Here is a 110,089-nt window from a genome sequence, read left to right as displayed (position 1 = left end):
TTCCACAAGGACGAACTGGTCGCCCGCATCCATGCCATCGTGCGGCGTTCCAAGGGCCATGCCCAGTCGGTCATCACCACCGGCGACCTGGTGGTCAATCTCGATGCCAAGACCGTTGAAGTCGGTGGCCAGCGCGTGCATCTGACCGGCAAGGAATATCAGATGCTGGAGCTGCTCTCGCTGCGCAAGGGTACCACGCTGACCAAGGAAATGTTCCTCAATCATCTCTATGGCGGCATGGACGAACCGGAGCTGAAGATCATCGACGTCTTCATCTGCAAGCTGCGCAAGAAGCTCGACGCCGCATCGGGCGGGCAGAATTACATCGAGACCGTCTGGGGCCGCGGCTATGTGCTGCGTGAGCCGGAAGATATCCGCGTCAGCGCCTGATCCCGAAAAGTGGATGCCGGTTTTCGGAAAAGAACACAGTAAAACAATAAGATAGAGCCTCATCCCGATTTCATCGGAATGGAACGACCCCTGGTCAGGCGGCAATCTTCAAGGCGCGGAAGCACTCGAGCAATTGCGGCCGGTTGAACGGCTTCAGCAGGTAACCCTGGGCGCCGGCGCGTTTTGCCCGCATGATCGCCCCGACGTCGACCTCGACCAGCGAAATCAGAACTTGCGGCAATACCGGGCTTTCCATGGAGCGCACGCGGCGGATGAGGTCCTGCGCCTGCATGTCCGGCAAGGCGCCGTCGACGACGATGATGTCCGGCATGTCGGCACTGCACATCTCGATCGCCTCATGGCCGCTGGCGGCTTCGATCACCATCATGCCGGAGCCGCCCAGGATACGCTTTGCAACCTTCCTGATGACGCTCGAATTGTCGACGAACATGCAGCGTTTCATTCCCGGACCCTCTTTGCCATGCGGCGAACCGGCAGCGTCGTGGCATCTGCCGGGGAACATAGGCCGATCTGGTAAAGAAGCCGAAAAGCCGTTAGGTAAAATTTTCCTGAAGGTGTTGTAAGCGAAATCTTCTTTCGCAATGCTTCATCCAATCAATCCGCAAGTCCGTCTCGCAGATGTTAAGACAGTGCCGCAAATATGACCTGGAGAAATACTTCGCGCTCTTTTGGAGAACTTCAGCCTACGGAAAGGACGATCTCGTCGGCGGTCGCATGGATCGATATCGTCATGTTGGCTTCGCGGGCCAAAAGCAGCGTGTAATAGGGTTGCACCGAATGCGCGTCGATCGGCTCTTCCGGTCTGTGGCCGGAATGCAATTCCAGGAATTTGGGCGGCACGCGCAGCATCGGGCCGCTCGCCGCGAGCGCAAAGCGCGGCTCGGTCTCGAGGTTCTCCAGCGTGACCACCAGCCTGCCGCCGCGCGGAATGGCGGCGTTGGCGACGAGGATGAGGTTGAGCAGCAGCTTGACCTTGTTCTTGGGCAATAGGGCGCGGGTTCCGTTCCAGACCAGTTCCGGCTTCTCGTTCTTCAGGAAGGCGATGGCCACGGCCTCGGCGTCCCCGGTGTCGATCAGCATGCCGGCCGAACCGGCGGCGCCGAAGGCGATGCGGGCGAATTGCAGGCGGGCGGAGGCGTTTTTGGCGCTTTGGCGGATCAGCTTCATGGCGTCTTCGTCGGCGCCGCCTTCGTCGAGCAGCTCAAGCCCGTTGTTTATGGCGCCGACCGGCGAAATGATGTCGTGGCAGACCCGGCTGCACAGCAGCGCTGCCAGGTCGGGTGCGGAAAGGGTGAAAAGCTCGGCCATCGGCAAAAATCCCTGCAAATTTCACAACAAAATGACCGGGCGATCATGATCACGCCTGTCCACACGAATCACCCTCTCTCCCAAGCATTGTGAATACACAGCGCTTGTGCGTGCAGCAACAAATCCAAAATTATCATTGTCGAAAATGGTGTGTTCACGCAGCCTGGGTGCTGCGCGGGCCTGCGAAAACAGCCTTCGAACCGCCATGTTCATGTGAGAGTTTAATGGTTGAAAAAGGATTACGGCATAGTTTGCCCCTAACAGTCATCCTTAACGGCCGCCAAAGAGCCGTACGGGTGCGAGGCGTCGGCGAAAGTGCTCCCTGACGGAGATTGGAAGCATGGTTTCCCGATTCTACGACCGGACTTTTTTCCGTGTCATCTCAATGACGATCGCGCTCATCGGCCTTGTCGCCTTTTCGACATCGGCCGCGCGGGCGCAAGAGTACACCGCCCAGGAGATCGTTGATTCCGGTCATAAATTCTTCGGCGCGACATCGGGTGGGCTGGCCACGGTCGTCGAGAAGATTTTCGCCACCTATGGCCTGCCGAACGGCTATCTGCTCGGCGAAGAGGGGTCCGGGGCGCTGATCGGTGGCCTGACCTATGGCGAAGGCACGCTCTACACCAAGAATGCCGGCGATCACAAAGTGTTCTGGCAAGGCCCGTCGCTCGGCTGGGATTTCGGCGGCGAGGGCTCGCGCGTGATGATGCTGGTCTACAATCTCGACGATGTGAGCAGCCTCTATAACCGCTTTGGCGGCGTCGCCGGCTCTGCCTATGTCATCGCCGGCGTCGGTTTCAACGTGCTGAAGAACAACAATGTGCTGCTCGTGCCGATCCGTACCGGCGTCGGCGCCCGTCTTGGCGTCAATCTCGGCTACCTCAAGCTCACCCAACGCGCGACCTGGAATCCGTTCTGACCTGCACGATGGCGCCACTGCGGTTGGCCCTGTGATCCCACGGTCTGAGCTTTGCCGCGGCAGACCCTTGCCGCGGCGCCGGATTTCCGTCATGCGAAGATGGCAAAGTCGAACTTTGACCATTGCCTGCCGCCCATAACGGCCGGCCATGCATAACGGATAGTCATCTTGGTCCAGTCGATCCTGTTCTTTGTCCTCGGCTTTCTCTGCGCGGGCTTTCTGGCGCTGATGATTGCCCCGGCCGTCTGGCGGCGGGCGGTGGCGCTGACGCGCAGGCGCGTCGAGGGTTCGATGCCGCTGACGCTGGCCGAGATCCAGGCGGACAAGGATCGCGTCCGCGCCGAGTTCGCCGTTTCGGCGCGCCGGCTCGAAATGACCATCAAGTCATTGCGCGAGAAAGCCGCCGAACAGCTGGTCGAGATCGGCCGCGACCGCGAAGCCCTGAAGGAATTGGCGGCCGAGCGGCAGGACAAGAACCGGGTCGTCGCCGACCTCACAACCAGGAGCGAGGAGCTTCGCAAGCGCGATGAGCAGCTGCAGCAGCTGTCGGAGAGGCTTGCGGAGACCGAGCGCGCACTCGAAAAGCGCGGGCTCGAACTGCGAAAACTGGAGCACATGTATGACGACGCCAGTTTTTCGTCCAGCAGCCGGCAGATCGAGCTGGTGGCGCGCGAATCCGAGCTGCAGAAGCTGGCAAGCGACATTTCGCTGCTGCGCGGCCAGCGCAAGGAGGCGGACAGGCGCAGCCAGGAATTGACAGCCGAAAGCAAGGTTTTGCGGGACGCGCTGAAGGCCGAGAAGAAAAGAACCGGCGACTTGGAAAAGAAGGTCGAACGCCTGCTCGCCACGCTGGCCGATCGCGAGGACAGGCTGGAGCGCCGCGAAAAGGAACTGGTGCGCCTTCGCGAAAGGGCGAAAGGCGCTGAAAGCCCGCCTGCGGCGGCCCTTGCCGGCATGCCAGGAAGCCAGGTCAATGCGACCGCCAACGGCGACATCGAAAAGGCAAGCGCCAAGCTCGATGCCGACCGCGAGCGGCTGGAGGCCAGGCTGACATCGCTGGCACGCGAGAACAGGAGGCTGAAGACAGATCTTGCTGCCGTCGAAACATCGAAATCACACGCCGGAGACGATACCGGCAGCGCCAGCGCGGCATTGCGCGAAGAGATGAACGATCTGGCAGCGCAAGTCGTCGCCTTGACGGCCAAGCTCGACGGCCCGGATTCGCCGATCGCCCAGACGCTTGCAGCGCCTGAGGATGCGCGGCCGGAGAGCGGCGGACGCAGCCTTGCCGATCGCGTGCGGGCGCTGCAGAAGGCCGCATCGACCAACTGAGACGCCGCAAGCGCAAGAGCGAGACGCCCGGCTCTAAAGCGCGTCGTGTTCGACCGGCCTCATGCGACGCGCTTTATGTTCTTGTTTTGATGCATGTCGTTACCGCAAAACCGCTGCACACTTTTGCGCGACATGCATCAGGCCCCGGAAAAATGATGAAGTGCGATGGCTGACGCCGCTGCGACATTCAGGCTGTCGAAATCCTGCGCCATACCGATCCGCAGCGTCTGCAGGCGAGCAAGCAGGCTTTCCGGCAGGCCTTCGCCCTCGGTGCCGAGATAGAGAGCCAGCCGCTCGTTTCTCTTGGCATCGCGAATGTCGATTTGCCCGCGCGGCGACAACGCGAATTGGCTGAAGCCTTGCTGGTCGAGTATGGCGATGCAGCCGGCGGCGTCGGCAAAGGAGGCGAAGGGGACTTTCAAGGCGGCGCCCACCGAGACGCGGATTGCCTTGCGGTACAGCGGATCGCAGCAGGTCGGATCGAGAAGCACGGCATCCGCGCCAAAGGCGGCGGCATTGCGGAAGATCGAGCCCATATTGTCATGATTGGCGATGCCGACCAGCACAACGATCAGCGCGCGGGCGGGCAGCGCGCCGAGCAAGGCCTCAGCGGAGATGGCCGCACCTTTGCGGCCGATCGCCAATATGCCGCGATGCATGTGGAATCCGGCGATCCTGTCCATGATTTCGCTGGATGCGACATAGATCGGGAGCCCGGCAGGCGCCTTGCGCAGGACGTCATCGAGGCCGGCCAGCCGGTTTTCGAGTACCAGCACCGATTCTGCCTCGAAGCGCCGGGCGGCGAGCAGCGTGTCGAGCACCACCTTGCCTTCGGCGACGAAACGGCCTTGCCGGCCGGCAAGATCTCGCTCCCGGATGTCGAGATAGGCGGCGACGCGGGGATCCTGCGGGTCGTCTATGCGGATCGGATTCATGGCTTCCTCGGCCGACCATGGCATCGGCCGCGAATCGGGATTCGGTTTCGGAAGGCATGATGCCGGATCCGAAGCTCGGACCGTATCTCAGCGTCCAAATGGATGCACGCCGTTCGAACGGTCAAGCCCAATCACTGGACGCCGGGCCGAGGCCCCCTGGCGACGAGAAATACTTGATTCCCGCGGCACGGCCCTTCGGCCAAGCCGCTTCAATTCAGAATTTCGATCGGGCGAAGGAACCACACAGGGCCATGCCGCGTCATAGAAGCGGGCTCCTGCTGCAGTCCTGGGAGGACATCGATGATCAGGCTCCTCCTCGTCTTCGCCGCCACGCTTGCCCTCGCATGCGGCGTGGCTCGCGCAGCCAAGCTCGATCCAGCCACCGTCAATCAGGCCCAATTCACTATCGGCGAACCGAAGGGTGTCGATCCGATGCTGCTGAAGGCGCAGATCCTTCTGGATCGCGCCCGCTTCTCGCCGGGCCTGATCGACGGTCGTCTTTCCCAGAACTTCGCCAAGGCCGTCGCCGCGTTTCAGGCGGCAAACGGACTTCCGCCCGACGGCAAGCTCGATCCACAGACCTGGAGCAAACTCATCGCAACCTCCGCCAGGCCGGTGCTGGTGACCTATGAGGTGATGCGCAAGGACGTGCGCGGACCTTTCACCAAGCGTATTCCGGCCCGCTTGGAGAGGATGGCCCGCTTGCGGCGGCTCGGTTACCGCAATGCGGTGGAGAAGTTGGCCGAGCGCTTCCATATCAGCGAACAATTGTTGAGAATGCTTAATCCTGGCACCAGTCTCAGGAAACCAGGCAGGACGTTGGTGGTGCCTGATGTCGGCAGGGGCGACCCTGCCGCCGGGGTTGCCGCCGTCGAGATCGACAAGGGCGCTCGCCTGGTGCGTGTTCTCGACCGTGCCGGCAAATGGCTGGCGGTCTACCCCGCCTCGATTGGGAGCGACGAGAAACCGGCGCCAAGCGGCACGGCAGAGGTCAAGCGCGTGGTGCACAACCCTACCTATCACTATGATCCGGACTTCGCTTTCAAGGGGGTCAAGACCAAGCGGCCCTTCACTATCGCTGCCGGGCCGAATAATCCGGTGGGATCGGTCTGGATCGATCTTTCCATCGAAAGCTACGGCATCCACGGCACGCCGGAACCGGGCAAGATCGGCACGACCTTTTCCCATGGCTGCATCCGGTTGACCAATTGGGATGCCGAAGACCTCGCCTCCATGGTGCAGCCTGGCACGAAGGTCGAGTTCAAGGACGAGATTGCGCAGGCCGCCGAAGAGCGCGCTGAGTAGCAGGCGGACTTGGCAGCAAAGCGGACTTGCCGGCCAAACGGACTTGCCGGCCAAACGGACTTGCCGGCCAAACGGACTTGGCGACCAAACGGACTTGGCGGGGCGTTCTCCGCCCCGGCCAATCAGGTCCCGGCGCGACGCAGCCGGTGAGCCATCTGCGACAGTTCACCTTCGCCGAAAATGCCGTCCAGCATGTGCAGCAGTTCGCGTACCGCGCCGGATTTGCAGGAATAATAGATCATTTGCCGGTCGCGACGGGTCTCGACAAGGTCGGAAGCCCTGAGCTTGGCCAGATGCTGCGACAAAGCGGATTGGCTGAGCGACACTTTCTCGGCTATGGCGCCGACCGACATTTCGCCCTCGGCCAGATAGCTCATGATCAACAAACGTTTTTCGTTGCCCATCAGCGTCAGAAACGCGGCCGCAGCTCCGGCGTTGGCGACTAGCTTGTTCGAGACCATAGATCCCCCATGCCTTCCTGCTCATCCGCCGCTATGGGGGCAATAGCGTCGGATTCCATAGACTTTCCCTATAGATGCACGCCAGCGATTCAGCGTCACTCGCAAAGGTAGAACATTTCGCTCAAATCTCAAGGCTTGCTTTCCATGCAAGCCGATTAACTGTGCGGCTGTGATCAATTTGCCGATCGGGCAGCCTTTGCCATGTCGACCAGGACAGGCCTGAGGTCGCGTGCCGCCTGCAGCGGATTGGGAAAAAAGACCCGGCAGACATTGTCGCCGGATACGAGATCCATCCCGTCGGCGTCGAAGCCGGTGACGATCCAGCCGTCGCGCTCGGCCCCGCCGAAATGACTTGCGTAGAGGGCAATCGCATCGAGATGGTCGGCGTTCATGTGGTCGAGTGCCGATTGCTCGCCGGCGGCAAGCTCTTCAACGATTGCTCCCGTCGCGACCAGATCGGCGCGTTCGAGCAGATAGGCCTTGCCGAAGCCGCCGTTCAGGCTGGCGCGCTCCGGTTCGAGCCGGAAGATCGAGAAGTCGCCGAGCCCGGCATAGAGCTTCGCCTTGGGATTGCGGTTGAGGTAGCGCCGCTCGGCGCGGGCGTGTTCGTTCGATCCGCGTTCGAGCCGTACGGCGCGGCAGACGAGCGTCAATCGCGGATGCGCCAGCGGATCGCCCTTGCCGGGTTCGCCGACGAGCAGCGAGCAGCGCGGGTCGGCAAGGATAGCGCCGGTATGGGCGGACAGCATCGACACCAGGATCAATGGCGTGCCGTCGATGTCGGTGGCGACACCGACCCTGCTGGCCAGCGGCGAACCGGTTCCTGGCTCGAGCACTGCCAGCGCGCCGAAACGGGCGCTGCGGATCAGCGTCTTTGCCAGCCTGATCGCCTCGGCGTCGGTCGCGCGGATCACGTCTTTCCTGGGTTCGTCCAAAGCACCACCGTCGCGTTTACTTCGGCGCCATGCGGATGGCGCCATCGAGGCGAATGGTCTCGCCGTTGAGCATCTGGTTCTCGATGATGTGCAAGGCAAGTGCGGCATATTCCGAAGGCTCGCCCAAACGGGAAGGGAAGGGCACTGCCGCACCGAGCGAATCCTGCACCTCCTGCGGCATGCCGGCCATCATCGGCGTCCTGAAGATGCCGGGCGCGATGGTGCAGACGCGAATGCCGGAGCGGGCGAGATCGCGCGCCACCGGCAGCGTCATGCCGACGACGCCGCTTTTGGATGCCGAATAGGCCGCCTGGCCGATCTGGCCGTCATAGGCCGCGACCGATGCGGTGTTGACGATGACGCCGCGCTCGCCGCCCTGCAGCGGCTCGAGCTTCGCGGTCCGGTCGGCAACCAGGCGGATCATGTTGAAGGTGCCGATCAGATTGACCTCGATCACCTTGCGGTATTGGTCGAGCGGATGTGGTCCGTCCTTGCCGATCGTCTTCATGCCGATAACGATGCCGGCGCAATTGACCAGGATGCGCGGCTCGCCGAGCGTCTCAGCCACTTCCGCGACAGCAGCGGCACCGCTTTCCGCGTCGCTCACATCGCATCGGACGGCAATGCCGCCGATGTCGGCCGCCACCTTGGCCGCCCGCTCGATGCCGAGATCGAGGACGGCAACCCTGGCGCCGCCGGCGGCAAGAGCGCGCGCCGTCGCCTCGCCAAGGCCGGAGCCGCCACCGGTGACGATCGCAATCTGGCCGTTCGGGTTCATCTCGACGTCCTCCTCCGAGCCCAGACTATTCTGCCAAGCCACCGTGCGACAGCACCGGCATGGTCACGCCATCGCCGCGATGTGCTCGCCAATCCTCGCCTGGTCGGCGTGGCAAACCTCGCCCACCAGCCTTGCCACTGCGCCCGGCACGATCTCGTGCGCCAAAAGCCGGTCGAGGTCGACCGGACGCGGCATCGAGATCTGCCCACGCGGCAGCCTCTTGAAACCGAGCGGACCGTAATAGGGTTCGTCGCCGACCAGCATCACGGCCGGCGCGCCGGCTTTGGCAGCGGCTTCGAGCGCGATTGCCACCAGCCGGCGGCCGATGCCGAGGTTCTTGAAGGCCGGCTGCACGGCGAGCGGCCCTAGCATCAGCGCGCGGCCGGCGCCCGCGGCGATGCGTGTCATCCGTACCGAGGCGACGACGGTTGCGCCGTCGACGGCCACGAAGGACAAAGCCCGTTCATGCGGGCCACCTTGGCGGATCCTGTAGGCAGCAAGCACGAAACGGCCCGGCCCGAAGGCTTCGTCATTGATGGCTTCGATTTCAGGATCATGCGCCGGAGTTTCCGGCAGGTATTTCACGTCGGCAAGGCTCATGGTCTTTGCGTTCCGGTATGCGAGGAAAGGTTTGCTGCAAGCGGCAGCGTTCGCCAGTCAGCGCTTCATCAAGCGCGGGCGCTCTTTCGTCGTCGGTCGAACCGGATCAGGGCAAAGTCGAACATGCGGATTGTCCGCTAGCACCAATTTTCAGCCGCCGCAATCGGCCGGTTGCGCTCGACGACGCAGCTGTTGACGATCTGTTCAGCGCTGGCGATTTCGGCAGGTCCATTTCATGCCCTACATCAGGCAGGAACGCGAAAGGACATTTCATGGGATTGCTAGTCGAAGGCCAATGGCAGGACCGCTGGTACGATACCGGGGAGAGCGGCGGCAAATTCGTGCGGGCGCAGTCGCAGTGGCGCGACTGGGTGACCCGCCACGGCTTCCCGGCCGAAGGGCGAAAACGTGGCTTCAAGGCCGAGCCCGGCCGCTATCACCTCTATGTCTCGCTCGCCTGCCCGTGGGCGCATCGGACGCTGATCTTTCGCGTGCTCAAAAAACTCGAGGACGTGATTTCCGTCTCGGTCGTCCATCATTTCATGGGCGCCGACGGCTGGACGTTCCTGGCCGAGGACGGCGCCACCGGCGACACGCTCTACGGCCTCGATTTCCTGCACCAGATCTACACCAGGGCCGATCCCGGCTATTCGGGCCGGGTCACCGTTCCCGTGCTGTGGGACAAACGCGAGCAGACCATCGTTTCCAACGAATCCTCCGAGATTATCCGCATGCTCAATTCGGCCTTCGACGAATGGGGCGATGCCAAGCTCGATTTCTATCCGCAACCGCTGCGCGGCGAGATCGATGCGGTCAATGCGCTGGTCTATCCCGCGGTCAACAACGGCGTTTATCGTGCCGGCTTCGCCACCACGCAGCCAGCCTACGAGGAGGCGTTCGGCGAATTGTTCTCCACGCTCGACATGCTGGAGGACCGTCTGTCAAGGCAGCGCTATCTCGTCGGCGGCCGCATCACCGAGGCGGATTGGCGGCTGTTCACGACACTGGTCCGCTTCGACCCGGTCTATGTCGGCCATTTCAAGTGCAATCTGCGCCGCATCGCCGACTATCCGAACCTGTCGAATTATCTGCGCGACCTCTACCAGGTGCCGGGCGTCGCCGGCACGGTGAATTTGCACCACATCAAGTCGCACTATTACGGCAGCCACGAGACCATCAACCCGACACGCATCGTGCCGGTCGGGCCTGAGCTCGACTATGGCGCGCTGCACGACCGCAACAGGTTCAGGAAGGCGGCGTGAGACCGGCGCCCTAGCGTAAGGTTTCTGAGTCCATCTTTGCCCTTCTGACGAGATCAGCTTTCAATGTGGTATTTCCAAATCGATTGGAGTAGCCGAGCGACGTTGCCAGGAACGCCACGATGCCGCCGATCATGACGATCTGGACCGACATCTGGAGCGGGATTGCGCGAAACGATCCCGACAGCAGAAGCACGGCCATTCCCAAACCCATTTCTATCAGGCTTGAGAAGCCGACCATTTTCCAGAATTCAGTGCGAGTAAAAAGCCGAGCATGTCGCTTTATAAAAACGAAATATGTCACGAATGCCGCAAAAAGTTGTATTGCGAACTGGATGCCTCTTCCGCTTTTTTCCAACCTGAATGGATCTATCCCAAGGACCATTGTCGAAATTAAGGCTGTAAAAAGAATTGTTGTCACAGTAATTACCGTGTAAAGTGAGATATATAGTACGATTCTAAACCTGTCGTTTTGGCTATGTTTCATTTTTCTCTTATCGCCTAATATATATATTTCTCTCGGAGAACAATGGATGTTGCCGGCCTAAACCGAAGCAGCCAAAGCTGTTGGAGAGATGATCTACCAGTAAGGCGATGCCGAATTCCCCTCAAAAACTTCGGCAATCCGCCGCAGCGTCGCCGGTGTCGTGCCTTCCGGCAAGCGGTCGAGCGGAAAGAAGCCGGCTTCGGCGATCTCGCGGTCGGGCAGCTTGGGTGCTGGCTGGTCGAACTCCTCGACCAGATAAAGGCCGACATGATCGCGGCGGCTGGCGCGGCGGTTGAAATGCAGCGATTTCAGCACCGGCGGTCCGGTCAGCGCGATGTTGCCTTCCTCGAAGACTTCGCGCGTCAGCGCCTCGATCATCGTCTCGCCCAACTCGACGCCACCGCCGGGCAGGTGCCAGCCAGGGACATAGGTGTGGCGGATGAGGAAGACGGAATTGGAAGGGCGGTCGTGGATCAAGCCGCGCACGCCGAGCGTCATCGGCCGCCGCAGTACGAAGTACAGGTGAAACAGCCTTGCCCTGAAGCCCGGCCAGCCGGTCTGGCGCAGGGCTTGCTCCGGATCCGGCGTCATCGTCCGCGAAACCGTGAGTGGAAAGCCGCGCGCGCCTCGCCTATGAAGAAAAGATGTTCAGGCTCGCGCATATTTCCGATGTCCACCTGGGGCCGCTTCCCGATGTAACCTATCGCGATCTCGCCTCCAAGCGCGTGGTCGGTTACGTCAATTGGCAGCGTAACCGCCGCCGCCACATGCACGACGCCGTCATCGACACGATCGTCGCCGACATGAAGGCCAGCGGGCCGGACCATCTCGCCATCACCGGCGACCTGGTCAATCTGGCGCTCGACGGAGAGATCGAGATGGCCAAGCACTGGCTGGAGACGCTGGGCTCGCCCAATGACGTGTCGGTCGTGCCGGGAAATCATGATGCCTATGTGCCGGGCGCCTTCGACAAGACCTGCCGGTCCTGGGCAGCATGGATGACCGGCGACGGCGTCAATACGCCGGTCGACCGCAACACCTTTCCCTATCTGCGCGTGCGCGGCGATGCTGCGCTGATCGGCGTCTCCACGGCGCGCGCCACGGCTCCGTTCATGGCCAACGGCTTCTTTCTGGAAGGCCAGGCGGAAAGGCTGCGCGACATGCTCGACGCCACAGGCAAGCGCGGCCTGTTCCGGGTGATCATGATCCACCACCCGCCGGTGCGCGGCGCCGTTTCGCAGAACAAGCGGCTGTTTGGCATCTCGCGCTTCCACAAGGTTCTTCACCGGCACGGCGCCGAGCTTGTGCTGCACGGCCATTCGCATGTGCCGTCGCTCTTCTTCATCGGCGCCCGCAAGGCCAAAATCCCGGTGGTCGGGGTCGCCGCCGCCGGGCAGGCCCCCGGCAGTTCGCATGCGCCGGCGCAATACAATCTGCTCGACATCGACGGTGAAAAGGACAATTGGCGGATCAAGCTGACGCGCCGCGGCCTGACCGGGCCGGCATTGCCGCCCAGCGACCTGCAGACAATGGAGCTTGGCGTCGAGGCCGAGGCGTCGATGGCTAGAGTAATTCCAGGAAAAGTGTGAAACGGTTTTCCGTCCGGAATTGCGTCAAAACAAAGAGATAGAGCCGTTCAGCGTTTGCGTGAAACGCTGAACGGCTCTAGAAGCTGATTTTCATTGCGACGATGCGGTCCCAGAACAGCACGAGCGAAATCGCCAGGCCGACCAGGGCGCCGGCGGCGATCAGGCCCAGGCCCGAGAAGAAGGCCGACCAGCCGTTGCTGCGCGCAGGGACATGCAGCGGCGGCTCGGCCTCCGCCACCAGGGCGCGTTTCAGGCCGGCGACGGCCTGCTCGATGCCGCCTTCCATCATCCTCTGGCGTTCGACGACGCGCTCGGCGACATAGCGCGTCACCTGATCGGCAACGACCTTCATCTCGGTCGACTCGGCGAGCACGACGCGGCCGATGCGCGTGTCCTTGAGAAAGCGGTAGGTGCGGCGGTCGCGTCCCATGGCGACATGGCTGACGGCGTCGATCCACAGCCTTGGCTGCAGGCCGGACGAGACGGCGAAGTCGAAACTGTCCATGTCGGTGGGTACGTCGCCGAACACCGGCGCGAGTTCGGCGGCAAGCAGATCGAGCCGCATACGATGCGCCTCGCGCATGTCGACGACGACGTCGTCGCGGTCGGCGAAGGCGTTCTTGACGTCGCGAATGGCATCGGACAGTTTTCGCGACTGATCGATCTGGGTGATGTTCTCGCCTGCATCCTTCATCGGCGTTGCCTCGCGGGTTTGGTTAACACCGAATTAACACAGCCGCCGGCAAAATGCACTTGCGAGATCGATGGGTGGGCAAGGGTTCGCTGGAGCAGCACCAGCGCCGCCGCGGTGCCTGTGCGAAGACCGATCAGCTCGCCGCAGCGGCGAATCCCGGACGAAGCCGCCTGCCGCGGCGCCTCATATTGCGACGGACGGCCTCGACGACCAGGCCGGGCGCTTCCTCGACCAGCATGTGGCCGGCTTCCAGCACGTGGTGCAGATGAAAACGCTTCGGCAGGCCGTCCGCTTGGCTGACGGGCAGCACCGCGTCGTCCGTCCCCCAAACCACCATCACCGGCATGTTCAGCGTTTCAAGCCGCTCGCTCGGGATGACACCTTGCCGATCATCCCTGGTCATGGCGGCTGCGAGCTCGACAAATGTCCCCAACTGGCCGGGACGCTGGCGCATCTCGTTGAGGAGATCGACCCGGTGCTGCGGGGGCTGGCTTTGCGGTCCCGACATGGCGGCAAGGCAGGCGCGGATTTCGTCGGTGCCGGCAGCGGCGGCGTAGCGGCGCAGCAGCGGGCCATTGATCTCAGGACCAAGACCGCCCGGTGCCAGCAGCGTCAGCGAAGCCATTCTTTCGGGCTCGCTCAATGCCATCAGGGCGGCCACGGCGCCGCCCATCGAATGGCCGACGAGATGGGCCCGCTTTATCCCGCGTGCGGAAAGGTCCGCAAGGACGGCACTGGCTGCGATCCTGGCCGGACCGCCGCCCGGAAAATCGAACGACAAGCCATGACCCGGCAGATCATAGGCCAAGGTCCGCGCGCCCGGAGCCAGAGGCGCGACCACATCGCGCCAGTCGTCGTGGCAGCCACCGAAGCCATGCAGGAAGACAATCGTCGTCGGGCCGGTGCCCCGTTCGGCAGCGTAAAGGGATCGGGTCATGCAAACTTAATGGGTTTGTGCCGGGATCAGTCCGGATGCCGGGGGGATCAGTCTTTGTGCCGCGATTGGTCTTTATGCCGCGATGGGTTTGGGCCGGTTCAATCGTGTCTGAATTGCGCTTTGGCCGTGCGGATGGCCAGTAAAATTTTCGCGATCAGCTGACGTCGTGCACGCGCCGGAAGACGTCAGCTGGCACCGCCAAGCCCGGCGGCGCGCAGGGCCTCTACCAGCCGGTTGGTCAGATCGGCGGGATATCTTCGCTCGACGAACGTTGCACGCGGATCGGCTGCGAATTTCGGGAATTTGGTGGTCAGTTCCTGCAGCAGCCTGCTTGCCAGCTTTTCGCGGCCGGCAGCGTTGGCACCGATCAGCCGCGCCGCCAGATAATGCGATTTCATTTCCGTCGTTCGCAAGCCGTCGCTGGCAAGCGTCGCCTTGTTCATGTCGCCCATCATGAACTCTCCTGCGAACAGCCCGTAATCCCACCATGTCGGATGGGCGCTGGCGATATCCACCGCGTGAGCAAGGATCGGGGTGCCCTCGCTGTACCTGCCGGCGAAAACGAGCCCGTAGCCATAGGCGGCGGCCATTGCGAGATCGTAGGGATTGAGTTCGTAGGCCTTGCGCATCCAGCGGATCGATTCCTCGGAATTGCCGATGCGCGAGTTGAGATAACCAAGGGCGCGGTGCGCATAGGGGCTGGTGGGGCCCATCTGGATGGCGCGATGGGCAAACATCATCGCCTTTTCCATCGTCGCGTCGGCGGGGTAGGGGTAATGGTCGGTGACCGCCTCCAGATGCAAGGACGCGAGTTCCGAATAGACGAGCGACGACTTCGCCTCCCGGTTGGCAAGATCTTCGAGGCAGCGGTAGGCGGCTTCGTGCGTCTGCGCGTTCTGGTCGAGATAATATTTGCCGTTGAGCACCAGACACGCCGTCAGCCCGGTCTGGATGCCGCTCTGCTCGATGTAATTGTAGATCGTGCCCGAGGCGGGAAGAGCCGAGCTCAAAATGCCGGAGATTTGGTCCTCGATAGCGGTGTTTGCGCTGTCGCCGGCGGTCAGGTTGCGTGACAGCAGCACGCGGCCGGTCGCCACGCTCTGCAGCTCGAGCATAGTGTCGCCGCTGCGCGGCCCGGGCAGGACATCGAACACGAAGCTGGCGGCGTCGGTAAGTGGATCGGGCGGGCTGTCGGCATCACGACCGATGAAGTTGATGGTATCGAAGCCGCTAAGGCCGGCGCGCAGCGATGCGGCAACGCGGCGAGCCAGGTCGCTGTCGGCCTTGATGGCGATGTAGATTTGGGGGAGGTTTTCAACTGGAGGGGCCGCTATGCTGCCGGTCGCCACCGCGGTCTCGACCGCCGTGTCGCCGCCGGTCAGCAATACCACGCTGCCCTGGCGAAGGATCAGCACACCCAGCATGAGGATGACCAGCGCGATCGCCAGCCAGAAGAACTGCAAATGGCGCTGCAGTGACGGTGCGGCGGGGGTGAGCGCTGGAACGCTCAGCAATGCAGCCGGATGTGCCCGGTTGCGGGCATCCTCCGAGGATCCGGGCGGGGCGCTCGTCGCCGCCTCCTCTGTCGCCGGCTGCGGCTTGCTCTCTGCCTCGGCCTCCGCCGGCAAGCGAATGGCATTGAGTTCGTAGGATGGAACATAGCCGCCGCGCGGAATGGCGATGCGGACCGGTTCGGCAACGCCCTCGTTGGCGAAGTACTGCTGCAGCAGCTCGCGCAGCCTGCCGGCCTGCACCCGCACCACCGCATCGGTCGACGGATCGAAATCGCCGTCCTTGCCGAAGACGTCCATCGCTATAGAGAAGCCCTTGAGCCTATCGGCTTCGCCTGCCTGCTCGCGCTCGACCAGGTAGCGGAGCAGCTTGCGCGCGCGCTCGGATCGTCCGAACGTTTCGCTGGCCAGCAATCGCTCCAACGTTTCGCGCACTGCGGGGGCGGCAGGCGTGGTATGCTGCAAGTGTCGATCCCTTCGAATTCGGCACAGGTTGAGGTACGATCATATAGCGCTGGCGCCGCCTTACAAGCATGTGCTTATGGTGCGATAGCGTACCCACCGGATAAATATCCGGTGGGCTGATGGCGCGGGCCTGGCAGTTTCGGCTAGCCGCCCTTTCGGCCGACGATGCGGTTGGCGGCCGAAACCACGGCTTCGAGCGAGGCGGCGACGATATTGGTGTTGATGCCGGCGCCGAACAGCTTGCCGCCCGGATGTTCCATCTCGACATAGGAAATGGCCGAGGCATTCGAGCCGCGCTGCATGGAATGCTCGGAATAATCGAGCACCGACATCGGCACCCCGACATGGCGCGACAGCGCATCGACGAAGCCGTCGATCGGGCCAGTACCGGTGCCGGATATGGTCACCTCCTTGCCCCTGTCGAGGATCACCGCTTCGACCACGCGCCGGCCCTTGACCTCGGTGTCGGGGTAGGTGTGGTGGTCGAGGAACTTCAGCCGCGCGCCGGGCTGGTCGACATAGGTGTCGAGAAAACGCTCGTAGATGCGCTTGGCCGGCACCTCCTTGCCTTCGGCGTCGGTGATCGCCTGGATGGCCTGGCTGAACTCGATCTGCAGGTTGCGCGGCAGGTTGAGGCCGTAATCCGCATGCAGCACATAGGCGATACCGCCCTTGCCGGACTGCGAGTTGATGCGGATGATGGCTTCGTAGCTGCGGCCGACATCGGCCGGGTCGATCGGCAGGTAGGGCACCTCCCAGTGCGGCGTGTTGGCCTTGCGCAGCGCCTTCATGCCCTTGTTGATGGCGTCCTGGTGCGAGCCGGAAAAGGCGGTGTAGACGAGCTCGCCAACATAGGGATGGCGCTCGGGGATCTTCAGCTGGTTGGAGTATTCGTAGACGTCCTTCATGCGGTTGATATCGGAGCAGTCGAGTCCGGGATCGACGCCTTGCGTGTACATGTTGAGCGCCAGCGTGACGATGTCGACATTGCCGGTGCGCTCGCCATTGCCGAACAGCGTGCCTTCGACGCGGTCGGCGCCCGCCATCAGGCCGAGTTCGGTGGTGGCGATGCCGGTGCCGCGGTCGTTGTGCGGATGCAGCGAGATCAACAGGTTCTCGCGGTTGTCGAGATTGCGGCACATCCATTCGATGCGGTCGGCATAGATGTTAGGCGTCGACATCTCGACCGTGGAGGGCAGGTTGATGATCAGCTTGTTTTCCGCCGTCGGCTGGACGATTTCGGTGACGGCGTTGCAGATCTCCAGCGCCACTTCGAGCTCGGTGCCGGTAAAACTCTCCGGCGAATATTCAAAACGATAGCCGCCGCCGGCCTTCGCCGCCATGTCGGTGATCATCTTGGCCGCATCGGTGGCGATCCGCTTGATGCCGGCGACGTCTTTCTCGAAGACGACGCGGCGCTGCAGCTCGCTCGTCGAATTGTAGAAATGGACGATCGGGTTGGTGGCACCCTTGAGCGCCTCGAAAGTGCGGGTGATCAGTTCCGGCCGGCACTGCACCAGCACCTGCAGCGAGACGTCGGTGGGCACGTTGCCTTGTTCGATGCACCAGCGGGCGAAATCGAAGTCGGTCTGCGAGGCCGACGGGAAGCCGATCTCGATCTCCTTGAAGCCCATGTCGAGCAGCAGGGCGAACATGCGCGCCTTGCGTTCCTGGCCCATCGGATCGATCAGCGCCTGGTTGCCGTCGCGCAGGTCGACCGAGCACCAGATCGGCGCCTTGTCGATCACTCTCGAAGGCCAGGTGCGATCGGCAAGGCCGACGGTCGGATAGGGCTGGTATTTGCGGGCGGCGTCCGGCATGCCCTTTACCGCAGGCTTGCTGATTTCCTCTACATTCAGGCGGATATCTTCTCGTGCGTTCATCGTCGTTTCTCCCGGCGGCTCGCGGATCCAGCTTCAGGCGGATTGGTGGCGAGCGGCGCCTTTACCAGAATTTCGTTCGCTTGATGTGACGTGCCAATTTGTGACTGGCCAAGGAGCGTGCGCGTGAGCGGCAATTCGACCGCCGGGCGCTCCTTCAGCGAACCCGGCGATCGCCGATAAGGCCGAGAAGCAGCAGGGTGGAGGCAAGCGCGCGAACGGTCTGGCCGGCAATGCCGGTCGGGCGGGACGCAAAAGAGGTGGCGCGCGGGCTCATGGCGGATTTCATACAGGAGCGGGCAAAGCGAGGCAAGTGGGAGCCTCGCCGTCGCAGAAGCTGCCGATCTCCCCCCGCAAGGGGGAGATTGGATGTCGCCTTGGTTTTCGCCAACATTCAAAGTTGAGGGTGGGGCAACTTTGTTCTTGCTTTGTGCCGGCAGCTATGCTACTAATCTGGCTATGGTGCTGATTGGCGCCGAGGACCCGCCGTCGAGGCGGGTTTTTTATTTCCGGCACCTCCCAGGAGGAAACATGACCACACCCGATCCGATCCGCCGCTTTGTCGAAGCCACCAATGCCGGCGATAGCGAAGCCTTCCTGGACAGTTTCACGCCCGACGCCTTCCTGAGCGACTGGGGCCGGTCGTTCAAGGGCCGCGAGCAGATTGCGCGCTGGAACCAGTCGGACAATATCGGCGTGCAATCCAGGCTCCGCATCCTCGGCATCGCAGCGAAGGACGGCACCTGCCGCGTTCGCATCGCCGTCGAAGGCAACGGTTTCAACGGCGACGGCGATATGGTCTTCACGCTGGACGGCGAGCGTATATCGGGCCTGGTGATCAGCTGACGCACTGCCCGGCTGGTCTTTACTCCCGCAGGCTTCTCGCCACCAGCCGCGCCACGCTTGGGCCGACCAGAAGCACGATCAGGAAGCGTGCCGATTGCAGCGCCATGACGAAGGAGATGTCGACATGCTGCGCGGCGGCGGCGATGATGGCGACGCTGTCCATGCCGCCGGGGCTGGTCGCCAGATAGGCGGTCAGCGGATCGATGGCGAGCAGGCGGCTGATCAGGAAGGCGAGGCCGCCGCAAAAGACGATCAGGGCAATGATCGAGCCGACGATCTGCGGCAGCGCGCGGGCCGCGTGGCGCAAGATGGCCCTGGTGAAATTCAGGCCGATGCTCCAGCCGATCATCGTATAGCTCAAGGCGAGCAGCCAGGGCGGCAGCTGCATGGTCACGCCGAGCCCGAGATGGATCACGGTGCCGAAAATGAAGGTGCCGAGGAAGAACGGCGACGGCAGCCGGAAAAGCTTTCCGGCGAGGCCGCCGACCAGCGCCACGCCGAACGTCGCGGCCAAGCCTTGCGGGTCGACCGGCGGGAACCAGACGATGGCCGGCACCTCGATGCCTGAGGTGTCGACCCAAAGCTTGGCCACCAGGGCTGCCGTCATCGAGACGCAGATGACGCGCAGATAGAGCATGAAGGCGACGAGGCGCTGGTCGGCGCCGAAGGCACCGGCCATCAGCACCATGGCGGTGGCGGCGCCCGGCGACGAACCCCAGACGGCGGTGGTGCCGGGCAGGATGCGCCAGCGGCTGATCAGCCAGCCAAGCAGGCTGGATGCCGCGACCGTCGCCATCACGACGCCGAGGAATAGCGGCCATTCCTTGTAGAAGACGGGAAAGATATCGGCCGAGATGGAACTGGCGACCAGGCAGCCGACGACCGCCTGGGCTGAGCCGAACAGAACCCGCGGCACGCGCACCGTGGCGCCGTTGGTGCCGGCAGCGAGGGCCGCCAGCATCGGTCCGATCAAGAGCGCGGCGGGAAGGGCGGCGAGTTCCAGCGCGCCGGCAAACAGCACCGAGACCACCATAAGGACCGGCCACTGCCAAGCCTTGTGGATCCGCGCCAGATGCTCGATGGCCGGCGGGTTCGGGGAAGAATCCATAGATGGGCTCTTAGACCGGTCGCGGAAAAATGCGAGCCGTTTTGCGGGGGAAAAGGGCTTGGGTGGTAATGGCACCAGCCATCCGTAGCGATCCTTCGCGCCCCCCTCTGTCCTGCCGGACATCTCCCCCTCTAGTGGGGAGATTGGATGTCACGTCGGCCTTCGCCAATCTCCAAAAAGAGAGCTGTCGGCGAAGCTGCCAATCTCCCCACTTGAGGGGGAGATGGCCGGCAGGCCAGAGGGGGGCGCTGTCCCGCCGGCCTCTCCCTCTATTCCGCCTTCGCCGGCAACCCAAACCCACCAGCCGGATGCGTCTCCACCTGGAACTCGAAGCCGGCGATGATCGGCCGTGCCTTGGCGATTGCCGCCTGGACTTCGGGCAGCTGCAGCGAAGCTTTATGGCTTTCGGCGTCGGTCCACACTTCGGTCACCCAAATCGCGTCGGCGTCGACCGGGTCGGTGGCGATGATGTAGTTCAGGCAGCCGGGCATGGCGCCGGTGCTGGCGAGCAGGACCTCCATGACCGCGTCGCGCTGGCCGCGCGTCGCCCGCATCTTGCCGATCAGTCCGTACATTCGCTTTGCTCCGTTGAGATTACGCAACCAGGAGTATGCAGTTCGCCGTCTACGGCATCAACTGGCCGCCATTCACCTCGATCACCTGGCCGGTGATGTAGCCGCTCAACAGATGGGAGGAGAGGAACAGATAGGCGCCAACGCAGTCCTCGGCGGTGCCGGCGCGGCCCTGCGGGATGGTGGCGATCATGCCTTTCATCTGGTCGTCGGTCGAGTAACGCTCGTGGAAAGGTGTCGCGATCGTGCCGGGCGCCACCGCGTTGACGCGGATGTTGAAACCGATCAGCTCCTTGGCCATGCCGCGCGTGACGTTGGAGACGAAGGCCTTGGCCGAGCCGTAAAGGCCGGCGCCGCCACCGGCGCCGTTGCGCGCGGCGATCGAGGAGGTGTTGACGATGAAGCCGCCCTGCCGCTTCAGCCATGGGATCGCCTTGCGCGAAGCTGTCAGCACGGAACGCGCGTTGAGGTCCATCACCGCGTCGTAATGCGCCTCGGTCTGCTCGGCATAGGGCACGCGGCCGAGCATGCCGCCGGCATTGTTGACGAGGCCGTCGAGCCGGCCGAAATGTTGCGCACTGTCCTCGACGACGCGCTCGACATCGGCGGGGATCGAGAAATCGCCCTGGGTCAGGAACACGTCGCCGCCACCGTTGCGAATGGTCGCCGCCAGGTTTTCGGCAGCCACCCGGCTCGAATTGTAGTGCAGTGCGACGCGACATTTCTGCGCGGCGTAGGCAAGTGCAAGCGCCGCGCCGATGCCGGTCGACGCGCCGGTGACCAGCACCGCCTTTCCGGCAAGGTCGGGGATGACCAGAGAGGGGCTGACAAGGGTGGTGGTGGCTGGCACGTCTATTCCTCCGGGGGACTCGGCCTGCTCTTCGTAGGCCCTCGCAGTCCTCGCGTTCAAGTCCGTAAAAGCCTATGGCCTGAGATAGGCGTAGCCCTGGCGCTGCAATTCGGCGAGCTTGACGACACCGCCTCTGTCGGCGGCATGGAAGCCGTCGAGCAGGTCGGCCAGGCCGATATCCATGCCGTGCATGGTGTTGGCGCAAGCGTGCGGGCTGAGCCCATCCTGGACAAGGCCGGCGAAACGCCCGGAAATGGCGGCGGATATGCCCTTCGACTTGAAGGCGGCAAGTGCTGGGCCGTGCACGACAAGCGCGATGTCGACCTTGCCGTCGGTGCCTTCGAAGTGGTTCTTGATGTTGCCGAGCACGAAATTGACCTTGTCGAGATCGCTGAGGTGATAGGCGACCTTTTGCCTTTCCTCTTCGACGGCCTTGACTTCAATGGCTGCCGCCTTGGTGGGGCGCAGCCCGAAAAGCCCGGCGGCCCCGGCAAGACCGACGCGGAAAATATCGCGGCGTCGCATGGCTTCATCTCCCATTTAGCCGGCCCGCGCAAATTGCGTGGCCTCGGCCTCGATCCTAGCATAAATTGACGTCACGTCTTGTCGGGGCAATGGAGGGGTAGCATGACGTCGAGGACCATAACGGGGACCATTGTGGGCGCCGGGCTTGGGGTTGCCTTGCTTGCCGCCGTCGCCGGCGCTGCTTTCGCCGATGACACGCTCAAACTCACCGAGCTCAGCCCCGACGGCAAGGACGCCTGCTTCGGCCGCGTCTACGACGCCGCGCATCTCAAGTCGCATCCGCACCAGAAGGTGGCGCGCATCTTCTTTTACTACGGCCGCGATCCGGTCAGCCGGCCAAACGAGGAGCCAAGCACCGGCATCGATTCCTCCTACAATGGCTTCATGGCGACGACGGTACGCGGCGCCAAGGCGCCGGAATGGCTCGGCGGTTGGTGCAGCCATGAATCGGAGGACGGCAAAACCGGTCCGATCCGTTGCGGCATGGACTGCGATCGCACCATGGCTTTGCTGAAGGTCGACGACAAGGGCCGGCTGATCGTCTCGGACGTGCAGCCCGATCTCTATCTCGACGCCGGATCGGAAGACGAGCTCGGCAAGGCGGAGTACGAAAGGCAGGCGTTGGGCAAGGACGACAACGGCTTCAGGCTCGACCCGATGCCGGCCGCGACCTGCAAGGCGGAGTTCGCCCGCGTCGACCCGATCGACCCGGCCCTTGGCCCGCCATTGCGCGAGCGACTGAAGCCGGACCAGGCCTTCTGCTACGGGCGCGACTACGATGCCGCGCATCTCGGCTCGCATCCCGATCAGCTGACGCAGACGATCCGGGTTTATCGCGGACCGGTCGAGCTGGCGTCTTTCGCCGGGGCTGGCGATCCGGCCAATTGGCCAAGCGGCGCCGATATCGCCGTTTCGGTTACCACGCGGCAGAAATCGGCCAAGTTAACGCAGCTCTATAACTGCCAGGGCGAAGGCGACCAATGGCGCTGCGCGGCCAGCGCGAAGACGGGTGGTGCCTCCTGCGATATCGCGCAAAAGGAGATTTTCCTCCGCCGCGGCGCCAACGGCACGATGATGCTGGCCAACCCAAACAGCGGCCTGCCGATCATCGATCTGTGCTCGAAAGCGGCGGAAGGCGACACCAGCTCCGACGACAAGGTCTACCGGCTGGAGCCGATGCCGCAGGTCGCCTGCAGGCCTTGATCATGTGACGAGGAGGTGGATGCCATGCGCAAGACAAGGGTGTTTTGGTCCGGCCGCTCGCAGGCGGTGCGCTTGCCAAAGGAGTACCGTTTCGACACCAAAGAGGTTTTCATCAGCCGCCACGGCCAGAGCCTCATTATCGAGCCTCTTGCGCAGGATTGGGCTTGGCTGGACAGCGTGATCGGTCCGCTTGATGACGATTTCGCGGAGGCGGCTCTGGAAAGTCCGTCGGATCAGATCCTCGAATCCATGGCGCGCAGCGGCTCGGAATGAGGGCTACAGCGATCCTTCGCGCCCCCTCTGTCCTGCCGGACATCTCCCCCACTTGGGGGGAGATCGGCAGCTTCCTCGCGTCACTCACTCCTGCGACTATGGCTATTGGCAAAAGCCGCGGTGACGGCCAATCTCCCCACTTGTGGGGGAGATGTCCGGCAGGACAGAGGGGGCGCGAAGGATCACGACTGAGCGATTTTTCTGCGCGAATTGCTTCACGCGAACGGCACGGCCGTCGTGCCCTTGGGCAGTTTCGCTTCGTCGTCGGGCTCGACATGGATGATGACGCGGACGGAAGGGATCTCTGCCTGCAGTGCGTCCTCGATGCGGTCGCAGATGACGTGGCTGGCGCTGACCGACATGTCGGCGTCGACGACCAGATGGAACTCGATGAAGGTGGCGCGGCCGGCGATGCGCGTCTTCAGGTCGTGGACCTCGAGCGCGCCCTTGCAATTGGCAGAGATGATGTCGCGGATACGGATATGTTCCTGGGTATCGACGGCGCGGTCCATCAGCCCGTTCATCGACGAGCCGATGACGTGCCAGCCTTGCCACAGGATGTTCAGCGCCACGATCACCGCAAGAGCCGGATCGAGAACCTGCCAGCCGGTCAGCACGGCGCCGACCAGGCCGATGAACACACCGACCGAGGTCGCCACGTCGGTCATGATGTGCCTGCCGTCGGCAACCAGCGCCGGTGATTTTTCACTCCGTCCGGTGCGGATCAGCGTCAAGGCCCAGACGGCGTTGATGACGGTTGCGACGCCGTTGACGGCGAGGCCGGTCCATGGCTGTTCGAGCGGGGCCGGATGCTGCCACGACCACCAGACCTCATTGAGGATCAGCAGGGCGGCAAGCACGATCAGCACGCCTTCCAGGACGGCCGAGAAATACTCGGCCTTGTGGTGGCCGAACGGATGGTCCTGGTCGGCTGGCTTGTAGCTGACCTGGATCGCCCAATAGGCGGCGGCCGAGGCAATGACGTTGACGATCGATTCCAGCGCGTCCGAATAAAGCGCAACCGAACCGGTGACGTACCAGGCCACCAGCTTGAGGCCGAGCACGACGAAGGCGACGACGATCGACCAGAAAGCGAGGCTGGCGACCTTCTGCCTGGCGGCTGCTTTGATTTCTGCCGCGGTCACTGGGGAAGAAATCCCAACACTGAGCCCTCGAATTAAGCGGCCTTTTCCTTGGCCTTGCGCGGCAGGTGCGCGACGATGTTCTCGATGATGCGCATGCCGGCATTGTGGCCGAGCGTCATGATCGATTCCGGGTGGAACTGCACAGCGGCGATCGGCTCCTTGCGGTGCTCGAAGGCCATGATGATGCCGTCCTCGGTCTCGGCGGTGACGACAAAACCATCGGGCAGCCGCACCGGATCGGCAAAGATCGAATGATAGCGGCCGACCGTCACCTCCTTGGGCAGGCCGGAGAAGATGATGCCCGGCTTCGACACGCGGATGCGCGACGGCTTGCCATGCATCGGGATGTGCAATTGCCGCAATTCGCCGCCATAGGCCTCGGCCAACGCCTGCAGCCCGAGGCAGACGCCGAAGATCGGCAGGTCGCGCGCACGGGCTCGCTTGATGGTGGCGGCGCAGTCGAAGTCCTTCGGCGTGCCGGGGCCGGGCGACAGCACGACCAGGTTGGGCTTCAGCCGGTCGAAGACCTCGTCCGGCACCGGCGTGCGCACCGTCGAGACATTGGCGCCGGTCTGGCGGAAATAATTGGCCAGCGTGTGGACGAAGGAGTCCTCGTGGTCGACCAGCAGGATGTTGACGCCATCGCCGACCCGCGCGGTGCTGCGTTCGGTGCTGGCGGCATTGCCTGACTTGGCGTCGCGGATGGCGGAGATCATGGCGGATGCCTTCAGTTCGGTTTCGGCTTCTTCTTCTTCGGGTATGCTGTCGAAGAGCAGCGTGGCGCCGGCGCGCACCTCGGCAATGCCGTCCTTGATGCGGATGGTGCGAAGCGTCAGGCCGGTGTTCATGTCACCGTTGAAATTGACCATGCCGATCGCCCCGCCATACCAGGCGCGCGGGCTCTTCTCGTTCTGCTCGATGAAGCGCATGGCCCATAATTTCGGCGCGCCGGTGACGGTGACGGCCCAGGCATGCGACAGGAAGGCGTCGAAGGCGTCCATGCCTTCGCGCAGCCGTCCCTCAATGTGGTCGACGGTGTGGATCAGGCGCGAATACATCTCGATCTGGCGACGGCCGATGACGCGCACCGAGCCCGGCTCGCAGACCCTCGACTTGTCGTTGCGGTCGACATCCGAGCACATGGTGAGTTCGGACTCGTCCTTCTTGGAATTGAGCAGCTTGAGGATCTGCTCGCTATCGGAAATGGCATCGTCGCCGCGCTTGATAGTGCCGGAGATCGGGCAGGTCTCGACGCGGCGGCCGTTGACGCGAACGAACATTTCCGGCGAGGCGCCGATCAGATATTCGCCCTCGCCGAGATTGATGAAGAAGGAATAGGGCGAGGGATTGATGCTCTTCAGCTTGCGGGAAATCTCGGAGGGCTGGGTTTCGCAGCGTTCGTAGAACATCTGCCCCGGCACCACTTCGAACAGGTCGCCGCGCTCAAAGCTCTTCATCGCCTTGCGCACCAGCTTGGCATATTCGCCGGGCTCGTGGTCGCCGCGCGGCGGGATCCGGTCGGCGGTCCTGAACGGCTCGACGATTTCGTCGCGCGGCAGGCCTTCGGTCGAAAAGCCGTCGCCGGAATAGTCGTAGCGGTCGGTCCAGGCCTTGGTGGAATAGTGGTCGACGACGAGGATCTCGTCGGGCAGGAACAGCACGAGATCGCGCTGGCTTGGCTTGCGCTCGAGCTTGTAGTCGACCGGATCGAACTGGAAGGCGAGGTCGTAGCCGAAGGCGCCATAGAGGCCGAGATTGGCGTCTTCCTCGGTCTTGAACAAAGCAGTGATGGCGCGCAGCACGGTGAACACGGAGGGAACGCGGCTGCGTTCCTCTTCGGTGAAGACACGGCCGGGCTTGGCGACCTCGAGGCGGATGAGTTTGTTCGACGTCTCGGCGATCGTGACATCGTCAAGGCCAGCAAGCACCGTACCGATCACCGGCAAAAGCACCTCGCCACGGCGGTTCAGCGCCTCGATGCGCATGGCGCGGCCGCGTGCCGAGATCACCAGCGGCGGATCGATGATGGCGGTATCCCAGCGCGTATAACGGCCGGGATATTCGTAATTCGAGGAAAACACGGCGCCGCGGCGCGAATTCAGGCCATCGACATAGCCGTCGATCGCGCCCTCATATGACCGGTCATGGCGCTGGCGGGTAATCGCCACGCCGACCGCGGTGACGAAGCGCTCGGCGCCATTCTCCAGAATTTTCGTCGTCATTGCCGTCTCCATCAGCGTCTTTGGGGCAACGGACCCGGGAATGGCTTGAAAAAACAAATGGCCGCCCGGACATTCCGCTGCGGCCACCTTCTATTGTCACGCGAACGCGTTCGAACAGGCCGCTGTCAGCGAGCCCACCACCAAATGGTCTTGATCGAACGCATATTCATGGCGAAATCCATAGCCGCGAAAAGCGGTATGCGCAACAGGTTTGAAAGTCTGTGGGGTGGCTGCTGCTTTCGCAACCCATGGCACATGGCCAAGACCGGCAGTCCTGCCTAGACTCTGCATCAAACAGCAGGAAGACGGGAAAACATCGATGACCGAGCAGATCGACCGCGCACGGACGTTCCATTCCCTCCATGTCAAGGGCAACCCGATTGTCCTCTACAATGCCTGGGACCCAGGCTCCGCCAAGATCATCGCGCAAGCAGGGGCCAAGGCCATCGCCACCGGAAGCTGGCCGGTCGCGGCCGCTTTCGGATTCGCCGATGGCGAGAAAATCCCGTTGGAACTGGCGCTCGAAAACATCAAACGCATCGTTGCGGCGGTGGATCTGCCGGTAACCATGGACCTCGAGGGCGGTTACGGGGTCGCTCCGGAGGTTGTCGCCCGCAGCGTGGGGCTCGCCGTGCAGGCTGGAGCCGTCGGCTTTAATTTCGAGGATCAGATTGTCGGCGGCAGTGGGCTGCACGACATCGCCATACAGGTGAGGCGGATCGAAGCCGCCGCGGCGGCCGTGAAGACCTCGGGTATTCCGGCCTTCATTAACGCCCGAACCGACATTTTCCTGAAGGCGAAACCGGATGCGCACGACAAGGCTCTCCTCGATCAGGCGATCGAGCGGGCGCACGCCTACGAAAGGGCCGGAGCGCATGGCTTCTTTGCGCCGGGGCTTGCCGATGAAGGCCTGATCGAGGCGCTCTGCCAGGCAACGGCATTGCCGGTCAACATCATTGCACTGGCGCATGTGCCGCCGCGCCAGAGGCTTGCCGAACTCGGCGTCGCCCGCGTGAGCCATGGTCCGGTGCCTTACCGGCAGATGGCCGAATGGCTGGAGTCCAAGGCGCGACAGGCGATTTCGGGGTAGCCTGGCGGGTTGCGTCAGTCCTCCAGCGTCCCCGACCTTGCATCGGCACTCTTCCTGTCGCCGACCAGCTTCAAGAGGTCTTCGCCGGCGCGGATGATGCGGCGGGAACGCCGTGTCAGGATGAGGCCGGCCTGAGGCGCCAACACTTCCGTGCGACCGTCGGGCTCACCCGGCGCGTGGACGATGGTGGCAAGGCGCGCACCCTTGGTGACGCGGTCGCCCGGCTTCACGTGGTAGAGGATCGCGCCCGAGCGGGGCGCCGGCATCATCTCGATGTTTTCGATCGGCGCGACGAGCCCTCCGAAGCCGCCAGGCGCGGGCAGCGCCTGATCCCGGATGACGCCGCGCGCCACCAGCAGCCGGTAGAGCCCTTCGGCATCGGCGCCGGCGAGGGCGCCGTCGACATCGAGTATGCCGCGATATTCGACGGTGGTGGCGACGCGCCGGTCGAGGCGCGCGACGTCGGCCGGGACGTTCTGATACGGCATGATCGAGGCGCCTTCGAAGGTGCCGTCGGGGTCTTCGTCCCATAGCATCACCGCATCGACGCTCATGGCCGCCGCACAATCCGCCATGGCCGGCCACAGGCTGGCGTGGACGTAGAGATAGGCGAGGCCTTCATCGTCGCAATGCAGGTCGAGCACGATGTCGTGGCCGATGGAGAGCTGCAGCAGCCGCGTCTTCAGCCGCTGATCGACTGTGCCGTGCGCCGGCAGGAGCGTGACGTCGGGCGCGGCGAGCCGCGGAAAGCCGCGATTGAAATTGGTGCGCGTCCCCAGATGGAAGCGGCCCTGATGGTCGCCATAGAGATATTGCGCGCGGCCGATCGGATTGGCCCAGGGCACGATGGTCATATTGCCGCTGATGCGGCCTTCGGCTTCCGCCCTGCTGAGCATCGGCATCAGCGCATCGATGGCAACGACGCCCGGCAATTCGCCGGCATGAAGTGCCGCCTGCAGATAGGCCGAAGGCGCTGTCTTGTCCGTTCCGGTGAAGCGGAAGACGGGGAATTCGTAGGAAACGCCCTCGCTGTCGCCGGCGATGCGTTCGATGGATTTCTGCATGGACTGTCTCCAGGAAACGAGACCGAACACATGCCCTTTCGCCAATACACTGTCGATTGGTCCAGCTTTTCGCGCTATGGGCGCACGGCTCTATCCGGGCCTGGCGCTCAAAGGATCGCGAGATAACGCCTGCGCCCGGCCTATGCCAGCGGCTTCAATTCCTGGGCGATGGTCGGCAGAAGCTCCGAGACGTTCGGGTGGATGTGCACCGCGCGCGCCAGCGTACTGACCGGCGCCTTGGCATACATCAGATCGAGCACGCAGTGCACTGCCTCGTCGCCACCCGGGCCGAGCACCGAACAGCCGAGGATTTCCTTGGTGTCGGCATCGACCAGGATCTTCATGAAGCCTTGCGTCTCACCTTTTTCGACGGCACGGCTGACGCGGGTCATTGGCCGCTGGCCGACAAGGGCGCGGCGGCCGGATTTCCTTACCGCGGCTTCGGTCATGCCGCAGCGGCCGAGTGGTGGGTCGATATAGAGCGCATAGGCCTCGATGCGGTCGCTGACCTTGCGCGGATCGTTGTCGAGCAGGTTGGCGGCGACAATCTCGTAGTCATTGTACGAGGTGTGGGTGAAGGCGCCCTTGCCGTTGCAGTCGCCCATCGCCCAGATGCCGGGCACGCTGGTGCGCAGCTGGTCGTCGACGACGATGAAGCCGCGTTTGTCGACCTCGACGCCGGCTTTGTCGAGGCCGAGATCGTCGGTGTTTGGCGTGCGGCCCAGGGCCAGCAGCACATGCGAGCCGACCGCAGCCGCCTTGCCTGGCGAGAAGGTCACGGCGATTTCGTTGCCTCGCCTGGCGAAGCGGATATCGTCGGCGCCGAGATGGACGGCAATGGCTTCGTTTTCGAGGATCGACAAAATGGCGTCCGAGACGTCATCGTCCTCGCGGCCGATCAGGCGCGGGCTCTTTTCGATGACCGTGACTTCGGAACCGAAGCGGCGGAACATCTGCGCGAATTCGAGCGAGACATAGCTGCCGCCGACGACGATGAGATGGCGCGGCAGCACGTCGAGATCCATCATCGACGAATTGGTCAGGTAAGAAATGCCGTCGATGCCGGGCAGATCGGGCACCGAGGCGCGGCCACCGGTGTTGAGGAATATCTTTTCGGCGCTCAGCAGATCGTCGCCGACGCGCACCGTATTGGCGGTCACGAAGCGGGCATGGCCGCGATAGAGCGTGCATTTGTCCATGCCGGCAATCCAGTCTTCGAGATTGCCGCGAGCGTCGTTCGAGACTTTGTCCTTGCGCGCCTTGATCGCCTTGTAGTTGACGCCGACGGGACCGGAGAGCGTCACGCCATAGTCCGCGGCGCAGCGGGCGAGATGCGCGGCATAGGCGCTTGCCACCATCGTTTTGGTCGGCGTGCAGCCGGTGTTGACGCAAGTGCCGCCGACCAGCTTTCGCTCGATCAGCGCCACGCTCATGCCGGCCGCATTCAGCCGGCCGGCGAGCGGTGGGCCGGCCTGCCCGGCACCGACGATGATGGCGTCGAATGTCTTTGCCGTCATGCCACCGCCGCCACGATCAGAAGCCCGCCGACGATCGCCACCGCGTCCTCGATGAAGGCGGCGGGCGGGTCCTTGCCGAAGGCGGTGGCCAGGCGTTTACGCGCCTCGGCGCCGCCCAGCGTGCCGATCACCGCGCCGACGGCGCCGGCGATCAGGCCGCCGATGGTGGCGCCGCCGGTGGCGCCGATCACCGCGCCGGTGAAAGCGCCCGAGACGATGCGCGTGCCGAATTGCTGCGGCACCTTGCGGCTCGGCGCCGATGGCAGCTGGTCGGTGACCAGTTCGGCGATGGCCAGGATGGTGAAGATGCCGACGGCGATCCAGTGGCCCATGAAACTCGCCCAGGTGCCGGTGACCGGCAACCAGCCTAGCCAGGCGCCCCAGGCGACCGCGGCGGGCGCTGTCATGGCGCGAAGCCCGGCAACGATGCCAATCAGGAGTGCAAGAATGTACAGCATGATTGATCCCTCGATGGCCGGCTTGGGACAGGTCCGAGAGAGCAAGCTACCATAGGTCCGGTATTTGACCAGAGGTGGTGTCGCCGCCGGCGCTTCCGTATTTTCACCAGTTGTGCTTGGCAAAGATTGAGACTGGAGTTGCGGCCATGACGGGGAGCGAACGCACGAAAATGGCGGCGGGCGAGTGGTATTGCTGCCTCGACCCGGAACTGGAGGCGCTGCGGATCACGGCACGCGACGCGGTGTTCGAGCACAACAGCCTGCCACCACGACAGCGCGGCGATATCGGGCCTGCCTTGCGGGCGCTGCTCGGCGCTGCAGGCGAGGGCGCCCGGATCGAAGCGCCGTCCCACTGCGCTTATGGCTTCAACATCTTTCTCGGCGACCGCGTCTTCCTCAATGCCGGCTGCACCATTCTCGATACGGCGCCAGTGCGCATCGGCAAGGGAACGCTGCTCGGCCCCAATGTGCAGATCTATTGCGCCGAGCACCACAGGGAGGCTGCGGGGCGACGGGCAGGGCTGGAGATCGCCAGGCCGGTCGAGATCGGCGACAATGCCTGGATCGGCGGTGGTGCCATCATCCTCGGCGGGGTCAGGATCGGCGATGGCGCCATCGTCGGCGCCGGTGCCGTGGTGAAGCGCGACGTGGCGGCGAACACCACGGTGGTCGGCAATCCGGCACGGGTAATCAGGAGCGGGTGAGCCGGATCAGCGTGAAGCGCCGCGTCTATCCAAATCGACACTCCTCGAGAATTCGCGCCGGTATTGCACGGGCGAGGTTCTGAGCCGCGCTGCGAAATGCTGGCGCAGCGAGGTGGCGCTGCCGAAGCCGGCCTCGAAGGCAACCGTATCCATCGATTTTTCCGTTGCTTCCAGCAGCCGCTGTGCGAGTTGCACACGCTGGTCGGTCAGCCAGTCGCCGAAACTGGTGCCGATCGTTTTCTGGAAACGGCGCGTGAACGTCCGGCGGGTGAGGCCGGCGAGACCGGCAACGCTGTCCAGACTGTGCGGATCACCCAGGGTTTTGCGCACCGTTTCGAGAGCCTGGGTGAAGCGGTCCGCATTGCCGGTTCTGGCGATGGGACGTTCGATGAATTGTGCCTGCCCGCCCTGCCGATGCGGAGAAAGCACGATCTGCCGGGCAAGGCGAAGCGCTGCCTCCGCGCCGTAACGAGCCCGTACGACGTGCAGGCAGCAGTCAAGCCCGGCGGCGACGCCGGCGGATGTCACGACATCGCCATCGTCGATGTAGAGCACTTCTGGTTCGACGAGAATGTCGGGATAGAGTTCCTGCAGCTGATCCGCGTAGGCCCAGTGCGTCGCGGCTCGCCGCCCCGAAAGCAATCCGGTCGCCGCGACAGCGAACGTTCCCAAGCACAGTCCGACAATCAGCGCGCCGCGCTCGTGCGCGCCAAGCAACGCCTCGATCAGTGTCGTCGGCGGTGAGATCCCGAGATTCTTCCAACTCGGCACGATGACGATGTCGGCATCATCGAGCGCTGAAAGCCCGTGCGGGACGCTGATGGTCAGCCCGGCATCAGTGCGGATCGGCCCGTTCTCAATCGCGCAGACCCGGAAGTCGAAGCGCGGCAGGCCGAGCGTCGTGCGATCCGCGCCGAACACGAGACACGGCACGGAGAGATGAAACGGGCTGATGCCATCGAAGGCGATGGCGGCAACGACAGGATCGGCCATGGGAGCTCCAGCAAAGGGTGACACCGATTGTCCCAATTCTTTCGAACAATGTCAATCGGGACACTTTTTGCGATCCGGCGCCGCGCTTATCGTCCACCCATCAATGCCAAACGGGAAAGGAAAACCCCATGTCGGACCCAGCCAAAGGCAAAGCTCCACGCCGCGCCCTCATCGTCATCGATGTTCAGAACGACTATGACGGCGGCAACCTCGCCATCCAGCATCCGCCGTTCCGCGAGAGCGTCGTCAATGTGGCGCGAGCGATGGACGCGGCCACCGAGGCAGGCGTCAAGGTGGTGGTCATCAAGCAGTTGGCACCGGAAACCTCATCGGTCTTCGCCAAGGGCAGCCATGGCGCCGAGTTGCACCCGGAAATCGCCAGGCGAAACCGCGACCACTACATCGAAAAGAACTTGCCCAGCGCCTTCACCGGCACGGATTTAGAGGAGTGGCTGCGCGCCAACTCTATCGATACGATCACGGTCATCGGCTACATGACGCATAATTGCGATCTGTCCACGGTCATCCATGCCGTGCATATGGGTTTTGAGGTCGAGTTCCTGTCGGACGCGACGGGGTCGTTGCCCTACGCCAACAGCGCCGGCTACGCTTCGGGCGAGGAAATCCATCGCGTCGTGACGATCGTATTGCAGTCGCGCTTCGCGGCCGTTCTCAAAACCGCCGAATGGATCGATTGCCTGAAGACCGGCGTGGTACCCCAGCACGACACACCCTATGCCTCCAACCAGCGCGCGCTGGCGCGAAGCGCGGCGTAGGAGACTATTGCGAGCAGGCAGACGGGCGCCGCAGCGTTGCGGCGCCCTTTGCCGTTCGAGCGTTGATATCCTTAGAACAGGCCCTCGATCTGGCCCATTTCGTTCAGGAAGATCTTTTCCGAGGATGGCGCTTTGGGCAGACCGGGCATGGTCATCACCTCGCCGCAGATGATGACGACGAAGCCGGCGCCGGCAGACAGCCTGACCTCGCGCACCGGCACGGTGTGGCCGGTCGGCGCGCCGCGCAGATTCGGATCGGTGGAGAAGGAATATTGCGTCTTGGCCATGCAGACCGGCAAATGACCGTAGCCGGCGTGCTCCCAGGCGTGGAGCTGGTCGCGCACCGATTTGTCGGCGATCGCTTCGGAACCGCGATAGATGCGCTGGACGATGGTGTTGATCTTCTCGAACAGCGGCATGGCGTCAGGATAGAGCGGGGCAAATTGCGACGCGCCGGATTCGGCCAACGCCACGACTCTTTTGGCCAGTTCCTCGATGCCGGCCGATCCCTGAGCCCAGTGCTTGCACAGGATCGCCTCTTCGCCCATCGAGGCGACATAATCCTTCATCGCCTGGATCTCTGCCTCGGTGTCGGAGTAGAAATGGTTGATGGCGACCACGGCCGGCACACCGAACTGGCGGATGTTCTCGATGTGGCGGCCGAGATTCGCACATCCCTTCTTGACCGCCTCGACGTTCTCCTTGCCGAGTTCCTCCTTCTTGACGCCGCCATTCATCTTCATGGCGCGAACCGTGGCGACGATGACCGCCGCTGCCGGCCTCAGGCCGGCCTTGCGGCATTTGATGTCGAAGAACTTTTCGGCACCGAGATCGGCGCCGAAACCGGCTTCGGTGACGACGTAATCGGCAAGCTTCAGCGCCGTCGTGGTGGCAACGACGGAGTTGCAGCCATGCGCGATGTTGGCGAAGGGGCCGCCATGGACGAAAGCCGGGTTGTTCTCCAGCGTCTGCACGAGATTGGGCTGCATGGCGTCCTTCAAGAGTACGGCCATCGCGCCGTCGGCCTTGAGGTCGCGGGCATAGACGGCCGACTTGTCGCGACGATAGGCGACGATGATGTCGCCGAGGCGCTTTTCCAGGTCCTTCAGGTCGGTCGACAGGCACAGGATGGCCATGACTTCCGAGGCGACTGTGATGTCGAAACCGGCCTCGCGCGGGAAACCGTTGGCGACGCCGCCGAGCGAACAGATGATCTCGCGCAGCGACCGGTCGTTCATGTCCATGACGCGGCGCCAGACGACACGGCGGGTGTCGATGCCGAGCTCGTTGCCCCAATAGATGTGGTTGTCGATCAGCGCCGACAGCAAGTTATGGGCGGTGGTGATGGCATGGAAATCGCCGGTGAAGTGGAGGTTCATGTCCTCCATCGGCACGACCTGCGCGTAGCCGCCGCCGGCGGCACCGCCCTTGACGCCGAAATTCGGTCCGAGCGAAGCCTCGCGGATGCAGACGATGGCCTTCTTGCCGATGCGGTTGAGGCCATCGCCCAAGCCCACCGTCGTCGTCGTCTTGCCTTCGCCGGCCGGTGTCGGGTTGATGGCGGTCACGAGGATCAGCTTGCCGTCCTTGTTGCCCTTCACCGACTTGATGAACTCGGCCGAGATCTTCGCCTTGTCGTGGCCGTAGGGCAGAAGATGTTCGCTCGGAATGCCGATCTTCTGGCCGATCTCCTGGATCTGCTTCTTCCTGGCGCCGCGCGCGATCTCGATGTCGGACTTCACTTCGGCCATGACGGCTTCCCTCTGAATTGAACGGATTCGATTACTGTGGTCGCAAGCCCGGCACTGCAGGCGCGGGCATGTTCTACCCCTGTCGCTGCCGCGGCGTCAACTTTCATGCAACTATGTTTCCTACGAAGAAAGTGCCTCTGCGGTCGGCTGCCCTGCTACAGGTTCTTTTTTCGCGCCGGTCGCCGCGCCGTATAGAAGCCAGAGCAGGCGCGGTTCCGCCGTCTCAAAACAGCCGCGTAATACGCGAAAAGCGACAGAAGCAACGGCGCAAATTCACCAGCGCCGGCTGCGCGGAACGATCCGCTACTGCGTCAGCACGTTGCTGATCTCGACCATGTTCGAGCGGACCCTGAGTATGTAAAACCCCATCGTCGTCAGATGTGTCGGCAACAGCCAGCCGTCCTCGCGGCCATTGGCGATGATGAAGGGCTGGATGCGCAGCGCCGAGACGAATTGCGCGTCCATCGTATCCCACAGGTTCTGCAGGTGCTTTTCCTTGATGACGTCCTCGAAGTCGGCCTGCGCGCCCTTCATCAGCCCGTAATAGGCATAAAGCTGGCCATAGGCGAACCAGAAGCGGTCGTCGGCACGGGTGTCGAACCAGCCATTGTTGTGGTTTTCGGCACGCTCCTTGAGGATCGCCGAGGTCGAGCCGATGTCGGACGAGATGCGGTCGATATACTGCTTGAGATTGTCGGCGCGGGCATCGAACGTGGCCTGGCAGGCTGCCAGACGGGCGTTGAAGGAACGCAGCTTGCGCACCGCGTCGCGATAATAGCTCGGCGTCGGCGTCTTGGGACCAAACGGGTTCAAGCCGAAGTACCAGGTTTCCTCATCGAACTGCAGATTGCCGCGGGCGTCCTGCAGGTCGGCGTCGATCTGCGAGGTGGTGCGGACGCGGCCGAGATTGTCGGCAAGCTCGGTCGCCGTGCGCCGCACCGCCTGGTTGATGCCGCGCTGGAACGAAGCCTTGTTGTCCATGAACGGCGTGTGGTCCCAGTCGATGCCGAACAGGCCGAGCTTGTAGAGGATCATCGACGACACCCAGGCATTCTGGTTGACGTTGAAGTCGGTCAGGTCGGCCGCAACCTGGGCAATGGCTGAATTTCCGCAGGTCTTGGCCGTGTCGGTGCCGGCGCCTGCAGAGACCTGTTCACCGGCGGAGCTGTTGCGCTTTTCGAACGTGTATTTGTCGACGTAATTCGGGTCGAAATTGTTCCACCACTGGGTGGCGTAGAAGAAATTAATGTAGAGGCCGATCAGCACGACGACAGCCAGGCCGAGCACCGCCTTCAGGATCCAGCCGCGTTGCGTGTACCAGCGCCCCGCCCACAGGAACGGCCACAGGATCGCGCCGATGAGCAAGCCGATGCCGCGGCCAATCCACTGGAAAATCCGGGTGAAGAAATTCACGATCGGATCAAGCATGGCGATGTCACCCCCTCAGTCAGTCAAGCCGTAGAGGCGTGTGCGAAACGCCACCTTGTCCTTCAAATATGTGGTTTTCAGAACGTCCACAACATGCGATCGCCAAGCGTCGCTGAAGCCGTCATAATCCCTGTAGAAGCCCGGCTTGTTGAAGACGTAACGCGAGACGAAGTCCTGCGGCACGAAGTCCGAGATCAGCTGGTTGGTCAGCCAGGCGTCTTGATGGTCCGGCTTGGCGCGGATCACCAGGAAGCGCTGCTGCGGGAACACATCCTCTATCTTGAGATGGCCGAGTTGGGCGATCTCGCGCTTGGCGGCGTTGAGGAAGGGAAAATTGCCGTCCCTGGTGATCAGATCGGCATGGCCGTGGATCCAGGTCTGAAGCCAGACCTTGTCGACGTCGGTCAGATTGCGGTCGGGCTCGGCGTCGCGGATCAGCGCGCGCACCACCATTTCGGCGCGATGCTCGAGATAGCCGGAGGTTTCGATCCATGAGGCGCGCGGCAGCTCGATGCGGCCGGTCGAAGCGAGGAACTTGAAAACCTTGTCGGCGTCGTGGATCGAGAGATAGCTCACCTGCCACGGCCGCGAGCGGCGGAAGCCGGGCGCTGCCGGGTCGCTGATCACCGTCGTCACGTCCGGATCGACGAACACATAGAGCCCGCCGAAATGGCTGGTCCAATAGGCATTGTGACGGAAGATCACCTGGTCCGGCACCAACGCATTCTCGCGGATGTCGCCGCAGATCTTCGCCAGCTCGACCATGTGTGCAAGCATGGCATTGTCGCGCCAGGCATCCGGTTCCTGCTTCAGCCGGTCGACCAGCTTGCCGAGCTCGGCGGCCTTGCCCAGCACGTCCTCGGCCGACAGCACCTTGAACTCGACCTGATTGATCGACAGCAGATCCTCGATGTCGTCGACCTTGGGGACTGAATCCTCGATCTCGCCGTAGATGACGTCCTTGATTGTCAGCGCATCGATGGCGCGCTGGTTCTTCGACATGAACTCGTACATCAGCAGCGAGGTGTTGGAGAAAGCCGTGTGCACCACCGGCAGGTCGATCTGCGACGGCGTCAGGATGATGAAGCGGCGGTTGACCTCGTTCGGATCGAGGTAGCTGTAGTCGCCGCATTCCTCGGCGACCTGCGGCGAAAAGCCGGTACGGTCGATCTCGAAGCTTTTCAGCTTGGTCGGCTTCAGCCCGAAGGCGACCATCGCCTTGTTGTACCGCTGGATCAGATGCGGCTCGTCGACCGTCAGCAGCCGGCCGTAGATCAGCTCGTTGTCGCGTAGCAGGTCGGGTTTCTTGGCAGGGCTCATGCGCGTAGTCCCAACGGATCTTGCGCTGGATGACCGAGCTCCAACGCTGACGCCCCCCTCTCCCCGTTCTTCACGGGGAGAGGGTAAGGGTGAGGGGCAGCGCAAACGGTCAAGGACATGTCTCTCCATAGCCTTTGGCGGCGACAAATCGAAGATCACGCGTTTCGATATGGCGTTCGAGGCGCCCTTCGATCGCAGCCACCACTGTTTCAAGGACTGCTTCCCGCTCCTTCAATACGTCTACGTTCCAAAAGCGAAGGATAGACCAGCCATCGGAGACGATGAAGCGATCTCGGATTCGATCATATTGGCTGCCGACATGCTGACTGCCATCGACTTCGACGACGAGCTGGCAGTCTCTGCAGGCGAAATCGACGAAGTAAGAGCCTATCGGCAACTGCCGTACGAATTTATGGCCGTTCAGTCTGCGGTCGCGCAACTCCAGCCAGAGCGCGGTTTCTGCATCGTTGTCGGATTGACGCAGGCGCCTTGCGCGCTTGGTTGTGTCTATTTCTGGCCCACGCATGCGCTGCCCCTCACCTTTACCCTCTCCCCGTGAAGAACGGGGAGAGGGGGGCGTCAGCGTTTGAGCCACGTCTTTCAGCGTTGCTGTGGGAGCTTATGCATCGCACCGGAAACAGTGCTATCCGGTGAGAAGGAAGATCACGCATTCCACATTCCCTTCTTCTTCAACTCCTCGATCTCGCGGACGGCACGCTCCCGCAGACGGGTGTCGCGGATCATCTTGGTCACCGCCGCATCGTCCGACTTGTCGGAATAGCGGAATTCGGAATCCGCGTAGCGGTTGATCTCCTGCATGACCATGTCCATCGAGAACGGCCCGCGCAGTTCCTCGATCATCGCCTTCTTGTCGTCGTAGCTTTTGTGCATGAAGGCTTCCGGCTTCTCGAACCACTCGTCGGGCAATTCGATGTCCATGGCGCGCATCTTGATCGCGTCGGTGACGTTCTTGATGGCGCGGCCGGTGAAACGCGGCTCGGCATCCTTGATCAAGTGCAGATAGGTGCCGATATCGGCCATCGACTTCGGCGCGCCGTTCTCCTTCATGTAGCGCTCATAGACCTTCATCAGCCCGTCTTCCTGCGGCTTCTCATGCTCCTCGTAAGCCTCCATCACCGCGCGCTGGATTTCCTGAGCGGCATAGAGCTTGTGGTCGCCGAGCGGGATCTTGTGGTTCTTGCCGGCGAGCAGGACGAAGATGTCGATGTAGTCGTCGCGGCTCTGCGGGCCGTCGACCAGCCAGCGGGCGCCGGCGCGCTGGCGCAATGCGTCGTCAACGTTTTCGGGATAGTTGGAAAACATGCCGAACGAGCAATTGCCGCGCACCACGGTTGCCGCGCCGGCAAATGCGTCCATCAGCACACCGGTGATTTCCTGCTGGCCGGCCGAGGCGCGGTCGTCTGAGCGGCGTGCGGCGACCTGGTCGATATCGTCGATGGTGCCGAAGCCGATGACGCGCGGGTTCAGCACATTGTTGATGAACTGGCGGCAGTTCTGGCCGGACTTGCCCTGGTAGGAGGAGATCTGGTCGACGCCGAAATTTTCGTAGGCGAAGGGATAGCCGGCGACTTGGCAGTAGCCGTTGAGAAGGCCGGCGATCATCTGGATCAGCGTCGTCTTGCCGGTGCCGGGCGCGCCGTCGCCGATAAACGTGAACAGGAAGCCGCCAAGCTCGACGAATGGGTTCAGCTCGCGCTCGAAGTCGTACGCCATCAGCATCTTGGCGAGCTTTACCGACTGGTACTTGGCGATGTGGTTGCCGACGACCTCTTCCGGTTTCTTGAAGGTCATCACCAGCGGTTTTGCCCGCTTGCCAGGGGCGACGTCGAAACCATCGAGGGTAAAATCGTCGACGTCGATGCGGATATGGGCGTTCTCGAACGGGCCGATGCCGTCGAAGCGGCCCTTTCGCGCCAACAGCCCGTCGATGGCTACGCGGGCAAAGGCGCGGGCGCGGGTCATCAGGTCGGCGTCGTCCTTCGAACCTGCTATCGCCCTGTCGAGCCCGGCCACGATCGACTTCACCGCATCCTGCGGGGTGTCGAACAGAAAGTCCGGCTCGGGCGTGTCGTTCGGCGCCTCGCCGTCGCTGTCGATCAGCTGGAACAAATAGGAGGCGAGGCTGAAGGCGGAGATGTAGGCAGAGGCCGACAGCAGCTTCTTGAAGGTGGCAGCTTCGTCGCCTTCGAGCGGCGCGCGGGCGTTTTTCGCCTGCAGGCTTTCGAGGTCCGAGCCTTCGGCGAAGACATCCGATATGGCTAGCGCTATTGCCGCCCCGCGCCGAGCGCGAAACAACAGCATGTGCTGCGGTATGGTCAGCAATTGGTCGTCGGGATGGACGGCGGCGACGGTTTTGGCGAGCTCGACCTCGCGCGTGCGGCGAACCGAGCCGACCGAGACGGTCGAGACGAAGCGGCGGTTGGTGCCGGCAAGCGCTGTGCCGGACTCGCGCGATGGGTCTTCCAGCACGACGATGCGGGTGATGAAACTTTGCGCAGTGGCGCGGTGCTTTTCAATTGCCGCTTCCGGGATGGTGGTCAGGCCGGTGTCCATGGAAGATGCTCCGCGATTTGACGGTCAGACGTCGCTGATGACCTGCCCTTTGGACAGGATGTGGACCTTGTAGCCCGAAAAGATCTTCTGCGCCTCGCCGGCGGCATAGAGCGCCTGATAGGCCTCGTGCGGGATCAGCGCATGGTTCTCATAGCTCGACACGCCCTGGCGCGCGGCCTCGAGATCGTCGGTATTGATGAAGAATTCCTGCGTCGTCTTTTCGCTCGAGAACAGCCCCTTGCGGCCTGGCTTCTCGGCCTTGGAAAAGACCTCCTGGATGGTCCAGGTCAGCAGCCAGGCGTTTTCCGGCTTGCGCACCTTGGCCAGCACTTCGCTTACCGTCGAATTGTTGTCGGTAATCCCTGCAGAATAGAACGGGCCGAGCACGACGCGACGCAGCTGCTTGGGATGCAGCGGTTCGAAATCCTTGTCGAGGTTGACCGCGATGGTCGCCGGCGACAGCGTGTAGGCGGAATTCTTCTCGGTGAAATCGTCGAAACGGTGGGCGAGCTCGGGATTGAGCAGGCCGTCGACCGGCAGCGGAATGTCGACCCTCTCATTAAGCTTGCCGCCGGAGTCGACCAGTTGCCGGATCATGTCATCCGAGGAATCCTCGACCGTCAGCATATAGACCAGCGGCAGGTTGGCGCTGCCGTCGAAGCAGGCCCAGTGGACCAGATAATAGGGCCGCAACGTCTTCGGATTGACCGAAACCTTGGCCGTCTGGGCCAGCGTGAACGGGCCAAAGGTGGTCTCGCTCTTGACGTCTTCGAGGTAGAGCCGCTCGGCCATCGATTTCTGCAGCGCTTCGGGGAATTCCTTATGGCGCAGGACGAAGTCCGCCATTTCCTCGCGCAGCTCGTCGGCCAGCGGGAGGTTGGCGAGGCGCGCATCGGCCTGGAGGCGGTCGTTTTCCAGCTCGAGCAGGTTCTGAAAGACCGGAAAACCGCTTTCGGCGCGCGAGATGCGGAACGTCTCGGTGAAGCCCAGCCGGTTGCGCCAGCACGAGAACGACTTGTCGAGCCGCGCAATATATTCGGCGACGATCTTGGCGACGATGCCGTGCCGGTAGAGCGGCGAGCGATCGTCGCGCATGAACACTTCGAGGCCGCCAAGTGCCGCCGCGATCGCCGAGAAATAGCGCGCCGCCGCTTCGTTTTCGGGGGTCATGCTGCCAGCCCTTGGGAGCAGTGCACGTGCAGCAATTACGACTGCACGTAATTTGCCGAATTGTGCTTCTTCATTACATCGTCGAAGCGGCGGGCGAAGGCATCGTCGGCGAGCTTCTTGCGGCGCTGGATGTCGGCGGTGGCGACCATGTTCTTCTCGTGCATTTCAAGCAGATCGCCAATGTGCTTCTGCGAGGCAGCACCAATGCCGGCCATGGTCTCTTCGGCGGTGTTGTCGACCTGGCTGCCCAGCGTGTTGATTTTGTGGGCGACATCCTGTTGGGCGGCGGTCTTCAGCGAATCTTCCAGAGCCTTGTACAGCACGATGCGCTGCTCGGTATCGATGGTCAGCTTGTTGATCAGCGTCGATTGCGCCGCGATCTGGTTGTTGAGCGAATCGACGAAGGTCTGGAACATCGAGGTGTAGCGCTCCAGCGTCTGGCTTTCGGCCAGCAATTCTTGCTCCTTGGCCTGCTTCTCGTTGTATTCCGTGGCCAGTTTCGAACGCTCGCCTTCAAGCTGCGTGCGCTCCTTCTGGCTGGTCGAGGCGGCGATCTTGTTCTCGATGTCGAGCAGCATCGGGTTGAGCTCCTCGATGCGCTTCTGCACGGTCTCGAGATTGGACATGGTGGTCTTGCGGCGCTCGATCACCTGCGACAGGCTGGCCTCGGAGGTTTTGTAGCGCGTGTCGAGAACCTGCTTCTGCGCCTTGAGGATGCCGACGATGGTGTCGGACTTCGCCAGCAGTTCCTGCAAATTGCCGGCCAGCGACATGTTGCGGACGCGGTCGGTGCGCATGCGCTGCTTGCGCTGGCTGGAGAAGACGCCGACGAAACTTTCCCAGCCGGTGTAGTTCTTCATGCTCTCGAATTCGGCGCCGAAGACGTTGGTGGCGTCCTCGAGGCCGATGATCAGGTCGGCGATATTGCCTTCCATCACCTTCTGCTGCTTCAGCACATCCTCGATGCGGGCATTCTCGATGTCGAAATTGGCGTCGCCGATCTTCTTGTCGGCGGTGGCGAGCGTGTCGAGCACGGCACCGGACTGCTCAATCTTGGTGCGCATGTCCTGCACGACCTGCTTGGTCTTGGCAATCTCGGCATCGAAATTCTGCAATGTCGCCATTGGGGCCTCCCGCTTCGGCATCGGTTTCGTTTCGCAAACCGCCGCGAATATATGTGCCGGGTTTGGCGAATGAAAGACGGAAGACATGGGATTACAGGAAAACAAAGAATTTCAGGAAGCGACTGCAGGATATCAAGCCATGATTACGCTGTAACTGCCGGCCGGTCAGGCACCGCTTCGACCTCGGCTGGACTTTTGCTCGGGAGCGACGCTCAGGGCTTGGGATCGGCTTTGAGGTAGGCGATGACGTTGGCGATGTCATCGTCGCTGGTCAGGCCGGAGAAGGCCATTTTGTTACCGGGGACCTTCTGCCGGGGCGCGCGCAGGTATTCGGCAAGGTTTGTTTCGTCCCAGACCAAACCGGCGGCGCCGGCATCCTTCATCGCCTGCGAGTAACGGCTGAGATAACTGTCCGCGGTGCCGGCGGTGCGGCCGACGACACCAAGCAGATGCGGGCCGACCTTGTCGCGGTCGCTCGTTGCCTCGTGACAGACCATGCATCTGTTGAAGACCTTCTTGCCGAGAGCAGCATCGCCGTCGGCATGCGCGGCAACGATGCCGGCGATGAGGAAAGCAGTTGCAGACGAAATTACTCGAAGCATGGGAACTCCCGACGGCTCTGGCTGTGGATCAAAATAGGCGGCACGCTCAATAAAGGCGGCAATGGCGCGATTGCGGAACGAATGTCAGCCGGGAGGTCGGATGAAAGCAATAGCGCTGGTTTAGGCTTTGGTGAAGCCGATGAAATCGTCTGGGGCGGCGCGGCCCATTTCCTCTTCCCAATGGCGGCGGCAGAGCGAGACATAGACGTCCTTGCCGATCGCCACCTGTTCGCCCTGTTTGGCCACCTTGCCGTCGGCGCCGAGGCGCACCACCATCGTCGCCTTGCGGCCGCAGCGGCAGATGGTGCGCACCTCGCGCAGGTCGTCGGCGATCGCCAGCAGGGCGCGCGAGCCGGAAAACAGCTTGCCTTGGAAATCGGTGCGCAGGCCGTAGCACATGACCGGGATGTTCAGCCGGTCGGCGATGCGGGCGAGTTGCCAGACCTGCTCCTCTTCGAGGAACTGCGCCTCATCGATAAAGACACAATGGACCGTGGCGTGGTCATGATGCTCGGCGACCCGGGCGAATAGGTCGTCGCCGTCGCGGAACATCTCGGCTTCCGTCTCCAGGCCGATACGCGACGAGATCAGCCCGGTATCGCCCTTGCGATAGTGGCCGGCGATGAACAGCATCGTCGTCATGCCGCGCTCACGGTAATTATACGAGGCCTGCAACAACATCGTCGTCTTGCCGGCATTCATCGTCGCATAGTGGAAGTACAGCTTGGCCATGCCGTCCTTTTAAGCCGAGTTGCAACAAAGCGGGGAGGGGGAGCGCCTACATTCCACCGGGAAAAGACGACTTCCATCCGGAAAGCGGCGGGCGTGTCGCTGATCGACCAGCCTGCGCCGTTGATCGTGGTTGCCTTAGTGCTTGAAACCGCAGCAGAATGGTGTTTGGCTGACGGAACAAAGGTGGAGATAAAACCGCCACTTCGCTTCACCGAGAACTGAAATGGGAGAATTTCTATGTCGCGCATGAATTCATTCGTCGCCGGTCTCGGCCTCGCGGCTTTTCTATCCACGACTGCGGCCTTCGCCGGCGATCCAGAAAGCTGCAAGGCGGTTCGTCTGTCCGATGTCGGCTGGACCGACATCCAGGCGACAACCGGTATAGCCTCGGTGCTGCTCACCGCGCTCGGCTACGAGCCGCAGGTAATCCAGCTTTCGGTGCCGGTGACGATGGCGTCGCTGAAGAACAAGGACCTCGATGTCTTCCTCGGCAACTGGATGCCGTCGATGACCAACGACATCAAGGACTACACCGCAGAAGGCTCCATCGAGACCGTGAGCGAGAATTTGAGCGGTGCCGGCTACGGCATCGTCGTGCCGACCTATGTCGCCGACGCCGGCGTCAAGACGCTGACCGATCTCGGCAAGTTCAAGGACAAGTTCGACGGCAAGATCTACGGCATCGAGGCCGGCAATGACGGCAATCGTATCATCCTCGACATGATCAAGAACCCGGCCGACAATCTCGAAGGCTTCGAGCTGGTCGAATCGTCCGAAGCCGGCATGCTCACCCAGGCCGAGCAGTCGATCAAAAACAATGAATGGATCGCCTTCCTCGGCTGGACGCCGCATCCGGTGATGGGCGCCATGAAGATCACCTATCTCGACGGCATGGGCGACACTGGCTTCGGCGCCGCCACCGTGCATACGATCGTGCGCAAGGGCTATACGACCGAGTGCCCGAATGCCGGCAAGTTCATCACCAACCTGAAGTTCAACCTGGACATGGAAGGCGAGATGATGGACGCGATCCTGAAGGGTGGCGACGCCAATACGGTCGCGACCGACTGGCTGAAGAAGCACCCGGACGCGGTTGCTCCCTGGATCGCCGGCGTCACCACCTTCGACGGCGGCGACGCGGCGGCAGCGGTGAAAACAGCGCTCGGAAGCTGACCTGACCGCTTGCACGACAAGACGAGGGGCAGCCACGGTAGAAATGGCTGCCCTTTTTCATATCCTGTGACAAGATGACCGTCCGGCAAAGGACGGCGCCGGCAGAAGAGGGGCTAGATGGATCCGATCTCCAAATTCCTGGTCAGCTACAAGATCCCCATTGGCGCGTGGGGGAAGGCGTTTTTCGGCTTTCTCACCGACAATTTCGACACCGTCTTCAGGGCTTTCTCCAACAGCCTCAACTTCCTGCTCGACGGCATCGTCGACGGGCTGCTGTTGCTGCCGCCGGTTCTGCTGATCGCCCTGATCGCTTTGCTCGCCTATTTCCTGCAGCGTTCGAAAGGCCTGGCCCTAGCGGTGTTCATCGGATTGCTGTTCATCCTCAACCAGAACCTGTGGAAGCAGACGGTGGAGACGCTGGTGCTGGTCGTTGCCGCCGCCGCCGTCTCGATGGCTATCGGCGTGCCGCTCGGCATCTGGGCCGCGCACAAGCCGAAGATCTATCGCGTCATGCTGCCGGTACTTGACCTGATGCAGACGCTGCCGACCTTCGTCTACCTGATCCCGGTGCTGACCCTGTTCGGCCTCGGCAACGCGCCCGGCCTGATCGTCACCATCATCTTCGTCATCCCGACCTCGGTCCGGCTCACCCATCTCGGCGTCACCTCGGTGCCGAAATCGATCGTCGAGGCGGGCGAAGCGTTCGGCGCCACCAAGCGCCAGCTGCTGTGGAAGGTCGAGCTGCCTTCGGCACTGCCGACCATCATGGCTGGGCTGACCCAATCGATCATGCTGTCGCTGTCGATGGTGGTGTTCGCCGCCCTGATCGGCGCCGGCGGCCTCGGCACAGAGATCAACCGGGCGCTCGGGTCGCGCCGGATCGACCTCGGGCTTGAGGCAGGTCTGGCCATCGTCGTGCTCGCCATCGTGCTCGACCGAATGACGCGCATCGGCGTGGGAGGCAAGAAATGACCGTCGCCGTCGATTTCAGGAATGTCGACATCGTCTTTGGCGCCGACCAGGCCGGCTCGCTGGCGCTGATCGACAGCGGCGCCACCCGCGCCGAGATCCTCGAACAGAGCGGCAACGTGCTGGGCTGCGCCGGCGCCAGCCTCACCGTGCACGAGGGCGAGATTTCGGTGCTGATGGGCCTGTCCGGCTCCGGCAAATCGACGCTGCTCAGAGCCGTCAACCGGCTGAACGTCGTCTCGCGCGGCCAGGTGCTGGTCAAGGACGGCGATGGTACGGTCGACGTCGTCACCTGCGACGAGGCGACGCTTCGGCGGTTGCGGCAAAAGCAGGTGGCAATGGTGTTCCAGCAGTTCGGCCTGCTGCCTTGGCGCACAGTGGAGGAAAATGTCGGCCTTGGCCTCGAGCTCGCCGGCGTACCGGAAGCCGAGCGCAAGGAGCGGGTGAGCAAACAGCTGAAGCTGGTTCATCTCGACCAGTGGTCGAAGAAATACGCGCATGAGCTTTCCGGCGGCATGCAGCAGCGCGTCGGCCTGGCGCGCGCCTTCGCCACCGAGGCGCCGATCCTGCTGATGGACGAGCCGTTCTCGGCGCTCGATCCGCTGATCCGGACCAAGCTGCAGGACGAGCTGCTGCAGCTTCAGGCCGAACTGAAGAAGACCATCATCTTCGTCAGCCACGACCTCGAGGAGGCGCTGAAGATCGGCACCCACATCACCATCATGGAGGGCGGGCGCATCGTGCAGACCGGCGCGCCGGAAGACATCGTGCTGCGGCCTGCCAACGACTATGTCCGCGACTTCATCGCCAATGTGAACCCGCTCTCGGTGCTGACCGCCTGGAACGTCATGCGCGACCGCCGCGACCTCGAACATGGCGAAAACGGCTGGGTGTGGCTCGACCGCCGCAAGACGACGCGCTTCAAGATCGACGAGCATGGGCTGGTGGCGGCGGCCGAGCGCGACGGCAAGCCGGCGGTGTGGGTCTCCTGCGCCGACGTCGAGGCTCAGCCGGAGGAGACGGCGCAGGTGTTCTGGGCCAATCCCGGCACCTCGCTGAAGACGGTGATGCTGGCCATGCATCGCTCACAGACAGCACCCGTGGCGCTATTCGACGACCAATCGCGCTTCGTCGGCGCCATCGGCGTCAGGGATGTGCTGAGCGCGGTGTTGCGGCGGTAGTTTTTCTCCTTGGGGAGAGAACCAAGACCAACGCCGAGTTCTGTCGCGCCCCCCTCTGTCCTGCCGGACATCTCCCCCACTTGGGGGAGATCGGCGGTTTCGCAGACGGCTCTCACACTCCAACGTTTGTAGTTGGCGAAATCGGCGACGACAGCCAATCTCCCACCTGTGGGGGAGATGTCCGGCAGGACAGAGGGGGGCGCAAAGGAACGCCAGCTTAGCCCGATACCGCAAGCTAAACCGCCAGCGGCAGGCGCAGCTCCGTCAACAGGCCGCCATCGGGATGGTTGGACAGGCTGACTTCGCCGCCGGCGCCACGGGCGATATTGCGGGCTATGGTCAGGCCGAGGCCGAGGCCGCCGGTCTGGCGGTTGCGCGACTGGTCCAGGCGTACGAACGAGCCGAACACGGCGTCGAGCTCGGCCTGCGGTATGCCCGGCCCCTCGTCGCGGATCGCCAGCGCGATGATCCTGTCCGATTGGCGCAGGTTGAGATGCGCCTTCTTGCCATAGGTCACCGCGTTCTGGACGAGATTGGTGACGCAGCGCCGGAGCGCGACTGGGCGCGCTATGCAGATCAGGCCGCGCGAGCGCGCATCGTCATTGTCGAACGAGACCTCTTCGAAGCCGTCGGCGACCGATTCGACGAGCGACCAGAAATCGATCCTCTCGCTCTTCTCCTCGGTCACCTCGAAAGTGGCGAAGTCGATGACCGAGCTGGCAATGCCTTCGATGTCGGCGAGGTCGTGCCCCAGTGCGGCGCGAATGGTCGAATTCCTGAGCAGTTCGAGGCGCAGCCGCATCCTGGTCAGTGGCGTGCGCAGGTCGTGCGCGAGCGCCGCAGCGAGGTGCTCGCGGTCCTCGACATAGGCGCGCAGCCTTGCCTGCATGGCATTGACCGCCTTCGCCGCGGTACGCACCTCGCGGCTGCCGCTCTCGGCGATCGGCGGGCTCTTCAGGTCCTCGCCGATCCGCTTCACCGCGGTCTCCATCATCCGGTAGGGCGCCGTCAGCCGGCGCAGCGACCAGATCGAGGAAGCCACCACCAGCCCGGCGATCAAGGCATAGAGCGGCAGGCTATCGAAGCTCAGTATCGGCCCGGCCGGCGTGTTCGGTTCGGTAAAGTTCAGCCATTGGCCGTCGGCAAAGCGAAGCGAAGCGGTCAGCTTGTCGCTCTGGGCGAAATCGGCGGCCAGCACCAGCAGGTCGCGCTCGACCTGGCCAACATCGGGACCGGCGACCGTCCCACCGGGAGCGTCGGCTTCGTGCGTTGCCGGGTCGCGGCGGACCCGCGCGTCGGTGATGCCGAACTTCGATAGCCGACCGACCAATATGTCCTCCAATTCGGCCAGCTCGTCGTCGCCGGCTATCGACGAAGTGACGGCGGGCGTGCCGGAGACGGTGAGCGCGTAAGTGGCGTTGAACAGGCCGGAGGCCGTCGCCTTGCGCTGTTCCGGCGTAGCATCATGCATCAGCTGTACCAGCGAGAAGGCGCGGTCGTTGAGCCGGTAGAGATCGACGACGTCATTGGCGGCGGCACGGTCGCGCGAAACGATGTAGAGGGTCGCGATCTGGCTGATCAGCAGGCCGGCGATGACGATGAGCAGCACCCAGGCCGGCAGCGTTTGCGGCAGAATGCGTCTCATTCGGAGGTCGTCTCAGGCAGGAACTGATAGCCGCCGCTGCGCACCGTCAGGATCAGCTTCGGCGTTTTCGGGTCGTCCTCCATCTTGCGCCGCAGCCGGCTGACCAGAATGTCGACGCTGCGGTCGAAGCTGTAGCCGCTGTCGCCGCCGGACAGCTCGATGAGCTGGTCGCGGCTCAGTACGCGTTGCGCGCTCTTGACGAAGGTCTGCAGGAGATTGAATTCGGCCATCGTTAGCTCGATCCTGACGTCGCCGGGCGCCATCAACCGGCGGCGCGAACAGTCCATCGTCCAGCCGGCGAAATGGTAGATCTGCCGCGAAGCGGCACGTCGCGGTTCGGCGGTGCCATTACGCCTCAAGACGGCACGAATGCGTGCGAGCAGCTCGCGCGGATCGAAGGGTTTCGGCACGTAGTCGTCGGCGCCCATCTCCAGGCCGACGACGCGGTCGGTGGTCTCGGTGACCGCGGTCAGCATGATGATCGGTGTCGAATAATTGGCGCGCAACTCGCGGCAGAGCTCCAGGCCGCTCTTGCCGGGCAGCATGACGTCCAGAACGATCAGGTCGACCTGGGCGCGGCGCAGCACGGTCTCCATCTCGGTGCCGTCGGCGGCGACCGATGTATGCAGCCCTCGCTTCTGGAAAAATTCCTGAAGCAGGTCGCGAATGCCCTTGTCGTCGTCGACGATCAGTATGTGGGGGTCGGATTTCACAGGAAACCTGTCATTTGTGGATCGCCCAAGCGGTGCTTCGGCCGTCAGCCAGACGATAGAATTCAGGCCATAAGTTGGCCAGTGGAGATCGGCAGCTCGATCCGGGCGCCCAGAAACAATCCAGAAACAAAATTCTACAATCCGGAAAAACTGCCGAAAAAAAACAAAGGCATAAGTGGTGCCGTGGCGGTCAGGTCATCGGCTGCGACACGCGTTACGGGATTACGGACAGACCAATGCAAAGGTTCTCGATCAGTCTGATGGGTGCGTTGCTTTCCATTTCGCTCGTCACGGCTGCGGTCGAACATGCCGATGCAAAGCTGGCCGATGCAAAGGCGGCCAATTCAAAGGCGGCCGATGCAAAGGTGGCGACCACCCGCAGCGAGCGTTGCATCGATCTGAACCGCCAGTTTGACGAAGCCCTCGAAACCCATGCCGCGGCAACGCAGGTCACCGCGGCGAAAGCACTTCAAAGAAAGGGAAACCGGTTCTGCGCCAACAAGAAACAGGCACAGGGAATCCGGATGCTCGCGAACGCTTTGAAGCTGCTTGGAGTGACACCGATCGATCCCGTTCAGTGACACTCAATCCGATCTGCACAAAAAGGAAGTGAAGCCATGAAAAAGTCCCTCCTCTCCGCCCTCGGTCTCGCCATCGCGCTGGCCCTCTCGATGCCGGTTCTCGGCGCCAGCAGCGCCAATGCCGCGACCACCACCCCGGCTGCGACGACAACGACGACCGCTGCGCCGGCCAAGGCCGTGAAGAAGGTCGCTGCCAAGAAGACCGTCAAGAAGCACAAGAAGCACGCGGTCAAGGCAGCTCCGAAGGCCTGATCAAGCGACATCTTCTGCCGTATGAGAAGACCGCTCCAGTTGCGATTTGCCTGGAGCGGTCATCTTTTGTTGGCGTGCAGACAGTACGGGCCGGTCCCGGCCCACACCGCCCGTTGAACGCCAGCCGGCAGTTCCCACATAGGCACGGACTTGTGAACTGCACGGCCGGGAAACCGATCGCGTGCGGTTGAATGGACGACCGCTGTTGCCCATGCCAAAATCACCGCAAAGCTGTCGCATGCAATTGCTGGTCCAATGCCTGAAATCACGACAAAACCCCGTACCAGCACGAAGCCGAAGGTCGAACGGCCGAAGCTCTACAAGGTGATCCTGGTCAATGACGATTTCACACCGCGCGAGTTCGTCGTGACGGTGCTGAAGGCCGAGTTCAAGCTCAGTGAAGACCAGGCGCATAGGGTAATGATCACCGCGCACCGGCGCGGCGTCTGCGTCGTCGCCGTCTTCACCAGGGATGTCGCAGAGACCAAGGCGGCGCGGGCAACCGATGCCGGCAAGGCCAAGGGCTACCCGCTGATGTTCACGACGGAGCCGGAGGAATAGAGCTCCTCCCTCGCCCCGTTTGCAGGGAGAGAGAAGGGAACTACCGTCCTTCGCGGTACCACATCGAGCCCATCGCCAGAAGCAGCAGGCCGAGGCCGAGGAAGCCGCCGAACAGCGGCACGCGCGAGACGGCCTTGAGCACGCTGTCGTCGGTGGTGCGCAGGCCGATCCAGTCGTTGCCGGAGGCAGCGCCCGAGGCACGAACCGGGACGATGGAGGGCAGCGTGACAGTGCTGGTGAGATTGCCAATCGCCGAGGCCGGCGCCAGCCGGCGAACGCTGCCGCCGGTTGCCTCAGCCGGCGGTTTCAGCCGGTTCTCGGTGGAGACGACGTCGGTGAATTCCGGCGCGTTGACAGGCCCGACATGGGCCAATGCCGTCAGGTCGCCATTGCCGACCTGATAGAGACCGATTTCGCTGGTCTCGACGCTGCCGAGGAAGACGCCTGGCTCGGATTTCTCGAGCCTGACGATCAGTGCCTTCCCGGACGGCGTGATGACCTGCGCCGGGCCGGGGTCGTCGCTCATCGTCTGGCGGCGAATTTCAAGCACCATGCCGCGGCCGTCGGCGGTCAGCCGCTCCTCCTCGAGTTCGGGCTCCTTCATCAGCCAGTGGGCGATGCGTCGGTAGAGCTGGACATGCGGGCCGCCGCCCTCGAAGCCGCGCGCCCATAGCCAGCCCTGATCGGACAAAAGCATGCCGACGCGGCCTTCGCCCTTGCGGTCGAGCAGCAGCAGCGGCCGGTTGTCGGCGCCCTTCATCACCACCTCGCCCTCGGGGTTCTCGACGCCGATGGTGCGGAACCAGCGGCTCCAGTGCGGCGGCTCGGTTGCGGAGCCGTCGAGCCCGCGCGTGACCGGATGGCGCTGGCCGGTATCTGTGAGACGTGGGTAGAAGGCCTTGTCGATGACCTCGCCGGTCGGCATTGCCGGCAGCGCCGACATCAGCGGCGTGCGGGCGATCGAGCTTTCGCCGGCATATTCGGGGCCTGCCGCGATTAGCAGCGCGCCGCCTTTTTCGACATATTCGGAAATGTAGTCGTAATAGAGGATCGGCAGCACGTCGCGGTGCTGATAGCGGTCGAAGATGATCAGGTCGAAATCCTTGATCTTCTCGACGAACAGCTCGCGTGTCGGGAAGGCGATCAGCGATAACTCGTTGATCGGCGTGCCGTCCTGCTTTTCCGGTGGGCGCAGGATGGTGAAGTGCACGAGGTCGACCGAAGCGTCGGATTTCAGCAAATTGCGCCAGGTGCGCTCGCCGGCATGTGGTTCGCCGGACACGAGCAGCACGCGCAGATTTTCGCGGATGCCGTCGATCAGCGCGATGGCGCGGTTGTTGGTATCGGTGAGTTCGCCTGGTTCGTGGTCGATGGCGAGTTCGACGATGTTGCGCCCGGCGCTGGGAATGGTCACCTGCAGCGGCATCGCCTGGCCGATGTTGGCGTGCTCGACCGATACCTGCTCGCCGTTGACCGATACGCGGACATCGACCGGGCCGGTTTCGTTGTTGGTGGCGATGACGCGATAGGTCATGTCGAGCGGCTTGCCGACGAGGCCGAAGCGCGGCGCATTCTCGAAGCGGATGCGACGGTCCTTTTCATGGTCGTTGCCGGTAATCAGCGCATGCAGAGGGGCATTGAAGTCGGGTGCGCCAAGCGGCGCGTCATGCACCTCGCCGTCGGTGATCATGATGGCGCCGCCAATGCGCGACGGCGGCACGTCTCGGAAAGCATTTTCGAGCGAGGAAAACAACCGCGTCTCGGTGCGCTCGTCGGCGGCTTCGGACTTGCCGGCTTCGACGACACGGACGTCGAACTGCTTGAAGCGGCCGAGACGCTGCTGAAGCCCGGCCAAAGCCGCGTCGGTCTGCTTGGTGCGGTCGCCTATATCCTGGCTCTGGCTGCGATCGACGACGACGGCGACGATACTTTTCAGCGGCTCGCGCTCTTCGTCGAGGAATACCGGATTGAGCAACGCCGCAGCCAGCGCAATCAGGGCTGCCAGGCGGAAGATCGCGCCGCGTTGGCGAAACCAAAGGCCGACCAGCGCCAGCAGCAGCAGCGGCAACAGAACCACGGCGAGCAGCGGCCAAGTGATGAGCGGTTCGAAGGCGAGCGACCAATTCATGGTCTATTGCCCCAGCCGTTCGAGCAGCACCGGGACGTGCACTTGGTCGGATTTGTAGTTGCCGGTCAGCATGTACATCATGATGTTGACGCCGGCGCGCAGCGCATAGATGCGCTGCATCGGATCCGACGGCACGGTCGGCAATAGCGGGTCGCCATTCTCGTCGACCGCCCAGGCGCCGGCGAAATCATTGGCGGTGATCATGATCGGGGACACGCCGTCGCCGGTGCGCACCGGGCGGTTCTCCGTGTTGCTGGCTTCGAGCGATGCCTCGACCCAAAGCGGGCTGCCGGCAAAGCGGCCGGGAAACTCTGGAAGGATATAGAAGGATTTGGTCAGCACGTGGTCCGACGGCACCGGTTCCAGCGGTGGCACGTTGAGGTTGCCGAGGATGTCGCGCAGCCGCTCCGTTGCGGGGCTGGTCGAATCCGCACCAATGCCGTTGGCGAACTGGTCGCGGGTGTCGAACAAGACCGTTCCGCCCTGCTGCATGTAGGCGTCGATACGGGCGATGGCGGCCTCGCTCGGCATCGGGGCGGCGGGATCGATCGGCCAGTAGATCAGCGGGTAGAAGGACAGTTCGTCCTTCGAGATGTCGACGCCGGCCGGTGCTCCGGGTTCGAGCGCGGTTTTTTCGATGAGAAAGCGGGTCAGGCCTTCGAGCCCGGCGCGGCTGATCGAGTCGACACCCGGCTCGCCGGTCAGCACATAGGCGATCCGGGTCTTTGAAATGTCCCCGATCGCCTCCGTATCTCCCGGTTTGGCGTCGTCGGCACGCGCGACGTCCGCGTGGCCAATCAAGGCGCCGAGCGCAATCAGCAGGATGGCTGCCGTCGCCGCAGCACCGGGACGGCGCGGCCGGCGCGACAACAGGCCGCCCATCCAGAATACGGCAAGCGTGTCGAGCACCATCAGCACCAAGGCCGCCGTGACCAGCGGACCTTTGAGGTTGCGCTGCTCGTCGAAGGCATACTGGACGGTGGTGACCGGCAGGGTGATCTCAGGCCGGGCCAGGGGCGTGAATGCGCTGTCGCCACCGAGCAGATTGTGAGCGAATACCCCCGTCTCGGAGCCGTAGAGGCCGGGCGGGTTTTCCAGCGTCACCGGCAGCGGGCCGGCGCCGGGCACCAGCGGCCTGGCATCCGGCGTCGGCGGGACCAGCGTGCCGTCGGCGGCGATCATGCGATAGGGTGCCAGCGACGTGGCGGCGGCTTCGGCATTGGCGACCGCCGCTCCCTGGTTGCGCGACAGTTGCACGATGCGCCGCAGCATCTCGACGAAGCTGCCGGAGATCGGCAGGTTGGACCATGTCGCCTCGGGGGTGACGTGGAACAGCACGAGCGTACCCTTGTCCTTCTTCATCCCGGTCACCAGCGGCGTACCGTCGGCAAGGGTGGCCCAGGTGCGCTCGACAATATCGGGCGTCGGTTCGGCCAGCACCTGCCTGGTGACGGTGACCTCGGTGGGCGGCGCGAGGTCGGCGAAGGGGCCGGTTTTCGGGAATTCGGTGACCGGCTGCGGCGCCGTCCATGACAGCGCGCCGCCCAGCGAGCGCTCGCCTGTGCGGAGCCGGACCGGCAGCAGGTCGTCGTCATTGCCGGCAGCGGCCAGCCGCGAACCGGCAAAACGCACCAGCGTGCCGCCCTTGTCGACCCAGTCGACCAGCCTTTCCCGGGCCTGTTCCGGAATGGTGCCGACATCGGCCATGACGATCATCGCCGGTTTCTGATCGAGCAGTTGCGGGATGGCATCGGCGAGATCGACGCTGGACGGCTCGACGAGATCGGCGAAGGGCTGCAGGGCGCGGCGGATGTAGTAGAGCGGCGACAGCAGCGGTTGGGCCTGGTCGGCCTCGGCCTGCGACAGCAGCCCGACGCGGCGGCGTTTCGAGCTCTCATCGAGCACGCGGACGGCACCGGCCTGGCGTTCGCCATCGAGCGCGATGTAGGCGAAGTCGTTGCGGAGTTCGAACGGCACCGCCATCGTGGCGGTGGCGGTGGTTACGCCCGGGGCAAAGGTCAGCGTCGCGTCGGCGATGCGGCGGCCCTTGTCGTCGAAGGCGCCGGCCGTCACCTGTGCAGGTGCCGGATCGCCCGGTGCGCGGATGGCGGTCAGGGCGAAGCCGTCGACCTGGTTATCGGCGCCGGTCAGGCCGGTCAGCGACAGTCGGTCGGAGACAGCCCAGACGACGCGTGCTGCGTTCTTCGACAACAGCGTGTTGAAGGCGGCTTCGTCGCCTTGCGCCGCCAGGCCATCGGCGAGTACGGCAACGCTGGTGCCCGGCAGCGACTCCAGGGCTGATGCGACGCGGGCATAGACGGCGGGGCGGTCGGTCGGGATCGGGCGCGGCTTTGCCGCGCGCAGCCGGTTGAGCGCGGCAGCGGCATCGAAGGGACCGATCTCGGCATTCGGCTTCTCGGCGGTGAAAGCGATGAGCACCGGCACACCGTTCGAATTGGCATCGGCGATCAGCCGCTCGGCGGTGGCGACGCGCTTACCCCAGTCGGCGGCACTTGCCCAGTCATTGTCGATCACCAGCGCCAGGGCAGCGCCCTCGGCCGGCAGCTTTTCGCGCGGGTTGAAGACGGGCTCGGCAAGTGCTGCCACGATAAGCGCGGCCATCAGCAGCCTGAGCAACGTCAGCCACCACGGGCTCTGCTGCGGCGTTTCTTCGCGCCTCAGCACGCGGGCGAGAATCCTGAGCGGCGGAAACACCTCGGTTTGCGGCCTGGGCGGGGTCAGCCGCAGAAGCCACCAGATCACCGGCAGCGCCAGCAGGCCCCACAGCACCATCGGCGCCCCGAAGGAGAGCGGCAGCCAACTCATGCGCGAGCCCTCCCAGCAAAGGCGCCCTCGGCGGTCATCGCCATGTGGATGCGCACCAGCGCCTCGGAGGCAAGGCGGTCGGTATGATTGACGGTAAAGCTCCAGCCAAGCCGTTTGCACCACGCGGCCAGTTCCTGGCGGCGGGCGGCATAAAGCAGGCGATATTCTTCGCCCAGCATTTCGGCGCGGCCGGCGGTCAGCTTGTCGCCGGTCTCAGGATCGGTGAATTCGGTGCGCCCCGCATAGGGGAAGCTTTCCTCGGCCGGATCGGCGACCTCGATCAGATGGGCGCGCACGCCGTGGCGGGCGAGCACGTCCAGCCAGGCTATGGTGTCCTCAACCGGGTCGAGGAAATCGCTGACGATGACGATGTCGCAGAAGCGGCGGATGCCGGACAGGTCGGGCTTTGCCGGCAGGTCGGCGGCGTGCATCAGTTGCGCCGCGATGCGCTCGGCGCCATTGCGGGCGGTGAACGGGTCGGTCAGGCCCGGCCAGGCAATGCGCTCGCCGCTGCGCGACAAAAGCTCGGCCATGGCCAGCGCCAGCACCAGAGCGCGCGACTCCTTGGAAACGCTGGCTCCGGTCGATTTGTAGAGCATGGAAGGCGAGGGGTCGGCCCACAGCCACACCGTATGGGCGGCCTCCCATTCGCGGTCGCGGACATAGGTGTGGTCGTCGCGCGCCGAGCGGCGCCAGTCGATGCGCGAGGAATCGCCTTCGACATAGGGCCGGAACTGCCAGAAATTCTCGCCGATGCCGCGCTTGCGACGGCCATGCCAGCCGGCAATCACCGTGTTGACGATGCGGCGCGCCTCGACCAGCAGGTCCGGCACCAGGGAAGCCCGCAACCGGCCTCTGGCGAGCGCATCGCGCGTCGCTGTCGGTGCCTGCGCTTCACCGATGCGCGCCATCAAATCCCTTTCGCGAGCTTCGCCACGACGTCGCGTACCGTGGTGCCCTCGGCGCGGGCGGCGAAGGTCAGCGCCATGCGGTGCTGCAGCACCGGCTCGGCCAGTGCGCGGACATCGTCGACCGACGGCGCCAGCCGGCCGTCATAGAGGGCGCGGGCGCGGGCGCACAGCGTCAGCGCCTGACTGGCGCGCGGGCCCGGGCCCCAGGCGACGTGCTTGTCGGTATCGGCGTTGCCCTGGCCGGGACGCGCCGAGCGCACCAGCTTGAGGATCGCCTCGACGACGCTTTCAGGCACCGGCATGCGGCGGATGAGCGTCTGGATGTCCTTCAGCCGCGTCGGCTGCAGCACGTTTTCGGCCTTGGCATCCTCGATGCCGGTGGTTTCCAGCAGGATGCGGCGCTCCGCCTCGATCTCGGGGTAGAGGATGTCGACCTGCATCAGGAAGCGGTCGAGCTGAGCCTCGGGCAGCGGATAGGTGCCCTCCTGCTCCAGCGGGTTCTGCGTCGCCAGAACATGGAACGGCGCCGGCAGGTCATGGCGCACGCCGGCAATGGTGACGTGGTATTCCTGCATCGACTGCAGCAGCGCCGACTGGGTGCGCGGCGAGGCGCGGTTGATCTCGTCGGCCATCAGCAGTTGCGCGAAGATCGGTCCGGAAATGAAGCGGAACGAACGCTTGCCGAATTCATCCTGCTCCATCACCTCTGAGCCGAGAATGTCGGATGGCATCAGGTCGGGCGTGAACTGGATGCGGCTCGAATCGAGGCCGAGCACGATGCCCAGCGTTTCGACCAGCTTGGTCTTGGCAAGGCCGGGCACCCCGACCAGCAGTGCATGGCCGCCTGCCAGCAATGCGACGAGCGTGCGCTCGACGACGCTTTCCTGGCCGAAGATGACCCGGCCGACGCCGTCGCGGACCCTCGAAATGTCAGCCAGCGCCTTCTCGGCCTGCGCCACCATGTCCTTTTCGCTGATCGGGCTTTCCTTGATCATAACGCTCATGCAGCATCGATCCTTCTGGTTGGAAATACCGCTTGGCACCTTGGGGGCCGCAGAATGCCGCGATTCGGCCTCGCATGGCGCCTGCAAAGAACTTAAATCACAGACTTAGGCTGACAAGCGGAACAACAGTGACTATTTCGTGACCATGACAGAAGCCGCCGAGCATCGTGAAGAGAGCCTGACGGCCGCGACCGAGGCGCGTGGGCTAGAGGCGCTGGTCTCGCGCGCGACGCGCGCCGGCAAGGGGCCGGCGCCGGTGGAACGCTGGAATCCGGCATTTTGCGGCGATCTCGACATGGAGATCAAGCAGGACGGCACCTGGTTCTATCTGGGAACGCCGATCGGCCGGATGCCGCTGGTGCAGCTTTTCTCCTCGGTGCTGCGCAAGGACGACGACGGCAAGACCTATCTGGTGACGCCGGTGGAAAAGGTCGGCATCCGCGTCGCCGACGCGCCCTTCATCGCCGTCGAGATGGATGTGTCGGGCGCCGGCGACGGGCAAATCATCACCTTTCGTACCAATGTCGGCGATGTGGTCGAGGCTGGGGCGGAGCATCCGCTGCGATTCGTCGACGAGGACGAGACAGGTGGCCTGAAGCCCTATGTGCTGGTGCGCGGGCGGCTGGAAGCGCTGGTGGCGCGGCCAGTGATGTACGAGCTGGTCGAGCACGGCCAAGAGATCGACATCGGCGGCAAGACGATGTTTGCCGTCCGTTCCAAAGGCGAGGTCTATCCGATCATGCCGGCTGAGAAACTGAAACGGCTGAGCGCATGATGGACCGCCTATGATGGATCAGGTGACGCCGGTGCCATTTTCCGCCGCCGAGTTTCGCCAGCGCGTCGTGGCGCAGCCGCAGGCGCATGCCGGTGACGATTTTGGCGACCACCGCTTCAATCCGGGTCATCCCAGGCTGAAGCTGGCCAAGGCGCTGCGCGATGCCGCCGTGCTGATCCCGGTGGTCGACCATGGCCACGAGGCCACGGTCCTTTTGACCCGGCGGGCGGAAAAGCTGCGCAACCATTCAGGGCAGGTGGCTTTCCCCGGCGGAACCATCGATCCAACCGATGTGAGCCCGGAAGCGGCGGCATTGCGCGAGACGTTCGAGGAGATCGGTCTCGATGGGGATTATATCGAGATCCTCGGCCGCATGCCGGACTACGTCTCCGGCAGCGGCTATCGCATCGCCCCGGTGCTCGGGATTGTGCGGCCCGGTTTCAGCCTGACGCTGAATTCCGACGAAGTCGATGCCGTCTTCGAGGTGCCGCTGGGCTTTCTGATGGACCCCGCCAACCACACCAGGGACAGCCGCATGTGGAACGACCTCGAATGGTTCTTTTACGAGATGCCCTATGGCGGCCAGCGCATCTGGGGCGTTACTGCGGGCATCATCCGAACGCTTTATGAAAGGCTCTATTCGTGAGCGATCCGGTGTCGATCGCGGGCAAGGCCGGCTGGCTCGGCGAAAGCCACTTGCAGCGCTTGCTCGCCGCGCTGACTGACGGTGGCGAGGAGGCGCGTGTCGCCGGCGGTGCCGTGCGCAATGCGCTTATCGGACAGCCGGTTGCCGACATCGACATCGCCACCACCACAGTGCCCGAGGAAACCATCCGGCGCGCCGAGGCGGCAGGCTTCAAGACGGTGCCGACCGGCATCGAGCATGGCACCGTCACCGCGGTCGCCCACGGCAAGGCCTATGAAATCACCACGCTTCGTGCCGATATCGAAACCGACGGCCGCCGCGCCAAAGTGTCGTTCGGCCGCGACTGGAAAGCCGACGCGGAGCGGCGCGATTTCACCATCAATGCACTCTACGCCGAAGCTGACGGAACTGTCGTCGATCTGGTCGGCGGTATCGCCGATATCGAAGCGCGGCGGCTGCGCTTCATCGGCGATCCGGAAGCGCGCATCCGCGAGGATTATCTGCGCATCCTGCGTTTCTTCCGCTTTTTCGCCTGGTATGGGGACGGCAGGCCGGATGCCGAAGGGTTGAAGGCTTGCGCCCGGCTGAAGCAGGGGCTCGACCAGCTCTCGGTCGAGCGCGTCTGGTGGGAGTTGAAGAAATTGCTGTCAGCGCCAGATCCGTCGCGGGCGCTGCTGTGGATGCGCCAGGCCGGCGTTCTGACCGGCGTTTTGCCGGAAAGCGAGAAATGGGGCATTGATGCCATCCACGGGCTGACCAAGACCGAGAAGGATCTGGCCTGGGCGCCGGACCCGCTGCTCAGGCTGGAAGCCATCGTGCCGCCGGATGCCGCGCGCATGAAAACGCTTGCCGAGAGATTGAGGCTTTCCGTGAGCGAGGCAAGCCGCCTGCGGTACTGGGCGATGACAGCTGCCATCGATCCGAAAACAACCGAAGGAGAGTTGGCGAAAAAGCTCTATTCTGGCGACCGCCAAGGCTTTGTCGATCGGTTGCGGCTGTCGCTCGCTTCCGCTCGAGCCCGCGCGGTCGAAGACAATGACGCACTGCTCGAAGCCGGCGGCTTCTCGCGCCTGCTTGCCTTCGCCGCAAAATGGCAAAGCCCTGTTTTTCCGGTCAAGGGCGCCGATCTGACGACACTTGGCGCCTCACCGGGGCCGAAGCTTGGTGCAACGTTGAAGAATCTTGAAAAGGAATGGGTCGAGTCCGGTTTTGCGCTTGATCGCGGCGCGCTGCTCAAGCGCGCCGCAGAGGCACTCCAATCCTAACCATCACGCTGCGTCGCGGACCTTTTCGATGCGCGAGCGGATCGCCTCGATCATCGTCTCGCGGATCACCGTCTCGCCATGCGTCTCGCGCAGATGCTCGACGGCACGACGCATGACCTCTGCCTCCTCCTCGGCGCGTGTGTGCCACTCGCAGCCGGGTACGAGCGACCCGCAATGGAATTCCTTCATCGGCTTCTCCTCATTTCCTCCTTGGAGCGCCGCGCAGCGCACTGACACGGAAGCTCCAGACCTTTGATCTCGCGCATGATCTCGAAACCGGGTTCCGGCATTCGGGTTATACGCTGGCCAGCTAAGCATAACACGATCGAACGGTTTTGGTTGCCTTAGAGCGCCGCGCGTCCAACCCGACAAGCGGCGTTCTAGTGTACGGGTTTGCGAAAAGGCGGAGCATCGCTGCTCCGCCCTCTACGCTACCTCCGAGGCAAGACGTTGTCTTGCTCCAGCGGGCAGGCCATCACTTCACGATCTTGACTGCCTCGGCAATTTTGTCCTTGCCGCTCATATCCCACGTGACGCGGACCTTTTCGCCGACCTTTAGGCCAGGATCCTTGAAGGTCTGGGGCAACGTAAAGGTGGCTCCGTTATCCAGAACTAGGCTCATCGCCGTTCCATCAAAGCTTTTGATCGTGCCGGTGGTGTGCTTGACCGCGGCGAATGCGGCGGTACCAGAGGCGAGAACGGCAGCAGCGGCTGCGGTCATAATAAGCTTGCGCATGGCATGCTCTCCTGGAAAATGCGGGCACCTGCTTGGGAGAGGTACCCCACTTAATCATGGGCCGTCCGGTCACGTCGGGTCGCAGCTCTCGGGGGTAAGAACCGCCGGCGTTTCCCGGCCCGACGCGACAAATAGCCCAATCTTTTCAATAGTATATTAGACGAAAAAGATATTTTCTGGCGCGCCTTGCGCCACATTCGCCGTCAAATTCTCGGGATTTGGACCCGATTGCGGCTCACGTCGCGCTCACCGAGATTTTACGGCCATTTCACCTCTGGCGGCAGGCTGGACAGGATCGAGGCGACATTGCCGCCGGTCTTCAGCCCGAAGATGGTGCCGCGATCGTGAAGCAAGTTGAATTCGACATAGCGGCCGCGGCGGATGAGCTGCTCGTCACGGTCGCCATCGGTCCAGTTGTCATTGAAGTTGGCGCGCACCAGATGCCCGTAGACGACGAGAAAGGATCGCCCGACATCCTGGACGAAGTTGAAATCGGCGTCCCAGCCGCCTTTGTCCTCGCCCGAATGCAGCCAGTCGAAGAAGATACCGCCGGTGCCACGTGGCTCGTCGCGGTGCGGCAGGTAGAAGTACTCGTCGCACCAGGCCTTGAATTGCGCGTAGTCGGCGATCGCCGCGTTCTTCTCGCAGGCAAATTGCATCGCCCTGTGGAAGGCGATCGTGTCGGGGTCGTCCTGGCTGCGGCGGCGATCGAGCACCGGTGTCAGGTCGGCGCCGCCGCCGAACCACTGGCGCGAGGTGACGACCATGCGTGTGTTCATATGCACGGCCGGCACGTTGGGGTTCCACGGATGGGCGATCAGCGAAACGCCGCTCGCCCAGAAGGACGGGTCCTCTTCGGCGCCCGGCATCTGCTTCCTGAATTCGGGCGAGAACTCGCCATGGACAGTCGAGGTGTGGACGCCGACCTTCTCGAAGACGCGGCCATGCATCATCGACATGATACCGCCGCCGCCCTTGCCGGCATCGCGTTGCCACGGCGTCTTTTCGAAGCGGCCGGGCGACCAGCTGGCCTGCGGCCCCTGCAGGTCCTGCTCGATCTGCTCGAAGCTGGCGCAGATGCGCTCGCGCAACGTCTCGAACCACAGGCGCGCCTTCATCTTCTTCTGTTCGATGTCGGCTGGCAGCCCCGCCGGTATCTCGGGTCGTTGCAAATGCTGTCTCCGGTTGCGGGCGCGCCCGACAAATGACTCGTCTTTTCCGGTCGCGATCCCTAATCTCTTGGATGCAAGGGTCAAGTGTGAATGGAGTTCTTTCGTGCGCACCCCGGCAAGACCGCCGCTGGATGGCCTGAAGAAAAGGCTCGACCGTTCACGCGCCGAGAACGCGCGCATGCCGCGCGACGGCTTCCTGCGCGAGACCTTCGTGCTGCCGCGCTCCGACGCGCGCCTCAAGGCGAAAGAGTGGTTCGAGCGTTTTCCCAAGCAGGCCTATTGGACAGAGATCGAAAGCTGGTTCGAGCGGCCGGGCGACGTCATCGAATTCACCATCAGGCGGCTGCCGGCGGCGGATTAACGCTCGATCAACAGCCGTCTCGCTCCCGGCCCCCGGGTGCTCAGCCGATCGCCCTTGTTCCGCAGCGGGCATTTGTCAATCGACATGCAGCCGCAGCCGATGCAGTCCGTCAGCCCGTCGCGCAGCTTCTTGAGCTGGGCAATCTTCTGGTCGAGTTCGTCGCGCCAAGCCGTCGACAGCAGATTCCAGTCCTCGCGCGTCGGCGTTCGGCCTTCAGGCAGTGATCGAAGTGCTGTGCCGATCTCGGCCAACGAAATGCCGACCTCCTGCGCCACCTTTATGATCGCCACACGCCTCAGCACGTCGCGGCCGTAGCGCCGCTGATTACCGGCGGTACGGTGGCTGCGGATCAGCCCGCGCGCTTCGTAGAAATGCAGCGCCGACACCGCGACGCCGCTGCGCATCGCCACCTGGCCGACTGTTAATTCCGTTGCCGCAGCCATCTCCGATTTTCCGCTTGACCTCAAGTTAAGTTGAGCTTGTAACGAAGAAATTCTGGATAGGCAAACCGCAGGAGAAGGCGATGTGCGCCTGGGTTAGAATGACAAGCGAGGGCGCAGTCGTCGACCAGAAAGCGGCCGTACTCGCCGCGCGCGCCGACGGTCTGCAAATCCTATCCAAGCTGCCGCATCGCCTCGCCGGCCACCATGGCGACGGAAAGCGCGACGTTGATGCTGCGCGCGGTGCCCTGCATCGGGATGGTAAGTCGCGCATCCGCCGCCTCGTGGACATGATCCGGAACGCCTGCGGATTCGCGGCCGAACAGAAGAACGTCGGCGCCGGTGAAGACGAAATCCGTATAGGCGCTCGCGGCTTTGGTCGACAGCAGCACCAGCCGCCGCGCTTCGCCTTTGCGCCAGTCCTCGAAGGCGTGCCAGTCGACATGCCGGGTCAGCGCCGCCGTTTCGAGATAGTCCATGCCGGCCCGTTTCAGCGCCCGGTCGGAGAGCGGGAAGCCGGTCGGTTCGATGATGTCGACCCCAAGGCCGAGGCAAGCGGCGAAGCGCAGGATTGTCCCGGTATTGCCGGCGATATCCGGCTGGTAGAGCGCAATGCGGAGACGGTCGTTCATTTCCGCGTCTTTCTAATAAGTGGCAGATCAGCCACAGAGCTCACGCGGTTTTGGAAATTCCTGGACTGGCGGGTGGTCATTTTGTGCGAAGTCGGTTATACGGCCAGCATTGTCAACCCGAACCGATGAAGGGGTAATTCATGATGGCCATGCACATCCACCACCCCTCTCGTGGGCTTACCAGCCCGACGGCGGTTTCGGTACGACGATTCTCCTGAACTTCTAGACTTCAATCGCACCGATTCCCGCCGAAACCTTTTTCGGCCTTCGAAGGAATCCGGCGATGTTTTTCAAGCTGTCGAAGGGGCTGAACGCCCCACCTGAACGTGCTTCGACCGATATCACCCTTGCCGCGCGGCGCGTGCCCACGGTCCGGGTTGGTTCACCCTTCTATCTGCATCTTCAACTGGAGGACGGACCGATGTTCGATCCCTGTAGAATACCCGGCTCAAGAAGCCTGCACGAGCGCAAAACCGCGACTTGGGCGCTTTTAATCGGCGAGACCTACTCGTCGGCGGTTCACGCCGAGACCCGCCAGCGTCCGCATCGCGGCATGCTGCCGGACGTCGATTTCTCGCATGCCGTTCCGGACTATAGCCGGCCGTCGCTGGTGCGCCGGATCATCAGGCTGATCCGGCCTGGTGCAAAAACCGGCGCGAAAATCCGGATCGTCAAAACGTCGTCAGCATCGTCAAACGAGACTGTCGGCGAAAGGCCCGCGACAACCTATATAGCGCGAAGCAGGACCGGCGAGGCGGACGATTCCGTATCGCCGGTCCTTGACGCCATGCGGTCTGGGCACGTCGTCCGTTCCCGTGCCGCGTGAGCGGAAACAATATTGTGAGCATCACTATGTTTAGCTGGTTTGAAAAAAGGCTCGATCCGTTTCCGGCTGCGGAACCGGTCGAGCCGCCGAGGACGCTGATCGCCTTCTGCGTGCATTATACGCGCGGCGCGTGGCCCTACATCGCTCTCGATGCGGTGCTGGTGACGGCCATCGCGCTGGCTGAGGTGTGGATGTTCGGCTTCATGGGCCGGATCGTCGACTGGCTGTCGGCGCAGAATCGCGAGACGTTCCTGCAGACCGAAGGCTTGAAGCTGGCCGGCATGGCCTTCATCGTGGTTTTCGCGCTGCCGGCGACGGTCTGGTTCCATTCGCTCCTCAACCAGCAGACGCTGATGGGCAACTATCCGATGCGTATCCGCTGGCAGGTGCATCGCTATCTGCTCAAGCAGTCGATGAGCTTCTATCAGGACGAGTTCGCCGGACGCATCGCGACCAAGCTGATGCAGACTGCGCTCGCGGTGCGCGAATGCGTCATCAAGCTCATCGACGTGCTCAATTATATCGTCGTCTATTTTCTCGGCATGCTGTTCATCGTCGGCTCGGCAGACTGGCGGCTGGCGGCGCCGCTTGCCGTCTGGCTTGCCGGCTATGTCCTGCTCTTGCGCTATTTTATCCCGCGGCTGGGCAAGGTCGGTGAGGAGCAGGCCAATGCGCGCTCGACCATGACCGGCCGTGTCGTCGACAGCTACTCCAACATCCAGACGGTCAAGCTGTTCTCGCATGCGCGGCGCGAAGCGTCCTTCGCCCGGGAAGGCATGGCCGGCTTTCTCGATACCGTCTATCGGTCGATGCGGCTGGTGACGCAGCTCTACGGCCTGCTCTACATCCTGAATTCGCTGCTGTTGTTTTCGGTCACGGCGATCTCGCTGTGGCTGTGGCTCGGCCAGGCCGTGACGATCGGCGCCGTCGCCCTAGTCATCGGCCTCGTGCTTCGGCTGTGGGGCATGTCGCAATGGATCATGTGGGAGATGTCCACGCTGTTCGAGAATATCGGCACGGTGCAAGACGGCATCAGCTCGATCTCGCTGCCCCGCCTCGTCGAAGACAGGCCTGGGGCCAAGGATATTGCCGTGACCAAGGGCGAGATCCGTTTTGAGGACATCCGCTTCCACTACGGCAAGCAGAAGGGCGTGATCGAAAGCCTGTCGCTGACGGTGAAGCCGGGCGAGAAGGTCGGCATCGTCGGCCGTTCGGGTGCCGGCAAGTCGACGCTGGTCAATCTTCTGTTGCGCTTCTACGACCTTGAAAGCGGCAAGATCCTGATCGACGGCCAGGACATCGCGGCGGTGACGCAGGACTCGCTGCGCGCCCAGATCGGCATGGTCACGCAGGACACCTCGCTGCTGCATCGTTCGGTGCGCGAGAACATCCTCTATGGCCGGCCGGACGCCAGTGACGAGATGCTGGTCGAGGCGGCACGCCGCGCCGAAGCGCTTGATTTCATATCAGGGCTTTCGGACGCCGGTGGCCGCAAGAATTTCGACGCGCATGTCGGCGATCGCGGCGTCAAATTGTCCGGCGGCCAGCGGCAACGCATTGCCATTGCCCGCGTTATGCTGAAGGACGCGCCGATCCTCATTCTCGACGAGGCGACGTCCGCGCTCGATTCCGAGGCCGAGGCGGCCATCCAGGAGAACCTCTACAAACTGATGCAAGGCAAGACCGTCATCGCCATCGCGCACCGGCTGTCGACGATCGCCGCCATGGACCGGCTCGTCGTCATGGACAAGGGCCGCGTCATCGAAGAAGGTTCGCATGAGGAACTCGTTGCCAGCGGCGGGCTCTACGCCCAGCTCTGGCAGCGCCAGTCGGGCGGCTTCCTGCTCGACGACGGCCCCTCTGCCAACGATGCAGCCGCCAACGATGCACTCGCCAAGGGTGAAGCCGCCGAATGATGACTGCCATCTACCGCTGGTTCGAGAACTGGGTCTATCCGTTCCGGGAGCCCGCGGACCTTCGGCCACCTGCCGGCGTCAGGGGTTTCCTCTGGCACTATGTCGGGCAGGCGAAGATCGCTTTCTTCACCATGCTGGTGATCGGCGGCATCGCGCCGTTGGTCGAGGCCGGACTGTTCTACTTCGTCGGGCGGCTGGTCGACATCCTCGACCAGCTTCCTGGCGAACGTAGCTGGCATGCCTTGTGGACTGCCGCCGGCCCCGAACTTGTCTTCATGATCGCCGTGGTGCTGGTCATCCGCACCATCGTCGTCGGCCTGTCGGCGCTGGTCGACGAGCAGACGATCACGCCGGGTTTCTATAATCTGGTGCGCTGGCAGGCGCATCGCCATGTGTCGCGCCAGTCCTACGCCTTCTTCCAGAACGATTTTGCCGGACGTATCGCGACCAAGGTCTGGCAGGCGGGGCAGGCGACCGGCGATCTGATGGAAAGCTTCATCGAGGTCGTCTGGTTCATGGTCGTCTATACGGTGACGACGCTGGCGCTGGTCGCCGGGCTCGATCTCAGGCTGGCGGTGCTGGTGGTGATCTGGATCTCAGCCTTCGGCCTGCTGGCCAGACGCTATTTGCCGGCGATCCGCAAGCATGCCGAGGCCACCGCCGAAGCCGGCTCGATGATCACCGGCCGCATCGTCGATTCCTATTCGAACGTGCAGACGCTGAAGCTGTTCTCGGCCGATGGCGACGACCGCTATATCAGGAACGGTTTCGACATCTATCTCGACGCGCTGCGCCCGTTCACCCGCCGGCTGACCGGCGTGCGCATGGCGCTGACCATGCTGTCGGGGATCATGATCACGGCGATCGCCTACTTTGCCGTCTATCTCTGGGTCGAAGGCTCGATCACCGTCGGCGCCGTCGCCTTCACGCTGTCCTTGGTGCTGCGGCTGAACATGCTGCTCGGCCGGCTGATGATGCAGCTCAACAGTATTTTGCGGAACCTCGGCGTGCTGGAAAACTCGAAGGCGCTGATCTCGCAGCCGCTCGGCCTGACCGATGCGCCGGACGCGAAAGAGCTTCTCGTTGGCGGTGGGCGCATCGACGTCAGAAACGTCGAGTTCCATTACGGCAAGGGGTCCGGCGTGCTCAACGGCATCGACCTCGTGGTGCGGCCGGGTGAAAAAGTCGGACTGGTCGGGCCGTCCGGCGCAGGCAAGACGACGCTGGTCAACCTGATCCTGCGCCTCTACGACCTCGAGAGCGGCAAGATCACCATTGACGGGCAGGACGTCTCCAGGGTCACGCAGAATTCGCTGCGCGCCAATATCGGCGTCGTCAGCCAGGATACGGCACTTTTCCACCGTTCCTTGCGCGACAACATCAAGCTCGGCATGTCGGAAGCAACCGACGCCGAGGTGATCGCGGCAGCGGAGAAGGCCGAGGCGCAGGAGTTCATCCTCGGCCTGCGCGACAGTCGCGATCGTACTGGCTATGAAGCCTTTGTCGGCGAGCGCGGCGTCAAGCTCTCGGGCGGCCAGCGCCAGCGCGTGGCGATCGCCCGCGTCTTCCTCAAGGACGCACCGATCCTGGTGCTCGATGAGGCGACCTCGGCGCTCGATTCCGACATCGAGGCGGCAATCCAGGAGAATCTGGCAAGGCTGATGGAAGGCAAGACAGTCATCGCCATCGCGCACCGGCTGTCGACCATCGCGGCACTCGACCGGCTGGTGGTGCTCGACGAGGGCCGCATCGTCGAACAAGGCACGCATGACGAACTGGTTGCGCTCGACGGGCTCTATGCACGGCTGTGGAAACGGCAGTCCGGCGGCTTCCTGTTCAACGAAGAGAGCGCGTTGGCCGAGACCCGGCCGGCGGAGTAGTTTTCCATAAACCGGAGTGAGCCATGGCGGTGAGAATGCCATCGAATTTCGGACGGTCCGGCGCGCAGGAGAGCGCGTTGGATCTGCTTGGCCACGAAATCCTCGGCGAAAAGGCGGCAGCGCTCGGCCGCGCCGGCCGGCGCGTCGAGGAAACACTGACGAGGCTGCGCGAGAATGGCGACAGCGACGATCGAGCCCAGCTGCTCAAGGACGCAGCCGAAGCGGTGCACGGCTATTTCATCCAGCGCGAACTCTGCGGCCTGCGCAAGCACGACGCGGTGATCCGGGAATACAATATTCCCAAGGCCGTGCTGGCCAGGCTCGGCGCCAGCGTATGATCCGAACCGGAATCGGTTTGGGAGGCGTTATTCCAGCCACTCGGTGATGAAGCTGCCGTTCTCGTGTATGTCGGTGGTTTCCAGCGGGCCTGGCCCGAGATTGGTGAATTTGTGTGGCGTGTCCGGCGGTACAATCAGGATCTGGCCGGATGTGGCCTCGATCTGCCGGTCGCCGACGGTGAACAGGCCGGTCCCGGTCCGGATGATAAAAATCTCGCAATAGGGATGGCTGTGCAGCCTGGGGCCGCCGCCGATCTCAGGCAGGTAGTTGAAGATCAGGCAGCTGTTGGAGCCGTAGGCGCCGCATTGCAACTCGCCCTGCCAGTGGTCGGGCGCCTCGGCCCATTTGTCGCGGTCTATAACATGCGCCATAGGGCGAGGATAAACCGCGCCAGCGCCCGCTGTCGAGGCGAACGCAGTCGTTTGGTTTTCCTGCGATTTTCCAATCATTCCATCGGGCAAATTACGTCCCCGCGACAATCTGCCCTTGTGCCTTCACCCGTCTGGACAAAAACAGGCTTCACGCATAAACCCAAGTCCCAAATGCCGGAGGAATTCGCTAGCCTGTTCGCCATGCGCTGTCGGGCCGGCGCGATTGAGCGGGAACAAGGCTCGGCCGCCGGCACGGAAGAGGCGAAAGGATCAGGCACCCGTGAGCGCAACCGACACCCAGGATCCCAACCGTCGTGATTTTCTCTACGTCGCCACCGGCATGGCCGCGGTGGTCGGCGCGGGCGCCGTCGCTTGGCCGTTCATCGATCAGATGCGTCCGGATGCCTCGACGCTGGCCCTTGCCTCGGTTGAGGTCGACGTCTCTTCGCTGACGCCAGGAATGTCGCTCGTTGTGAAGTGGCGGGGCAAGCCGGTGGTCGTGCGCAACCGCACTGAGCAAGAGATGAAGGACGGCGAGGCGGTCAATCTCGCCGAGCTCAAGGATCCAATTGCCCGCAATGCCAATTTGCCGGCCGACGCGCCGGCGACCGACGCCAACCGCACCACGCCGGGCAAGGAAGCGTGGATGGTGATGGTCCAGGTCTGCACCCATCTCGGCTGCATCCCGCTCGGCCAGGAAGGCGATTTCGGCGGCTGGTTCTGCCCGTGCCACGGTTCCGTATACGACACCGCCGGCCGCATCCGGAAGGGGCCGGCACCCGAGAACATGGCGGTACCGGTGTTCCAGTTTATTTCCGACACCAAGATCCGTATCGGCTGAGGCAAGGGATATTTCGATGAGCGAGGGACACTCGACCTATACGCCCAAGACCGGCATCGGACGCTGGTTCGATTCGCGCATGCCGCTGCCGCGGCTGGTCTATGACAGCTTCATCGCCTATCCGGTGCCGCGCAATTTGAATTATGCCTGGACCTTCGGCGGCATCCTCGCGCTCATGCTGGCGGCGCAGATCCTGACGGGTATCGTGCTGGCCATGCACTACGCGGCCGACAGCACTCTCGCCTTCGATTCGGTCGAGAAGATCATGCGCGACGTGAATTCGGGCTGGCTGCTGCGCTACCTGCATTCGAACGGCGCGTCGTTCTTCTTCGTCGCCGTCTACATCCATATCTTCCGTGGCCTCTACTACGGCTCCTACAAGGCGCCGCGCGAGCTGCTGTGGATCCTCGGCTGCATCATCTACCTGCTGATGATGGCGACCGGGTTCATGGGCTATGTGCTGCCTTGGGGCCAGATGAGCTTCTGGGGCGCCACCGTCATCACCGGCTTCTTCACCGCCATACCGCTGGTTGGCGACTGGATCCAGCAGCTTCTCCTCGGCGGCTTCGCGGTCGACAATCCGACGTTGAACCGCTTCTTTGCGCTGCATTACCTGCTGCCGTTCATGATCGCCGGCGTCGTCGTGCTGCACATCTGGGCGCTTCACGTCGTCGGCCAGAACAATCCGACCGGCATCGAGGTCAAATCGAAGACCGACACGCTTGCCTTCACGCCTTACGCGACCATCAAGGACGGGTTCGGCATGATCGTGTTCCTGTTCGTCTTCGCCTATTTCGTGTTCTACCTGCCGAACTATCTCGGCCATCCGGACAATTACACCGTGGCCAACCCGCTGAAGACGCCGGCCCACATCGTGCCGGAATGGTACTTCCTGCCGTTCTACGCGATCCTGCGCGCCATCACCTTCAATATCGGGCCCATCAACTCCAAACTCGGCGGCGTGCTCTGCATGTTCGGCGCGATTGTAATGCTGTTCCTGGTGCCGTGGCTCGACACCTCGAAGGTGCGCTCGGCTGTCTACCGGCCCTGGTACAAGCTGTTCTTCTGGCTGTTCATGGCCGACGCCATCCTGCTCGGCTGGCTGGGCTCGCAGCCGGCCGAGGGCAGCTATGTGTTCATGGCGCAGATGGCGACGCTGTTCTACTTCGCCTTCTTCCTGGTAGCGCTGCCGGTGCTTGGGCTGATCGAGACGCCGCGGCGGCTGCCGAATTCGATCACCGAGGCGGTGCTCGAGAAGAACAAGGGTGGCGGTGGACATCCTGCCGGCGCCACGGCCGCGCCGGAAACCAAAGGCTGAGCATGATCCCGAAAAGTGGAAACCGGTTTTCGGACAAGATCATGCTCGGGACGATGACCGCGCGTCAGAGAATCTCAAGGGGATATGGCATGAAGAAGATTCTCGCCTCGTTGGCGCTGCTTGGCCTTGTGGCCGCGGGCATTGGGGCCACAGGCACTGGAGCGAGCGCCCAGGAAGAGGCGCACAATGAGGCGGCGCCGACGCATTTCCCGATTGACGAACCGAAGGAAATGGACTGGAGCTTCGCCGGGCCATTCGGCACCTACGACAAGGCCCAGCTGCAGCGCGGGCTCAAGGTCTACAAGGAAGTCTGCTCGGCCTGCCATTCGATGAATTTGGTGGCGTTCCGTACGCTGGAAGGCCTTGGCTATTCGGATGCGCAGATCAAGACGCTGGCGGCCGAATATACGATCCATGACGGCCCGAACGATGCCGGCGACATGTTCGATCGTCCCGGCAAGCCGTCCGACCATTTTCCGCCGCCGTTCCCCAACGAGGAAGCGGCGGCGGCGGCCAATGGCGGTGCAGCACCGCCCGACATGTCGCTGCTGGCCAAGGCGCGCGGCGTCGAGCGCGGCTTCCCGCGCTTCGTGTTCGACATCTTTACGCAATATGCCCAGGGCGGCCCCGACTACATCCACTCGCTGCTGACCGGCTACGAGCAACAGCCGCCGGCGGGCATGGTCATACCAGAAGGCACGCACTACAATCCGTACTTCCTGTCCGGCGTGTCGCTGAAGATGCCGAAGCCGCTCTCCGACGGCCAGGTTACCTATGATGACGGGGCGCCGCAGACGGTCGACCAGTATTCTCGCGACGTGTCGGCCTTCCTGATGTGGGCGGCAGAACCGCACCTCGAGGACCGCAAGAAGACCGGCTTTCGCGTACTGGTCTTCCTGCTGCTGTTCGGCGCACTGGTCTACCTGACCAAGCGCAAGGTGTGGGCCGGCGTGGCGCACTGAGCCCTGCGATATAAGAGAATGCGAGGGCGTCGAAAGGCGCCCTTTTCATTGCAGGCATGTCGATTCATCGCAGCCGGCGCTGAACAAGGCCCTTTGCCGGACAATTTTCCGTCAGGCGTCACATGGCGGTAGCCGGACTTGGCTGCACCGGGTTACGATTGGCCAATTCCTTTCACGTCTTTAGCCGAATCTGAATGGCCCGGAGAGCCGCTTGATGAAGTCCTCGCTCGAAGAGACGCTGCTTGCCGCGATCCGCACCATTCCGGATTATCCCAAGCCGGGCATCCTGTTTCGCGACATCACCACGCTGCTCGGCAATGCGCGGGCCTTCCGCCGCGCGATCGACGAACTGGTGCATCCCTATGCCGGCCTGAAGATCGACAAGATCGCCGGCATCGAGGCGCGCGGCTTCATCCTCGGCGGCGCCATCGCCCACCAGCTCTCAGCCGGCTTCGTGCCGATCCGCAAGAAGGGCAAGTTGCCTTACGAGACGGTGCGCGTCGCCTACAGCCTGGAATACGGGCTGGACGAGATGGAGATGCACAAGGACGGTGTTTCTCCGGGCGAGAAGGTAATCCTCGTCGACGATTTGATCGCCACCGGCGGCACGGCGGAGGCGGCCGTCAAGCTATTGCGGCAGATCGGCGCCGACATTCTCGCCGCCTGCTTCGTCATCGACCTGCCGGACCTTGGCGGCCGCGAGAGGTTAGAGGGGCTCGACGTGCCGGTGAGGACGCTGATCGGGTTTGAGGGGCATTGAGCGTTTCTTCCTTCTCCCCCGTGGCAGAAGGGAAGAATTCCGCTCACCCCACCTTCACCAGCACGGCACTTTCGAATTCGATCACCTTGTCGCCCGTCGAATCGAAGGCCTCTGAGCGGAGCGTCAGCAGCCGCCAGCCCGGTCGCGAGGCAATGGGGCGGTGGGCCAGCGCCGTGCGGGTGAAAGTCACGGTTTCCCCGGCATAGACAGGTTTGGGCCATTTGAGGTTCTTGAAGCCGGGCGAGGGGCCGAATTCCGGCACCGGCCCGGGGCCGGGCCAGCGGGCGACCTCTGCCTCTATGCCAGCCTGGAGGTTCAATTTCATCCAGGTGGCGGCGGTGTGCCAGCCCGAGGCGCAGAGCCCGCCGAATATGCTGTTCCTCGCCGCCTCTTCATCGATGTGGAAAACTTGCGGATCGTATTTGCGGGCGAACGCCTTGATCGCCTCCGGTTCGAATCGATGCGAACCGAGCGTGACGGTGATACCGATGCAGAAGAATTCGTCGAGGCTCACGCACTGCCCTCGCGGGTGAGGAACATGACGGTGTTTTCGAGCTCGAAAACACCTTCGCCGCGCTGGTTGAACAACTCGCTGCGCATGGTCACCAGGCCAAGCCGGGGCTTCGATCTAGACAGGCGCTTGGCAAGGACGGTGGTGCTGCCGCTCAACAGGTCGCCGGCCAGGACCGGCCGTTTCCATTTGACCTGGTCGACGCCTGGCGCGCCCTGGGAGGTCGAGTCGAGCAGGAAGGCATCGCACAGCATGCGCATGAACATGGCGCAGGTGTGCCAACCCGAAGCCGCCAGCCCGCCGAGGATGCTGGCCTTACCCGCAGCCTCGTCGAGATGCATCGCCTGGGCATCGAACTCGCCGGCGAATTCTATGATTTCGGCGGCGCTTACCAGCTTGGTGCCAAGGTCGAGCGAAGCGCCCTCGACAAAATCCTCATAAGCCCAGGTCTTTGCGGTCATGGTCTGGAAATCCTGTTCAGGATTGTACGATCGCTGCGGGTTGGGGTCCCGGATGCAGGCAGCGCGGCATTTGGTCAAGCAATTTCTAGTGCGCCAGCCTGCGGCGCCCAAGCCGCAGCGGAGGTATTGATGACCCTACAGCCAGCCGCGGCGGCGGAAATACCAGAAGGGCAGGATTGCCGAAAGCACCATCATGCCGATGGCGAAGGGATAACCAAAGTGCCATTTGAGCTCGGGGATGATGTCGAAATTCATGCCGTAGATTGAAGCGACAAGCGTCGGCGGCAGGAAGATGACAGCGGCGACGGAGAAGATCTTGATGATGGCGTTCTGCTCGATCGAGATCATGCCGAGCGTCGCGTCGAGCAGGAAGCTGATCTTCTGCGACAGGAACGTGGCGTGGTCGGCGAGCGACAGCACATCGCGCGACAAGGTCTTGATGCGGGCGCGGGTATCCTTGCTCATCCTGGTCTGCGTGGAGGCATGGGCGAGGAAGCCGGCAAGGCGCTGCAGCGAGATCAGGCTGTCGCGGACCGAGGAGGCGAGATCCTCCTTGCGGCCAATGCCTTTCAACAGCTCCTGGAAGTCGCGGTTGCGCTTGGAAACCTTGGTCGAGCGTGCCTCGAAGATGTCGCGCGAGATCGCCTCGACGTCGCGGCCGGCGCGCTCCAGAATGTCGGCGAGGCGGTCGACGATCGCCTCCAGTAGTCCGATCAGGATGGTGTCGCCGCTGGTGCAACCGGTCGCCACCTTCTCGGCGCGCTGCGGAAAGGTCTTAAACGCCTTCGGTTCGTGGTACCGCACAGTGATCAGCCTGCTGCCGGCGAGCACGAAGGTAACCGGCGACATCAACGGATCGTCCACCTCGGTCTGCGCAGGCAGAATGGCGGTCATGAAGTAGGCGCCGTCCTCGACGTAGAGACGGCTCGAGATCTCGATCTCTTCCATCTCGTCGCGGGTCGGAACGGCGATGCCGAGCCAGGTCTCAATTGTCGTCTCTTCTTCCTTTGTCGGGTTGAAGAGGTCGACCCAGACCACAGTGTCGCTGTTCTGCAGGAGATCGTCGACCAGGCGCAGGCGATCATTGTCGACGACGAAGGCCTTGATCATCGCCGGGTCTCCCTTGCTGTTGCCAAAGAGCGTTCGTTGGAGGGGCGCGTCAGTCAGATCGCACGGACACGGGCAGGTGAGGCGCGAGGCCGGTGCAAAGGCCCCTTAGACCCCGCACGACGGCCCGTCAAGCAGCGCAAGAGGCACTGCGACCCCTGCTTTGAAGTTTGGCATCGAGCGGCGGCAATGGTGGCCGCTGGGCTCCCTCGCCTGGTCAGGTGTTGAACTTGAACAGCATGATGTCGCCGTCCTGGACGACATACTCCTTGCCTTCGTCGCGCGCCTTGCCGGCCTCCTTAGCCGCCACTTCGCCGCCCAGCCTGACGAAGTCGTCATAGGCGATGGTCTGGGCGCGGATGAAGCCGCGCTCGAAATCGGTGTGGATAACGCCTGCCGCCTGCGGCGCCCTGGCGCCCTTGTGCACGGTCCAGGCGCGTGTCTCCTTCGGCCCGACGGTAAAGTAGGTGATGAGCTGCAGCAGCTCGTAGCCGGCGCGGATGACCTTGTTCAAGCCGGGTTCGTCCAGGCCGAGCGTTGCCAGGAATTCCATTTCCTCTTCGTCCGAGAGCTGGGCGACCTCGGCCTCGATCGCCGCCGAAATCACAACGGTGCGGGCACCTTGCGCGGCCGCCATCTGCTCGACCGCCCTGGTATGGGCGTTGCCGATGGCGGCATCGGCTTCGGCGACGTTGCACACGTAAAGCACCGGGTGCGACGTCAAAAGGTTCAGTCCCTGCAGGATGCGCAGATCCTCAGCCGAGATGCCGTTGAGCAGGATGCGGGCGGGCTTGCCGGCCTGCAGTAGTTCAAGCGCCGCTTCCATCATGGGAAGTACGGTCGCTGCCTCCTTGTCCTTGCCGGCGGCACGCTTGCGGATCTGCACGATGCGGCGCTCGAGGCTGTCGAGGTCAGCAAGCATCAATTCGGTCTCGACGGTCTCGGCATCGGCGACAGGATCGATGCGGCCCTCGACATGGGTGATGTCGTCATCCTCGAAGCAGCGCAGCACATGGACGATGGCATCGACCTCACGGATGTTGGCGAGGAACTGGTTGCCCAGCCCTTCACCCTTCGAGGCGCCGCGCACCAGGCCGGCAATGTCGACGAACGAGATGCGCGTCGGGATGATCTCCTTCGACTTGCCGATCGCGGCGATCTTCTGCAGGCGCGGGTCGGGCACCGCAACCTCACCGGTATTCGGCTCGATGGTGCAGAACGGATAATTGGCGGCCTGTGCCGCCGCCGTCCTGGTCAACGCATTGAAGAGCGTCGACTTGCCGACATTGGGCAAGCCAACGATGCCGCATTTGAAACCCATTTTTGTCTGGTCCTATCGGGAAATCGAAATTTGATCAGGGCTATGGGCGAAAGCGCCGACGATCGTCAAGGCGCAATTCAATTCAGACGCTGCGCGATGTCGTCGGTGCCTATCGCCAACGCGTGAACGCCGGACCTGCTCAGTATTTGCAGAAGATGCCAGAACGCGTCGACATCCGCGGTTCCGAAATCGATCGTCAGTTGCCCCTCGAGCAATTGCGCACTGTGAATGATGCTTCCTACGGTCTCCGATGTTTCACGCTCGCCATCGATATCGAACCAGCCGCGAAACCATTCGTCGAAGAGATCGCCGTCAAGCTCATTTACGGGGAATTTGAAATGAACCTCGTCCCACTTGAACGGTGAGATGAGGACATCCATTCCACCGATCCCGGCGTGAATATCCGGAGAGAATTTCACATAGGTATCGCTATTGATGAACTGCGGATTTGGCTGTCCGTCATTGCCGACGAAATCAACCGCGATGAGATTTCGATAGAAGGAATCGACGTTCGAAAACTTGACCTCGGTCGCATGCGATCCTTGGCCGTTGCGAGCAAGTTCGCCGGCAGCGGCGACGAAATAATCAACATACTTCTGCCTTACGCGGCGAACCAATTGCTGGACGTCATCCATATTCATGGCTCAGTCCTTGCCGCCAAAAAGCTTCTTCAGCATCGCCGCCATCGGGCCGGTTTTGGGCAGCTTGGCCGCCGGCTGCTGCGGCCGTGCCTGACGGACGTGGCTTTGTGCCTTTGGCGCCTTGGGTGGCGGGCGGTCGTCGTCGTCCGTCGGCGTGAGCTTGTCGCGCAGCGCCAGCGTCACGCGATTCATGAACGAATTGTCGTCGCCCTTGGCAAGCAATCCGGCACCATCGGCGATTGCGTCGAGCAGCACGTCCAGCCATTCGCGGTCGGCCTTGGCGAAATCGCCGAGCACATGGCCATGCACCATTTCCTTGACGCCGGGGTGGCCGACGCCGATGCGCACACGGCGAAAATCCTTGCCGACGTGCTGGTCGAGCGAGCGGATACCGTTGTGGCCGCCGGAGCCGCCACCGACCTTGACCCGCACCTTGCCGGCGGCAAGGTCGATCTCGTCATAAAAGACAGTCAGCGCCGAAGGGCCGAGCTTATAGAAGCGCAAGGCTTCGCCGACCGATTGGCCGGACAGGTTCATGAAGGTCTGCGGCTTGATCAGGATCACCTTGTCGCCGGCAAGCGTGCCTTCGGCGATCAGCCCCTGGAATTTCTTCGACCAGGGCGAAAAGGAATGGCGGCGGGCGATCGCGTCCGCCGCCATGAAGCCGACATTGTGCCGGTTGTTGGCGTATTTCGCGCCCGGATTGCCGAGGCCTGCAAAGACAAGCATCGTCGCCTCCGGGCGGGAAGGGGTTACTTCTCTTCGGCGGCAGGAGCCGCTTCGGGCGCAGCCGCTTCAGTCGTCTCTTCTACGGCCTCCGGCTTCATCGCCGAGGAGCCGGCAATGGTCGCGATGGTGAAGTCACGGTCGGAGATCACCGGCTTGACGCCGGCCGGCAAGGTGACGGCCGAAATGTGGATCGAATCGCCAATATCGGTGCCGGTGAGATCGATGGTGATGAAATCCGGGATCGCATTGGCCGGGCAGTGGAATTCGACCTCGTGGCGCACGATGTTGAGCACGCCGCCGCGCTTGATGCCGGGCGACTTGTCTTCATTGATGAAATGCACGGGCACGTCGACATTGACTTCGGTGTCCTTGCCGATGCGCAGGAAATCGACATGGACCGGGAAATCCTTGACCGGGTCGAGCTGGAAGTCCTTGGGCAGAACCTGGATCTTGTTGCCGTCGACATCGATCGTGGCGACCGTGGTCAGAAACCCGCCGCCATGGATCTTGTAGTAGATGTCCTTATAGGTCAGCGCAATCGCCAGGGGAGGCTGCTTGTCGCCGTAAATCACTGCAGGCACTTTACCGTTGCGGCGAACTGCACGGGCGGACCCCTTACCGACCTGTTCGCGCGCTTCGGCCTTGAGCTCGTAAGTATCGTGGCTCATGGCATTTCCTTTCGCGTTGTTCTGGAGCGTTCGCGGCCGGCAACGTGCCGGGGCCGTAAACGTCGAAAGCCGACATAGCTAACGCATGACCTGGTCCGAAAACCGGAATCCACTTTTCGGGATCATGCGGGAAGGCGGCCTTCCGCCGCGTTGCCTCCAAGGGTGTCTACGCGGGTGGCGGCTCTATAGCGGAAGGCGGCGCGAGGTGCAAGCGGGGCGGAAGGTGCCCAGGGACGGACCGTGTCCCATCAATGTCAGGCCGGAAACAGCAGTACCGAAAGCAATGCTGCAATGTACAGTCCGACGCCAAAGGACAGATGGGTCATAAGGCTGCGCAGGCGCGCAGTGCGCGGATTGGGAACTTTCGAAGCCGCGATGCCGATCCCAAAAGCCGGTTGCATCACGAAGAACGGGGCGACGATGGTGCAGACGCCGACCAACAGGGCCGGAAGCACTGTCGGGTGCCGTGCCCAGTCGAGGCTCCACACTCCAATCAGCGCCGCGGCAAATACGATGCCGGTCGCGTAATGTGCGCTCCATCCAATGGCGGTTCCGCCGCGAACGCGAGCAGCTTGCGCGATATTCGCGTGCGCGAAACGGCCACGCGGAAAGTGTCCGATCCAGCGGCCGACCCAGGCGTAATCAAGCGATGGAATCGCGAGCTTTCGCTTCAGAAACCATCCCCAAAGGTCCATCAGGGCTGTCGCGCCGATACCAATGACGGCCGCACGGACAACGAACTCCAACATTTTTGCTCTCCTGTTTCACCCGTCAGACATTAACCAATTAGAATCAATCATTCAACATATTGATTGATTGATTGATTAATGCTAGCCAAGTCATATGAAAAGCACGGACGTTCACCACCCGATCTTCGACGAAGTAGCGGATCTCGCCCGCACCTTGGGGCATGCCCACCGGCTGGTTCTGCTGCGTCACATTGCCGATGGCGAACTGGCCGTCGAGCAGCTGACGCAGCTTTCGGGGATCGCATTGGCGAATACGTCGCAGCATCTTCAACATCTCAAGCGAGCGGGCCTGGTGCAGACCCGGCGAGACGGAAAACGCGTTCTGTACCGGCTTGCAGATGGCCCAATCGAAAACGTGTTCGCGGCGCTGCGAAGCCTTGCAAACCATAGACGCGAGCAGATCCGTGAGTTTATCAACGACAGCATTAGCCAGCCGGACAGGCTGGAAAACATCTCGCGCGAGGAACTCGTGCGCCGCATGCGAAACGACGAAGTCGTGCTGCTCGATGTCAGGCCGCAGAACGAATTCGCGACGGGGCATTTGCCGGGTGCGATCAACATTCCCGCTGATGAGCTGGAGCAGCGGCTTGCGGAGCTTCCACGAGAGAAGGTCGTTGTCGCCTATTGTCGTGGGGTCCAGTGCGTTCTGTCGGCCGACGCTTTGGCAATCCTGAGGGCACGAGGCTGGGCCTCGCGCCGGTTCGAAGGCGGCTTGCCCGAGTGGGCAGCTGCAGGCCTGGGTGTAGAGGGAACGAACTACGAAAGCGGCTGACGGCCGCCAAATCGGCGTCGCCGGGCCTGGCCCAAATAACCGCAGCGGGCGATGGCACGGCGGCTGGACGGGCGCGTCGGAAGAGGGGATTCGCTTAGAAACCGAACCCGGGCTTCACCCGACCGTGGTCACCTTCCTCGCTTCCTTCATGTTAGGCAGAAAAACCGTCAGCAGCCCGAGTAGCGGCAAATACGAGCAGACCTGGAAGACGAAATCGATGCCTTTCATGTCGGCGACGACGCCAAGCACGGCGGCCGCGATGCCGCCCATGCCGAAGGCGAAGCCGAAAAAGATGCCGGCGATCATGCCGACCCGGCCGGGCACGAGTTCCTGCGCGAAGACGACGATGTTCGAGAAGGCCGAGGACAGGATCAGGCCAATCAGCACGGTGAGAACCATCGTCCACTCGAAATTGGCATAGGGCAGGGCCAGGGTGAAGGGCAGCACGCCGACGATCGAGAACCAGATCATCGCCTTCTGCCCGTAGCGGTCGCCGAACGGGCCGCCGAGCAGGATGCCCAGGGCCGAGGCGCCGAGGAACAGGAACAGCATGACTTGCGACATCTGGACTGAAACGCCGAATTTATGGATGGAATAGAAGGTATAATAGCTGGCAAGGCTGGAAATATAGGCGTTCTTGGTCAGTACCAGCAGCGTCAGCACCAGCAGCGCTCCCATCACCTTGCGGCGCGGGAAGGGCGAGACGAAGCCTGCCGTCTTGCGGGTGCTCTGCGCGGCACGCAGGCGGCTGTACCAGCCGCCGACCTGCCACAGCACGATGATGCCGATCAGCGAGCCGCCGGCGAACCAGGCGATGCTGGTCTGGCCGAAGGGCACGACGATGAAGGCTGCCAGCAGCGGCCCCATGGCCTGGCCGAAATTGCCGCCGACCTGGAACAGCGACTGTGCCAGGCCGAACCTGCCACCAGAGGCGAAGCGCGCGATGCGCGAGGATTCCGGGTGGAAGATCGCCGAGCCAATGCCGATCAGCGAGGCGCCGATGAGGAGCAGCGAGTAATGTCCAGCATAGGCCAGCACGACCAGGCCGATCAACGAAGAGGCCATGCCGTAGGGCAGCGAATACGGCATCGGCCGCTTGTCGGTAATCATGCCGATCACCGGCTGCAGCAAGGATGCCGTCACCTGGAAGGTGAAAGTCAAAAGGCCGATCTGCCAGAAATCGAGACCGTAATTGTCCTTCAGCAGCGGATAGATCGCCGACAGCAGCGACTGCATGATGTCGTTGATGCAATGGCAGAAGCTCACCGCCAGGATGACGGTGAAGGCCGTCGCCTGAGCTGAAATGTGGCTGGCCGCTGCCGGCTTGGCGTCGGCGGTTGCTGTGGTATCGGTCAAGGCAGGCTCCGTGGTCTTTTTGGCGGGCGCTCCCGCAGGCGGTCTTATGGGCCGGCTGCCTTATACGTTGCTTGTCACGCGACTTCTTTCGTGGTTTGGTCCAATAGTTTCGCAAGTGGGCCATAGCTGATGCCGCATGGCAGGGAAATGTTCAGAGCGGGCGATACCGATCGTGGGCTGTTGCATGAGCGTCGCTGGCAATGGCTGGAGCAGGCCGTCGGGCCGGCGGTGGCGCTGCCGACCGAATATCCGGACGGCTATCACGTGCCGCGGCACCATCACAGCCGCAGCCAGTTGCTGCACGCGCTGGTCGGTGTCGTGCTGGTGACGACGCGGCATGGGCGCTGGATGGTGCCCCCCGACCACGCGATGTGGATCCCAGCCGGCACCGAACACTCGGTTGAGATGCTGGGCGACGTCAGCATGCGCTCCGTCTATGTGATGCCGGAGGCCATTCCCGGCCTGCCGGACGGGTTGCGCGTCGTCGGCATCACCGACCTGATGCACAGCCTGATCGTGGAATCGGAAAAGCTGCCGCAGGGCGCCGAGCTGGAGGGGCGGGGCGGGCTGATCATGAAGCTCCTGCTGCACGAAATCCCGAACCTGCCGCAACGGCCACTCGGACTGCCGTTCCCGTCCGACGCAAGGCTGGCAGCGCTGTGCCGGCGCTTCGTCTCGGCACCGTCACCGCACGCGACGATCGATGAATGGGCCGCTATCGTCGGCATGAGCCGCCGCTCTTTCACCCGCGCCTTTCATCGCCAGACCGGATTGTCGCTGTCGACTTGGCGCCAGCAGGCCTGTCTGTTCGCGGCGCTGCCACGGCTGGCCGACGGCGAGCCGATCACAAGGGTGGCGCTCGATCTCGGCTATGACAGCGTGCCGGCGTTCATCACCATGTTCAAGCGCATGCTGGGAGCCTCGCCACGCGGTTACATGCGCGGCGCCCGTGATGCTGGTGAAGGTGTGCGGCGAATAAGCGGTCCGGCTCGGCCTGAGTCGCAGCCCTAAAGCGCGTCGCGTTCGACCGGTCTCATGCGACGCGCTTTAGGTTCTTGTTTTATGCATGTCGTTGTCGCAAAACCGCTGCTCACTTTTGCGCGACATGTATTAATCGAACAGGCTCGACACCGATTCCTCGGTTGCCGTGCGGGAGATCGCCTCACCCATCAGTTCGGCGATGGAGATGACGCGGATATTGGCGGCGTCCAGCACTGCCTGGGTCGGCTGGATGGAATCGGTGATGACCAGTTCCTGCAGTTTCGAGGCGCCGATGCGGGCGATGGCGCCGCCGGACAAAACGCCATGGGTAGTATAGGCGGTGACACTGGTGGCGCCGTCGGCAAGCAGCGCATCGGCCGCATTGCATAGCGTGCCGCCCGAATCAATGATGTCGTCGATCAACAGGCAATCCTTGCCGCGCACGTCACCGATGACGTTCATGACTTCCGATTCGCCGGGGCGCTCGCGACGCTTGTCGACGATGGCCAACTGGGCATCGATGCGCTTGGCGAGGGCACGGGCGCGGACCACGCCGCCGACATCCGGCGACACCACCATGACATTGGCGAGCTGCTTGTATTTCGCCTTCACGTCACGCGCCATCACCGGCACGGAAAACAGATTGTCGGTCGGGATGTCGAAGAAGCCCTGAATTTGCCCGGCATGCAGATCCAGCGTCAGCACCCGGTTGACGCCCGCCCGCGTGATCATGTTGGCTACCAGCTTGGCCGAGATCGGTGTGCGGCCGGAGGCGCGGCGGTCCTGCCTGGCATAGCCGAAATAAGGAATAACCGCAGTGATACGCTTGGCCGAGGAGCGCATGAAGGCGTCGATCATGATGAGCAGTTCCATCAGATGATCGTTGGTCGGGAACGAGGTGGACTGCAGGATGAAGACGTCCTCGCCTCGCACGTTCTCCTGGATCTCGACGAAGATTTCCTGGTCAGCGAAGCGCCTGACGCTGGCCTTGCCCAGCGGAATGTTGAGGTAGCGGGCGACTGATTCGGCCAGCACCCTGTTGGAATTGCCCGCGAAGAGCTTCATGCACCGTTCCTGGCGAAGGATTGAGAGACTCCGATAGCACTCCAGCCTCTTAGTCGGGCTTTTAGCGGCCCGCGCCGGTATTGCAAGCGTCGTGAATGGGAATCCGCCGGCTAATCTCAATAATCGCTTACGGCTTGACGATGCGGCGATAGGTCCACTTCGATGCCGACAGAATCGGGATAGCTTCTATCTTTCAGTCTGAGCATGCTCTTTTCCGAAAACCGGATTCCACTTTTCGGAATCATGCTCCAGGTCAGCCGGCGCCGCCGCCAAGCCAGGTGGCGAACTGGTCGATTGTCTGGTCGGCAATCGCCTGCATGGTCGCCGGCGCGACCGCCGCCCAGCCTTCGCCGCCACCGACGGAGGGCGCCTTCTGCTGGCCGTTGATGCGATGCAGCCGGTTGCCGGCCGGGTCATAGATGTCCCAGACATAGATGACGGTGGTGTCCTTGCCTTCCGTCATGGTCGAGAAATAGCCCTTGAGCACGTGCGTTGGGGTCTGGTCGGTGCTGCCGGCCAAGGTGATGCCACGCTGCCTGGCGCGTGTCTGAAGCTCGGCGGTCAGCGGTGTCGCGGCTTCTACCGAGGCGCCGACGATCGGCGCCACCTGCAGCCGGGTTCGCGCAACGGCAGCGGCGCTTTTGGCGGGCGGCACGGCTGCTGCCGCCGGAGGCTGCGCTGTATCTGCAGTTGGCGCGGTGCCGGAAGACGGCGCCGCAGTTGAGGGGGGCGTTGCGGCGCCGCCGGCTCCGGGCAGGGATTGGGTCGATTGCGGGGCGATGGCCGAGGGTTCGAGAACGTCCTTCGCATTGGTGCAAGCCGCCAGCGCCAGCGCCGCGAGCAATGACACGGTCGTCACATGCGATCGTCTCATTAGCCTGAAAACTCCTTGGCGACGAACGCCCCTCACACTTTTTCCATTATGGATTCACTGCACGATCAAGTCGAGATCATGGCGGGACAGCGGCTTCGGCTGGGATTCGGTCGTCAGGTAGGTGCGGCCAAGGGTCATCGCCGTTTCGGTTTCGGAGTCCATGATGATCATATGGGCGAACAGCGTCATGTTCGGCGCAATCGGTTCGGGATTACCCTGATAGAACATCGGCATATCCATCCAGGACGGGGTGAAGCGGGCGCCGAGCGAATAACCGCAGGCATTGAGCCGGTGCTTGGTCAAATTGTGGGCTTCGAGCGTGCGGGCATGGGCGTCGAACACGTCGCCGAACGTATTACCAGGTGTCATCGCCTTCTCGACTGCAAGTAGCGCGGCGCGGGCGGCATCGAACAATTCCTGGTGGCGTTTCGATACCTTGCCGGTCAACACCGTGCGCATCATTGCCGCATGGTAGTGATGGAAGACACCGGCCCATTCGAGTGTCAGCTGGTCGTTCTTGGTGAGCTTGCGGCGACCGGCCTTGTAGCGGCAGAGCAGGGCGTCGACGCCCGAGCCGATGATGAACTCGTTGGCCGGATAATCGCCGCCGCCGGCAAAGATCGCGCCTTGCATGGCGGCGAGGATCAGCGCCTCATCGCCGCCCTGCTTGATCAGCGGCAGTGCTGCGTCCAGCGCGTCGTCGGCCAGATTTGCGGCTTTTTCCGCCTTGGCGATTTCGGCCGGGCTCTTGAACAGCCGCAGCCGGCTGACAATGCCAGAGGCATCTGCGATCTGCCCGAAGGTCTGCAACTGCTCGTCGAGGCGCCGGCCATTATATGCCGTCAGGCCGTGGGTGTCGTATTCGACGCCGATGCGGGCGCCGAGCAGGTCAAGCTCGTTGAGCAAATTGCGCAGGTCGACCGCCGGATTGGCGCCGTTGCGATCCGTCCACAAAACGATGTTGTCGATGATCGAGGTGTGGCGTGCCTGGCGCAAATCGGCCGAACGCGTCAGCAGTACCATCGAGCCGTCGGCCTTGACCACCAGGCACTGGAAAAAGCAGAAGCCGAACGTGTCGTAGCCGGTTAGCCAATACATGCTTTCCTGCGCAAACAGCAGGACGGCGTCGAGCTTCTTTTCGGCGATCTCGATCATCAGTCGATCGCGCCGCGCGTCGAATTCCGAGCGTTCGAAATGCAGCGCCATCAGTCAGTCTCCAAAACGATTGCCGAAACCTGCCGTCCGTAGTCGGGCTCGTTGCGATGCGTGCTGCGCCGATAGGAGTAGAAAAGCTCTTCCTCGGCATAGGTGCAGCGGCCGAGCCCTTCGGCATTGACGCCAGCCTTGGTCAGCCGGTCGACCGTGTAGCGGTTGAGATCGAACATCGCGTGTCCGGCATTTGCGGAGGGCGCGAAATAGCGGGCATTACCGGCATCGGCGTCGACGAAGCGGGCGACGAATTCCGGTCCGACTTCGTAATTCTGTGGGCCGATGGAAGGACCGAGCACTGCGACGATGCGGTCACGCCGGGCGCCGAGGCTTTCCATTGCCGCGATGGTGTTTTCCAGCACTCCCGTGAAAGCGCCTTTCCAGCCGGCATGGGCGGCTCCGATAATGCACGCCTCGGCGTCAGCGAAGAGGACCGGTCCGCAATCGGCGGTCGAGGCCCCGATGGCAATGCCCGGCCGGTCGGTGACGATGGCGTCGGCCTTGGGACGCTCGCCGGCAAAAGGTTCCCTGGCGATGACGACGTCCGGCGAATGAACCTGATGAGCAGTCAGCAGATGGCTTGCCGCCACGCCCATCCATTCGGCGACGCGGCGGCGATTCTCGCGCACCAGCGTCTGGTCGTCGCTCGATCCGGTGCCGATGTTGAGGCCCCGGTAGATGCCGCTGGAAATGCCGCCGACGCGTGTGAAGTAGCCGTGGCGGATGCCTTGCGCCGTTTCCAGCAAGGGCGACCGAACGGGATCCGGTTTGGTCTGATTCAGCATGGCGGCTTTGTTGTCCGTATGGGCGATTTCGTCAAGCGCGTTGAAGGCGGCGAGTTGAAGGTAGGCAAGTTGAAGGTAGGCGAGTTGAAGGCGGGCGCAGTTGAAGGCGAGTGCAGTTGATGTCGGGCGCAGCCGGAGAGGGGAGAGTGGTAGAGGCGACAGCGAAAAGTCAATCCGCGCTTGCGAACGGCGGAACGGCAATGCCGGGAGGAAGGATGGCAAGCACCTTGAAGAGCTCGCCCATGGCCTGCTGACCGGCGAGGCGCTCGACGTCGGCCGCGATCTTTTCACGAGCTGCCTCATCGGCATTGGCGCCGAGCCGGCCAGCTCGTTCGAGAAGCCCCATCTTGAGCAGGAATTCACCTTGCGTGGAGAGGTGGGCATCGAGGCTGTGTGCCCGAACGGTTGCAGCGAGGGCAGCGAAATCGACATGGGCGGTGAGGTCGGCCTCCCCCGGATTCGCCAGCACGTCCTCATGACCGTGCTTGCGCAAGGCCTGCAAGGTGTCGCCGATGCCGGGCTGGAGGTGACCGTAGTCGAGAAACAGGCCGGCGCCGCCAAATCCGGCAAGTCGCCCGGCGATGGCCGCCATCAGGGCGGCGCGGGCTGGCGCCACCTCGACGATCGCACCTTGCGGCGCATTCTCGGCATCCTCCGGCAGCAGCATCGGGTCGAGCGAGCCGGTGCCGACGAAAAAGCGAAGCTGGTTCGCATCGTCGAGACCGATCATCCGTTCGCGCCAGCCGGCTCCGGCGCGGACGAACTGGCGAATAGGCACCGCGTCAAACAGCTCGTTGCCAACAATCAGAAGCTGCCCCCGCGGTAGTGTGTCGATGGTTTCATTCCAGGCGATGGTGGCCGACGTCCCGGCAAGCGTCCGTTTCTGGACCTCGGTCAACCGCGGACTGGTCTCGATCAAGGCGAATGATGCGCTGGCGGTAAGCGTCGGATCGAGCCGCGAAAGCGTGCGCAGCATATCTCTCATCAGCGTGCCGCGGCCGGGGCCTATTTCGGCGATGGCGACCGGCGTCGGCCGGCCGATCGCCAGCCATGCCTGGTAGAGCCAGACGGCGACCAGCTCGCCAAACATCTGGCTGATCTCCGGCGCGGTGACGAAGTCGCCGGCGGCGCCGAACGGCTCGCGTGTCGTATAATAGCCGTCCTGCGGATCGAACAGGCAGAGCGCCATGTATTCGCTGATGGGGATCGGTCCCACCGCACCGATCAGCTCGGCGATGCGTGTCTTCAGCGGCGTCATGCGGGCTGCGGTTTTGTCACCGGCTTGGCTGTAGCCATCGCCCAGATGCCGGCCAGCACCATCGGCAGCGACAGCACCATGCCCATGGTGAGCCAGCTCGTGCCAAGGAGATAGCCGAGCTGCTGGTCGGGCTCGCGGAAGAATTCGACGAAGACGCGCGAGGCGCCATAGCCGGCAATGAAGGCGCCGCCGACGAAGCGCGGCGTCTTCAGCTTGAGCCGCGAATGAGTGAGAAAGCGCAGGACAAGGAACAACACCAGCCCTTCGAGCAGCGCCTCGTAGATCTGGCTCGGATGGCGTGCAAATGGGCCGCCATTGGGGAATTCGAATGCCCATGGAACGTCGGTCGGTCGGCCCCATAGTTCGGAATTGATGAAGTTTGCCAGGCGAACGAGGCCAAGCCCCACCGGCACGCCGGCGGCAACAACGTCGAACAGCGACCATGTGCGGATGCCACGCGCCCGGGAAAACAGCGTCATGGCGAGAATGACGCCGAGCAGGCCGCCATGAAACGACATGCCGCCCTGCCAGACGGCGACGACATCGAGCGGATTGGCGATGTAACGCGGCAGGTCGTAGAACAACACGTAGCCGGTGCGTCCGCCGAGCACCACGCCGATGGCCGCCCAGACGATGAAGTCGTCGAGATCCACGGGCTTCATCGGCAGGGTGCCGTCGGGCCAGAGTTTCGGGTTGGTGACGAGGCGCTTGGCATACCACCAGGCGAACAGGATGCCGACGATGTAGCCGACGCCGTACCAATGCACCGCCAGCGGTCCGATCCGGACGATGACCGGATCGATGTTGGGGAAGGGCAGGGCAGCCAGCGGCAGCAAATATTCGCTCAACAGGGTCTCCCGGTTCCGGTCAGGTTCGGGCGCGGACCATGCGGCAGGGTTTTGGCAGGGTCAAGGCGAGCATATGCTTGCATTCCGCATCGTGCGCCACTACGTCAATTCGACCAAGCGAGGATTTGCCATGGCGACCGGACCGAACCGCATTCTCGATGAATTCGCCAAGCTGATGACCGACGCAGCCGGTGCCGCGCAAGGCGTGCGGCGCGAGGTGGAGACCGCCTTCAGGGGCCAGGCCGAGCGGATACTCAACTCCATGGACGTCGTGCAGCGCGAGGAATTCGAGGCCGCTCGCGACATGGCGGCGAAGGCCAGGGAAGAAAACACCCGCCTCGCTGCTCGCATCGAAGCGCTCGAGGCCAAGCTTGCCGAAATGACCGGTCAGGCAGCGCCTGCGGCTTCGGCAAAGCCGCGTGCAAAAAAATAATAAAAATATTCGTTAAACTTTTCCACAAAGCCGGATCGCAAAAAGCGCTTTGTCGTGAATCGCTTACCGGTACTGCGTGGATCTTTCCGACAGCGCCTTTCCACATGCGAATGACGCAGTGCGAAAAATTGGGCTGGTCACGCGACTCCCGATCAATAGACTGAATTTGTTGCATGATTCGGAGCAGGGTCATGCGCCGGGCGGTGGGGTCCGGTCCGGGGTCTTTGCGTTGACGAAGTCCTGGCCGTCCGAGTTCTAGGCAGAATTGTTCGAGTGTGCCTCTCCCGCGGAGCGTGTGGTGGCGCTCCCAGAACGACAGGAAGCATTTCATGGAACTTCTCGAACTCGAATTCTCCCGCGAAATCCATCCGGTGGATGTTATCGAGCAGGTGGCCCACAACAACGACTGGTCCTTCGAGCGGGCCGGCGACGATGAGATCTCGATCTCGGTTGCCGGAAGCTGGACCGACTACCACGTTTCATTCTCCTGGATGGAGGACTACGAGGCGCTGCACCTGGCCTGCGCTTTCGACATCAAGGTGCCTGAGGCGCGCGCGCTTGAGGTGATGCGGCTGCTTTCGCTGATCAACGAGCAGATGCTGTTTGGGCATTTCGACCTCTGGGAGCAGGAAGGCGCCATCATGTTCCGCCAGTCGCTGCTGCTGGCCGGTGGGGTTGAGCCGTCGAGCCAGCAGGTCGAGGTGCTGCTGTCGTCGGCGCTGGAAGCCTGCGAATGCTATTTTCAGGCCTTCCAGTTCGTCGTCTGGTCGGGGACTTCGGCCAAGGACGCGCTGGCCGGCGTGCTGTTCGAAACCTACGGAAACGCCTGACCATCGATGAGTTCGAGCAACGCGAGAAAACCCGAGATCAGCTTCGCCGATTTCGACCGCGTCGACATCCGCGCCGGCACGATCGTCGAGGCCGAGCCTTTTCCCGAGGCGCGCAAGCCGGCGATCAAGTTGAAAATCGATTTCGGTCCCGTGATCGGGGTGAAGAAATCCTCGGCCCAGATCACGAAATACTATCCACCCGAAAGCTTGATCGGCCGGCAGGTGTTCGCGGTGGTCAATTTCCCGCCGCGTCAGATCGGGCCATTCATGTCGGAAGTGCTGACGCTCGGTTTTCCCGATGAAGAGGGCGCCGTCGTCCTCGGCGCGATCGAGCGCAAGGTGCCGGACGGCGGCAGGTTATTCTAACTGCGGTTTGCTCAGGCGGCCAGTTTACGCGTGGTACCCAGTGCTTCTTCGACCGTTTCCATGAACATTTCGGCGCAGGCTTTCCAGCTGTAGCGCATAGCACGTTGCCGCGCCTCGGTGCGGTCGACGAGAAGCGCGGCGAGCGCTGCTTGCCGAAGGTCGTGCGAGACCGCGCCGCCGATGCCGTCACCGACGATATCGATAGGCCCGGTGACGGGATAGGCTGCGACAGGCGTGCCGCTGGCCAACGACTCGATAATGACGTTGCCGAATGTGTCGGTGCGGCTGGGGAAGACGAAGACGTCGGCCGAGGCGTAGATCTCGGCCAGTTCGTCGTTCGGGCGATGGCCGAGAAAATGGGTATCGGGATATCTGGCCTTCAGCTTCGCCAATTCCGGCCCTTCGCCGACAACCACCTTGCTGCCGGGCAGGTCCAGGTCGAGGAAAGCCGGCAGGTTCTTCTCGATCGCAACGCGGCCGACGCAGAGGAAGATCGGTCCCGGAAGCCCCAGGTCCTTTCTTTTATCCGGCCGAAAATGATCGGTATCGACGCCACGCGTCCATGGCCGAAGCTTGGTGAAGCCGCGTGCCGCAAGATCGTCGGCAAGCGACTGGGTGGCGACCAGCGTGCCCTGTCCTGAATTATGGAAATCGCGCAGCCAGCGATAGGCCCATGCTTCCGGCACCGGCAGACGCGCGCTCAGATATTCAGGAAAACGTGTGTGATAGCTGGTCGTGAACGGACGGCCGGCGTTGCGGCAGTAGCGCCGCGCCATAATGCCGAGCGGTCCTTCGGTGACGATATGGATGTGATCCGCCTTGCGTGCCTCGATCAGCTGCGCCACGCGGTGCGGCGTCGTCAGCGCCAGCCTGATGTCGGGATAGGTCGGCAGAGGCAGGGTGCGAAAGATGTTCGGCGTCAGGAAGTCCGTCTCGACATCGAAGGATTTCAAGGTCTCCGAGAGGCGCTCCAGCGTGTGGACGACGCCGTTGACTTGCGGGCGCCAGGCATCGGTGACCATCAGGATGCGCATGGCGGTCCCTTGGCGGAGAGCTTGATTGCTTTGCCGCGATGCCTGAACGGCGACCACGCCGCCGCTCTGGCCTCGCACCAGCGCACCCGGGCAGGCGCGGGGTCGAAATGAGGCCGCAGGGCCGAATCAATCAGGATCGCGCGCTTCATTGGCGCTCTTCACCATGGTTTCATGACGGGCGGATGAAGGCCGGCCTCGCTCCCGTCAAGCCGGAACCTTGATCACCGCCCGCAGGCCGCCGAGCGGGCTGCGTTCGAGGACGATGTCGCCGCCATGGCTGCGGGCAATGTCGCGTGCGATGGAAAGGCCAAGGCCGGTGCCGCTGGCGTCGAGGTTGCGGGCCTCGTCCAACCGCACGAAAGGCTTGAATACATCCTCCCGCTTTTCGGGCGGAATGCCCGGACCGTCATCGTCGATAGTGACGAGCAGCGAACCGCGTCCATGATTGGCATTGATCTCCACCGTCTTGGCATAGCGGAATGCATTGCCGACGACGTTGGACAGCAGCCGGGCAAAGGCATTGGGGCGCACATGGACATGCGGATCGCCGGCAAGCACGGTCGACAGCTTGCGCTTGCGCAGCGCGGCTTCCTCGCGAAGCTTGTCGAAGAAGGCTTCGAGGTCGAACCGGCCGGCGTCTTCCGATGCTTCGCCGCGTGCAAAGGCAAGGTAGCCTTCCAGCATCGACTGCATGTCGTCGATATCCTGGTCGAGTGCCTGGGTGTCGGCCGCCTTGGTCCCGGCCAGCGCCAATTGCAGCTTGAAGCGGGTGAGGATGGTCCTCAGATCGTGGCTGACGCCGCTCAGCATGGCGGTGCGCTGCTCGAGCTGGCGTTCGATGCGTTCGCGCATCTGGATGAAGGCAAAGCCGGCGCGGCGGACTTCCTCGGCGCCGCGCGGGCGAAAATCGCGAGGCATCGGCCGGCCTTTGCCGAAGCTCTCGGCCGCCTCGGCCAGCGTCAGAATCGGCCGGATCTGGTTGCGCAGGAAGGGAATGGCGATCATCAGCAGCACCAGTGAGGTGCCGACCATCCAGATCAGGAAAATATGGGTGTTCGATGCATAGGCCTGGCTGCGGCGCACGAAGACCCGCAGCACCTTGTTCTCGAGCTGGACGCGGACCTCGACGATATTTGAATTGCCGACCGTATCGATCCAGAACGGACGGTTGATCTGGCGGGTGATCTCGGACGAAAGGATCTCGTCGAGGATCGAGAAGAACGGCTTTGGCCCGGGTGGCGGCAGTGGGTCTGGCGGCAGGAGGTCGACCTTCAACTGCATGCGATCCTGGGCGATGCGGATGACGTTGGCGTAGTCGGCGTCGTGCGGATAGGTCTCTATCAGGTCGATGATGGCGGCGATGTCGCGCACCGTGGCCTGCGACAGGCGCTGCGTCACGGTCTGCCAATGGCGCTCCATGAAGACAAAGGCGACGACCGACTGCAGCATGATCATTGGCGCGATGACGATGATCAGCGAGCGGGCATAGAGCCGCTTCGGCATGTAAAGCGACACCAGGCGCCAGAAACGGTTCCAAGCGCGCGGCACGGCCTTCAGCGCCCGCGTCGCGCGGGCGCTCAAGCCGCCATCTTCCGGCCGTTCGAGTTGCGTGGTCGCCATTCGTCTTTTCGCTCACCGGCGGCCCAGCAAAGGACCGCTGTCGGCGGCATTCTATTCCACGCTGAGCCGATACCCAATACCGCGCACGGTCTGCAGCCAGACCGGATTGGACGGATCGCGTTCGATCTTGCGGCGCAGCCGGTTGATCTGGACGTCGATCGTGCGCTCGCCGACCTCGGACTCGTCGCCGACAAGCTCATGCCGCGGTATCGTTTCGCCGGCACGCGCAGCGAAGATCGCCAGGATTTCCTGCTCGCGGTCCGTCAGCTTGAGCGCCTCGCCGCCGCGCTTCAGCTCACGCCTGGCGATCTGGAAGGTATAGGGGCCGAAGACCAGCTGTTCGACCTTGGGCGTCGTCGCGGGGCCGCCGCGGCGCAAGATATTGTTGATGCGCAGGATCAGCTCGCGCGGGTCGAACGGTTTTGGCAGATAGTCGTCGGCGCCGGCCTCGAGCCCGGTGATCCGGCTGTCGGTTTCGGACAGTGCGGTGAGCATCAGGATCGGTACGTTTTTTTCCGCCCGCAGCGCCTTGGTGAGATCGACGCCGCTTTCACCCGGCATCATGACGTCGAGCACGATCAGATCGAAATCGAGGCCGGTGAGCTTGCGCCGCGCCTCGCCGGAATTTCCGGCAACGGTGACGCGAAAACCGTTTTCGGTCAGATACTGTTTCAGAAGATTGCGGATTCGGGTGTCGTCGTCGACCACCAGCAGATGCGGCGCGTCGTCTTCCGGTGCTGTCGGATGATCAACCCTCTCAATGGTCTCCATGGCTTTTCCCTGACATCTTTGCGGGCACAATGTCGATCTGCGCCCTTAGTTCCGGATTGACCATCGCCTCAAGGAACCGTTCGATAACGGCGCGTTCGGTGGCTCCGGAATCCTCCAATGCAGCATGGATGCGGCGCGACTGTGGCCGCGCCAGTGCCAGCGCCAGCGCACGGCCCTTGGCCGTCGGATAAAGCTCGCGCTGGCGGCGGTCGCGAGGGCCCTGCAATTGCACGATATGGTCGGTGTCGATCAGTTGCTTGAGCACGCGCGCCAGGCTCTGCTTGGTGATCTTGAGCACGTCGAGGAGCTCGGCGACCGTCAGGCCGGGCCGGCGATTGACAAAATGCAGAACCCGGTGATGAGCACGGCCAAAACCGTAGTCGGCCAGGATCTGGTCCGGATCGGAGGTAAAGTCGCGATAGGCGAAGAAGAACAACTCGATGATGGCGAAATCGATGCCATCCTCGTCGGTGATCGCCGTCCTGATCGGCTCTGCGGCTGCGTGGCTCGTCATCTTTTTTCCGTGTGAAGCAGGAAATTATGTCAGCACTATTGACGTATTTTCCGCGCGATGGTAATTTTTGGCAAGCTTTTCGGCGGATTGCGAACGAAAAGGCAAACGAAGCCCTTTTTTCCGGAACTTCCTGAGTTTGCCAGACCTTAAATATCCGCCTACGCTTTGAGACAATGGCCGCCCGCGGCGGCCGAGGCGAAACACGCAACGACACAATGATGTGCGGGCTGCCGCCCGCGGGAGGTTACCATGGCATCCGTTCCCTTCGACCAACTGGACGGCTTTATCTGGATGAACGGCGAATTCGTCAAATGGGCCGACGCCAAGATCCACGTCTTGACCCACGGGCTGCACTACGCCAGCGCGGTATTCGAGGGCGAGCGCGCCTATGGCGGCGAAATTTTCAAGCTGACCGACCACACCGAACGCCTGCATGAGTCGGCGCGCCTGCTTGGCTTCAAGATACCCTACTCGGTCGCCATGATCGACGACGCCTGCCGCACGCTGTTGAAGAAGCAAGGTTTCCAGGACGCCTATGTCCGGCCGATCGCGTGGCGCGGCAGCGAACAAATGGGCGTTTCGGCGCAGAACAGCCGGATCAACTGCGCCATCGCCATCTGGCAGTGGCCGAGTTATTTCGACCCGGCGCAGAAGCTGAAGGGCATCCGCCTCGACATGGCCGAATGGCGCCGCCCCGACCCGCGCACCGCACCGTCGAAATCGAAGGCGGCCGGCCTCTACATGATCTGCACCATGTCCAAGCATGCCGCCGAGGCCAAGGGCTATGCCGACGCCATGATGCTCGACTGGCGTGGCCAGGTGGCGGAAGCGACAGGCGCCAACATCTTCTTCGTCAAGGACGGCAAGATCCATACGCCCAAGCCCGATTGCTTCCTCGACGGCATCACCCGCCGCACGGTCATGGGCCTTGCCAAGGACCGCGGTTTGGAGGTGATCGAGCGCGCCATCATGCCGGAAGAGCTTGAAGGCTTCCAGCAGTGCTTCCTCACCGGGACAGCGGCCGAGGTGACGCCGGTTTCGGAGATCGGCCCGTACCGATTCGAGGTCGGTGAGATCGCCAAGACGCTGATGAATGACTATTCTGCAGCCGTTCAACCCAACCACGCGATTGCTGCAGAATAACGAAAGTCACAGCTTTTTTATCAAGTAGGGGCGGTTTTCGGGCCGCCCCTTTTATTTAAGCGTTTGCGCATTTGACTTTCGTCCAATTCGGCGTCTCATGATGGCGTCGGCCCGGGAGGCTGGCAGCTATGGAGGGATTGGAAATATGGATATGAACACGCTTCTTCCGATCATTATTCAGGTGATTACGGGTATCATCGGTGGTCAGGCGGTGGGCGCGGCTATCAAGACGGCGGCGATGGGTCAGCTTCCCAAAATCCTGGGCGGCGCTGTTGGCGGCGTCGGCGGGGCGGCCATCCTCAGCAGCCTGCTGGGCGGTGGGGCGGTCGATCCGGCAGCAGCCGCCACGGCGGCAGGGGCCGGCAGCGCGTTGAACATTCCCAACATCGTTGGCGGTGCCGGCGGCGGCGCCATCCTGACCGGCATCATCGGTGCGGTCATGAACGCGATGAAGAAATAAGCTTCGACGTTTCAGGCTTTTCAAATGGGCGGCTTCGGCCGCCCATTTCGTTTGCCGTTTGCGGGAGCGGTGGACGCCGTCCGCGTGTGTCTCTACATCAGGGCCTGATTCAACAAGGTTAGAGCTTTCCTGACGCGTTCGAGGGGGCGCGCGGAGCTCCGACAGTGTGAAAGGACAAATATGGGTCAGCTCAACGCCGGCATCGTGCCGGTCACGCCGTTCCAACAGAACTGCACCATCCTCTTCGACATGGACGACAGACAAGGCGTCGTCGTCGATCCGGGCGGCGACATCGACAAGGTGCTGGCGGCGCTCAAGGACAATGCGATCACTGCCGGCGCGATCTGGATCACTCATGGCCATATCGACCATGCCGGCGGGGCCATGGAACTGAAGGAGGCGCTCGATATCGAGATCATCGGCCCGCATGCCGCCGACCGGCCGCTGCTCGCCAATCTCGAGAACCAGGCGAAGCGCTACGGCATCACCGATCCCGTGCGCAACTGTGTCCCCGACCGGTTCCTTGCCGAGGGCGAGACCGTTTCGTTTGGCTCACAGGTGTTTGAGGTATTCCATTGTCCGGGCCACGCACCCGGCCACGTCGTCTACTATAACCGGGCGGCGAAGTTCGCCCATGTCGGCGACGTGCTGTTCCGCGGTTCGGTCGGCCGCACCGACCTGCCGGGCGGCGACCACGCCGCGCTGATCGCCTCGATCAAGGAGAAGCTGTTGCCGTTGGGCGACGACATCGGCTTCATCTGTGGCCATGGTCCCGGCGGCCGTTTTGGTGAGGAGCGGCGGAGCAATCCTTATTTGGTCTAAAGCCGGCCTGGTCTGAAACCGCGAAAAACAAAAAGCGCCACCCACCGGGCAGCGCTTTTGTTCCAGAGGGGAAACTGTCTCAGTTGGCAGTGCAGAAATGCTGTTCGCCGTCATAGCCGGTGAACGTGCCGGTACGCGCGTTGAAGCTCTGGTAGCGGTCCGAGCAGTATTCATACCAGCCGCGGGTCCACGGCTCCGCATAGCTTTCGGCATAGGCCACTCGCGGTTGTACGTAATACCGACGCACCGGGGCAGGCCGGTAGTATTCATCATCATAGGCCGGGTCGTAATAGCGGGGCTGCGGGCTGGCGAGCGCACCGCCGATCAGGGCACCGGCCGCAAGACCAAGGACGCCGGCTGCAACGGCGTCGCCGTGGCCGTGGTGGCGGCGGTGATGGCGCCATTCATCGGCACTGGCCGCAGGCAAGGTCGCAAGCGTGGTCGCAACGACCGCGGCGGACAGGATGGCAGTCTTGAAAATTCCGTTCATGTCGGTCTCCTTCGTGCCGGCCCGGGTCGTTTTCGGGGGGATGCGGTCCGGCTTTAACGAAGATTAATATGCGACCGTGGCTGAACGGGGGCTGAACGAAATTTGACCAAGCGGTTCATTTAACTGCGGTTCAAACATGCGGCAAACACCGCAGGCCAGACCGGCCCACGTCCATTCTGTCCGGGGCTGGTTCAGCCGATCGACAGGTTGACGGCTTTCGGACCCTTGCCGCGCTTGTCCGGCTCGGTGTCGAATGTCACTTTCTGCCCATCCTCAAGACCGGGAAGACCCGACGCCTGCACGGCCGAAATATGGACGAAGACATCCTTTGCCCCGTCGTCCGGCGTGATGAAGCCGAAGCCCTTGGCGTGATTGAAGAATTTGACGGTGCCGGTCTGCGGCATGGGAAGCTCCTTTGATCCCACAAGTCCAGTCTCGGGCCGGCAAATGCCCGGACGGAAATTTGTCCTTTATTTTAGTGCCATCGGCAAGAGAAAGTTTTGCGGGTGCCGGCAAGCATCCCGGAACACAAAAGGCGCGACGAAAACCGCCGCGCCTTTATAAAATTCGAGTTCACACCAAAAGCCTTGCAGCATCCTCACACACCCGAAAGGACGCGCGGCACGCCGCCGTTCAGGCGGCGCGGAGATTGACCGCTTTCGGACCCTTACCCATACGGTCGGGCTCGACATCGAAGGTGACCTTCTGACCGTCGACGAGCGTGCGCAGCCCGGAAGCCTCTATCGCCGAGATGTGGACGAATACATCCTTGGCGCCGCCATCGGGCGTAATGAAGCCGAAGCCTTTGGTAGCGTTGAAGAATTTAACGGTGCCGGTCTGGGCCATTGGGGAAACTCCTTCACCCGTGTCAGTCTTGGTGGTTCCGCCCGCCGCCTGGCGCCGTGGGCAAGTCCCGGTGGTTGCTTCGGCAGTCATGCATTGGCGCATGGTAAAACCCCCCGCCGAAAACGGGGCTGTCAGAGATTCACAGTATCGGGGAAAGGTCGTCCAAAACGTTCCGCTCTCCGGGTCGCAAATGCCCGAACACAAAATTTATCGCACGGAAACGTGATGCTTGCAAGATAGAGCCGCGGGCGGCCCAACAGGCGCATCCCGACGCATCGCACCGATAGAACTGGTTCTCCGCGCGGTCATCGGCCAGACGCAACCCAGGCATGGTCCAGCAAGCTGGGCCGGTGCTGTTTTGGACTTGCGCCGGCAACCCGCCTTGGTTTGCATGCGCCAGGCTACAAACGGGGGTTGCATTTGGCAGCAGAATGGCGAGATTGACGAGGATCGGCCCGATGCAGGCGCGATTATGCGGGGGCGGGAGTTTCGAGGGAGGGAATATTCATGCGGCTTCTTGCGGCAATCTTCTCGCGGCAGGGTTTTTCCATCTTGTTCCTGTCGGCAATTCTTGCGGCCTGCACCGTCGTGGTCGACGAGGGGCCAGGGCCGCGCCCGCCACGGCCGGGGCCGCAATTCTGCACCAAGCAATATGACCCGGTCTGCGCCCGGCGCGGCGGCGACCGCCAGACCTTCGCCAATGCCTGCCTTGCCGAACGGGCCGGATACCGCATCATTCGCGAGGGCGAGTGCCGCGGCGGTGGTGGCGGCGGTGAGGAGCAGACATTCTGCACCCGCGAATACCGCCCGGTCTGCGCTCGTCGCCATGGCGAGCTGCGCACATTCCCCAACGAATGCGAAGCCCGCGCGGCGGATTATCGGGTGGTCGATGATGGGCCGTGCTAGCGCACCGGCCTCACTGTTCGTCCGGATAGGCACCATCGGCGGGGCCGACGTAGAGCTCGGCGCCGTCCTCGTTGGAGATGCGCAGGCGATCGGGGATCTGCGGCATCATCAGCGTGTGAAGCAGCGTGGCGGCGCCTTGCAGGGCGGCGCGCAGGTTCGGTGCCTCCAGCGACACTCGATCGAGTATCGCTTCGTCGGCATCGCGCGAGCGGTAGAACTCGATGACGAAGTTCAAGCACGCCTCCAGGCAGATTGTCGTGCGATCGAACCCTAGCCTTTGGACTTGGGTTTCACAGCGGTCTCCGCCTGCTTGACCGCCGAGCCGAAGGGCGAGGCCGGTTTTGCCGCCACCTTGTCCTTCTTGGGCTTGCGTGTCTCGCGATTGCTGCGCTGTTGACCCTTGGCCATTTTCTGATCCCTTATACGTGTTGCGGATTGCTTTCGGCTCAGTTGGCCGGGTTGTCGACCGGTTCGAGATTGTCTTCCGTGGTGACCCGCTCATAGGTCTCCTGATCGCTGCGAATGCGATATTGCGGCGAGCCGTCCTTGACCGGCAGCCGGCTCTTTATCTGGAACAGCTCCGCGGTCTTTTGGGCAAGGCCGGTGCGGCTCTTCATGCGAACAGTCTGGCCGACGGTGAAGATATGCGAGGGCGTGTCCGTGCGCCGCGCACTCTGCTGGAAGCGGATCATGTGGCATTCTCCTGGTCGTGCCGAAGCGCTGCTTCGAGTTCGGCGTGGTCGACGGCGACAAGCCGGCCGGTCGGGCTTTTCACCGTCCTTGCCGGCAGATGGATGAAGGTGGCGACGCGGCGCCAGGCAAGCCACGACATGCCGTCGATCAGTTCCTCGTCGTGGTCGATGTCATAGTCGCCGGCCGGCTGCATGCCATCCAGGCCGCCAAGCACGAAAGGTGCCGCGAAATGCGCGATGGAATGAGTGGTGCGGGCAGACATTCTCGTGCCTTGAAGTTTCTTTCCGGCCTGGCTCCGGAAGCGGAGCCTGCATTGCGGTACCAGGTGTCGGCGATTTGGATCAGTTTGGCGGGCCGAGAACCCTGACGCCGCGAGGGCCCAAGCATGACCCAAAAACGGTTTCATACCATTAGTCCGAAAATGCGGCTTATTCAAGAAGATTCCGGCCTCTTACCCCTACCAACGCAAAATTACTTTTCTATAGTTATTTGCAGAACGATGATACGATCCCGGTGCACCTCAAAAATTGTTTGAAGAACTTCCGGAAAAATTCCTCCGGCATTTGTATTTATTTAGGTGTGAAAGGAAGAGAGTCATGAATTCCGCAAGAACACCGGATGTCCCGACAGTTGCAGTCAATCCCGTCGCAAAGCCGATAAAGGTTATGTCGCCACGCCTCACGATAAGAAGCGACGAGGCGGCAAGGCGAAGGCTTGCCGATACCGACGGCACGGTGCGGCGGGCGCGCCAGCTTGCCGAAAGCAACCGCCTGATTTGACGCGCAGCCATGACACTCAATTTTCCCAATCCCAGCCGCTCCTACGACGCGGCGGCCAAGCGCATTCGTTTCGTCGGCCATGACGGCATGTTCGAAGTCCCGTTCTTCGTCGAGGTTGCGGCACTTTCGGCGGCAAACCCGGCCGCAAGCGGAGCCGAGGCCGAATTTCTCAGTGCCTTCGACGCCAAGCGTTCGTCGATCCACGATATTGCGCGCGAAGCCTACTTGCATGGCCGCAGGAACATGTATGTGCTGACGCCGGCCGACTTCCGCTAGTTTGGGGTTTGCTCCATAGTGCCCGTCGTCTGCTCTTGCACGCGCCGCAGCGATGGCCTAGATCGCGGCAGGCGGACAACACGGCAGGTTTCCCATCAACAGAAATCCGAGACAACCGGCAGGCGCACGTTACGGCTCAGGCGGGCAGCCGCCGCTGGGGCTCGACCAGTACGTGCAGCAGGCGCTGCAGCTGCACCAGGCGGGGCGCCGGCAGGAGGCCGAGGCGCTTTACCGTCAGGTGCTGGCGCAAAAGGCTAACCACTCGGCCGCCGCGCATTTCCTCGGGCTTCTGCTGCACCAGACCGGGCGCAGCGCCGAGGGGCTGGCGCTGATCGAACAATCGGTTCGGCTGCAGCCGAACAATCCGGATTTCCTCAACAATCTCGGCACCGTGCTGCGCGACCTCGGCCGGGTCGCGGCCGCAGCCGATCTCTTCCGCAAGGTGGTGGCAACCAGGCCGGACCAACTGGCGGCGCGCGACAATCTCGGCTCGTCGCTGAAGCAGCTCGGCCAATTCGAAGGCGCCGAGGATATTTATCGCGGTACGATCGGTCGCAACCCGTTCCATGTCCGCGCCCGTGTCGGGCTTGCCGAGACGCTGCAGGAAGCGGGCCGGCTGGATGAGGCATTAGCTGTTTTTCGCGAGGCGCTGACGATCCGGCCGAAGGATGCCGATCTTTTGCATGGCCTGGGTGTCGGGCTGATGGAAAAGGGCAGTCTCGACGAGGCTGCGGATCTTTTCAGGCAGGCGCTGGCGGTGGATCCCGGCATGGCAAGGGCCTGGCTAATGCTCACCCAGGTCAAGCGCCAGAAGGAGCGCGACGCCGAGCTTGCCCGCATGGAGGCGGAGCACGCCAAGGCGCCGCAAGGCAGCCTGCCGCGCATGCAGCTTTCCTTCGGCCTCGGCAAGGCCAATGACGACCTCAGGGATTATGGTCGCGCCTTCGACTATTTCGCCGAAGGCAACGCGATCCGCCGCCAGGGCATCGACTACGACGCCGGCAAGACGCGCGGCGAGTTCGAGGCGATGAAGGCGGTGTTCGACAAGGCCTTTTTTGAAAAGCACAGGCCGAGCGGGATTACCGACGACACGCCGGTCTTCATTGTAGGCATGCCTCGTTCCGGCACCACGCTGGTCGAGCAGATCATCGCCAGCCATCCGAAGGTCTACGGCGCCGGCGAGCTCGGCATATTGAAGACGGCGGTCGGCAAGCAGTTTCCGCTCAGCATGAAGGGCGGCTTTCCCTGGGGCATCGCCGACATGTCCGATAAGGCCTATGCCGAGGCCGGCCAGGCCTATCTCGATATGCTGCACGCCCGCTATCCCGGGTTCCGGCACGTCACCGATAAGATGCCCGGCAATTTCCTGTTGGTCGGTTTCATCCACATGATGCTGCCGCAGGCCAAGATCATCCATTGCGCGCGCGATGCGGCAGCGACCTGCCTGTCGATCTACAAGGTGCACTTCCGCGGCGACAGCCACCGCTACGGCTACGATCTCGGCGAACTCGCCGATTTCCACAATCTCTACACCGACATCATGGCGCACTGGCACGCCGTGCTGCCTGATGTCGTGCACGACGTTCGCTACGAGGATTTCGTCGCCGACCAGGAAGGCCAGTCGCGAGCACTGATCGCCCATCTCGGCCTGCCATGGGATGACGCCGTGCTGTCGTTTCACCGGACCGACCGGCCGGTGCGCACGGCGTCCGCCGCGCAAGTGCGGCAGCCGATGTATCAGGGCTCGGTCGATCTGTGGAAGCGCTATGGCGACCGGCTGAAGCCGCTGCTCGACAGGCTGGCTTAGAGCGCCGCTGGGCCTTAAAAGCGCGTCGCGCTCGATCGGCCTCATGCGACGCGCTTTAGATCCTTGTTTTTATGCATGTCGTTATCGCAAAACCGCTGCGCGACATGCATCAAAGCTCCATAAACGGCTGAAAGCCGCCGAAGATCATGCGCTTGCCGTCGAACGGCATCGTCGACCAGTCCGACTTGATGCGTGGGTCGGCCATCACCTTGGCCATCACCGCGTCGCGGCTCTGCCGCGATTCATAGACGACCCACGAGAAGATGACGACCTCGTCATCCTTGGCCTGCACGGCGCGCGGGAACGAGGTGATCTCGCCATAGGGCACGTCGTCGCCGACGCATTCGACATAGGCAAGCGCCCCGTGCTCCTTCCAGACGGCGCCGGCGGTTTCCGCCAGCTTCTTGTAGGCATCGAGCTTTGCCTTCGGCACGGCAAGTACGAAACCATCGACATAAGACATCTGATTTCCTCCATGCGATTGTTTTCCGCCCTCTTGAGCGGTGATTTCCGGTACATACCTGTGTGGGGATCCTAAGCCGCTTTCACCGGCGCGTTCATTGCCCATTCGACGCCGAACGGATCACGCATATTGCCCCAGCGGTCGCCCCAGAACATCACCTGCAACGGCACGACTTCCTCGCAGCCAGCCTCGATGGCCCGCTTCCACCAGGCGTCGATGTCGTCGCTGCCGAGATGGAGCTGCATGGTGTAGCCCTGAGGCTTCACAACGGCCATTCCATGCTCGGGATAGAAGTCGGAAAGCATCAGCGTCGAACCGTTGATGTGGAGATGGATATGCATGGTACGGCCCTGTTCGTCCGGCGGATAGGCAAAGACCTGCTCGGCACCGAAGGCTTTTTGGTAAAATTCGGAGGCTTTGAAAGCGCCGTCCAGCTGAAGGTAGGGCGTCAATCCGCCAAGCACCTTGGCGGCGGGCTGGGTCTGCGGCTGGTCATTCATGTCATGCTCCTCTTTGCGTCTGATTTGCCTTTGCGAACCACAGGACGAACGGAACGGCGACGATCCTACACGGCCGATGGTTTTTTGGATTCGAAATGGCGCCTGCCGCAACGGCCAACTGCCACCTTTCAACCTTCGATGCGAATCCGCGGGCTGTTTTGCGCGTCGACGACGATTTCCGGCCAGCCGATATCTTTGCGCAACTCGATCGGCAATGAAAGGATGGCGCGTTCGCTGCGATAACGGGCGCGAGCCGCCGAGTAACGCGTCACGGCGTGACCTATGGATGACAGAATAGACATGATGCTTTCTCCTCGATTGGCGCCGGCATCACCGTGTCGGCAACCCAAGGACGTGGCATGCGATCATCATCCGACAGAGCGCCGGAATTTTTTTCCACAATTTTTCAACCGTCGGCCTCGGCAACCTCCCGGAAGAAAGCTTCCGGGCTATCGACCTCGGTCAGCCGCCGTTTCTCGATCAGCCAGAAGCGGTTGCCAACCGCGCGGATGAAGGAGCGGTCGTGCGAGGCAAGCAGGCAGCTTGCTTGATGTTCCAGCAATTCCGCTTCCAGTGCCTCCTGGCCGTCGATGTCGAGGTGGTTGGTCGGCTCGTCGAGTAAATAGAAGTTGGGATTGGCGAGCCTGAGCGCCAGCATCATCAGCCTCGCCTTCTGTCCGCCCGACAGCACGCTGATCCTGCGCTCCTGCATGTCGATGCTGACGCCGGCGCCCGCGAGCAGCGAGCGGGCGCGCTGCTCGCCAACGTCGAATCCGCGCGAGAGCATCGCCAGCGGCGTGTCGTCGTCGCTGATGCCCGACAACGCCTGGTCGCTATAGCCGAGCACCGTCGACGGCGTCACCTTCACGCCTCGCGCCGCCGTTTGCGGCTCGACGATGGCATTCCGGATCAGGCCGATCAGCCGTGATTTGCCAACGCCGTTACGGCCGAGCAGGACGATGCGGTCGCCTTGGCAGATGTGGCGCTTGCCGGTGCTGAACAGAACCGTGCCGTTAGGTGTTCCGACCACCAAATCGTCGAGCGTGATCAGCACCTTGGCATGGCTGCCGCGATTGGCGAGCTTGATCGTGCCCGCCGATTTTGCGCGATGCGCGGGGGCTGCGACCTCCTCGAGGCGCTGGGCGCGCTGGTTGAGCTGCTTGGTCTTGACCGTCAAAAGATCGCTGCCGGAATTGATGCCGATATTGTTGAGCTTGGCCGCCTGCCGGCGCAGCTGCTGCGCCACTTTCATGTCGCGCTGGAACTTGCGCTCGGTCGAAGCGTCGACCTCGTCCAGCGCAAGCCTCGCCCGCGAATAGGGCAGCGAGAACACCGGCGACTGGTCGGGGCGCAGGAACAGCGTGCGGTTGGTTGTCGCGTCGAGGAACGCCCTATCGTGGCTGGCGATCACCAGCGGCACCTCACGCGGCAGCGCGTTCAGCCAGGTCTCGAGCTGGCTGATCTTGCCGAGGTCGAGATGGTTGGTCGGCTCGTCGAGAAGCAGGACGTCGGGATCGGTGACCCAGACGCGGGCGATCAGCGCCAGCCTTTGCCAGCCGCCGCTCAAGGCCCGCATCGGCCGCTCGCGCATCGGATCGGGTACGTCGAGCGAATCGAGGACCACATCGACGCGCCACAGCTCGCTTTCGGCGTGCTCGGCTGGCAAGGCGTCGGCCACCACCTCATGAAAGCAGCGCCCGGCCAGCGCTGCGGGAATGACCTGCTCGACATAGCCGACGCGCAGGCCGCGCGTGCGGGTGATGTCGCCTGATGTCGGCTCCATCTCGCCGGTCAGGCACTTCAGCAAGGTAGATTTGCCGCGGCCGTTGGCGGCGACGATGCCGAGCCGGTCGCCGGTGCCGATGGTGAGGTCGAGATTGGAGAAGAGGGGCGCACTCATGGTGACGCCGAGGGACTTGAGGCTGATCAGGGCCATTTGGGTTTCTCTGGTCTGCCCGGAGTGAGGTTCCGGTTCGATGCACTTTGACGATGCGCAGGCTGGCCATCAGGCTCGGCGTTGCAGCACCACGAAGGGCGGACCAAGAAAATCGAAGCGGGAGAACCCGGACCGTCTCTGGTCAGCCCTGCAAGCAAGCTCGCAGGGCAGAGACAGGGCCGCGCTGACGGTGGTGGTCGATATGCACGCAGCCCTCCTTTCAAGACGTTTGAGTGTGCGGAGCGATTACACCAAAGGCGGGGTGGGTTGCAAGTGCGTGCTCTGCAGGCAGCCCTTAGTCTGACACAGGGAATATGAAGTCACCCTTGGTCCGCTGGATATCCTGTGGCGTTTCGAAGTGAATCTCCATCAGGATCGGTTCTTCCGGTCCACTGAAGAAATGAAGCTCGGCGTGAGGGAGCACGAGCCGGCGGACAGTTTCATATCCGCTTTCCATCTTATATTCCTCGGCTTGCAGCCCTAAACTTGCGAGGAGCGTCTTGGCGGCCGAAAACGTCATAGCTGGACTAAAGCCGTCGAGATCGATTTGGCTATTGCCATTCCATTTCAAAGGCAGGGACTTGGGCGTATCAGGCATGCGCCAAAGTTTGATGCTGATGCGGTGAACTCGCGCTCGATTGCGCCTGGTCAAAATGTTGATTTCCAGATCGCCATAACCCAGAAGAAAACCGCATGGCTGGTCCTGATAGACATACAGCCATTTCGGAAAGCCAAGGTGTTTCTGCACCGGTCCAAGATCAGCGCCAGCCCGCAAAGGCGTGTCTTTGCTGCCTAAAATCAGGGGCAGAATGTGGAGTTTACCTTGTTGCCGCATCGAACCCCGATTTGCTGCCAATTGTTGTCGTAGGTTTGGATACTCCGCCTTTCAGCCCCGCCTGATCCCTTCGGCCCAAGCCACCAGGTCGTCCTCGCTGCTGCGCAGCCGCTTCATGGCCCGTTGCATGGGCCAGCAGGTGACGCCGCTTCCGACTTCCAGAGCCGCGTTGATTTCCCCCTCGGGATCGTCATCATTCGTCAGCCAATGCCCGCCAAGTTCCTTGCGCAACACCTCGCCGCAGTAGGATCCCAACGCAAACAGGCGCGACCCGATATCTTGTGCCATCAAGCCGTCGGAAATGGGCTCTCCATCCTTTGTCTGCTCGCGAAAGAAGCGCTCCACCTCGGATATGCTCTGCGGTGAGAAATCCGCGCCATAGTCCGAACTTTGCAGTGCGTTGGATATCCACTGCGCGGCTATAGGAATGTCTTCTTGCAAGCGCCGCGGGGCGCTTGTTGTTTGAGACGCCGCGCGGGACGGCAGGAACCCTGCCGCGAGAAGCCCAAAGAAACGGCGTGTTATCATCTGTAGCCACCCAAGCGATGGCGAGAAGATACATGTGGCGCTCAAGCAGCGCCACGGCAGAATTACCGTCCCGGCCGACCAGTCTTGCCCGGCCGGCGCTTTTCGCGGCGGGCGTCGGCTGGGTCTTCGTAGGAGCCGATACCGGCACGCTGGCGGACGATGGGCTTGGCGGAATCGCCGCGTTCCTTCGCGCCCCCCTCTGTCCTGCCGGACATCTCCCCCACAGGTGGGGAGATCGGCTGTGGCTTGGCCGGCACCTTTCCTTCGATCGGCTTTTCTGTGCGCCGCACGGTCATCTCATCGAGCGAATTCTTCTTGAACAGCGGTTTTGTGGAGTCACCGGGGATGCCGAAATCGGAGCCGTGCGCTTCTTCGGCCGACTGTTTCTTGAACAGCGAACGGGACACCGCGCCGGCCGGCGTCGGCATGTCGGTGCCGGGTCCCATCGCGTCGAGCGAGGGCTTGGCGAAGAGCGGCTTCTTGACCGGCACGGCACCGTCGGCGCCCATTTCGTCGAGCTCCGGCTTGCGGAAGAGGTTGGGCCGTGCAGCCTTGGCTGCCTCTTCGGCGGCACGTGCCTCGTCGAGCTTGCGGAAACGCTCCTGTTCCTCTGATGTACGATGTTTGGCCACGCCCTTGTTGTGCTTGCCCTTTTCGCGGCCCGAGACCGGGCTTTCCATGTCGGCATATTTGGCCAAAGGATCGTCGGAGATGGACAGTTCCATCTCGCGCAGCCGCTTGATCTCGTCGCGGATGCGGGCCGCCTTCTCGAAATCGAGGTTGGCGGCGGCGTCGCGCATCTGCTTGTCCATCGCGTCGAGATGGGCTTTCAGATTGTTGCCCATCATCGCGCCGGCGCTGTCGGTGAACTGCGAGATGTCGGCGCGGACATGGTCCTTCTCGTAAACCGAGTCCAGGATGTCCGAAATGCGCGACTTGACCGATTCCGGGGTGATGCCGTTGGCCGCGTTCCACTCCATCTGCTTTTCGCGACGGCGGTTGGTCTCGGCCATCGCCCGCTCCATTGAGCCGGTGATCTGGTCGGCATAGAGGATGACCTTGCCGTCGACGTTTCTGGCGGCGCGGCCGATGGTCTGGATCAGCGATGTCTCGGAGCGCAGAAAACCTTCCTTGTCGGCATCGAGAATGGCGACGAAGCCGCATTCGGGAATGTCGAGGCCTTCGCGCAACAGGTTGATACCGACCAGCACGTCGAAGGCGCCGAGGCGCAGGTCGCGCAGGATCTCGATACGCTCCAGCGTGTCGATGTCGGAGTGCATGTAGCGCACGCGAATGCCTTGCTCATGCAGATATTCGGTCAAATCCTCGGCCATGCGTTTGGTCAGCACGGTGACCAGCGTGCGGTAGCCGGCCTTGGTGGTCTCGCGGATTTCGCCGACAACGTCGTCGACCTGGCTCTTGGCCGGGCGCACTTCGACCGGCGGGTCGATCAGGCCGGTCGGGCGGATGACCTGTTCGGCGAAGACGCCGCCGGACTGCTCCATCTCCCAGCCGCCGGGCGTTGCCGAAACCGCGACGGACAGCGGGCGCATGGCGTCCCACTCCTCGAAGCGCAGCGGCCGGTTGTCCATGCAGGACGGCAGGCGGAACCCGTACTCGGCCAGCGTCGCCTTGCGGCGAAAGTCGCCGCGATACATGCCGCCGATCTGCGGTACGGTGACGTGGCTTTCGTCGACAAAGACCAACGCATTGTCGGGGATGTATTCGAACAAGGTCGGCGGCGGATCGCCCGGCTGGCGGCCGGTCAGATAGCGCGAGTAATTCTCGATGCCGGCGCAGGAGCCGGTCGCCTCAAGCATCTCCAGGTCGAAGCGGGTGCGCTGCTCCAGCCGCTGCGCCTCCAGCAACCGACCGGCCCGTTCGAGTTCGACCAGCCTATGCTTGAGTTCTTCCTTGATCGACTTGATGGCCTGGTTCAAGGTCGGGCGCGGCGTCACATAGTGCGAATTGGCGTAGATCTTGACGCTCTTCAGCTCGCCGGTCTTTTGGCCCGTCAGCGGATCGAATTCGGTGATCGCCTCGATCTCGTCGCCGAACAACGAGATGCGCCAGGCACGGTCCTCGAGGTGAGCCGGGAAGATCTCGATCGTGTCGCCGCGCACCCGGAACGAGCCGCGGACGAAGTTTATGTCCTGGCGCTTGTATTGCTGGGCGACGAGGTCGGCGAGCAACGCGCGCTGGTCTAGGCGGTCGCCGATCTGCATCTGGAAGGTCATCGCCGTATAGGTCTCGACCGAGCCGATACCGTAGATGCAGGAGACCGAGGCGACGATGATGACGTCGTCACGCTCGAGCAGCGAGCGCGTCGCCGAGTGGCGCATGCGATCGATCTGCTCGTTGATCGAGGATTCCTTCTCGATGTAGGTGTCGGTCCGGGGCACATAGGCCTCAGGCTGGTAATAGTCGTAGTAGCTGACAAAATACTCGACGGCGTTTTCCGGGAAGAATTTCTTGAACTCGGAATAGAGCTGCGCGGCAAGCGTCTTGTTGGGGGCCAGGATCAGAGCAGGGCGCTGCGTCTCCTCGATCACCTTGGCCATGGTGAAAGTCTTGCCGGAGCCGGTGACGCCGAGCAAAACCTGGGTGCGGTCGTTGCTGTTGACGCCCTCGACCAGATCCTTGATCGCCGTCGGCTGGTCGCCGGCCGGCTCGAAATCCGAGACCATCTTGATGGCGATGCCGCCTTCGGATTTCTCCGGTCGGGCAGGGCGGTGCGGCGTCCACAGCACGCCGTCCTTGTGCAGCGGATTGCCGGATTCGATCAGCGCCGACAGCGCCGCGACGGTGGCGGTGACGCCGCCCGAAGCCATGGTCTCGGCCTCTTCCAGTGAGACATCGAGGCCGGCGACAGGATTGAGACCGGCCGCGGTGCGCTCCCGCGCCGAAGCCGCGCCGCCCATCGAGGTGCCGCGTGCCGTACGGCCGGGGGAAGACGAGCGCTCGGGGATCTTTTTCGCCGACTTCGCTAATTTGCCGCCGACTTTGCCGGAAACGCGCCCTTCCTTCTCGGCTTCCTGCTCGATCTGCTCGGCCCAGTCGGCGATCGAGCCGGTTAGCGGCGCGCCGGTGAGCTCGGCCTGCGGCGCTTCGGCAAAGCCGTGCAGTGGCTCCGAGGCATCGAGGAAATCGGTCAGCGGACTGCGCCGCTTGGGCGGCGATGCGCGATCGTCATTCGCCGGCGGCGGCGTTTTCTTGTCGGAGAGTCTGGCCATGGCCCGAATATGGGAGGTATCGGCCAAAATGGAAAGAGCGGAGTGCCAAGGGGCGCGAGGCACAATCCAGCTGCTGACAGAAGGGTGTCAGGAGCACCGTCCAAGTTTCCCGCTCAATTAAACCACAACGCGAATGTCAGAAACCCGGCGCCGCCGAATTGGCGCTGGATCTGGTTGAACTCCTCGCTGGTGAGAATCTTGCCGCGTTCGAGATAGGGCGCGATGGCCGGGCCGGTGATCGACAGCACCAGGTCGAAGGGCTTCGGCTCGTCGAAGAAGCGCTTCATGTTGATGCCTTTGTCGGCGATGCGGAAATGCGGCAGCAAGGTGCGGCCTTCCAGCAGATCCTCGGCCATGGCCAGGGCGGCGAGCCAGGCCTGCACCTGCTGCTCGCCGACCTCGAGGCCGGTGAGCGGGCTGGCGCCTTTC

Annotated in this window: 121 protein-coding genes (2 of these 121 only partly in view); 43 read left to right on the top strand and 78 right to left on the bottom strand. The window is 62.8% G+C overall.

What is annotated here, in order from left to right; translation table 11 throughout:
* A protein-coding gene (gene ctrA / locus NKG95_RS14430) for a response regulator transcription factor CtrA (RefSeq protein WP_006203583.1) crosses the window boundary here: on the top strand, positions 1-390 show its 3' portion. The gene continues 306 nt to the left of window position 1, outside the view; 390 of the gene's 696 nt are visible here — the last part of the coding sequence; its start codon lies beyond the left edge, outside the window; the stop codon is at positions 388-390.
* Positions 391-484: 94 nt separating this feature from the next.
* Here the strand turns inward: ctrA and NKG95_RS14425 are convergent, their stop codons facing one another.
* Together NKG95_RS14425 and chpT are read right to left on the bottom strand one after the other, a co-directional pair.
* The gene (locus tag NKG95_RS14425) at positions 485-853 is read right to left on the bottom strand and encodes a response regulator (RefSeq protein ID WP_352817924.1); all 369 of its coding nucleotides are present in this window, start codon (positions 851-853) and stop codon (positions 485-487) included.
* Between the two features lie 236 nt (positions 854-1,089).
* Positions 1,090-1,719 carry a histidine phosphotransferase ChpT gene (gene chpT / locus NKG95_RS14420; RefSeq protein WP_353041211.1) on the bottom strand — a complete coding sequence of 210 codons (630 nt, stop codon included), beginning with the start codon at positions 1,717-1,719 and terminating at the stop codon, positions 1,090-1,092.
* Between the two features lie 385 nt (positions 1,720-2,104).
* On the opposite strand from chpT, the gene NKG95_RS14415 reads away from it, so the two are divergent.
* Together NKG95_RS14415 and NKG95_RS14410 are read left to right on the top strand one after the other, a co-directional pair.
* Entirely contained in the window at positions 2,105-2,641 is a 537-nt protein-coding gene (locus tag NKG95_RS14415) for a DUF1134 domain-containing protein (RefSeq protein ID WP_245278600.1), read from the top strand.
* 168 nt (positions 2,642-2,809) lie between these two features.
* Positions 2,810-3,973, top strand: coding sequence for a coiled-coil domain-containing protein (locus NKG95_RS14410; RefSeq protein WP_353041209.1), 1,164 nt, complete (start codon positions 2,810-2,812; stop codon positions 3,971-3,973).
* 137 nt (positions 3,974-4,110) lie between these two features.
* On the opposite strand, the gene NKG95_RS14405 is transcribed toward NKG95_RS14410, so the two are convergent.
* Positions 4,111-4,908: a TrmH family RNA methyltransferase gene (locus tag NKG95_RS14405; RefSeq protein ID WP_352787795.1), complete on the bottom strand. Its 798-nt coding sequence runs from the start codon at positions 4,906-4,908 to the stop codon at positions 4,111-4,113.
* A 300-nt stretch (positions 4,909-5,208) separates the two neighbouring features.
* Between NKG95_RS14405 and NKG95_RS14400 the strand changes: the two genes are divergently transcribed.
* Positions 5,209-6,213, top strand: a complete 1,005-nt coding sequence (locus tag NKG95_RS14400) for a L,D-transpeptidase family protein (RefSeq protein WP_353041207.1) — start codon at positions 5,209-5,211, stop codon at positions 6,211-6,213.
* Positions 6,214-6,335: 122 nt separating this feature from the next.
* Here the strand turns inward: NKG95_RS14400 and NKG95_RS14395 are convergent, their stop codons facing one another.
* The 4 genes from NKG95_RS14395 to NKG95_RS14380 form a co-directional block, all read right to left on the bottom strand.
* Positions 6,336-6,674 carry an ArsR/SmtB family transcription factor gene (locus NKG95_RS14395; protein WP_023719268.1) on the bottom strand — a complete coding sequence of 113 codons (339 nt, stop codon included), beginning with the start codon at positions 6,672-6,674 and terminating at the stop codon, positions 6,336-6,338.
* A gap of 173 nt (positions 6,675-6,847) precedes the next feature.
* Positions 6,848-7,654 carry a HugZ family pyridoxamine 5'-phosphate oxidase gene (locus NKG95_RS14390; RefSeq protein ID WP_198030492.1) on the bottom strand — a complete coding sequence of 269 codons (807 nt, stop codon included), beginning with the start codon at positions 7,652-7,654 and terminating at the stop codon, positions 6,848-6,850.
* Complete coding sequence (locus tag NKG95_RS14385; protein WP_352642757.1) at positions 7,626-8,387, bottom strand: 3-hydroxyacyl-CoA dehydrogenase; 762 nt, start codon at positions 8,385-8,387, stop codon at positions 7,626-7,628. The genes NKG95_RS14390 and NKG95_RS14385 overlap by 29 nt, the downstream gene beginning before the upstream one ends.
* Before the next feature lie 63 nt (positions 8,388-8,450).
* Entirely contained in the window at positions 8,451-8,987 is a 537-nt protein-coding gene (locus NKG95_RS14380; protein WP_352482039.1) for a GNAT family N-acetyltransferase, read from the bottom strand.
* A gap of 272 nt (positions 8,988-9,259) precedes the next feature.
* Between NKG95_RS14380 and NKG95_RS14375 the strand changes: the two genes are divergently transcribed.
* Positions 9,260-10,249, top strand: a complete 990-nt coding sequence (locus tag NKG95_RS14375; protein WP_023719264.1) for a glutathione S-transferase family protein — start codon at positions 9,260-9,262, stop codon at positions 10,247-10,249.
* Between the two features lie 10 nt (positions 10,250-10,259).
* Here the strand turns inward: NKG95_RS14375 and NKG95_RS14370 are convergent, their stop codons facing one another.
* Together NKG95_RS14370 and NKG95_RS14365 are read right to left on the bottom strand one after the other, a co-directional pair.
* Positions 10,260-10,733, bottom strand: coding sequence for an ABZJ_00895 family protein (locus tag NKG95_RS14370; RefSeq protein WP_353041205.1), 474 nt, complete (start codon positions 10,731-10,733; stop codon positions 10,260-10,262).
* A 93-nt stretch (positions 10,734-10,826) separates the two neighbouring features.
* Positions 10,827-11,324, bottom strand: a complete 498-nt coding sequence (locus NKG95_RS14365; RefSeq protein WP_352642764.1) for an NUDIX domain-containing protein — start codon at positions 11,322-11,324, stop codon at positions 10,827-10,829.
* Between the two features lie 53 nt (positions 11,325-11,377).
* Between NKG95_RS14365 and NKG95_RS14360 the strand changes: the two genes are divergently transcribed.
* On the top strand, positions 11,378-12,322 hold the full coding sequence (locus NKG95_RS14360) for a metallophosphoesterase family protein (protein WP_352494797.1): 945 nt from the start codon (positions 11,378-11,380) through the stop codon (positions 12,320-12,322).
* A 76-nt stretch (positions 12,323-12,398) separates the two neighbouring features.
* Here the strand turns inward: NKG95_RS14360 and NKG95_RS14355 are convergent, their stop codons facing one another.
* The 4 genes from NKG95_RS14355 to leuA all read right to left on the bottom strand — a co-directional run bounded on the left by NKG95_RS14355 (position 12,399) and on the right by leuA (position 17,749).
* Positions 12,399-13,016, bottom strand: a complete 618-nt coding sequence (locus NKG95_RS14355) for a hypothetical protein (RefSeq protein ID WP_352494772.1) — start codon at positions 13,014-13,016, stop codon at positions 12,399-12,401.
* A gap of 133 nt (positions 13,017-13,149) precedes the next feature.
* A complete protein-coding gene (locus NKG95_RS14350) occupies positions 13,150-13,953 on the bottom strand; it encodes an alpha/beta fold hydrolase (RefSeq protein WP_353021786.1) in 804 nt (267 codons plus the stop codon).
* Positions 13,954-14,138: 185 nt separating this feature from the next.
* The gene (locus tag NKG95_RS14345) at positions 14,139-15,929 is read right to left on the bottom strand and encodes a tetratricopeptide repeat protein (protein ID WP_353041203.1); all 1,791 of its coding nucleotides are present in this window, start codon (positions 15,927-15,929) and stop codon (positions 14,139-14,141) included.
* A 143-nt stretch (positions 15,930-16,072) separates the two neighbouring features.
* Positions 16,073-17,749, bottom strand: a complete 1,677-nt coding sequence (gene leuA / locus NKG95_RS14340) for a 2-isopropylmalate synthase (RefSeq protein WP_353041223.1) — start codon at positions 17,747-17,749, stop codon at positions 16,073-16,075.
* 591 nt (positions 17,750-18,340) lie between these two features.
* Between leuA and NKG95_RS14335 the strand changes: the two genes are divergently transcribed.
* Positions 18,341-18,655 carry a nuclear transport factor 2 family protein gene (locus NKG95_RS14335; RefSeq protein WP_352846535.1) on the top strand — a complete coding sequence of 105 codons (315 nt, stop codon included), beginning with the start codon at positions 18,341-18,343 and terminating at the stop codon, positions 18,653-18,655.
* Positions 18,656-18,674: 19 nt separating this feature from the next.
* Here NKG95_RS14335 and NKG95_RS14330 read toward each other — a convergent pair whose 3' ends face one another.
* From NKG95_RS14330 to NKG95_RS14315, 4 genes are all read right to left on the bottom strand, one after another.
* Complete coding sequence (locus NKG95_RS14330; protein WP_353041201.1) at positions 18,675-19,763, bottom strand: AbrB family transcriptional regulator; 1,089 nt, start codon at positions 19,761-19,763, stop codon at positions 18,675-18,677.
* A 269-nt stretch (positions 19,764-20,032) separates the two neighbouring features.
* Positions 20,033-20,338, bottom strand: coding sequence for a putative quinol monooxygenase (locus NKG95_RS14325; RefSeq protein ID WP_353041199.1), 306 nt, complete (start codon positions 20,336-20,338; stop codon positions 20,033-20,035).
* A gap of 49 nt (positions 20,339-20,387) precedes the next feature.
* Positions 20,388-21,185, bottom strand: coding sequence for an SDR family NAD(P)-dependent oxidoreductase (locus tag NKG95_RS14320; protein ID WP_353041197.1), 798 nt, complete (start codon positions 21,183-21,185; stop codon positions 20,388-20,390).
* Positions 21,186-21,257: 72 nt separating this feature from the next.
* Positions 21,258-21,710 carry a DsrE family protein gene (locus NKG95_RS14315; protein WP_352450551.1) on the bottom strand — a complete coding sequence of 151 codons (453 nt, stop codon included), beginning with the start codon at positions 21,708-21,710 and terminating at the stop codon, positions 21,258-21,260.
* A gap of 102 nt (positions 21,711-21,812) precedes the next feature.
* Here NKG95_RS14315 and NKG95_RS14310 point away from each other — a divergent pair, with 102 nt between their 5' ends.
* On the top strand, positions 21,813-22,913 hold the full coding sequence (locus NKG95_RS14310) for a hypothetical protein (protein WP_353041195.1): 1,101 nt from the start codon (positions 21,813-21,815) through the stop codon (positions 22,911-22,913).
* Positions 22,914-22,937: 24 nt separating this feature from the next.
* Positions 22,938-23,186 (top strand): antitoxin, encoded by a 249-nt coding sequence (locus NKG95_RS14305; protein WP_353041193.1) that lies wholly within the window; start codon positions 22,938-22,940, stop codon positions 23,184-23,186.
* Positions 23,187-23,401: 215 nt separating this feature from the next.
* Here the strand turns inward: NKG95_RS14305 and NKG95_RS14300 are convergent, their stop codons facing one another.
* Both NKG95_RS14300 and NKG95_RS14295 read right to left on the bottom strand, forming a co-directional pair.
* Positions 23,402-24,331, bottom strand: coding sequence for a cation diffusion facilitator family transporter (locus NKG95_RS14300; protein ID WP_502913951.1), 930 nt, complete (start codon positions 24,329-24,331; stop codon positions 23,402-23,404).
* A gap of 32 nt (positions 24,332-24,363) precedes the next feature.
* Complete coding sequence (locus NKG95_RS14295; RefSeq protein ID WP_353041191.1) at positions 24,364-26,553, bottom strand: anthranilate synthase; 2,190 nt, start codon at positions 26,551-26,553, stop codon at positions 24,364-24,366.
* 319 nt (positions 26,554-26,872) lie between these two features.
* Here NKG95_RS14295 and NKG95_RS14290 point away from each other — a divergent pair, with 319 nt between their 5' ends.
* Positions 26,873-27,643 carry an isocitrate lyase/PEP mutase family protein gene (locus NKG95_RS14290; RefSeq protein ID WP_023719246.1) on the top strand — a complete coding sequence of 257 codons (771 nt, stop codon included), beginning with the start codon at positions 26,873-26,875 and terminating at the stop codon, positions 27,641-27,643.
* A gap of 14 nt (positions 27,644-27,657) precedes the next feature.
* Here NKG95_RS14290 and NKG95_RS14285 read toward each other — a convergent pair whose 3' ends face one another.
* From NKG95_RS14285 to NKG95_RS14275, 3 genes are all read right to left on the bottom strand, one after another.
* Entirely contained in the window at positions 27,658-28,707 is a 1,050-nt protein-coding gene (locus tag NKG95_RS14285) for a M14 family metallopeptidase (protein WP_353041189.1), read from the bottom strand.
* Positions 28,708-28,847: 140 nt separating this feature from the next.
* Complete coding sequence (locus tag NKG95_RS14280) at positions 28,848-30,224, bottom strand: FAD-containing oxidoreductase (RefSeq protein WP_352482056.1); 1,377 nt, start codon at positions 30,222-30,224, stop codon at positions 28,848-28,850.
* Positions 30,221-30,682, bottom strand: coding sequence for a DUF4126 domain-containing protein (locus NKG95_RS14275; RefSeq protein ID WP_352846548.1), 462 nt, complete (start codon positions 30,680-30,682; stop codon positions 30,221-30,223). The genes NKG95_RS14280 and NKG95_RS14275 overlap by 4 nt, the downstream gene beginning before the upstream one ends.
* Before the next feature lie 146 nt (positions 30,683-30,828).
* Here NKG95_RS14275 and NKG95_RS14270 point away from each other — a divergent pair, with 146 nt between their 5' ends.
* Positions 30,829-31,386: a sugar O-acetyltransferase gene (locus NKG95_RS14270; protein WP_352787774.1), complete on the top strand. Its 558-nt coding sequence runs from the start codon at positions 30,829-30,831 to the stop codon at positions 31,384-31,386.
* A 6-nt stretch (positions 31,387-31,392) separates the two neighbouring features.
* Here the strand turns inward: NKG95_RS14270 and NKG95_RS14265 are convergent, their stop codons facing one another.
* A complete protein-coding gene (locus NKG95_RS14265) occupies positions 31,393-32,379 on the bottom strand; it encodes a helix-turn-helix domain-containing protein (protein WP_352482060.1) in 987 nt (328 codons plus the stop codon).
* 128 nt (positions 32,380-32,507) lie between these two features.
* Here NKG95_RS14265 and NKG95_RS14260 point away from each other — a divergent pair, with 128 nt between their 5' ends.
* Positions 32,508-33,155, top strand: a complete 648-nt coding sequence (locus NKG95_RS14260; protein WP_352482061.1) for a cysteine hydrolase family protein — start codon at positions 32,508-32,510, stop codon at positions 33,153-33,155.
* A 71-nt stretch (positions 33,156-33,226) separates the two neighbouring features.
* On the opposite strand, the gene NKG95_RS14255 is transcribed toward NKG95_RS14260, so the two are convergent.
* The 9 genes from NKG95_RS14255 to NKG95_RS14215 all read right to left on the bottom strand — a co-directional run bounded on the left by NKG95_RS14255 (position 33,227) and on the right by NKG95_RS14215 (position 43,856).
* The gene (locus tag NKG95_RS14255) at positions 33,227-34,906 is read right to left on the bottom strand and encodes a formate--tetrahydrofolate ligase (protein ID WP_352494783.1); all 1,680 of its coding nucleotides are present in this window, start codon (positions 34,904-34,906) and stop codon (positions 33,227-33,229) included.
* 303 nt (positions 34,907-35,209) lie between these two features.
* Positions 35,210-36,334 (bottom strand): DUF2333 family protein, encoded by a 1,125-nt coding sequence (locus tag NKG95_RS14250; protein WP_023719239.1) that lies wholly within the window; start codon positions 36,332-36,334, stop codon positions 35,210-35,212.
* A 15-nt stretch (positions 36,335-36,349) separates the two neighbouring features.
* A complete protein-coding gene (locus NKG95_RS14245) occupies positions 36,350-37,654 on the bottom strand; it encodes a DUF6638 family protein (RefSeq protein WP_353041186.1) in 1,305 nt (434 codons plus the stop codon).
* Between the two features lie 109 nt (positions 37,655-37,763).
* Positions 37,764-38,180 carry an endonuclease domain-containing protein gene (locus NKG95_RS14240; protein WP_084642682.1) on the bottom strand — a complete coding sequence of 139 codons (417 nt, stop codon included), beginning with the start codon at positions 38,178-38,180 and terminating at the stop codon, positions 37,764-37,766.
* 137 nt (positions 38,181-38,317) lie between these two features.
* The gene (locus NKG95_RS14235; RefSeq protein ID WP_352591707.1) at positions 38,318-40,228 is read right to left on the bottom strand and encodes an AAA family ATPase; all 1,911 of its coding nucleotides are present in this window, start codon (positions 40,226-40,228) and stop codon (positions 38,318-38,320) included.
* 24 nt (positions 40,229-40,252) lie between these two features.
* The gene (locus tag NKG95_RS14230; RefSeq protein ID WP_353041184.1) at positions 40,253-41,398 is read right to left on the bottom strand and encodes a hypothetical protein; all 1,146 of its coding nucleotides are present in this window, start codon (positions 41,396-41,398) and stop codon (positions 40,253-40,255) included.
* Between the two features lie 35 nt (positions 41,399-41,433).
* Positions 41,434-42,522, bottom strand: a complete 1,089-nt coding sequence (locus tag NKG95_RS14225) for a hypothetical protein (protein WP_353004832.1) — start codon at positions 42,520-42,522, stop codon at positions 41,434-41,436.
* 212 nt (positions 42,523-42,734) lie between these two features.
* Complete coding sequence (locus NKG95_RS14220; RefSeq protein ID WP_352482068.1) at positions 42,735-43,124, bottom strand: c-type cytochrome; 390 nt, start codon at positions 43,122-43,124, stop codon at positions 42,735-42,737.
* Between the two features lie 120 nt (positions 43,125-43,244).
* Positions 43,245-43,856, bottom strand: coding sequence for a thymidine kinase (locus tag NKG95_RS14215; protein WP_023719232.1), 612 nt, complete (start codon positions 43,854-43,856; stop codon positions 43,245-43,247).
* Between the two features lie 93 nt (positions 43,857-43,949).
* On the opposite strand from NKG95_RS14215, the gene NKG95_RS14210 reads away from it, so the two are divergent.
* From NKG95_RS14210 to choV, 4 genes are all read left to right on the top strand, one after another.
* Entirely contained in the window at positions 43,950-44,078 is a 129-nt protein-coding gene (locus NKG95_RS14210) for a hypothetical protein (RefSeq protein WP_280940418.1), read from the top strand.
* A 15-nt stretch (positions 44,079-44,093) separates the two neighbouring features.
* A complete protein-coding gene (gene choX, locus NKG95_RS14205; protein WP_352591725.1) occupies positions 44,094-45,029 on the top strand; it encodes a choline ABC transporter substrate-binding protein in 936 nt (311 codons plus the stop codon).
* A 117-nt stretch (positions 45,030-45,146) separates the two neighbouring features.
* Positions 45,147-46,001, top strand: coding sequence for a choline ABC transporter permease subunit (choW, locus tag NKG95_RS14200; RefSeq protein ID WP_023719230.1), 855 nt, complete (start codon positions 45,147-45,149; stop codon positions 45,999-46,001).
* On the top strand, positions 45,998-47,179 hold the full coding sequence (choV, locus tag NKG95_RS14195) for a choline ABC transporter ATP-binding protein (RefSeq protein WP_353041181.1): 1,182 nt from the start codon (positions 45,998-46,000) through the stop codon (positions 47,177-47,179). The genes choW and choV overlap by 4 nt, the downstream gene beginning before the upstream one ends.
* Before the next feature lie 235 nt (positions 47,180-47,414).
* Here choV and NKG95_RS14190 read toward each other — a convergent pair whose 3' ends face one another.
* Positions 47,415-48,824: an ATP-binding protein gene (locus NKG95_RS14190; RefSeq protein WP_353004834.1), complete on the bottom strand. Its 1,410-nt coding sequence runs from the start codon at positions 48,822-48,824 to the stop codon at positions 47,415-47,417.
* On the bottom strand, positions 48,821-49,537 hold the full coding sequence (locus NKG95_RS14185; protein ID WP_353041178.1) for a response regulator: 717 nt from the start codon (positions 49,535-49,537) through the stop codon (positions 48,821-48,823). Before NKG95_RS14185 ends, NKG95_RS14190 begins: the two co-directional genes overlap by 4 nt.
* A 236-nt stretch (positions 49,538-49,773) precedes the next feature.
* Here NKG95_RS14185 and NKG95_RS14180 point away from each other — a divergent pair, with 236 nt between their 5' ends.
* The 3 genes from NKG95_RS14180 to clpS all read left to right on the top strand — a co-directional run bounded on the left by NKG95_RS14180 (position 49,774) and on the right by clpS (position 50,931).
* Positions 49,774-50,118 (top strand): hypothetical protein, encoded by a 345-nt coding sequence (locus NKG95_RS14180; protein ID WP_023719225.1) that lies wholly within the window; start codon positions 49,774-49,776, stop codon positions 50,116-50,118.
* A gap of 36 nt (positions 50,119-50,154) precedes the next feature.
* Positions 50,155-50,370: a hypothetical protein gene (locus NKG95_RS14175; protein WP_023719224.1), complete on the top strand. Its 216-nt coding sequence runs from the start codon at positions 50,155-50,157 to the stop codon at positions 50,368-50,370.
* 255 nt (positions 50,371-50,625) lie between these two features.
* Positions 50,626-50,931, top strand: a complete 306-nt coding sequence (gene clpS / locus NKG95_RS14170) for an ATP-dependent Clp protease adapter ClpS (RefSeq protein ID WP_023719223.1) — start codon at positions 50,626-50,628, stop codon at positions 50,929-50,931.
* 40 nt (positions 50,932-50,971) lie between these two features.
* On the opposite strand, the gene NKG95_RS14165 is transcribed toward clpS, so the two are convergent.
* Genes NKG95_RS14165 through NKG95_RS14150 form a run of 4 tightly spaced genes read right to left on the bottom strand, consistent with a single transcriptional unit; the run spans position 50,972 to position 57,800 of the window.
* Positions 50,972-53,059 (bottom strand): membrane protein, encoded by a 2,088-nt coding sequence (locus NKG95_RS14165; RefSeq protein ID WP_023719222.1) that lies wholly within the window; start codon positions 53,057-53,059, stop codon positions 50,972-50,974.
* Positions 53,060-53,062: 3 nt separating this feature from the next.
* Positions 53,063-55,885, bottom strand: a complete 2,823-nt coding sequence (locus NKG95_RS14160; RefSeq protein ID WP_352591733.1) for a DUF4159 domain-containing protein — start codon at positions 55,883-55,885, stop codon at positions 53,063-53,065.
* Complete coding sequence (locus tag NKG95_RS14155) at positions 55,882-56,796, bottom strand: DUF58 domain-containing protein (protein ID WP_352546818.1); 915 nt, start codon at positions 56,794-56,796, stop codon at positions 55,882-55,884. The genes NKG95_RS14160 and NKG95_RS14155 overlap by 4 nt, the downstream gene beginning before the upstream one ends.
* Entirely contained in the window at positions 56,796-57,800 is a 1,005-nt protein-coding gene (locus NKG95_RS14150) for an AAA family ATPase (protein ID WP_353041176.1), read from the bottom strand. The genes NKG95_RS14155 and NKG95_RS14150 overlap by 1 nt, the downstream gene beginning before the upstream one ends.
* A 145-nt stretch (positions 57,801-57,945) precedes the next feature.
* Between NKG95_RS14150 and NKG95_RS14145 the strand changes: the two genes are divergently transcribed.
* The 3 genes from NKG95_RS14145 to NKG95_RS14135 are packed head-to-tail and all read left to right on the top strand — an operon-like array spanning position 57,946 to position 60,486.
* Positions 57,946-58,575: a DUF1285 domain-containing protein gene (locus tag NKG95_RS14145; protein WP_352846769.1), complete on the top strand. Its 630-nt coding sequence runs from the start codon at positions 57,946-57,948 to the stop codon at positions 58,573-58,575.
* A 13-nt stretch (positions 58,576-58,588) separates the two neighbouring features.
* Positions 58,589-59,221, top strand: coding sequence for a CoA pyrophosphatase (locus NKG95_RS14140; protein WP_352496081.1), 633 nt, complete (start codon positions 58,589-58,591; stop codon positions 59,219-59,221).
* Positions 59,218-60,486 carry a CCA tRNA nucleotidyltransferase gene (locus tag NKG95_RS14135; RefSeq protein ID WP_352496082.1) on the top strand — a complete coding sequence of 423 codons (1,269 nt, stop codon included), beginning with the start codon at positions 59,218-59,220 and terminating at the stop codon, positions 60,484-60,486. Before NKG95_RS14140 ends, NKG95_RS14135 begins: the two co-directional genes overlap by 4 nt.
* Positions 60,487-60,489: 3 nt before the next feature.
* Here NKG95_RS14135 and NKG95_RS14130 read toward each other — a convergent pair whose 3' ends face one another.
* The 3 genes from NKG95_RS14130 to hemF form a co-directional block, all read right to left on the bottom strand.
* Positions 60,490-60,675 (bottom strand): DUF1059 domain-containing protein, encoded by a 186-nt coding sequence (locus tag NKG95_RS14130; protein WP_023679490.1) that lies wholly within the window; start codon positions 60,673-60,675, stop codon positions 60,490-60,492.
* 286 nt (positions 60,676-60,961) lie between these two features.
* On the bottom strand, positions 60,962-61,222 hold the full coding sequence (locus tag NKG95_RS14125) for a DUF1344 domain-containing protein (protein ID WP_023679489.1): 261 nt from the start codon (positions 61,220-61,222) through the stop codon (positions 60,962-60,964).
* 257 nt (positions 61,223-61,479) lie between these two features.
* Complete coding sequence (gene hemF / locus NKG95_RS14120) at positions 61,480-62,394, bottom strand: oxygen-dependent coproporphyrinogen oxidase (RefSeq protein WP_353041173.1); 915 nt, start codon at positions 62,392-62,394, stop codon at positions 61,480-61,482.
* Between the two features lie 103 nt (positions 62,395-62,497).
* Here hemF and NKG95_RS14115 point away from each other — a divergent pair, with 103 nt between their 5' ends.
* Entirely contained in the window at positions 62,498-62,755 is a 258-nt protein-coding gene (locus tag NKG95_RS14115) for a hypothetical protein (RefSeq protein WP_023679487.1), read from the top strand.
* Here the strand turns inward: NKG95_RS14115 and soxR are convergent.
* Together soxR and NKG95_RS14105 are read right to left on the bottom strand one after the other, a co-directional pair.
* Positions 62,752-63,198, bottom strand: coding sequence for a redox-sensitive transcriptional activator SoxR (soxR, locus tag NKG95_RS14110; RefSeq protein WP_023719213.1), 447 nt, complete (start codon positions 63,196-63,198; stop codon positions 62,752-62,754). The two genes, NKG95_RS14115 and soxR, sit on opposite strands and share 4 nt — an antisense overlap.
* Before the next feature lie 170 nt (positions 63,199-63,368).
* Positions 63,369-63,827: a tRNA (cytidine(34)-2'-O)-methyltransferase gene (locus tag NKG95_RS14105; RefSeq protein ID WP_353041171.1), complete on the bottom strand. Its 459-nt coding sequence runs from the start codon at positions 63,825-63,827 to the stop codon at positions 63,369-63,371.
* A gap of 283 nt (positions 63,828-64,110) precedes the next feature.
* Here NKG95_RS14105 and NKG95_RS14100 point away from each other — a divergent pair, with 283 nt between their 5' ends.
* The 4 genes from NKG95_RS14100 to NKG95_RS14085 are packed head-to-tail and all read left to right on the top strand — an operon-like array spanning position 64,111 to position 68,787.
* Complete coding sequence (locus NKG95_RS14100; RefSeq protein ID WP_352482080.1) at positions 64,111-64,653, top strand: hypothetical protein; 543 nt, start codon at positions 64,111-64,113, stop codon at positions 64,651-64,653.
* Between the two features lie 26 nt (positions 64,654-64,679).
* Positions 64,680-66,569: an ABC transporter ATP-binding protein gene (locus NKG95_RS14095; RefSeq protein WP_352482081.1), complete on the top strand. Its 1,890-nt coding sequence runs from the start codon at positions 64,680-64,682 to the stop codon at positions 66,567-66,569.
* Positions 66,566-68,449, top strand: coding sequence for an ABC transporter ATP-binding protein (locus tag NKG95_RS14090; protein ID WP_353041169.1), 1,884 nt, complete (start codon positions 66,566-66,568; stop codon positions 68,447-68,449). Before NKG95_RS14095 ends, NKG95_RS14090 begins: the two co-directional genes overlap by 4 nt.
* Before the next feature lie 23 nt (positions 68,450-68,472).
* Complete coding sequence (locus NKG95_RS14085; protein ID WP_023719208.1) at positions 68,473-68,787, top strand: DUF6665 family protein; 315 nt, start codon at positions 68,473-68,475, stop codon at positions 68,785-68,787.
* Between the two features lie 27 nt (positions 68,788-68,814).
* On the opposite strand, the gene NKG95_RS14080 is transcribed toward NKG95_RS14085, so the two are convergent.
* A complete protein-coding gene (locus NKG95_RS14080; protein ID WP_023719207.1) occupies positions 68,815-69,159 on the bottom strand; it encodes a cupin domain-containing protein in 345 nt (114 codons plus the stop codon).
* Between the two features lie 280 nt (positions 69,160-69,439).
* On the opposite strand from NKG95_RS14080, the gene petA reads away from it, so the two are divergent.
* From petA to NKG95_RS14060, 4 genes are all read left to right on the top strand, one after another.
* The gene (petA, locus tag NKG95_RS14075; RefSeq protein ID WP_023719206.1) at positions 69,440-70,000 is read left to right on the top strand and encodes a ubiquinol-cytochrome c reductase iron-sulfur subunit; all 561 of its coding nucleotides are present in this window, start codon (positions 69,440-69,442) and stop codon (positions 69,998-70,000) included.
* Positions 70,001-70,016: 16 nt separating this feature from the next.
* On the top strand, positions 70,017-71,318 hold the full coding sequence (locus tag NKG95_RS14070) for a cytochrome b (RefSeq protein ID WP_352516104.1): 1,302 nt from the start codon (positions 70,017-70,019) through the stop codon (positions 71,316-71,318).
* A gap of 89 nt (positions 71,319-71,407) precedes the next feature.
* Positions 71,408-72,280 carry a cytochrome c1 gene (locus NKG95_RS14065; protein WP_353041167.1) on the top strand — a complete coding sequence of 291 codons (873 nt, stop codon included), beginning with the start codon at positions 71,408-71,410 and terminating at the stop codon, positions 72,278-72,280.
* 214 nt (positions 72,281-72,494) lie between these two features.
* Positions 72,495-73,040 carry an adenine phosphoribosyltransferase gene (locus NKG95_RS14060; RefSeq protein ID WP_353041165.1) on the top strand — a complete coding sequence of 182 codons (546 nt, stop codon included), beginning with the start codon at positions 72,495-72,497 and terminating at the stop codon, positions 73,038-73,040.
* A gap of 43 nt (positions 73,041-73,083) precedes the next feature.
* Here NKG95_RS14060 and NKG95_RS14055 read toward each other — a convergent pair whose 3' ends face one another.
* The 8 genes from NKG95_RS14055 to NKG95_RS14020 form a co-directional block, all read right to left on the bottom strand.
* A complete protein-coding gene (locus tag NKG95_RS14055) occupies positions 73,084-73,554 on the bottom strand; it encodes a MaoC family dehydratase (RefSeq protein WP_023719202.1) in 471 nt (156 codons plus the stop codon).
* Entirely contained in the window at positions 73,551-74,012 is a 462-nt protein-coding gene (locus NKG95_RS14050) for a MaoC family dehydratase (RefSeq protein WP_352482086.1), read from the bottom strand. Before NKG95_RS14050 ends, NKG95_RS14055 begins: the two co-directional genes overlap by 4 nt.
* 135 nt (positions 74,013-74,147) lie before the next feature.
* Positions 74,148-75,122 (bottom strand): magnesium/cobalt transporter CorA, encoded by a 975-nt coding sequence (gene corA / locus NKG95_RS14045; protein WP_353041163.1) that lies wholly within the window; start codon positions 75,120-75,122, stop codon positions 74,148-74,150.
* A 214-nt stretch (positions 75,123-75,336) separates the two neighbouring features.
* Positions 75,337-76,440 carry a redox-regulated ATPase YchF gene (ychF, locus tag NKG95_RS14040; RefSeq protein WP_352846598.1) on the bottom strand — a complete coding sequence of 368 codons (1,104 nt, stop codon included), beginning with the start codon at positions 76,438-76,440 and terminating at the stop codon, positions 75,337-75,339.
* Between the two features lie 77 nt (positions 76,441-76,517).
* Positions 76,518-77,081 (bottom strand): hypothetical protein, encoded by a 564-nt coding sequence (locus NKG95_RS14035; RefSeq protein WP_352482088.1) that lies wholly within the window; start codon positions 77,079-77,081, stop codon positions 76,518-76,520.
* A gap of 3 nt (positions 77,082-77,084) precedes the next feature.
* Complete coding sequence (gene pth / locus NKG95_RS14030; protein WP_023719197.1) at positions 77,085-77,810, bottom strand: aminoacyl-tRNA hydrolase; 726 nt, start codon at positions 77,808-77,810, stop codon at positions 77,085-77,087.
* Between the two features lie 23 nt (positions 77,811-77,833).
* A complete protein-coding gene (locus NKG95_RS14025) occupies positions 77,834-78,478 on the bottom strand; it encodes a 50S ribosomal protein L25/general stress protein Ctc (protein ID WP_023719196.1) in 645 nt (214 codons plus the stop codon).
* A gap of 254 nt (positions 78,479-78,732) precedes the next feature.
* Positions 78,733-79,227 carry a DUF2938 domain-containing protein gene (locus NKG95_RS14020; protein ID WP_353041161.1) on the bottom strand — a complete coding sequence of 165 codons (495 nt, stop codon included), beginning with the start codon at positions 79,225-79,227 and terminating at the stop codon, positions 78,733-78,735.
* Positions 79,228-79,321: 94 nt separating this feature from the next.
* On the opposite strand from NKG95_RS14020, the gene NKG95_RS14015 reads away from it, so the two are divergent.
* Entirely contained in the window at positions 79,322-79,999 is a 678-nt protein-coding gene (locus NKG95_RS14015; RefSeq protein ID WP_352787744.1) for an ArsR/SmtB family transcription factor, read from the top strand.
* Between the two features lie 114 nt (positions 80,000-80,113).
* Here the strand turns inward: NKG95_RS14015 and NKG95_RS14010 are convergent, their stop codons facing one another.
* Positions 80,114-81,355 carry an MFS transporter gene (locus tag NKG95_RS14010; RefSeq protein WP_353000088.1) on the bottom strand — a complete coding sequence of 414 codons (1,242 nt, stop codon included), beginning with the start codon at positions 81,353-81,355 and terminating at the stop codon, positions 80,114-80,116.
* Between the two features lie 129 nt (positions 81,356-81,484).
* On the opposite strand from NKG95_RS14010, the gene NKG95_RS14005 reads away from it, so the two are divergent.
* Complete coding sequence (locus NKG95_RS14005) at positions 81,485-82,366, top strand: AraC family transcriptional regulator (RefSeq protein WP_353041158.1); 882 nt, start codon at positions 81,485-81,487, stop codon at positions 82,364-82,366.
* 99 nt (positions 82,367-82,465) lie between these two features.
* Here NKG95_RS14005 and NKG95_RS14000 read toward each other — a convergent pair whose 3' ends face one another.
* The 6 genes from NKG95_RS14000 to lgt all read right to left on the bottom strand — a co-directional run bounded on the left by NKG95_RS14000 (position 82,466) and on the right by lgt (position 88,375).
* Positions 82,466-83,401: a ribose-phosphate pyrophosphokinase gene (locus tag NKG95_RS14000; protein ID WP_023678427.1), complete on the bottom strand. Its 936-nt coding sequence runs from the start codon at positions 83,399-83,401 to the stop codon at positions 82,466-82,468.
* Between the two features lie 253 nt (positions 83,402-83,654).
* A complete protein-coding gene (locus NKG95_RS13995) occupies positions 83,655-84,275 on the bottom strand; it encodes a hypothetical protein (protein WP_353041156.1) in 621 nt (206 codons plus the stop codon).
* A 54-nt stretch (positions 84,276-84,329) separates the two neighbouring features.
* On the bottom strand, positions 84,330-85,481 hold the full coding sequence (locus NKG95_RS13990; RefSeq protein ID WP_023678425.1) for a M24 family metallopeptidase: 1,152 nt from the start codon (positions 85,479-85,481) through the stop codon (positions 84,330-84,332).
* A complete protein-coding gene (pgeF, locus tag NKG95_RS13985; RefSeq protein ID WP_023719190.1) occupies positions 85,481-86,269 on the bottom strand; it encodes a peptidoglycan editing factor PgeF in 789 nt (262 codons plus the stop codon). Before pgeF ends, NKG95_RS13990 begins: the two co-directional genes overlap by 1 nt.
* 169 nt (positions 86,270-86,438) lie before the next feature.
* Positions 86,439-87,527 (bottom strand): class I SAM-dependent methyltransferase, encoded by a 1,089-nt coding sequence (locus NKG95_RS13980; RefSeq protein ID WP_353041154.1) that lies wholly within the window; start codon positions 87,525-87,527, stop codon positions 86,439-86,441.
* Complete coding sequence (lgt, locus tag NKG95_RS13975; RefSeq protein WP_352483082.1) at positions 87,524-88,375, bottom strand: prolipoprotein diacylglyceryl transferase; 852 nt, start codon at positions 88,373-88,375, stop codon at positions 87,524-87,526. Before lgt ends, NKG95_RS13980 begins: the two co-directional genes overlap by 4 nt.
* 130 nt (positions 88,376-88,505) lie before the next feature.
* Here lgt and NKG95_RS13970 point away from each other — a divergent pair, with 130 nt between their 5' ends.
* From NKG95_RS13970 to NKG95_RS13960, 3 genes are all read left to right on the top strand, one after another.
* Positions 88,506-88,808, top strand: a complete 303-nt coding sequence (locus NKG95_RS13970; protein WP_023719187.1) for an accessory factor UbiK family protein — start codon at positions 88,506-88,508, stop codon at positions 88,806-88,808.
* 329 nt (positions 88,809-89,137) lie between these two features.
* A complete protein-coding gene (locus NKG95_RS13965) occupies positions 89,138-89,638 on the top strand; it encodes a type III secretion system chaperone family protein (RefSeq protein ID WP_023678420.1) in 501 nt (166 codons plus the stop codon).
* Between the two features lie 6 nt (positions 89,639-89,644).
* Positions 89,645-90,004: a tRNA-binding protein gene (locus NKG95_RS13960; RefSeq protein WP_353021877.1), complete on the top strand. Its 360-nt coding sequence runs from the start codon at positions 89,645-89,647 to the stop codon at positions 90,002-90,004.
* An 11-nt stretch (positions 90,005-90,015) separates the two neighbouring features.
* Here NKG95_RS13960 and NKG95_RS13955 read toward each other — a convergent pair whose 3' ends face one another.
* The 4 genes from NKG95_RS13955 to NKG95_RS13940 all read right to left on the bottom strand — a co-directional run bounded on the left by NKG95_RS13955 (position 90,016) and on the right by NKG95_RS13940 (position 93,943).
* Positions 90,016-91,038, bottom strand: coding sequence for a glycosyltransferase family 4 protein (locus NKG95_RS13955; protein ID WP_353021881.1), 1,023 nt, complete (start codon positions 91,036-91,038; stop codon positions 90,016-90,018).
* 204 nt (positions 91,039-91,242) lie between these two features.
* Complete coding sequence (locus NKG95_RS13950) at positions 91,243-92,658, bottom strand: ATP-binding protein (protein ID WP_023719184.1); 1,416 nt, start codon at positions 92,656-92,658, stop codon at positions 91,243-91,245.
* 51 nt (positions 92,659-92,709) lie between these two features.
* Positions 92,710-93,429 carry a response regulator gene (locus NKG95_RS13945; protein WP_023719183.1) on the bottom strand — a complete coding sequence of 240 codons (720 nt, stop codon included), beginning with the start codon at positions 93,427-93,429 and terminating at the stop codon, positions 92,710-92,712.
* Entirely contained in the window at positions 93,416-93,943 is a 528-nt protein-coding gene (locus NKG95_RS13940) for a MarR family winged helix-turn-helix transcriptional regulator (protein WP_023719182.1), read from the bottom strand. The genes NKG95_RS13945 and NKG95_RS13940 overlap by 14 nt, the downstream gene beginning before the upstream one ends.
* A 249-nt stretch (positions 93,944-94,192) precedes the next feature.
* On the opposite strand from NKG95_RS13940, the gene NKG95_RS13935 reads away from it, so the two are divergent.
* The 3 genes from NKG95_RS13935 (at position 94,193) to NKG95_RS13925 (ending at position 96,368) form a co-directional block, all read left to right on the top strand.
* Positions 94,193-95,086 carry a branched-chain amino acid aminotransferase gene (locus tag NKG95_RS13935; RefSeq protein ID WP_353041152.1) on the top strand — a complete coding sequence of 298 codons (894 nt, stop codon included), beginning with the start codon at positions 94,193-94,195 and terminating at the stop codon, positions 95,084-95,086.
* A 145-nt stretch (positions 95,087-95,231) separates the two neighbouring features.
* A complete protein-coding gene (locus NKG95_RS13930) occupies positions 95,232-95,546 on the top strand; it encodes a hypothetical protein (RefSeq protein ID WP_023719180.1) in 315 nt (104 codons plus the stop codon).
* A gap of 180 nt (positions 95,547-95,726) precedes the next feature.
* Positions 95,727-96,368, top strand: coding sequence for an MBL fold metallo-hydrolase (locus NKG95_RS13925; protein ID WP_352496093.1), 642 nt, complete (start codon positions 95,727-95,729; stop codon positions 96,366-96,368).
* A 79-nt stretch (positions 96,369-96,447) separates the two neighbouring features.
* On the opposite strand, the gene NKG95_RS13920 is transcribed toward NKG95_RS13925, so the two are convergent.
* The 3 genes from NKG95_RS13920 to NKG95_RS13910 form a co-directional block, all read right to left on the bottom strand.
* Positions 96,448-96,858 (bottom strand): BA14K family protein, encoded by a 411-nt coding sequence (locus NKG95_RS13920; protein ID WP_023719178.1) that lies wholly within the window; start codon positions 96,856-96,858, stop codon positions 96,448-96,450.
* Positions 96,859-97,049: 191 nt separating this feature from the next.
* Positions 97,050-97,262: a cold-shock protein gene (locus tag NKG95_RS13915; RefSeq protein WP_006202521.1), complete on the bottom strand. Its 213-nt coding sequence runs from the start codon at positions 97,260-97,262 to the stop codon at positions 97,050-97,052.
* A 229-nt stretch (positions 97,263-97,491) separates the two neighbouring features.
* Entirely contained in the window at positions 97,492-97,704 is a 213-nt protein-coding gene (locus tag NKG95_RS13910) for a cold-shock protein (protein WP_006202520.1), read from the bottom strand.
* A 507-nt stretch (positions 97,705-98,211) separates the two neighbouring features.
* Between NKG95_RS13910 and NKG95_RS13905 the strand changes: the two genes are divergently transcribed.
* On the top strand, positions 98,212-98,610 hold the full coding sequence (locus tag NKG95_RS13905; RefSeq protein WP_352846606.1) for a Kazal-type serine protease inhibitor family protein: 399 nt from the start codon (positions 98,212-98,214) through the stop codon (positions 98,608-98,610).
* A gap of 10 nt (positions 98,611-98,620) precedes the next feature.
* On the opposite strand, the gene NKG95_RS13900 is transcribed toward NKG95_RS13905, so the two are convergent.
* The 4 genes from NKG95_RS13900 to NKG95_RS13885 are packed head-to-tail and all read right to left on the bottom strand — an operon-like array spanning position 98,621 to position 99,565.
* Positions 98,621-98,845: a hypothetical protein gene (locus NKG95_RS13900; RefSeq protein WP_292661267.1), complete on the bottom strand. Its 225-nt coding sequence runs from the start codon at positions 98,843-98,845 to the stop codon at positions 98,621-98,623.
* Between the two features lie 35 nt (positions 98,846-98,880).
* Positions 98,881-99,018 carry a hypothetical protein gene (locus NKG95_RS13895; RefSeq protein ID WP_023719175.1) on the bottom strand — a complete coding sequence of 46 codons (138 nt, stop codon included), beginning with the start codon at positions 99,016-99,018 and terminating at the stop codon, positions 98,881-98,883.
* 38 nt (positions 99,019-99,056) lie between these two features.
* Positions 99,057-99,302 carry a hypothetical protein gene (locus NKG95_RS13890; RefSeq protein ID WP_023719174.1) on the bottom strand — a complete coding sequence of 82 codons (246 nt, stop codon included), beginning with the start codon at positions 99,300-99,302 and terminating at the stop codon, positions 99,057-99,059.
* A complete protein-coding gene (locus tag NKG95_RS13885; protein ID WP_023719173.1) occupies positions 99,299-99,565 on the bottom strand; it encodes a hypothetical protein in 267 nt (88 codons plus the stop codon). Before NKG95_RS13885 ends, NKG95_RS13890 begins: the two co-directional genes overlap by 4 nt.
* A gap of 334 nt (positions 99,566-99,899) precedes the next feature.
* On the opposite strand from NKG95_RS13885, the gene NKG95_RS13880 reads away from it, so the two are divergent.
* The 3 genes from NKG95_RS13880 to NKG95_RS13870 all read left to right on the top strand — a co-directional run bounded on the left by NKG95_RS13880 (position 99,900) and on the right by NKG95_RS13870 (position 102,165).
* Entirely contained in the window at positions 99,900-100,082 is a 183-nt protein-coding gene (locus tag NKG95_RS13880; RefSeq protein ID WP_023719172.1) for a hypothetical protein, read from the top strand.
* A 9-nt stretch (positions 100,083-100,091) separates the two neighbouring features.
* Positions 100,092-100,358 (top strand): DUF1488 family protein, encoded by a 267-nt coding sequence (locus tag NKG95_RS13875; protein ID WP_353041150.1) that lies wholly within the window; start codon positions 100,092-100,094, stop codon positions 100,356-100,358.
* Between the two features lie 172 nt (positions 100,359-100,530).
* Positions 100,531-102,165, top strand: a complete 1,635-nt coding sequence (locus NKG95_RS13870) for a tetratricopeptide repeat-containing sulfotransferase family protein (protein WP_353041148.1) — start codon at positions 100,531-100,533, stop codon at positions 102,163-102,165.
* A gap of 109 nt (positions 102,166-102,274) precedes the next feature.
* On the opposite strand, the gene NKG95_RS13865 is transcribed toward NKG95_RS13870, so the two are convergent.
* The 8 genes from NKG95_RS13865 to NKG95_RS13830 all read right to left on the bottom strand — a co-directional run.
* Positions 102,275-102,628: a DUF1428 domain-containing protein gene (locus tag NKG95_RS13865; protein ID WP_023719169.1), complete on the bottom strand. Its 354-nt coding sequence runs from the start codon at positions 102,626-102,628 to the stop codon at positions 102,275-102,277.
* Positions 102,629-102,699: 71 nt separating this feature from the next.
* Positions 102,700-103,128, bottom strand: coding sequence for a VOC family protein (locus NKG95_RS13860; protein ID WP_352856832.1), 429 nt, complete (start codon positions 103,126-103,128; stop codon positions 102,700-102,702).
* A gap of 128 nt (positions 103,129-103,256) precedes the next feature.
* On the bottom strand, positions 103,257-103,430 hold the full coding sequence (locus NKG95_RS13855; RefSeq protein WP_023719167.1) for a hypothetical protein: 174 nt from the start codon (positions 103,428-103,430) through the stop codon (positions 103,257-103,259).
* 104 nt (positions 103,431-103,534) lie between these two features.
* Positions 103,535-105,064: an ABC-F family ATP-binding cassette domain-containing protein gene (locus NKG95_RS13850; protein WP_353041146.1), complete on the bottom strand. Its 1,530-nt coding sequence runs from the start codon at positions 105,062-105,064 to the stop codon at positions 103,535-103,537.
* A gap of 295 nt (positions 105,065-105,359) precedes the next feature.
* The gene (locus NKG95_RS13845; RefSeq protein WP_353041144.1) at positions 105,360-105,899 is read right to left on the bottom strand and encodes a hypothetical protein; all 540 of its coding nucleotides are present in this window, start codon (positions 105,897-105,899) and stop codon (positions 105,360-105,362) included.
* 51 nt (positions 105,900-105,950) lie between these two features.
* The gene (locus NKG95_RS13840; protein WP_353041143.1) at positions 105,951-106,427 is read right to left on the bottom strand and encodes a hypothetical protein; all 477 of its coding nucleotides are present in this window, start codon (positions 106,425-106,427) and stop codon (positions 105,951-105,953) included.
* 62 nt (positions 106,428-106,489) lie between these two features.
* Positions 106,490-109,660 carry an excinuclease ABC subunit UvrB gene (gene uvrB, locus NKG95_RS13835; RefSeq protein WP_353041141.1) on the bottom strand — a complete coding sequence of 1,057 codons (3,171 nt, stop codon included), beginning with the start codon at positions 109,658-109,660 and terminating at the stop codon, positions 106,490-106,492.
* 113 nt (positions 109,661-109,773) lie between these two features.
* On the bottom strand, positions 109,774-110,089 hold the end of the coding sequence (locus NKG95_RS13830) for a hypothetical protein (RefSeq protein ID WP_353041139.1). It continues 938 nt past the right edge of the window; only the last 316 of its 1,254 coding nucleotides appear in the window; its start codon lies beyond the right edge, outside the window; its stop codon occupies positions 109,774-109,776.

The sequence above is a fragment of the Mesorhizobium sp. M1423 genome (genome assembly GCF_040317575.1).
GTDB lineage: Bacteria > Pseudomonadota > Alphaproteobacteria > Rhizobiales > Rhizobiaceae > Mesorhizobium.
Note: the sequence above shows the minus strand (reverse complement) of the source record. Positions and strands in the feature narration are given on the sequence as shown.

Coding starts and splice junctions, on each gene's coding strand:
- NKG95_RS13950 (WP_023719184.1), bottom strand. CDS start 92,658: ATGGCGACCACGCAACTCGAACGGCCGGAAGATGGCGGCTTGAGCGCC.
- NKG95_RS14035 (WP_352482088.1), bottom strand. CDS start 77,081: ATGAATATGGATGACGTCCAGCAATTGGTTCGCCGCGTAAGGCAGAAG.
- NKG95_RS14395 (WP_023719268.1), bottom strand. CDS start 6,674: ATGGTCTCGAACAAGCTAGTCGCCAACGCCGGAGCTGCGGCCGCGTTT.
- NKG95_RS14070 (WP_352516104.1), top strand. CDS start 70,017: ATGAGCGAGGGACACTCGACCTATACGCCCAAGACCGGCATCGGACGC.
- NKG95_RS13925 (WP_352496093.1), top strand. CDS start 95,727: ATGGGTCAGCTCAACGCCGGCATCGTGCCGGTCACGCCGTTCCAACAG.
- NKG95_RS14225 (WP_353004832.1), bottom strand. CDS start 42,522: ATGGCGACATTGCAGAATTTCGATGCCGAGATTGCCAAGACCAAGCAG.
- NKG95_RS14390 (WP_198030492.1), bottom strand. CDS start 7,654: ATGGCGCCATCCGCATGGCGCCGAAGTAAACGCGACGGTGGTGCTTTG.
- NKG95_RS13860 (WP_352856832.1), bottom strand. CDS start 103,128: ATGAATGACCAGCCGCAGACCCAGCCCGCCGCCAAGGTGCTTGGCGGA.
- NKG95_RS14085 (WP_023719208.1), top strand. CDS start 68,473: ATGGCGGTGAGAATGCCATCGAATTTCGGACGGTCCGGCGCGCAGGAG.
- NKG95_RS14000 (WP_023678427.1), bottom strand. CDS start 83,401: ATGAAGCTCTTCGCGGGCAATTCCAACAGGGTGCTGGCCGAATCAGTC.
- NKG95_RS14220 (WP_352482068.1), bottom strand. CDS start 43,124: ATGCTTCGAGTAATTTCGTCTGCAACTGCTTTCCTCATCGCCGGCATC.
- NKG95_RS14125 (WP_023679489.1), bottom strand. CDS start 61,222: ATGCGCAAGCTTATTATGACCGCAGCCGCTGCTGCCGTTCTCGCCTCT.
- NKG95_RS13930 (WP_023719180.1), top strand. CDS start 95,232: ATGGATATGAACACGCTTCTTCCGATCATTATTCAGGTGATTACGGGT.
- NKG95_RS13995 (WP_353041156.1), bottom strand. CDS start 84,275: ATGAGACGATCGCATGTGACGACCGTGTCATTGCTCGCGGCGCTGGCG.
- NKG95_RS14380 (WP_352482039.1), bottom strand. CDS start 8,987: ATGAGCCTTGCCGACGTGAAATACCTGCCGGAAACTCCGGCGCATGAT.
- NKG95_RS13945 (WP_023719183.1), bottom strand. CDS start 93,429: ATGGAGACCATTGAGAGGGTTGATCATCCGACAGCACCGGAAGACGAC.
- NKG95_RS13935 (WP_353041152.1), top strand. CDS start 94,193: ATGGCATCCGTTCCCTTCGACCAACTGGACGGCTTTATCTGGATGAAC.
- NKG95_RS14015 (WP_352787744.1), top strand. CDS start 79,322: ATGAAAAGCACGGACGTTCACCACCCGATCTTCGACGAAGTAGCGGAT.
- NKG95_RS13905 (WP_352846606.1), top strand. CDS start 98,212: ATGCGGCTTCTTGCGGCAATCTTCTCGCGGCAGGGTTTTTCCATCTTG.
- NKG95_RS14370 (WP_353041205.1), bottom strand. CDS start 10,733: ATGAAACATAGCCAAAACGACAGGTTTAGAATCGTACTATATATCTCA.
- NKG95_RS13840 (WP_353041143.1), bottom strand. CDS start 106,427: ATGATAACACGCCGTTTCTTTGGGCTTCTCGCGGCAGGGTTCCTGCCG.
- NKG95_RS13915 (WP_006202521.1), bottom strand. CDS start 97,262: ATGCCGCAGACCGGCACCGTCAAATTCTTCAATCACGCCAAGGGCTTC.
- NKG95_RS14235 (WP_352591707.1), bottom strand. CDS start 40,228: ATGGACACCGGCCTGACCACCATCCCGGAAGCGGCAATTGAAAAGCAC.
- NKG95_RS14275 (WP_352846548.1), bottom strand. CDS start 30,682: ATGCTGTACATTCTTGCACTCCTGATTGGCATCGTTGCCGGGCTTCGC.
- ychF (WP_352846598.1), bottom strand. CDS start 76,440: ATGGGTTTCAAATGCGGCATCGTTGGCTTGCCCAATGTCGGCAAGTCG.
- NKG95_RS14020 (WP_353041161.1), bottom strand. CDS start 79,227: ATGTTGGAGTTCGTTGTCCGTGCGGCCGTCATTGGTATCGGCGCGACA.
- NKG95_RS14155 (WP_352546818.1), bottom strand. CDS start 56,796: ATGGCGCGCATCGGTGAAGCGCAGGCACCGACAGCGACGCGCGATGCG.
- NKG95_RS14265 (WP_352482060.1), bottom strand. CDS start 32,379: ATGGCCGATCCTGTCGTTGCCGCCATCGCCTTCGATGGCATCAGCCCG.
- chpT (WP_353041211.1), bottom strand. CDS start 1,719: ATGGCCGAGCTTTTCACCCTTTCCGCACCCGACCTGGCAGCGCTGCTG.
- NKG95_RS14090 (WP_353041169.1), top strand. CDS start 66,566: ATGATGACTGCCATCTACCGCTGGTTCGAGAACTGGGTCTATCCGTTC.
- NKG95_RS14150 (WP_353041176.1), bottom strand. CDS start 57,800: ATGAGCGTTATGATCAAGGAAAGCCCGATCAGCGAAAAGGACATGGTG.
- NKG95_RS14240 (WP_084642682.1), bottom strand. CDS start 38,180: ATGCGTGGGCCAGAAATAGACACAACCAAGCGCGCAAGGCGCCTGCGT.
- NKG95_RS14245 (WP_353041186.1), bottom strand. CDS start 37,654: ATGAGCCCTGCCAAGAAACCCGACCTGCTACGCGACAACGAGCTGATC.
- NKG95_RS13940 (WP_023719182.1), bottom strand. CDS start 93,943: ATGACGAGCCACGCAGCCGCAGAGCCGATCAGGACGGCGATCACCGAC.
- NKG95_RS13880 (WP_023719172.1), top strand. CDS start 99,900: ATGAATTCCGCAAGAACACCGGATGTCCCGACAGTTGCAGTCAATCCC.
- NKG95_RS14305 (WP_353041193.1), top strand. CDS start 22,938: ATGCGCAAGACAAGGGTGTTTTGGTCCGGCCGCTCGCAGGCGGTGCGC.
- clpS (WP_023719223.1), top strand. CDS start 50,626: ATGCCTGAAATCACGACAAAACCCCGTACCAGCACGAAGCCGAAGGTC.
- leuA (WP_353041223.1), bottom strand. CDS start 17,749: ATGCCGGACGCCGCCCGCAAATACCAGCCCTATCCGACCGTCGGCCTT.
- NKG95_RS14425 (WP_352817924.1), bottom strand. CDS start 853: ATGAAACGCTGCATGTTCGTCGACAATTCGAGCGTCATCAGGAAGGTT.
- NKG95_RS13980 (WP_353041154.1), bottom strand. CDS start 87,527: ATGACGCCGCTGAAGACACGCATCGCCGAGCTGATCGGTGCGGTGGGA.
- NKG95_RS14260 (WP_352482061.1), top strand. CDS start 32,508: ATGTCGGACCCAGCCAAAGGCAAAGCTCCACGCCGCGCCCTCATCGTC.
- NKG95_RS14385 (WP_352642757.1), bottom strand. CDS start 8,387: ATGAACCCGAACGGCCAGATTGCGATCGTCACCGGTGGCGGCTCCGGC.
- NKG95_RS14080 (WP_023719207.1), bottom strand. CDS start 69,159: ATGGCGCATGTTATAGACCGCGACAAATGGGCCGAGGCGCCCGACCAC.
- uvrB (WP_353041141.1), bottom strand. CDS start 109,660: ATGGCCAGACTCTCCGACAAGAAAACGCCGCCGCCGGCGAATGACGAT.
- choW (WP_023719230.1), top strand. CDS start 45,147: ATGGATCCGATCTCCAAATTCCTGGTCAGCTACAAGATCCCCATTGGC.
- NKG95_RS13920 (WP_023719178.1), bottom strand. CDS start 96,858: ATGAACGGAATTTTCAAGACTGCCATCCTGTCCGCCGCGGTCGTTGCG.
- NKG95_RS14325 (WP_353041199.1), bottom strand. CDS start 20,338: ATGTACGGACTGATCGGCAAGATGCGGGCGACGCGCGGCCAGCGCGAC.
- NKG95_RS14095 (WP_352482081.1), top strand. CDS start 64,680: ATGTTTAGCTGGTTTGAAAAAAGGCTCGATCCGTTTCCGGCTGCGGAA.
- soxR (WP_023719213.1), bottom strand. CDS start 63,198: ATGGCTGCGGCAACGGAATTAACAGTCGGCCAGGTGGCGATGCGCAGC.
- NKG95_RS14175 (WP_023719224.1), top strand. CDS start 50,155: ATGAAAAAGTCCCTCCTCTCCGCCCTCGGTCTCGCCATCGCGCTGGCC.
- NKG95_RS14405 (WP_352787795.1), bottom strand. CDS start 4,908: ATGAATCCGATCCGCATAGACGACCCGCAGGATCCCCGCGTCGCCGCC.
- NKG95_RS14280 (WP_352482056.1), bottom strand. CDS start 30,224: ATGACGGCAAAGACATTCGACGCCATCATCGTCGGTGCCGGGCAGGCC.
- NKG95_RS14025 (WP_023719196.1), bottom strand. CDS start 78,478: ATGAGCCACGATACTTACGAGCTCAAGGCCGAAGCGCGCGAACAGGTC.
- NKG95_RS14310 (WP_353041195.1), top strand. CDS start 21,813: ATGACGTCGAGGACCATAACGGGGACCATTGTGGGCGCCGGGCTTGGG.
- NKG95_RS14100 (WP_352482080.1), top strand. CDS start 64,111: ATGTTTTTCAAGCTGTCGAAGGGGCTGAACGCCCCACCTGAACGTGCT.
- NKG95_RS14060 (WP_353041165.1), top strand. CDS start 72,495: ATGAAGTCCTCGCTCGAAGAGACGCTGCTTGCCGCGATCCGCACCATT.
- NKG95_RS14230 (WP_353041184.1), bottom strand. CDS start 41,398: ATGACCCCCGAAAACGAAGCGGCGGCGCGCTATTTCTCGGCGATCGCG.
- pth (WP_023719197.1), bottom strand. CDS start 77,810: ATGCTTGTCTTTGCAGGCCTCGGCAATCCGGGCGCGAAATACGCCAAC.
- NKG95_RS13990 (WP_023678425.1), bottom strand. CDS start 85,481: ATGGCGCTGCATTTCGAACGCTCGGAATTCGACGCGCGGCGCGATCGA.
- NKG95_RS13965 (WP_023678420.1), top strand. CDS start 89,138: ATGGAACTTCTCGAACTCGAATTCTCCCGCGAAATCCATCCGGTGGAT.
- NKG95_RS14285 (WP_353041189.1), bottom strand. CDS start 28,707: ATGCAGAAATCCATCGAACGCATCGCCGGCGACAGCGAGGGCGTTTCC.
- NKG95_RS14400 (WP_353041207.1), top strand. CDS start 5,209: ATGATCAGGCTCCTCCTCGTCTTCGCCGCCACGCTTGCCCTCGCATGC.
- NKG95_RS14140 (WP_352496081.1), top strand. CDS start 58,589: ATGGATCAGGTGACGCCGGTGCCATTTTCCGCCGCCGAGTTTCGCCAG.
- NKG95_RS14255 (WP_352494783.1), bottom strand. CDS start 34,906: ATGGCCGAAGTGAAGTCCGACATCGAGATCGCGCGCGGCGCCAGGAAG.
- corA (WP_353041163.1), bottom strand. CDS start 75,122: ATGATCAAGGCCTTCGTCGTCGACAATGATCGCCTGCGCCTGGTCGAC.
- NKG95_RS13910 (WP_006202520.1), bottom strand. CDS start 97,704: ATGGCCCAGACCGGCACCGTTAAATTCTTCAACGCTACCAAAGGCTTC.
- NKG95_RS14160 (WP_352591733.1), bottom strand. CDS start 55,885: ATGAGTTGGCTGCCGCTCTCCTTCGGGGCGCCGATGGTGCTGTGGGGC.
- NKG95_RS13895 (WP_023719175.1), bottom strand. CDS start 99,018: ATGGCCAAGGGTCAACAGCGCAGCAATCGCGAGACACGCAAGCCCAAG.
- NKG95_RS13885 (WP_023719173.1), bottom strand. CDS start 99,565: ATGTCTGCCCGCACCACTCATTCCATCGCGCATTTCGCGGCACCTTTC.
- NKG95_RS14050 (WP_352482086.1), bottom strand. CDS start 74,012: ATGACCGCAAAGACCTGGGCTTATGAGGATTTTGTCGAGGGCGCTTCG.
- NKG95_RS14270 (WP_352787774.1), top strand. CDS start 30,829: ATGACGGGGAGCGAACGCACGAAAATGGCGGCGGGCGAGTGGTATTGC.
- NKG95_RS14250 (WP_023719239.1), bottom strand. CDS start 36,334: ATGCTTGATCCGATCGTGAATTTCTTCACCCGGATTTTCCAGTGGATT.
- choV (WP_353041181.1), top strand. CDS start 45,998: ATGACCGTCGCCGTCGATTTCAGGAATGTCGACATCGTCTTTGGCGCC.
- NKG95_RS13850 (WP_353041146.1), bottom strand. CDS start 105,064: ATGGCCCTGATCAGCCTCAAGTCCCTCGGCGTCACCATGAGTGCGCCC.
- pgeF (WP_023719190.1), bottom strand. CDS start 86,269: ATGCTGAATCAGACCAAACCGGATCCCGTTCGGTCGCCCTTGCTGGAA.
- NKG95_RS13955 (WP_353021881.1), bottom strand. CDS start 91,038: ATGCGCATCCTGATGGTCACCGATGCCTGGCGCCCGCAAGTCAACGGC.
- NKG95_RS14105 (WP_353041171.1), bottom strand. CDS start 63,827: ATGAACGACCGTCTCCGCATTGCGCTCTACCAGCCGGATATCGCCGGC.
- NKG95_RS14350 (WP_353021786.1), bottom strand. CDS start 13,953: ATGACCCGATCCCTTTACGCTGCCGAACGGGGCACCGGCCCGACGACG.
- NKG95_RS14180 (WP_023719225.1), top strand. CDS start 49,774: ATGCAAAGGTTCTCGATCAGTCTGATGGGTGCGTTGCTTTCCATTTCG.
- NKG95_RS14415 (WP_245278600.1), top strand. CDS start 2,105: ATGACGATCGCGCTCATCGGCCTTGTCGCCTTTTCGACATCGGCCGCG.
- NKG95_RS14165 (WP_023719222.1), bottom strand. CDS start 53,059: ATGAATTGGTCGCTCGCCTTCGAACCGCTCATCACTTGGCCGCTGCTC.
- NKG95_RS13890 (WP_023719174.1), bottom strand. CDS start 99,302: ATGATCCGCTTCCAGCAGAGTGCGCGGCGCACGGACACGCCCTCGCAT.
- NKG95_RS13865 (WP_023719169.1), bottom strand. CDS start 102,628: ATGTCTTATGTCGATGGTTTCGTACTTGCCGTGCCGAAGGCAAAGCTC.
- NKG95_RS14215 (WP_023719232.1), bottom strand. CDS start 43,856: ATGGCCAAGCTGTACTTCCACTATGCGACGATGAATGCCGGCAAGACG.
- NKG95_RS13875 (WP_353041150.1), top strand. CDS start 100,092: ATGACACTCAATTTTCCCAATCCCAGCCGCTCCTACGACGCGGCGGCC.
- choX (WP_352591725.1), top strand. CDS start 44,094: ATGTCGCGCATGAATTCATTCGTCGCCGGTCTCGGCCTCGCGGCTTTT.
- NKG95_RS13845 (WP_353041144.1), bottom strand. CDS start 105,899: ATGCGGCAACAAGGTAAACTCCACATTCTGCCCCTGATTTTAGGCAGC.
- NKG95_RS14355 (WP_352494772.1), bottom strand. CDS start 13,016: ATGAAGGATGCAGGCGAGAACATCACCCAGATCGATCAGTCGCGAAAA.
- NKG95_RS14335 (WP_352846535.1), top strand. CDS start 18,341: ATGACCACACCCGATCCGATCCGCCGCTTTGTCGAAGCCACCAATGCC.
- NKG95_RS14065 (WP_353041167.1), top strand. CDS start 71,408: ATGAAGAAGATTCTCGCCTCGTTGGCGCTGCTTGGCCTTGTGGCCGCG.
- NKG95_RS13960 (WP_353021877.1), top strand. CDS start 89,645: ATGAGTTCGAGCAACGCGAGAAAACCCGAGATCAGCTTCGCCGATTTC.
- NKG95_RS14365 (WP_352642764.1), bottom strand. CDS start 11,324: ATGACGCCGGATCCGGAGCAAGCCCTGCGCCAGACCGGCTGGCCGGGC.
- NKG95_RS14360 (WP_352494797.1), top strand. CDS start 11,378: ATGTTCAGGCTCGCGCATATTTCCGATGTCCACCTGGGGCCGCTTCCC.
- NKG95_RS14315 (WP_352450551.1), bottom strand. CDS start 21,710: ATGCGACGCCGCGATATTTTCCGCGTCGGTCTTGCCGGGGCCGCCGGG.
- NKG95_RS14130 (WP_023679490.1), bottom strand. CDS start 60,675: ATGAAGGAATTCCATTGCGGGTCGCTCGTACCCGGCTGCGAGTGGCAC.
- NKG95_RS14190 (WP_353004834.1), bottom strand. CDS start 48,824: ATGAGACGCATTCTGCCGCAAACGCTGCCGGCCTGGGTGCTGCTCATC.
- NKG95_RS13970 (WP_023719187.1), top strand. CDS start 88,506: ATGGCGACCGGACCGAACCGCATTCTCGATGAATTCGCCAAGCTGATG.
- NKG95_RS14290 (WP_023719246.1), top strand. CDS start 26,873: ATGACCGAGCAGATCGACCGCGCACGGACGTTCCATTCCCTCCATGTC.
- NKG95_RS14295 (WP_353041191.1), bottom strand. CDS start 26,553: ATGACGACGAAAATTCTGGAGAATGGCGCCGAGCGCTTCGTCACCGCG.
- NKG95_RS14330 (WP_353041201.1), bottom strand. CDS start 19,763: ATGGATTCTTCCCCGAACCCGCCGGCCATCGAGCATCTGGCGCGGATC.
- NKG95_RS14375 (WP_023719264.1), top strand. CDS start 9,260: ATGGGATTGCTAGTCGAAGGCCAATGGCAGGACCGCTGGTACGATACC.
- NKG95_RS14005 (WP_353041158.1), top strand. CDS start 81,485: ATGCCGCATGGCAGGGAAATGTTCAGAGCGGGCGATACCGATCGTGGG.
- NKG95_RS14145 (WP_352846769.1), top strand. CDS start 57,946: ATGACAGAAGCCGCCGAGCATCGTGAAGAGAGCCTGACGGCCGCGACC.
- NKG95_RS13855 (WP_023719167.1), bottom strand. CDS start 103,430: ATGTCTATTCTGTCATCCATAGGTCACGCCGTGACGCGTTACTCGGCG.